Annotated in this window: 98 protein-coding genes, 1 pseudogene, 1 riboswitch and 1 other annotated feature (2 of these 101 only partly in view); of the genes and pseudogenes, 63 read left to right on the top strand and 36 right to left on the bottom strand. The window is 53.0% G+C overall.

Annotation, left to right across the window (positions count from 1 at the left end):
* The 3 genes in view from creB to creD are tightly spaced (at most 57 nt apart) and all read left to right on the top strand, a layout consistent with a single transcriptional unit that may run on beyond the window.
* A protein-coding gene (gene creB, locus SK39_RS07985; protein ID WP_044713001.1) for a two-component system response regulator CreB crosses the window boundary here: on the top strand, positions 1-576 show its 3' portion. It extends 114 nt beyond the left edge of the window; the window shows 576 of its 690 coding nt (coding positions 115-690); its start codon lies beyond the left edge, outside the window; the stop codon is at positions 574-576.
* Positions 576-2000 (top strand): two-component system sensor histidine kinase CreC, encoded by a 1425-nt coding sequence (gene creC, locus SK39_RS07980; protein ID WP_032937487.1) that lies wholly within the window; start codon positions 576-578, stop codon positions 1998-2000. Before creB ends, creC begins: the two co-directional genes overlap by 1 nt.
* A gap of 57 nt (positions 2001-2057) precedes the next feature.
* A complete protein-coding gene (gene creD, locus SK39_RS07975) occupies positions 2058-3419 on the top strand; it encodes a cell envelope integrity protein CreD (RefSeq protein WP_003845640.1) in 1362 nt (453 codons plus the stop codon).
* A gap of 60 nt (positions 3420-3479) precedes the next feature.
* On the opposite strand, the gene arcA is transcribed toward creD, so the two are convergent.
* On the bottom strand, positions 3480-4196 hold the full coding sequence (gene arcA, locus SK39_RS07970) for a two-component system response regulator ArcA (protein ID WP_001194359.1): 717 nt from the start codon (positions 4194-4196) through the stop codon (positions 3480-3482).
* Between the two features lie 95 nt (positions 4197-4291).
* On the opposite strand from arcA, the gene yjjY reads away from it, so the two are divergent.
* The 6 genes from yjjY (at position 4292) to thrC (ending at position 10557) form a co-directional block, all read left to right on the top strand.
* Positions 4292-4432: a YjjY family protein gene (gene yjjY / locus SK39_RS27080; protein ID WP_042998021.1), complete on the top strand. Its 141-nt coding sequence runs from the start codon at positions 4292-4294 to the stop codon at positions 4430-4432.
* Between the two features lie 398 nt (positions 4433-4830).
* Positions 4831-5517 (top strand): tRNA/rRNA methyltransferase, encoded by a 687-nt coding sequence (locus SK39_RS07965; protein WP_003018988.1) that lies wholly within the window; start codon positions 4831-4833, stop codon positions 5515-5517.
* Between the two features lie 206 nt (positions 5518-5723).
* Positions 5724-5850: a sequence feature (Thr leader region), on the top strand.
* Positions 5729-5794, top strand: a complete 66-nt coding sequence (gene thrL / locus SK39_RS25575) for a thr operon leader peptide (protein ID WP_032337689.1) — start codon at positions 5729-5731, stop codon at positions 5792-5794. Its footprint overlaps the feature before it by 66 nt.
* A gap of 23 nt (positions 5851-5873) precedes the next feature.
* Complete coding sequence (gene thrA, locus SK39_RS07960; RefSeq protein ID WP_003018985.1) at positions 5874-8336, top strand: bifunctional aspartate kinase/homoserine dehydrogenase I; 2463 nt, start codon at positions 5874-5876, stop codon at positions 8334-8336.
* A 1-nt stretch (position 8337) separates the two neighbouring features.
* A complete protein-coding gene (gene thrB / locus SK39_RS07955) occupies positions 8338-9267 on the top strand; it encodes a homoserine kinase (RefSeq protein WP_003018982.1) in 930 nt (309 codons plus the stop codon).
* Positions 9268-9270: 3 nt separating this feature from the next.
* On the top strand, positions 9271-10557 hold the full coding sequence (gene thrC, locus SK39_RS07950) for a threonine synthase (protein ID WP_003018980.1): 1287 nt from the start codon (positions 9271-9273) through the stop codon (positions 10555-10557).
* Between the two features lie 84 nt (positions 10558-10641).
* Here thrC and yaaA read toward each other — a convergent pair whose 3' ends face one another.
* Together yaaA and SK39_RS07940 are read right to left on the bottom strand one after the other, a co-directional pair.
* Entirely contained in the window at positions 10642-11415 is a 774-nt protein-coding gene (gene yaaA, locus SK39_RS07945) for a peroxide stress protein YaaA (protein ID WP_003018978.1), read from the bottom strand.
* 77 nt (positions 11416-11492) lie between these two features.
* The gene (locus SK39_RS07940) at positions 11493-12923 is read right to left on the bottom strand and encodes an alanine/glycine:cation symporter family protein (RefSeq protein ID WP_003845646.1); all 1431 of its coding nucleotides are present in this window, start codon (positions 12921-12923) and stop codon (positions 11493-11495) included.
* 274 nt (positions 12924-13197) lie between these two features.
* Here SK39_RS07940 and tal point away from each other — a divergent pair, with 274 nt between their 5' ends.
* The 3 genes from tal to SK39_RS07925 all read left to right on the top strand — a co-directional run bounded on the left by tal (position 13198) and on the right by SK39_RS07925 (position 16280).
* Positions 13198-14151, top strand: coding sequence for a transaldolase (tal, locus tag SK39_RS07935; RefSeq protein WP_003018974.1), 954 nt, complete (start codon positions 13198-13200; stop codon positions 14149-14151).
* 110 nt (positions 14152-14261) lie between these two features.
* A complete protein-coding gene (gene mog / locus SK39_RS07930) occupies positions 14262-14849 on the top strand; it encodes a molybdopterin adenylyltransferase (RefSeq protein WP_048216853.1) in 588 nt (195 codons plus the stop codon).
* Positions 14850-14972: 123 nt separating this feature from the next.
* Positions 14973-16280 carry an MFS transporter gene (locus SK39_RS07925; protein ID WP_003837314.1) on the top strand — a complete coding sequence of 436 codons (1308 nt, stop codon included), beginning with the start codon at positions 14973-14975 and terminating at the stop codon, positions 16278-16280.
* A 34-nt stretch (positions 16281-16314) separates the two neighbouring features.
* Here the strand turns inward: SK39_RS07925 and satP are convergent, their stop codons facing one another.
* The 3 genes from satP to SK39_RS07910 all read right to left on the bottom strand — a co-directional run bounded on the left by satP (position 16315) and on the right by SK39_RS07910 (position 18181).
* Positions 16315-16881, bottom strand: a complete 567-nt coding sequence (gene satP, locus SK39_RS07920; RefSeq protein WP_003018969.1) for an acetate uptake transporter — start codon at positions 16879-16881, stop codon at positions 16315-16317.
* Between the two features lie 148 nt (positions 16882-17029).
* Positions 17030-17743, bottom strand: coding sequence for an acidic protein MsyB (gene msyB / locus SK39_RS07915; protein WP_048216852.1), 714 nt, complete (start codon positions 17741-17743; stop codon positions 17030-17032).
* Positions 17744-17776: 33 nt separating this feature from the next.
* Positions 17777-18181 (bottom strand): DUF2541 family protein, encoded by a 405-nt coding sequence (locus tag SK39_RS07910; RefSeq protein WP_003018965.1) that lies wholly within the window; start codon positions 18179-18181, stop codon positions 17777-17779.
* Between the two features lie 383 nt (positions 18182-18564).
* Here SK39_RS07910 and dnaK point away from each other — a divergent pair, with 383 nt between their 5' ends.
* The 4 genes from dnaK (at position 18565) to nhaR (ending at position 24017) form a co-directional block, all read left to right on the top strand.
* The gene (gene dnaK, locus SK39_RS07905; protein ID WP_003018959.1) at positions 18565-20487 is read left to right on the top strand and encodes a molecular chaperone DnaK; all 1923 of its coding nucleotides are present in this window, start codon (positions 18565-18567) and stop codon (positions 20485-20487) included.
* A gap of 85 nt (positions 20488-20572) precedes the next feature.
* Positions 20573-21706, top strand: coding sequence for a molecular chaperone DnaJ (gene dnaJ / locus SK39_RS07900; protein ID WP_003837322.1), 1134 nt, complete (start codon positions 20573-20575; stop codon positions 21704-21706).
* A 206-nt stretch (positions 21707-21912) separates the two neighbouring features.
* Positions 21913-23079: a Na+/H+ antiporter NhaA gene (nhaA, locus tag SK39_RS07895; RefSeq protein ID WP_003018952.1), complete on the top strand. Its 1167-nt coding sequence runs from the start codon at positions 21913-21915 to the stop codon at positions 23077-23079.
* A gap of 38 nt (positions 23080-23117) precedes the next feature.
* Positions 23118-24017 (top strand): transcriptional activator NhaR, encoded by a 900-nt coding sequence (nhaR, locus tag SK39_RS07890; protein ID WP_003018949.1) that lies wholly within the window; start codon positions 23118-23120, stop codon positions 24015-24017.
* Between the two features lie 49 nt (positions 24018-24066).
* On the opposite strand, the gene SK39_RS07885 is transcribed toward nhaR, so the two are convergent.
* The 3 genes from SK39_RS07885 to rpsT all read right to left on the bottom strand — a co-directional run bounded on the left by SK39_RS07885 (position 24067) and on the right by rpsT (position 28246).
* A complete protein-coding gene (locus SK39_RS07885) occupies positions 24067-26106 on the bottom strand; it encodes a glycoside hydrolase family 31 protein (RefSeq protein WP_003845653.1) in 2040 nt (679 codons plus the stop codon).
* Positions 26107-26146: 40 nt separating this feature from the next.
* The gene (locus SK39_RS07880; RefSeq protein WP_048217401.1) at positions 26147-27520 is read right to left on the bottom strand and encodes an MFS transporter; all 1374 of its coding nucleotides are present in this window, start codon (positions 27518-27520) and stop codon (positions 26147-26149) included.
* A 462-nt stretch (positions 27521-27982) separates the two neighbouring features.
* Positions 27983-28246: a 30S ribosomal protein S20 gene (gene rpsT / locus SK39_RS07875; RefSeq protein WP_003018940.1), complete on the bottom strand. Its 264-nt coding sequence runs from the start codon at positions 28244-28246 to the stop codon at positions 27983-27985.
* A 117-nt stretch (positions 28247-28363) separates the two neighbouring features.
* Here rpsT and SK39_RS27540 point away from each other — a divergent pair.
* From SK39_RS27540 to caiF, 11 genes and pseudogenes are all read left to right on the top strand, one after another.
* Positions 28364-28567: pseudogene (locus SK39_RS27540) on the top strand (DUF2575 domain-containing protein).
* A gap of 7 nt (positions 28568-28574) precedes the next feature.
* Positions 28575-29513 carry a bifunctional riboflavin kinase/FAD synthetase gene (gene ribF, locus SK39_RS07870; protein ID WP_048216851.1) on the top strand — a complete coding sequence of 313 codons (939 nt, stop codon included), beginning with the start codon at positions 28575-28577 and terminating at the stop codon, positions 29511-29513.
* 37 nt (positions 29514-29550) lie between these two features.
* Positions 29551-32367 (top strand): isoleucine--tRNA ligase, encoded by a 2817-nt coding sequence (gene ileS, locus SK39_RS07865; RefSeq protein ID WP_048216850.1) that lies wholly within the window; start codon positions 29551-29553, stop codon positions 32365-32367.
* Complete coding sequence (lspA, locus tag SK39_RS07860) at positions 32367-32864, top strand: signal peptidase II (RefSeq protein ID WP_003018932.1); 498 nt, start codon at positions 32367-32369, stop codon at positions 32862-32864. Before ileS ends, lspA begins: the two co-directional genes overlap by 1 nt.
* Before the next feature lie 117 nt (positions 32865-32981).
* Positions 32982-33431 carry an FKBP-type peptidyl-prolyl cis-trans isomerase gene (fkpB, locus tag SK39_RS07855; RefSeq protein WP_003018929.1) on the top strand — a complete coding sequence of 150 codons (450 nt, stop codon included), beginning with the start codon at positions 32982-32984 and terminating at the stop codon, positions 33429-33431.
* Between the two features lies 1 nt (position 33432).
* Positions 33433-34383, top strand: a complete 951-nt coding sequence (gene ispH / locus SK39_RS07850) for a 4-hydroxy-3-methylbut-2-enyl diphosphate reductase (protein ID WP_003018925.1) — start codon at positions 33433-33435, stop codon at positions 34381-34383.
* Positions 34384-34449: 66 nt separating this feature from the next.
* Positions 34450-35364, top strand: coding sequence for a ribonucleoside hydrolase RihC (rihC, locus tag SK39_RS07845; RefSeq protein WP_048216849.1), 915 nt, complete (start codon positions 34450-34452; stop codon positions 35362-35364).
* A 173-nt stretch (positions 35365-35537) separates the two neighbouring features.
* On the top strand, positions 35538-36359 hold the full coding sequence (dapB, locus tag SK39_RS07840) for a 4-hydroxy-tetrahydrodipicolinate reductase (RefSeq protein ID WP_048216848.1): 822 nt from the start codon (positions 35538-35540) through the stop codon (positions 36357-36359).
* A 456-nt stretch (positions 36360-36815) separates the two neighbouring features.
* On the top strand, positions 36816-37964 hold the full coding sequence (gene carA / locus SK39_RS07835; protein WP_003018918.1) for a glutamine-hydrolyzing carbamoyl-phosphate synthase small subunit: 1149 nt from the start codon (positions 36816-36818) through the stop codon (positions 37962-37964).
* Between the two features lie 17 nt (positions 37965-37981).
* Complete coding sequence (carB, locus tag SK39_RS07830; RefSeq protein WP_048216847.1) at positions 37982-41209, top strand: carbamoyl-phosphate synthase large subunit; 3228 nt, start codon at positions 37982-37984, stop codon at positions 41207-41209.
* A gap of 273 nt (positions 41210-41482) precedes the next feature.
* Complete coding sequence (gene caiF, locus SK39_RS07825; protein WP_003018912.1) at positions 41483-41878, top strand: carnitine metabolism transcriptional regulator CaiF; 396 nt, start codon at positions 41483-41485, stop codon at positions 41876-41878.
* 75 nt (positions 41879-41953) lie between these two features.
* Here the strand turns inward: caiF and caiE are convergent, their stop codons facing one another.
* The 6 genes from caiE to caiT form a co-directional block, all read right to left on the bottom strand.
* The gene (gene caiE / locus SK39_RS07820) at positions 41954-42550 is read right to left on the bottom strand and encodes a carnitine operon protein CaiE (RefSeq protein WP_003018909.1); all 597 of its coding nucleotides are present in this window, start codon (positions 42548-42550) and stop codon (positions 41954-41956) included.
* A gap of 6 nt (positions 42551-42556) precedes the next feature.
* Complete coding sequence (gene caiD / locus SK39_RS07815; RefSeq protein WP_048216846.1) at positions 42557-43342, bottom strand: crotonobetainyl-CoA hydratase; 786 nt, start codon at positions 43340-43342, stop codon at positions 42557-42559.
* Positions 43343-43396: 54 nt separating this feature from the next.
* Positions 43397-44950, bottom strand: a complete 1554-nt coding sequence (gene caiC, locus SK39_RS07810; protein ID WP_048216845.1) for a crotonobetaine/carnitine-CoA ligase — start codon at positions 44948-44950, stop codon at positions 43397-43399.
* Positions 44951-45011: 61 nt separating this feature from the next.
* Positions 45012-46229, bottom strand: a complete 1218-nt coding sequence (caiB, locus tag SK39_RS07805; RefSeq protein ID WP_003018901.1) for an L-carnitine CoA-transferase — start codon at positions 46227-46229, stop codon at positions 45012-45014.
* A 105-nt stretch (positions 46230-46334) separates the two neighbouring features.
* Positions 46335-47477: a crotonobetainyl-CoA dehydrogenase gene (gene caiA / locus SK39_RS07800; RefSeq protein WP_003018898.1), complete on the bottom strand. Its 1143-nt coding sequence runs from the start codon at positions 47475-47477 to the stop codon at positions 46335-46337.
* A 34-nt stretch (positions 47478-47511) separates the two neighbouring features.
* Positions 47512-49029 carry an L-carnitine/gamma-butyrobetaine antiporter gene (caiT, locus tag SK39_RS07795; protein ID WP_003018896.1) on the bottom strand — a complete coding sequence of 506 codons (1518 nt, stop codon included), beginning with the start codon at positions 49027-49029 and terminating at the stop codon, positions 47512-47514.
* A gap of 480 nt (positions 49030-49509) precedes the next feature.
* Between caiT and SK39_RS07790 the strand changes: the two genes are divergently transcribed.
* The 9 genes from SK39_RS07790 (at position 49510) to folA (ending at position 57838) form a co-directional block, all read left to right on the top strand.
* A complete protein-coding gene (locus SK39_RS07790) occupies positions 49510-50280 on the top strand; it encodes an electron transfer flavoprotein FixA (RefSeq protein WP_003018893.1) in 771 nt (256 codons plus the stop codon).
* 15 nt (positions 50281-50295) lie between these two features.
* On the top strand, positions 50296-51237 hold the full coding sequence (locus SK39_RS07785) for an electron transfer flavoprotein subunit alpha/FixB family protein (protein WP_044712960.1): 942 nt from the start codon (positions 50296-50298) through the stop codon (positions 51235-51237).
* Between the two features lie 48 nt (positions 51238-51285).
* The gene (locus SK39_RS07780; RefSeq protein ID WP_003018887.1) at positions 51286-52572 is read left to right on the top strand and encodes an FAD-dependent oxidoreductase; all 1287 of its coding nucleotides are present in this window, start codon (positions 51286-51288) and stop codon (positions 52570-52572) included.
* Positions 52569-52856: a ferredoxin-like protein FixX gene (gene fixX / locus SK39_RS07775; RefSeq protein WP_003837369.1), complete on the top strand. Its 288-nt coding sequence runs from the start codon at positions 52569-52571 to the stop codon at positions 52854-52856. Before SK39_RS07780 ends, fixX begins: the two co-directional genes overlap by 4 nt.
* A 146-nt stretch (positions 52857-53002) precedes the next feature.
* The gene (locus tag SK39_RS07770; protein WP_003845694.1) at positions 53003-54346 is read left to right on the top strand and encodes an MFS transporter; all 1344 of its coding nucleotides are present in this window, start codon (positions 53003-53005) and stop codon (positions 54344-54346) included.
* A gap of 91 nt (positions 54347-54437) precedes the next feature.
* The gene (locus SK39_RS07765; protein WP_003837373.1) at positions 54438-54671 is read left to right on the top strand and encodes a YgdI/YgdR family lipoprotein; all 234 of its coding nucleotides are present in this window, start codon (positions 54438-54440) and stop codon (positions 54669-54671) included.
* Positions 54672-54774: 103 nt separating this feature from the next.
* A complete protein-coding gene (gene kefF / locus SK39_RS07760) occupies positions 54775-55305 on the top strand; it encodes a glutathione-regulated potassium-efflux system oxidoreductase KefF (RefSeq protein ID WP_003018878.1) in 531 nt (176 codons plus the stop codon).
* Positions 55298-57160 (top strand): glutathione-regulated potassium-efflux system protein KefC, encoded by a 1863-nt coding sequence (gene kefC, locus SK39_RS07755; RefSeq protein WP_003018875.1) that lies wholly within the window; start codon positions 55298-55300, stop codon positions 57158-57160. Before kefF ends, kefC begins: the two co-directional genes overlap by 8 nt.
* Positions 57161-57358: 198 nt before the next feature.
* Positions 57359-57838: a type 3 dihydrofolate reductase gene (gene folA, locus SK39_RS07750; protein ID WP_003018873.1), complete on the top strand. Its 480-nt coding sequence runs from the start codon at positions 57359-57361 to the stop codon at positions 57836-57838.
* A gap of 96 nt (positions 57839-57934) precedes the next feature.
* Here folA and apaH read toward each other — a convergent pair whose 3' ends face one another.
* The 6 genes from apaH to lptD are packed head-to-tail and all read right to left on the bottom strand — an operon-like array spanning position 57935 to position 64677.
* Positions 57935-58783, bottom strand: a complete 849-nt coding sequence (gene apaH, locus SK39_RS07745) for a bis(5'-nucleosyl)-tetraphosphatase (symmetrical) ApaH (protein ID WP_003845697.1) — start codon at positions 58781-58783, stop codon at positions 57935-57937.
* 10 nt (positions 58784-58793) lie between these two features.
* Positions 58794-59171 carry a Co2+/Mg2+ efflux protein ApaG gene (gene apaG / locus SK39_RS07740; RefSeq protein WP_003018867.1) on the bottom strand — a complete coding sequence of 126 codons (378 nt, stop codon included), beginning with the start codon at positions 59169-59171 and terminating at the stop codon, positions 58794-58796.
* A gap of 2 nt (positions 59172-59173) precedes the next feature.
* Positions 59174-59995: a 16S rRNA (adenine(1518)-N(6)/adenine(1519)-N(6))-dimethyltransferase RsmA gene (rsmA, locus tag SK39_RS07735; RefSeq protein ID WP_003018865.1), complete on the bottom strand. Its 822-nt coding sequence runs from the start codon at positions 59993-59995 to the stop codon at positions 59174-59176.
* Positions 59988-60980, bottom strand: coding sequence for a 4-hydroxythreonine-4-phosphate dehydrogenase PdxA (gene pdxA, locus SK39_RS07730; RefSeq protein ID WP_048216844.1), 993 nt, complete (start codon positions 60978-60980; stop codon positions 59988-59990). The genes rsmA and pdxA overlap by 8 nt, the downstream gene beginning before the upstream one ends.
* Positions 60980-62266: a peptidylprolyl isomerase SurA gene (surA, locus tag SK39_RS07725; RefSeq protein ID WP_003018860.1), complete on the bottom strand. Its 1287-nt coding sequence runs from the start codon at positions 62264-62266 to the stop codon at positions 60980-60982. Before surA ends, pdxA begins: the two co-directional genes overlap by 1 nt.
* 53 nt (positions 62267-62319) lie before the next feature.
* Positions 62320-64677, bottom strand: coding sequence for an LPS assembly protein LptD (lptD, locus tag SK39_RS07720; protein WP_048216843.1), 2358 nt, complete (start codon positions 64675-64677; stop codon positions 62320-62322).
* Positions 64678-64932: 255 nt separating this feature from the next.
* On the opposite strand from lptD, the gene djlA reads away from it, so the two are divergent.
* Positions 64933-65748, top strand: coding sequence for a co-chaperone DjlA (gene djlA, locus SK39_RS07715; RefSeq protein WP_003845702.1), 816 nt, complete (start codon positions 64933-64935; stop codon positions 65746-65748).
* Positions 65749-65843: 95 nt separating this feature from the next.
* Here djlA and rluA read toward each other — a convergent pair whose 3' ends face one another.
* From rluA to polB, 3 genes are all read right to left on the bottom strand, one after another.
* On the bottom strand, positions 65844-66503 hold the full coding sequence (gene rluA, locus SK39_RS07710; protein ID WP_048216842.1) for a bifunctional tRNA pseudouridine(32) synthase/23S rRNA pseudouridine(746) synthase RluA: 660 nt from the start codon (positions 66501-66503) through the stop codon (positions 65844-65846).
* A gap of 11 nt (positions 66504-66514) precedes the next feature.
* Positions 66515-69421 (bottom strand): RNA polymerase-associated protein RapA, encoded by a 2907-nt coding sequence (gene rapA / locus SK39_RS07705; protein ID WP_048216841.1) that lies wholly within the window; start codon positions 69419-69421, stop codon positions 66515-66517.
* A 131-nt stretch (positions 69422-69552) separates the two neighbouring features.
* A complete protein-coding gene (gene polB, locus SK39_RS07700; RefSeq protein WP_044712949.1) occupies positions 69553-71904 on the bottom strand; it encodes a DNA polymerase II in 2352 nt (783 codons plus the stop codon).
* 596 nt (positions 71905-72500) lie between these two features.
* Here polB and SK39_RS07695 point away from each other — a divergent pair.
* Complete coding sequence (locus SK39_RS07695; RefSeq protein WP_032937521.1) at positions 72501-72884, top strand: DUF4751 family protein; 384 nt, start codon at positions 72501-72503, stop codon at positions 72882-72884.
* A gap of 40 nt (positions 72885-72924) precedes the next feature.
* On the opposite strand, the gene araD is transcribed toward SK39_RS07695, so the two are convergent.
* The 3 genes from araD to araB all read right to left on the bottom strand — a co-directional run bounded on the left by araD (position 72925) and on the right by araB (position 76940).
* On the bottom strand, positions 72925-73620 hold the full coding sequence (araD, locus tag SK39_RS07690; RefSeq protein WP_032937523.1) for an L-ribulose-5-phosphate 4-epimerase: 696 nt from the start codon (positions 73618-73620) through the stop codon (positions 72925-72927).
* Positions 73621-73717: 97 nt separating this feature from the next.
* A complete protein-coding gene (gene araA, locus SK39_RS07685; protein WP_016149540.1) occupies positions 73718-75220 on the bottom strand; it encodes an L-arabinose isomerase in 1503 nt (500 codons plus the stop codon).
* 10 nt (positions 75221-75230) lie between these two features.
* Positions 75231-76940 carry a ribulokinase gene (gene araB / locus SK39_RS07680; protein WP_048216840.1) on the bottom strand — a complete coding sequence of 570 codons (1710 nt, stop codon included), beginning with the start codon at positions 76938-76940 and terminating at the stop codon, positions 75231-75233.
* A gap of 339 nt (positions 76941-77279) precedes the next feature.
* On the opposite strand from araB, the gene araC reads away from it, so the two are divergent.
* Entirely contained in the window at positions 77280-78125 is an 846-nt protein-coding gene (gene araC, locus SK39_RS07675) for an arabinose operon transcriptional regulator AraC (RefSeq protein WP_046670930.1), read from the top strand.
* 119 nt (positions 78126-78244) lie between these two features.
* Complete coding sequence (locus SK39_RS07670) at positions 78245-79012, top strand: DedA family protein (RefSeq protein WP_003837398.1); 768 nt, start codon at positions 78245-78247, stop codon at positions 79010-79012.
* Between the two features lie 44 nt (positions 79013-79056).
* On the opposite strand, the gene thiQ is transcribed toward SK39_RS07670, so the two are convergent.
* The 4 genes from thiQ to sgrR form a co-directional block, all read right to left on the bottom strand.
* Positions 79057-79755, bottom strand: coding sequence for a thiamine ABC transporter ATP-binding protein ThiQ (gene thiQ / locus SK39_RS07665; protein ID WP_032937527.1), 699 nt, complete (start codon positions 79753-79755; stop codon positions 79057-79059).
* Complete coding sequence (gene thiP / locus SK39_RS07660; RefSeq protein WP_048216839.1) at positions 79739-81349, bottom strand: thiamine/thiamine pyrophosphate ABC transporter permease ThiP; 1611 nt, start codon at positions 81347-81349, stop codon at positions 79739-79741. Before thiP ends, thiQ begins: the two co-directional genes overlap by 17 nt.
* The gene (gene thiB, locus SK39_RS07655) at positions 81325-82308 is read right to left on the bottom strand and encodes a thiamine ABC transporter substrate binding subunit (protein ID WP_032937529.1); all 984 of its coding nucleotides are present in this window, start codon (positions 82306-82308) and stop codon (positions 81325-81327) included. The genes thiP and thiB overlap by 25 nt, the downstream gene beginning before the upstream one ends.
* A 30-nt stretch (positions 82309-82338) precedes the next feature.
* Positions 82339-82462: riboswitch (TPP riboswitch) on the bottom strand.
* 33 nt (positions 82463-82495) lie between these two features.
* Positions 82496-84151: an HTH-type transcriptional regulator SgrR gene (gene sgrR, locus SK39_RS07650; RefSeq protein WP_003018820.1), complete on the bottom strand. Its 1656-nt coding sequence runs from the start codon at positions 84149-84151 to the stop codon at positions 82496-82498.
* 99 nt (positions 84152-84250) lie between these two features.
* Between sgrR and sgrT the strand changes: the two genes are divergently transcribed.
* The 5 genes from sgrT to idnR all read left to right on the top strand — a co-directional run bounded on the left by sgrT (position 84251) and on the right by idnR (position 89391).
* Complete coding sequence (gene sgrT / locus SK39_RS07645; RefSeq protein WP_003018817.1) at positions 84251-84379, top strand: glucose uptake inhibitor SgrT; 129 nt, start codon at positions 84251-84253, stop codon at positions 84377-84379.
* 373 nt (positions 84380-84752) lie between these two features.
* The gene (locus SK39_RS07640) at positions 84753-85931 is read left to right on the top strand and encodes a sugar efflux transporter (protein ID WP_032948516.1); all 1179 of its coding nucleotides are present in this window, start codon (positions 84753-84755) and stop codon (positions 85929-85931) included.
* Between the two features lie 278 nt (positions 85932-86209).
* Positions 86210-86974, top strand: coding sequence for a gluconate 5-dehydrogenase (gene idnO / locus SK39_RS07635; RefSeq protein ID WP_016149547.1), 765 nt, complete (start codon positions 86210-86212; stop codon positions 86972-86974).
* A 58-nt stretch (positions 86975-87032) separates the two neighbouring features.
* A complete protein-coding gene (locus SK39_RS07630; protein ID WP_003837412.1) occupies positions 87033-88316 on the top strand; it encodes an MFS transporter in 1284 nt (427 codons plus the stop codon).
* An 82-nt stretch (positions 88317-88398) separates the two neighbouring features.
* On the top strand, positions 88399-89391 hold the full coding sequence (idnR, locus tag SK39_RS07625; protein WP_044699207.1) for a DNA-binding transcriptional regulator IdnR: 993 nt from the start codon (positions 88399-88401) through the stop codon (positions 89389-89391).
* Between the two features lie 45 nt (positions 89392-89436).
* On the opposite strand, the gene leuD is transcribed toward idnR, so the two are convergent.
* The 5 genes from leuD to leuL all read right to left on the bottom strand — a co-directional run bounded on the left by leuD (position 89437) and on the right by leuL (position 94296).
* On the bottom strand, positions 89437-90042 hold the full coding sequence (leuD, locus tag SK39_RS07620; protein ID WP_016149550.1) for a 3-isopropylmalate dehydratase small subunit: 606 nt from the start codon (positions 90040-90042) through the stop codon (positions 89437-89439).
* A 10-nt stretch (positions 90043-90052) separates the two neighbouring features.
* Complete coding sequence (gene leuC, locus SK39_RS07615) at positions 90053-91453, bottom strand: 3-isopropylmalate dehydratase large subunit (protein WP_016149551.1); 1401 nt, start codon at positions 91451-91453, stop codon at positions 90053-90055.
* A 2-nt stretch (positions 91454-91455) separates the two neighbouring features.
* A complete protein-coding gene (gene leuB / locus SK39_RS07610; protein ID WP_048216838.1) occupies positions 91456-92547 on the bottom strand; it encodes a 3-isopropylmalate dehydrogenase in 1092 nt (363 codons plus the stop codon).
* On the bottom strand, positions 92547-94118 hold the full coding sequence (leuA, locus tag SK39_RS07605) for a 2-isopropylmalate synthase (RefSeq protein WP_003837421.1): 1572 nt from the start codon (positions 94116-94118) through the stop codon (positions 92547-92549). The genes leuB and leuA overlap by 1 nt, the downstream gene beginning before the upstream one ends.
* A gap of 91 nt (positions 94119-94209) precedes the next feature.
* On the bottom strand, positions 94210-94296 hold the full coding sequence (gene leuL / locus SK39_RS27075) for a leu operon leader peptide (protein WP_048998978.1): 87 nt from the start codon (positions 94294-94296) through the stop codon (positions 94210-94212).
* Between the two features lie 653 nt (positions 94297-94949).
* Between leuL and leuO the strand changes: the two genes are divergently transcribed.
* The 18 genes from leuO to ftsA form a co-directional block, all read left to right on the top strand.
* Positions 94950-95897 carry a transcriptional regulator LeuO gene (gene leuO, locus SK39_RS07600; protein WP_048216837.1) on the top strand — a complete coding sequence of 316 codons (948 nt, stop codon included), beginning with the start codon at positions 94950-94952 and terminating at the stop codon, positions 95895-95897.
* A gap of 318 nt (positions 95898-96215) precedes the next feature.
* The gene (gene ilvI, locus SK39_RS07595) at positions 96216-97940 is read left to right on the top strand and encodes an acetolactate synthase 3 large subunit (RefSeq protein WP_020996230.1); all 1725 of its coding nucleotides are present in this window, start codon (positions 96216-96218) and stop codon (positions 97938-97940) included.
* 2 nt (positions 97941-97942) lie between these two features.
* Complete coding sequence (gene ilvN / locus SK39_RS07590; protein ID WP_003829566.1) at positions 97943-98434, top strand: acetolactate synthase small subunit; 492 nt, start codon at positions 97943-97945, stop codon at positions 98432-98434.
* A gap of 180 nt (positions 98435-98614) precedes the next feature.
* On the top strand, positions 98615-99619 hold the full coding sequence (gene cra / locus SK39_RS07585; protein WP_003018794.1) for a catabolite repressor/activator: 1005 nt from the start codon (positions 98615-98617) through the stop codon (positions 99617-99619).
* 613 nt (positions 99620-100232) lie between these two features.
* Positions 100233-100691, top strand: a complete 459-nt coding sequence (mraZ, locus tag SK39_RS07580; RefSeq protein ID WP_003018792.1) for a division/cell wall cluster transcriptional repressor MraZ — start codon at positions 100233-100235, stop codon at positions 100689-100691.
* 1 nt (position 100692) lies between these two features.
* Positions 100693-101634, top strand: coding sequence for a 16S rRNA (cytosine(1402)-N(4))-methyltransferase RsmH (gene rsmH / locus SK39_RS07575; RefSeq protein ID WP_003018789.1), 942 nt, complete (start codon positions 100693-100695; stop codon positions 101632-101634).
* Positions 101631-101996, top strand: a complete 366-nt coding sequence (gene ftsL, locus SK39_RS07570) for a cell division protein FtsL (RefSeq protein WP_000625651.1) — start codon at positions 101631-101633, stop codon at positions 101994-101996. Before rsmH ends, ftsL begins: the two co-directional genes overlap by 4 nt.
* 15 nt (positions 101997-102011) lie before the next feature.
* Positions 102012-103778, top strand: coding sequence for a peptidoglycan glycosyltransferase FtsI (gene ftsI, locus SK39_RS07565; RefSeq protein ID WP_003018783.1), 1767 nt, complete (start codon positions 102012-102014; stop codon positions 103776-103778).
* Positions 103765-105252 carry a UDP-N-acetylmuramoyl-L-alanyl-D-glutamate--2,6-diaminopimelate ligase gene (murE, locus tag SK39_RS07560; RefSeq protein WP_003018780.1) on the top strand — a complete coding sequence of 496 codons (1488 nt, stop codon included), beginning with the start codon at positions 103765-103767 and terminating at the stop codon, positions 105250-105252. Before ftsI ends, murE begins: the two co-directional genes overlap by 14 nt.
* Positions 105249-106607, top strand: a complete 1359-nt coding sequence (gene murF / locus SK39_RS07555; protein ID WP_003018777.1) for a UDP-N-acetylmuramoyl-tripeptide--D-alanyl-D-alanine ligase — start codon at positions 105249-105251, stop codon at positions 106605-106607. The genes murE and murF overlap by 4 nt, the downstream gene beginning before the upstream one ends.
* Positions 106601-107683 carry a phospho-N-acetylmuramoyl-pentapeptide-transferase gene (gene mraY, locus SK39_RS07550; RefSeq protein ID WP_003018774.1) on the top strand — a complete coding sequence of 361 codons (1083 nt, stop codon included), beginning with the start codon at positions 106601-106603 and terminating at the stop codon, positions 107681-107683. The genes murF and mraY overlap by 7 nt, the downstream gene beginning before the upstream one ends.
* Before the next feature lie 2 nt (positions 107684-107685).
* Entirely contained in the window at positions 107686-109002 is a 1317-nt protein-coding gene (gene murD / locus SK39_RS07545) for a UDP-N-acetylmuramoyl-L-alanine--D-glutamate ligase (protein WP_016149555.1), read from the top strand.
* Positions 109002-110246, top strand: coding sequence for a cell division protein FtsW (gene ftsW, locus SK39_RS07540; protein WP_003018770.1), 1245 nt, complete (start codon positions 109002-109004; stop codon positions 110244-110246). Before murD ends, ftsW begins: the two co-directional genes overlap by 1 nt.
* The gene (gene murG / locus SK39_RS07535; protein WP_048216836.1) at positions 110243-111310 is read left to right on the top strand and encodes an undecaprenyldiphospho-muramoylpentapeptide beta-N-acetylglucosaminyltransferase; all 1068 of its coding nucleotides are present in this window, start codon (positions 110243-110245) and stop codon (positions 111308-111310) included. Before ftsW ends, murG begins: the two co-directional genes overlap by 4 nt.
* Before the next feature lie 51 nt (positions 111311-111361).
* The gene (gene murC, locus SK39_RS07530; protein WP_003018763.1) at positions 111362-112837 is read left to right on the top strand and encodes a UDP-N-acetylmuramate--L-alanine ligase; all 1476 of its coding nucleotides are present in this window, start codon (positions 111362-111364) and stop codon (positions 112835-112837) included.
* A complete protein-coding gene (locus SK39_RS07525; RefSeq protein WP_032937536.1) occupies positions 112830-113750 on the top strand; it encodes a D-alanine--D-alanine ligase in 921 nt (306 codons plus the stop codon). Before murC ends, SK39_RS07525 begins: the two co-directional genes overlap by 8 nt.
* Before the next feature lies 1 nt (position 113751).
* Positions 113752-114585: a cell division protein FtsQ gene (gene ftsQ, locus SK39_RS07520; protein ID WP_003018758.1), complete on the top strand. Its 834-nt coding sequence runs from the start codon at positions 113752-113754 to the stop codon at positions 114583-114585.
* Positions 114582-115343, top strand: partial view of a cell division protein FtsA gene (ftsA, locus tag SK39_RS07515; RefSeq protein WP_003018755.1) — the 5' portion only. 501 nt of this gene lie beyond the right edge of the window; 762 of the gene's 1263 nt are visible here — the first part of the coding sequence; its start codon is at positions 114582-114584; its stop codon lies off the right edge, out of view. Before ftsQ ends, ftsA begins: the two co-directional genes overlap by 4 nt.

Below are 115343 nucleotides of genomic sequence, written 5' to 3'. Positions count from 1 at the left end.
GTGCTGGAGAAGTCTCGCCAGCAATGCCCTGATGCCATCATTCTGGATGTCGGGCTACCGGATATAAGCGGTTTTGAACTGTGCCGACGTTTACTTGAACGCCACCCGGCGTTGCCGATCCTGTTTCTGACCGCACGCAGCGATGAAGTGGATCGCCTGTTGGGGCTGGAAATTGGCGCGGATGACTATGTTGCCAAGCCTTTCTCGCCGCGTGAAGTGTGCGCTCGTGTGCGTACGCTGCTGCGGCGGGTGCAAAAATTCTCCACGCCTTCATTGACAACGCGCTGTGGGGATTTTGAACTTAATGAGCTGGCCGCGCAGATTACCTGGTTCGGCATGCCGTTGAACCTGACGCGCTATGAATTCCTGCTGCTGAAAACACTGCTGATGTCGCCGGGACGTATTTACTCCCGCCAACAACTGATGGATTTAGTCTGGGCCGATGCGCAGGATACCTTTGACAGAACGGTCGATACCCACATCAAAACGCTGCGCGCCAAGCTGCGGGCCATCAACCCCGAGCTTTCCCCCATCAATACGCATCGCGGTATGGGATACAGCCTGAGGAGCGTCTGATGCGCATTGGCATGCGTTTGCTGCTCGGCTATTTTCTGATTGTTGCCGTCGCTGCCTGGTTCGTTCTGTCGATCTTTGTGCAGGAAATTAAGCCAGGCGTCCGTCGAGCGACTGAAGGCTCATTGATTGATACCGCCACGCTGCTGGCTGCGCTGGCGCGTGATGACTTACTCTCTGACACCCCCACCAACGGCAAGCTGGCGCAGGCCTTTTCGCAACTGCATAACCGCCCATTCCGCGCCAATATCAGCGGCATTAACAAAGTACGTAATGAATACCATGTCTACATGACGGACGCGCAGGGCAAGGTGGTGTTTGATTCAGCTAACCAGGCCGTCGGTCAGGACTACTCCCGCTGGAACGACGTGTGGTTAACGTTACGTGGGCAGTATGGCGCTCGTAGTACGCCGCTAAACCCGGATGATCCGGAAAGCTCGGTGATGTACGTTGCCGCGCCGATTGTAGACGGTGGTCGTATTATCGGTGTGCTCAGTGTCGGCAAACCAAATGCAGCGATGGCGCCGGTGATTAAACGCAGTGAACGGCGAATGCTGTGGGCCAGCGCCGTATTGCTGGGTATTGCCCTGGTGATTGGCTTCGGGATGGTATGGTGGATAAACCGCTCCATTGCCCGGCTGGCGCGTTATGCCGATTCCGTTACTGAGAATCGTCCCGTCCCACTGCCTGATTTAGGCAGTAGCGAGTTACGCAAACTGGCGCAGGCGCTGGAAAGTATGCGTCTGAAGCTCGAAGGCAAGAACTACATTGAGCAGTATGTCTACGCGTTAACCCATGAGCTGAAAAGCCCGCTGGCGGCCATTCGTGGCGCGGCGGAGATACTGCGCGAAGGTCCGCCGCCAAACGTGGTAGCGCGCTTTACCGATAATATTCTGACGCAAAATGCGCGCATGCAGGCGCTGGTTGAAACCTTGTTACGTCAGGCGCGACTGGAGAATCGGCAGGACATTACGTTGACGCCAGTGGCGGTAGATGCGCTGTTTGCTCAGCTTAAAGAGGCGCGTAGCGTGCAGCTGGCGGCAAAAAACATCACGCTGACCATTCTGCCTTCATCGCTTAGCGTCGCAGCCGATCCCGCGTTACTGGAGCAGGCATTGGGGAATTTACTCGACAACGCTATCGACTTTACGCCACAGGACGGGACGATTGTTCTGAGTGCACATCAGCACGAGGATCGGGTCACGTTGCAGGTTACCGACAGCGGTAGCGGGATCCCTGACTTTGCGTTGCCGCGTATTTTTGAGCGCTTCTACTCGCTGCCCCGCGAGAATGGACACAAGAGCAGCGGTTTGGGGCTGGCGTTTGTCAGTGAAGTTGCACGACTGCATGAAGGCGCGGTGACATTATCTAACCGACCAGAAGGCGGTGCACAAGCTTCGTTTACGCTTCACCGTCACTTCACATAACTTCAAATTCTCCGCACATAGCTGTTCTACCTTGCTGATATTGCAAAGGAGAACGCTATGTTGAAATCACCCCTGTTCTGGAAAATCGTCACTCTGGGTGGCGCCATGCTGCTGCTGTTAATTCCCCTGACAATGGTCAGGCAGATAATCGTAGAGCGATCGGATTATCGCAATGACGTTGAAGATGCAATCCGCCAGAGCACCAGCGGACCGCAAAAGATGGTCGGCCCGTTGATAGCCATTCCGGTGACAGAGCTTTATACCTCGCTGGAGGATGGCAAAGAGATCCAGCGTAAGCGAAGCTATATCCATTTCTGGCTGCCGGAGTCGTTGGTGGTTGAGGGGAGTCAGAACGTTGAAGCGCGTAAAATCGGTATTTATGAGGGCCAGGTCTGGCACAACGATATCTCGGTGAAGGCCGAGTTTAACGCTGAACGTTTGCGTGATTTAAACCATCCCAACGTCAGCGTCGGCAAACCGTTTATCGTGGTTGGCGTGGGGGATGCGCGCGGGATTGGTGTGGTGCAAGCGCCGCAGGTCAATGGAACGTCGCTGGCGGTTGAGCCGGGGACGGGGTTGGATGGACGTGCGCAGGGGATCCACATTCCGTTACCCGACGCGAGCTGGGCGGAGCAAAACCTGAGCATGACGCTGTCGCTGAATTTGAGCGGAACAGGAGATTTCTCCGTTGTTCCGGTTGGCCGTAACAGTGAAATGACCTTAACCAGCAATTGGTCGCATCCCAACTTTCTTGGGGATTTTCTTCCGGCTAAGCGCGAAATCAGTGAGTCTGGATTCAATGCACAGTGGCAAAGCAGTTGGTTTGCCAATAACCTCGGCGAACGCTTTGATGGCGAAAAGATTGGCTGGGAGGGAATGCCTGCATTTAGCGTCGCTGTCGCCACGCCTGCGGATCAATACCAACTGACGGACAGGGCGACAAAATATGCCATTTTGCTGATTGTGCTGACCTTTATGTCTTTCTTTGTTCTTGAAAGCATGACCAGCCTTCGACTGCACCCGATGCAGTACCTGCTGGTGGGATTATCGCTGGTGATGTTTTATCTGTTGCTGCTGGCGTTGTCAGAACATATTGGTTTTACCGCCGCGTGGATTACGGCGAGTCTGGTGGGGGCGTTGATGAACGGTGTGTATCTGCAGGCGATATTACAGGGTTGGCTTAAGAGTATTTTGTTCACCGTAGCGCTGCTGGGGCTGGATGGTGTGATGTGGGTGTTGCTCCGTTCACAGGACAGCTCTTTACTGCTGGGAACCGGCGTGCTGTTGGTCGCGTTGTGTGGCGTGATGTTCCTGACGCGTCATCTTGACTGGCACTCGCTGGCACAGCCAAAACCAAAGCCGACAGAAATTCCGGAGTCTCAGCCTGCGCAGAGTGACGAGTTTCGCTTATGGAAATAGGGTTGTGGTGAAATGAAAAACGGCGCATATTGCGCCGTTTTTTTACCTGTGAGGATCGAATTAATCCTGCAGGTCGCCGCAGAAACGGTAGCCTTCCCCGTGAATGGTGGCGATGATTTCTGGCGTATCCGGCGTTGATTCGAAATGTTTACGAATGCGGCGGATAGTCACGTCAACGGTACGGTCATGCGGCTTCAGTTCGCGACCGGTCATTTTTTTCAGCAGTTCTGCGCGAGACTGGATTTTGCCCGGATTCTCACAGAAGTGAAGCATGGCGCGGAATTCGCTGCGTGGCAGTTTATACTGCTCGCCATCAGGACCAATCAGAGAGCGGCTGTTGATGTCCAGCTCCCAGCCATTGAACTTGTAGCTCTCGACGCTACGGCGTTCTTCGCTGACGGTACCCAGGTTCATGGTACGCGACAGCAGGTTACGAGCACGGATAGTCAGTTCGCGCGGGTTAAACGGCTTGGTGATGTAATCGTCTGCGCCGATTTCGAGGCCGAGAATTTTATCGACTTCGTTATCACGGCCCGTCAGGAACATCAGCGCAACGTTAGCTTGTTCGCGGAGTTCGCGCGCTAACAGGAGGCCATTTTTCCCAGGCAGATTGATATCCATAATCACAAGGTTGATGTCATATTCAGAGAGAATCTGATGCATTTCCGCGCCATCTGTCGCTTCGAATACATCATAGCCTTCTGCTTCGAAAATGCTTTTCAACGTGTTGCGTGTTACTAACTCGTCTTCAACGATAAGAATGTGCGGGGTCTGCATGTTTGCTACCTAAATTGCCAACTAAATCGAAACAGGAAGTACAAAAGTCCCTGACCTGCCTGATGCATGCCGTAAATTAACATGATCGGCGTAACATGACTAAAGTACGTAATTGCGTTCTTGATGCACTTTCCATCAACGTCAACAACATCATTAGCTTGGTCGTGGGTAGTTTCCCTCTGGACCCGACAGTGTCAAAAACGGCTGTCATCCTAACCATTTTAACAGCAACATAACAGGCTAAGACATGCCGGACACCCAATAAAACTACGCTTCGTTGACATATATCAAGTTCAATTGTAGCACGTTAACAGTTTGATGAAATCAACGTATCCAAATGTTTGCTTTCATCACAAAATTGCAATATTACAACTAGTTGCACGCGCTAATTAATAAATGTAATGAATCCAACCAATGCGATCCATTTTAAATTAAATTATCATGGATAAACAGAAGGATATGCAACTTTTGTTAACATAAAGGGCAATAGTTCAGTCTGGAAATAGTTTAGCATTTTTTACCGGATGCGAAATGCTTTTTCAGTGATTTCTGTTAAAAATATGTAAATTCGCGCTGCGTAATATGTTGATGCACGTCACATTATTACCTGCACACAGGCCAAAAGAGTATCGAAATGCGTTTAACAATTATTCTGGTTGCCCCCGCCAGAGCGGAAAATATTGGTGCGGCAGCCCGTGCGATGAAGACCATGGGATTCACTCAGTTGCGGATCGTTGACAGCGAGGCCCACCTGGAACCTGCCACGCGATGGGTTGCGCATGGGTCGGGTGATATTATTGATAATATTAACGTTTTTCCAACGTTAGCCGAGGCGCTTCACGACGTGGATTTTACCGTCGCGACCACGGCGCGCAGCCGCGCGAAGTTTCATTATTACGCTACGCCGGTCGAACTGGTTCCCCTGTTGCAGGAAAAATCAACGTGGATGGATCACGCCGCGCTGGTTTTTGGTCGTGAAGATTCGGGGCTGACCAACGAAGAATTGGCTCTGGCGGATGTCCTCACCGGGGTACCGATGGTGGCTGACTATCCATCACTCAATTTGGGGCAGGCGGTGATGGTGTATTGCTATCAATTAGCAGGTTTAATACAACAACCGGCCAGAAACATTGAGATGACGGATGAGCATCAGCTACAGGCATTGCGCGAACGTGTTTTGCGTTTATTAGCCACGCTGAACGTTTCTGACGACATTAAGTTGACGGACTGGCTGCAACAGCGAATGGGTCTGTTAGAGCAGCGAGACACGGCAATGTTGCACCGTTTTTTACATGATATAGAAAAAAATCTAACAAAATAAAGTTTTGATCAATGTTTGTTGTGCAGTGTTTTGCTCTGGTTTCAAGTGGGCGAGACATGCTGTATTGGTTGAAAGTAAAAGGGCAAGCAGTCGCTCATGAACAAGTTTCGGAATGTGATCAATTTAAAAATTTATTGACTTAGGTCAGCAGATACTTTAACCCTAAAAGAATACAAGACAGACAGATAATAATTACAGAGCACACAACATCATGAAACGCATCAGCATCACTATTACCACAACCATCACCATTACCACAGGTAACGGTGCGGGCTGACGCGTACAGGAAACACAAGAAAAAGCCCGCACCTAAACAGTGCGGGCTTTTTTTTCGACCAAAGGCAATGAGGTAAACCATGCGAGTGTTGAAGTTCGGCGGTACATCAGTGGCAAATGCAGAGCGCTTTCTGCGGGTTGCCGATATTCTGGAAAGCAATGCCAGACAGGGGCAGGTCGCGACCGTGCTCTCTGCCCCCGCAAAAATTACCAACCATCTGGTGGCGATGATTGAGAAGACCATCGGTGGTCAGGATGCTTTAGCCAATATCAGCGACGCCGAACGTATTTTCTCTGAGCTATTGGTGGGTTTGGCCGCCGCGCAGCCGGGTTTTCCGTTGGCTCCGCTCAAAGCCTTTGTTGAACAAGAGTTTGCCCAGATTAAACACGTCCTGCATGGCATCAGCCTGTTGGGACAGTGCCCGGACAGCATCAATGCCGCGCTTATCTGCCGTGGCGAAAAAATGTCGATCGCCATCATGGCAGGCCTGCTGGAAGCGCGCGGGCACAACGTGACGGTCATCGATCCGGTGGAGAAATTGCTGGCAGTCGGCCATTACCTCGAATCTACCGTTGATATCGCCGAATCTACGCGCCGCATTGCCGCCAGCCGTATTCCTGCGGACCACATGATTTTGATGGCCGGATTTACCGCCGGGAATGAGAAAGGTGAGTTAGTGGTGCTGGGGCGTAATGGCTCCGACTACTCTGCCGCCGTACTGGCCGCCTGTTTGCGCGCGGATTGTTGTGAGATCTGGACCGATGTTGACGGCGTATATACTTGCGATCCGCGTCAGGTACCCGACGCCCGACTGCTGAAGTCGATGTCTTATCAGGAAGCGATGGAGCTTTCTTACTTCGGCGCCAAAGTGCTGCACCCGCGCACCATTACCCCTATTGCCCAGTTCCAGATCCCTTGCCTGATTAAAAATACCGGCAATCCACAAGCGCCTGGCACGTTGATTGGCGCCAGCAGTGATGACGACGATTTGCCGGTAAAAGGTATTTCTAATCTCAATAACATGGCGATGTTTAGCGTTTCTGGCCCAGGAATGAAAGGCATGGTGGGTATGGCGGCACGCGTTTTTGCCGCAATGTCGCGTGCGGGCATTTCGGTAGTGCTGATCACCCAATCCTCTTCCGAATACAGCATCAGCTTCTGCGTCCCGCAGGGCGACTGCGCGCGTGCGCAACGCGCCATGCAGGATGAATTCTACCTCGAACTGAAAGAAGGCCTGCTGGAGCCGCTGGCGGTGACTGAGCGTCTGGCTATCATCTCTGTTGTTGGCGATGGTATGCGTACTCTGCGTGGCATTTCGGCGAAATTCTTTGCCGCATTGGCTCGCGCGAACATCAATATCGTGGCGATCGCCCAGGGTTCGTCTGAGCGTTCTATTTCAGTGGTGGTGAACAACGACGACGCGACCACCGGCGTTCGCGTGACCCATCAAATGCTGTTCAACACCGACCAGGTGATTGAAGTGTTTGTGATTGGCGTAGGCGGCGTGGGCGGTGCGCTACTGGAGCAGCTTAAACGTCAGCAAACCTGGCTCAAAAAGAAGCATATCGATCTTCGCGTGTGCGGCGTGGCGAATTCGAAGGCTCTGCTGACCAACGTCCATGGACTGAATCTGGAGAACTGGCAGTCGGAGCTGGAAAGCGCGAAAGAGCCATTCAACCTTGGGCGCTTAATTCGCCTGGTGAAAGAATATCATCTGCTTAATCCGGTGATTGTCGACTGTACGTCAAGCCAGGCGGTGGCGGATCAGTATGCTGATTTCCTGCGCGAAGGCTTCCATGTGGTTACGCCGAACAAAAAGGCCAACACCTCGTCGATGGATTACTACCATCAGCTGCGTTTTGCCGCTGCGAAGTCCCGGCGTAAATTCCTCTACGACACCAACGTGGGCGCAGGCTTGCCGGTAATTGAGAATCTGCAAAACTTGCTCAGCGCAGGTGATGAATTGCAGCGTTTCTCCGGTATTCTTTCCGGCTCGCTGTCGTTTATTTTCGGCAAGCTGGATGAAGGCATGAGCTTCTCGCAAGCCACCACCATGGCGCGTGAGATGGGCTATACCGAGCCCGATCCGCGTGACGATCTTTCCGGCATGGATGTGGCACGTAAGCTGCTGATCCTCGCCCGTGAGACCGGTCGTGAGCTGGAGCTTTCAGACGTGGTCATTGAGCCAGTTCTGCCAAAAGAGTTTGATGATTCCGGTGATGTATCCGCGTTTATGGCGAAATTGCCACAGCTGGATGACGTCTTTGCCGCGCGCGTGGCGAAAGCCCGTGATGAGGGAAAAGTATTGCGTTATGTTGGCAATATCGAAGAGGACGGCGTTTGTCGCGTGAAAATTGATGCAGTAGACGGCAACGATCCGCTGTTTAAAGTGAAAAACGGTGAGAACGCGCTGGCATTCTATAGCCACTACTATCAGCCGTTACCGTTGGTTCTGCGCGGATATGGCGCGGGTAACGACGTGACGGCAGCGGGCGTCTTTGCCGACCTGCTACGCACCCTTTCATGGAAGTTAGGAGTCTGACATGGTGAGAGTTTATGCCCCGGCTTCCAGTGCCAATATGAGCGTCGGGTTTGATGTGCTCGGTGCGGCGGTAACTCCGGTGGACGGTTCGCTGTTGGGCGATGTGGTGTCCGTTGAGGCGGCTGATCAGTTCAGCCTGAACAACCTTGGGCGCTTTGCCAACAAGCTGCCGTCAGAGCCGCGCGAAAATATTGTCTATCAGTGTTGGGAGCGATTCTGCCAGGAGCTGGGTAAAACGGTTCCGGTGGCGATGACGCTGGAAAAAAATATGCCGATTGGCTCCGGGTTAGGCTCCAGCGCCTGTTCCGTCGTGGCGGCGTTAGTCGCTATGAACGAACACTGCGGTAAGCCGCTCAACGATACGCGCCTGTTGGCGATAATGGGCGAGCTGGAAGGGCGTATCTCCGGCAGTATTCATTACGATAACGTTGCCCCGTGCTTTTTGGGCGGCATGCAGTTAATGATTGAAGAAAACGGCATTATTAGCCAGCAGGTGCCAGGCTTTGATGAGTGGCTATGGGTACTGGCGTATCCGGGGATTAAAGTGTCCACGGCAGAAGCGCGGGCGATTCTACCTGCGCAGTATCGCCGTCAGGACTGTATCGCCCACGGGCGACATCTGGCTGGATTTATCCATGCCTGCTATTCCCGTCAGCCTGGGCTTGCCGCGAAGCTGATGAAGGACGTCATTGCTGAGCCGTATCGTACCCGCTTGCTGCCAGGCTTTAGTCAGGCGCGTCAGGCGGTAACAGAAATTGGCGCGCTGGCCAGCGGGATCTCCGGGTCAGGGCCGACGCTGTTCGCCTTGTGCGATAAGCCGGATACGGCGCAGCGCGTAGCAGATTGGCTGAGTAAAAATTACCTGCAAAATCAGGAAGGCTTTGTTCATATTTGCCGGCTGGACACGGCGGGCGCACGGGTACTGGGATAATCAATGAAACTGTATAATCTGAAAGATCATAACGAGCAGGTCAGCTTTGCGCAGGCCGTCACGCAAGGGCTTGGCAAGAATCAGGGATTGTTTTTTCCGCACGATCTACCGGAATTCAATCTGACAGAAGTGGATGAGATGCTGAACCAGGACTTCGTTAGCCGCAGCGCGAAGATCCTGTCCGCATTTATTGGTGATGAGATCCCTCAGGAAATTCTGGAAAAACGCGTGCGTGCTGCATTTGCTTTTCCGGCACCGGTTGCTCAGGTTGCCGCAGATGTCGGCTGTCTGGAACTGTTCCACGGCCCTACGCTTGCATTTAAAGACTTTGGCGGGCGCTTTATGGCGCAAATGCTGACGCACATCAGCGGCGACAAGCCGGTAACCATTCTGACGGCGACCTCAGGTGATACCGGCGCGGCGGTTGCACATGCCTTTTATGGCCTGAAAAATGTGCGCGTGGTGATCCTCTACCCGAACGGCAAGATCAGCCCATTACAGGAAAAACTGTTCTGTACGCTGGGCGGTAACATTGAAACTGTAGCGATTGATGGCGATTTTGATGCCTGCCAGGCGCTGGTGAAACAGGCGTTTGATGACGAAGAGCTGAAGGTGGCTCTGGGACTGAACTCGGCTAATTCAATTAACATCAGCCGTCTGCTGGCGCAAATCTGTTACTACTTTGAGGCTGTGGCTCAGCTACCGCAAGAGGCGCGGAATCAGCTGGTGATTTCTGTTCCCAGCGGTAACTTTGGCGATCTGACCGCCGGGCTGCTGGCGAAATCACTGGGCTTGCCGGTGAAGCGTTTTATCGCGGCGACTAACGTTAACGATACGGTTCCGCGTTTCCTTGCTGAAGGTGAGTGGGCGCCGAAAGCGACTCAGGCGACGTTATCGAATGCGATGGATGTCAGCCAGCCGAACAACTGGCCGCGCGTGGAAGAACTGTTCCGCCGTAAAATCTGGCGTCTGAATGAGCTGGGTTATGCCGCCGTTGATGATGCCACGACTCAGGACACCATGCGTGAGTTACATGAGATAGGCTACACCTCAGAACCGCATGCGGCGGTGGCTTACCGTGCGCTGCGTGACCAACTGAACCCTGGCGAGTACGGCCTGTTCCTTGGTACTGCGCATCCGGCGAAGTTTAAAGAAAGCGTTGAAGAGATTCTTGATCTGACGCTGGCGTTGCCAAAAGAGCTGGCGGAACGCGCGGACTTGCCGCTGCTTTCTCATCACCTGCCTGCTGATTTTGCGCAACTGCGTAAGCTGATGATGACCCGCAGTTAACGGTGGTGCCCGCTGGCGCTTTGCTTAGCGGGCCTACAAAACCTGTAGGCCGGATAAGGCGTTAGCCGTCATCCGGCATATAAATTATTGCTCGTGGCGTTTAAACACCAGTTCGCCGTTTCCTGACGCTTCTTCATCAAAGAAATAGCCTTCGCTGTTAAATGCGGTCAGCTGTTCCGGCTGCGTTAAGCGGTTCTCAATGATGTAGCGGCTCATCAGGCCGCGCGCTTTCTTGGCATAAAAGCTGATGACTTTGAACTTGCCGTTTTTCTCGTCGAGGAAGACTGGTTTAATCAGCTCGGCATTGAGCTTTTTCGGCTTCACGGATTTAAAATACTCATCCGAAGCGAGATTAATCACCACGCTGTCGCCTTGTGCTTCAAGTGCTTCATTAAGTTTATCGGTGATGATATCTCCCCAGAACTGGTAGAGATCTTTACCCTTCGCATTGGCCAAACGAATGCCCATCTCCAGACGATAAGGCTGCATCAAATCCAGTGGACGTAGAACGCCGTACAGTCCGGACAACATCCTTAAATGCTGCTGAGCGAAGTCGAAATCCGCCTCGCTGAAGGTTTCAGCCTGCAGCCCGGTATACACGTCGCCCTTAAATGCCAGAATGGCCTGGCGCGCATTGTCCGGCGTGAAGTCAGGCTGCCAGTCATGGAAACGCGTGGCATTCAAATCCGCCAGTTTGTCGCTAATTCCCATCAGCTTGCCAATCTGCGGCGCAGAGAGCTGGCGCGCCACATGGATAAGCTGCTGAGAGTGATCCAGCAGTTCGGGTAGCGTATGGCGTGTTGTTGCCAGCGGACTTTGGTAGTCGAGCGTTTTTGCAGGTGAAATCAGAATCAGCATATCCAGTCCTTGCAGGAAATTTACTGCGACTTTAGCAAAAAAAACGACAGATTTGATCGATGGTTGTGATTGCCGCGCTATCCGCGCGGCGTTTCATCCCAGCTTTCGGGGGCAAGCTGTTGTCTGATATCAGGATAACGGTGCGGATCGAATTCCGGGCGCACCCCGAGTTTACGCTGGCGCAGATAATCGCTGGCGATGGTATGGACAACCGGAGAAAGCAGCAGAATCGCTGTCAGGTTAGTAATGGCCATACAAGCCATAATGATATCGGCCAACTGCCAGACCAGCGGGAAGCTGACAAACGTTCCGCCGATAATGGTGCTAATGGTAGCGATTCGCAATAGCCAGATGATGCGCATATTGTCCAGTTTCAGAAAGACGAGATTGTTCTCCGCATAGATGTAGTTGGCGACGATCGAGCTAAAGGCAAACAGAATCACAATAAAAGCCACGAATCCGGCTCCCCATTCTCCCGTCAGCGTTACCATTGCTTTTTGAAGTAACTGGATGCCTTCCATTGGCACATAGCTGGTGCCATTGCCTGCCAACAGAATAATCATCGCGCTAGCCGTACAGACCACGAGAGTGTCGCCTAATACCCCAATCATTTGCACAATGCCTTGTGCCGCAGGATGCGGTGGCCAGGAGGCGGCCGATGCGGCTGCATTCGGCGTAGATCCCATTCCGGCTTCGTTAGAAAACATGCCGCGCTGAAAACCGTTGGCAATAGCCTGGCTTAGCGTATATCCGGCCGCACCCGCTGCTGCTTCCTGCCAGCCAAAGGCGCTTTTTATAATGGTGACGATAATGTCGGGAAGCTGCCCGATATGCCACAGACAGATGATGATGCTACTTCCAACCCACAGCAGTGCCATCATCGGAACGAACCATTGCATCAGGCGTGCGACGCCTTTAATACCGCCGACGATGACCAGTAATGACACTATTGCCAGTGCGATACCGGAGAAGAGGGGAGGGATGTCAAAAGCAAAGGTCAACGCACGAGAGACCGAGTTCGCCTGAACGCTGTTAAAAATCAGTCCATAGGCAATCAGTAAAAAGATGGCAAAAAGGACGCCCATCCAGCGCATGCCCAGACCACGTGCCATATACCACGCAGGACCACCGCGGAACTGTCCTTTGCTATCGCGTTCTTTATACAGTTGGGCAAGTGAGCACTCGGCGAATGACGTTGCCATACCAATGACCGCTGAGACCCACATCCAGAAAATGGCTCCAGGGCCGCCAGCGGCGATCGCCAACGCTACGCCGGCCAGGTTCCCGCTACCGATACGCGCGGCAAGGCTGGTGCACAGTGCCTGAAAGGAAGTTAAACCGCCCGGCTGCGGGCTAATGCTGTTTTTAAGACTTGTGCCAAACTGGCGAATGTAGCGGAACTGCACGAACCCTGTACGCCAGGTGAACCAACATCCTGCGCCAAGCAGGAGGTAGATCATCACCGATCCCCAGAGTATTTCATTAATAAATGAGAAAAAATCAGGCATTAACATCCCTCTTGTTGATGCCGGTAAGCGCGAAGATTTCCGTGTAAGCGCTACCAATAATCGACCAGTATATACCTTGTCATGAGAGTGATTGCGGGAGTTTATCATAACAATCGTTATATCCCGCAATTGCGCATCACAGGCTTTGAGATGCGTAATCAGGGCTGAGCAGCGGGTCGTACAATCCAAGCGGTTGCGCTGAGAGTGCGTCGTGCTATCATCAGGGAAGATCGGTTACATCCCCCTAACAAGCTGTTTAAAGAGAATCGCTATCATGACGGACAAATTGACCTCCCTTCGTCAGTTCACCACAGTAGTGGCCGACACCGGAGACATCGCGGCAATGAAGCTGTATCAGCCTCAGGATGCCACAACTAACCCTTCTCTCATTCTTAACGCAGCGCAGATCCCAGAATACCGCAAGCTGATTGATGACGCTGTAGCCTGGGCTAAGCAGCAGAGCAACGACCGCGCACAGCAGATCGTCGACGCGACCGACAAACTGGCAGTAAATATCGGTCTGGAGATCCTGAAACTGGTCCCGGGTCGTATCTCTACTGAAGTTGACGCTCGTCTGTCTTACGACACCGACGCGTCCATCGCGAAAGCAAAACGTCTGATCAAGATGTACAACGATGCTGGCATCAGCAACGATCGCATTCTGATTAAACTGGCTTCAACCTGGCAGGGCATCCGTGCCGCTGAGCAGCTGGAAAAAGAAGGCATCAACTGTAACCTGACTCTGCTGTTCTCCTTCGCGCAGGCACGTGCATGTGCAGAAGCTGGCGTATACCTGATTTCTCCGTTCGTTGGTCGTATTCTTGACTGGTACAAAGCCAACACCGACAAGAAAGAGTATGCACCGGCAGAAGATCCGGGTGTGGTTTCCGTAACGGAAATCTACGAGTACTACAAACAGCACGGTTACGAAACCGTGGTGATGGGTGCGAGCTTCCGTAACATCGGCGAAATCATTGAGCTGGCAGGCTGCGATCGTCTGACGATTGCTCCGGCACTGCTGAAAGAGCTGGCGGAAAGCGAAGGCGCTATCGAACGTAAACTGTCCTTCTCCGGCGAAGTGAAAGCGCGTCCTGCACGCATCACCGAAGCTGAGTTCCTGTGGCAGCACAACCAGGATCCGATGGCTGTAGATAAACTGGCGGACGGTATCCGTAAGTTTGCTGTAGACCAGGGTAAACTGGAAAAAATGATCGGCGATCTGCTGTAATCATTAATGCGTGGCCCTGATATGGGTCACGCTACCTCTTCTGAAACCTGTCTGTCCTTCCTTTCGCAGTGTATCATTCTGTTTAACGAGACTGTTTAAACGGAATAATCATGAATACTTTACGCATTGGCCTGGTTTCCATTTCTGACCGTGCTTCCAGCGGCGTTTACCAGGATAAAGGTATCCCGGCCCTTGAAGAGTGGCTGGCATCTGCCCTTACCACCCCTTTTGAGCTGCAAACGCGACTGATCCCGGATGAACAGGCGATCATCGAACAGACCTTATGCGAGCTGGTGGATGAAATGAGCTGTCATCTGGTGCTGACTACTGGCGGAACGGGTCCGGCACGTCGCGACGTGACCCCCGATGCTACGCTTGCCGTCGCTGACCGCCAGATGCCAGGCTTTGGCGAACAGATGCGCCAGATAAGTCTGCACTTTGTGCCAACGGCTATTCTCTCCCGCCAGGTCGGTGTGATTCGCAAACAGGCGTTGATCCTGAATCTGCCTGGGCAGCCGAAATCGATCAAAGAAACGCTGGAAGGCGTGAAAGATGCCGACGGTAAGGTTATCGTACCGGGTATTTTTGCAAGTGTACCGTATTGTATACAGTTGCTGGATGGGCCGTATGTGGAAACCGCACCGGCTGTTGCAGCATCTTTTCGTCCTAAAAGCGCAATTCGCGATACAAACGCCTGAAAGTAGCCCGATCGTGACATAAGTGCCAATCACAGTGGAGTATTGAATTGTTTACGATATAGTAATTTTGCTTTACATATATCGACAGACAGATTCAATAACTCCACTGACTGATGGTTTGCTATGTCACAACACACTCGACCGCTGAATCGCCAGGATTATAAAACTCTTACGCTTGCTGCCCTCGGCGGTGCGCTTGAGTTTTATGATTTCATTATCTTCGTCTTCTTTGCCGCTGTTGTTGGTGAACTCTTCTTTCCGGCAGACATTCCTGAGTGGCTACGTCAGGTGCAAACCTTCGGCATTTTTGCCGCCGGATATCTGGCGCGTCCGCTGGGTGGCATCATCATGGCGCACTTTGGCGATCTGGTCGGGCGTAAGAAAATGTTCACCCTGAGCATTTTGCTGATGGCGATACCGACGCTGGCGATTGGTCTTTTGCCTACCTACGCCTCAATGGGGATCCTCGCACCGTTGTTGTTACTGCTGATGCGCATTTTGCAAGGCGCTGCCATCGGCGGAGAAGTGCCGGGCGCGTGGGTGTTCGTGGCGGAGCATGTACCGGAGCGCCGCATCGGCATTGCCTGTGGCACGCTGACCGCCGGGCTGACGGTGGGGATTCTGTTGGGGTCGGTGGTTGCGACGCTGGTGAATACCAACCTGACGCAACAGGCGGTGCATGACTACGGCTGGCGTATCCCGTTCCTGCTGGGGGGCGTTTTTGGGCTGGTGGCGATGTACCTGCGCCGCTGGTTGCAGGAAACGCCCATCTTCCTCGAAATGCAGCAGCGTAAAGCACTTGCGCAAGAGCTACCGGTGAAGTCGGTGGTGAGTAAGCATAAAAAAGCGGTGGTTATTTCAATGCTGCTGACCTGGCTGTTATCGGCCGGGATTGTGGTGGTGATCCTGATGTCACCAGTCTGGTTGCAGAAGCAGTATGGCTTTGCACCCGCGCTAACGCTACAGGCCAACAGTGTCGCTACCATTATGCTGTGCGTCGGCTGTCTGCTGGCCGGATTTATTGTCGACCGGGTCGGCGCCAGCAAAACCTTTATTGTCGGCAGCCTGCTGCTGGCCTGTTCGAGCTGGTTTTTCTATCACCTGACCGGCAGCCATCCTCAGCACTTGTTCCTGTTATACGGGCTGGTGGGATTATGCGTTGGCGTGGTCGGCGCAGTGCCTTATGTCATGGTGCGGGCGTTTCCGGCGGAAGTCCGTTTTACCGGCATTTCCTTTTCCTATAACGTCTCATATGCCATTTTTGGTGGTCTGACGCCAATCGCCGTGACGATGTTAATGAGCGTGTCGCCAATGGCTCCGGCCTGGTATGTGCTGGCGTTATCGCTGGTGGGGTTAGGTCTGGGGATTTGGCTGCGACAGGATATTTATCATCGCGATACGAGCGTACAGGGAGAGTTACAGCGTTTGTAAGGAATATCCCCCCTTCAGGGGGGATATTGTCAGATTAGTGCGCTTCACCAATCGGCAGGATGGTACGGCCAAACTGTTCGTTCAGCACTTCACCCATCGCCAGGTAAATGGCGCTTGCGCCACACACTAAGCCAACCCAACCCGCTACGTGAATGATTGCTTCGTTACCTGCAATGTTGCCAACGGCCAGCAGGGCGAACAGCACTGTCAGGCTCAGGAACACGAACTGCAGCATGCGCGCGGCTTTCAGCGTACCGAAGAACATGAACAGAGTGAACACGCCCCACAGACCCAGGTAAGCGCCCAGGAACTGACCATTGGTTGCATCCGCGAGGCCCATTTTCGGCATCAGCAGAATCGCAACCAGCGTCAGCCAGAACGAACCGTAGGAGGTAAAGGCGGTTAAACCGAAGGTGTTGCCTTTTTTATATTCCAGAAGACCGGCAAAAATTTGCGCGATACCGCCGTAGAAAATGCCCATCGCCAGAATAATAACGTCTAAAGCGAAGAAACCCGCGTTATGCAGGTTAAGCAGAATGGTGGTCATGCCAAAGCCCATCAGGCCCAGCGGTGCCGGATTAGCCAACTTAGTGTTGCCCATAATTCCTCAAAATCATCATTGATTGAATGGTGAAATAGTTTCCCCAAATAACGATCACTGTCTTCGGGGCGCGGCATAATAATCAGGGGAGAGGGCACTGTCTATGATCTAACGAAGGGAAAACGAATTATTTTCCCTGTGATGGGCATCACGCTTGTGCGTGGTTGAACATTCTGCGCAGGCAGGCAATGTGGAGTACAGCCGGGATCGTCACCCGATAAGCGCTGCCGCTCACCGCTTTAACCCCATTTAAAGCCGCACCTACCGGGCCGCCAAGTCCGGCTCCGCGCAGTAATCCGTGCCCGATTACGCTGACGGCGGCGTGGGTTCGCAGAATTTTGGTTAACTGGCCGGAGAGCAGGTGAGAGACGCCTTTTGCCAGGTGACGATCCTTCAATAATAACGGTAGCAGTTCTTCCAGTTCAGAAACTTTTGCATCGACAGCCTGCAGAAATTCCTGCTTTTGTCCGGCATCCATTTTTTGCCAGGCGTTGCGTAAAAAGTGCTCCAGCAGAGACTGTTCAATTTCGAACGTGGACATCTCTTTATCAGCTTTAATCTTCAGACGCTTCGAAACGTCCAGCAAAATCGCCCGATACAGTTTTCCATGTCCACGGAGTTTATTGGCAATGCTGTCGCCCCCATAATGCTGCAGTTCGCCAGCAATCAGTTGCCAGTTGCGGCGGTGCTGTTTCGGATGTCCTTCCATCGATTTAAATAAATCGTTGTGGTTGAGAACGCTCGACAGACGGGCTTTCCCCTTTTCATTATGTGTAAGCAGGCGGGTAATATTGGCGAGCTGCTCCTCACTGCAATGCTGAAGAAAATCGAGATCGTCGTCATTCAAATAGGTGACATTCATGTTTCTATGGCTTTTGAATAAAAGTATGGGGAATTAGTCGTCGCCGATGATTTTCAGCGTCGCCATATCAGAAGAGTTCACCGTATGGCCGGAGAAGGTAATTTTTTTCACGCAGCGCTTATTGTCGTTGTCGCTATTGATGTTGATCCAATTGGTCGTTTGCCCTTCTTTGATGGAGGAAGGCACGTTCAGACTCTGGCTGGACATGCGGGCAGCTTTGAAATAAACCGATGCACCACTGAGCTGTAAATCACCATGATCGGCCGTAAGTTGAATGCGTTTCACCACGCGGCAAACAGGAAGTTTCAGCGTTAGATCGTTGGTTTCATTACGAGGCATGGCGATCACGCCGAGGACTTTATGATCGTTAGCGTGTGCGGCGCTGCTCAGCAGCAGGCCCATAAGCAGGCTGGCGGAAAGGGTTAATACGGATTTCATGGAATTTCTCTTTGACGGCTGTAAAAGTGTGTCGTTTCAGACCATCTTACCGCTGTCAGAATCATGATTCATGCTTGTAATCTTTTCTTTTTATTACAATTTTTATGTGAATGACTGTGCTGAATTTATCTGTTTTATGAATTAATTTTGATTTGAGACTATTCATTTTTTAATCTTTTAGCCTTTTTTCTGCGATTTTATTGCCACAAGGCTAAAAAAAATTTTCATGCCCCCCTTGATGACGTGGGTTACGACCCCATCTTGTAAGCAACCGCAGTGGTGAGTCTGAAAAAAAACGATTCAGGGTAGTTGAAACCGCACGTTTCGCCCTTATTACAGATTCACAACCACATGATGACCGAATTTTTAGTGGAGACGTTTAGATGGGTAAAATTATTGGTATCGACCTGGGTACTACCAACTCTTGTGTAGCGATTATGGATGGCACTACTGCACGTGTGCTGGAGAACGCCGAGGGCGATCGCACCACGCCTTCTATCATTGCTTATACCCAGGATGGTGAAACTCTGGTTGGTCAGCCGGCTAAACGTCAGGCAGTGACAAACCCGCAAAACACCCTGTTTGCGATTAAACGCCTGATTGGCCGCCGCTTCCAGGACGAAGAAGTACAGCGTGATGAAGCTATCATGCCGTACAAAATCATCGGTGCTGACAACGGTGATGCATGGATTGACGTAAAAGGTCAGAAACTGGCACCGCCGCAGATTTCTGCTGAAGTGCTGAAAAAAATGAAGAAAACGGCTGAAGATTACCTGGGTGAGCCGGTAACTGAAGCAGTTATCACCGTACCTGCATACTTTAACGATGCTCAGCGTCAGGCAACTAAAGACGCCGGTCGTATCGCAGGTCTGGAAGTAAAACGTATCATCAACGAACCAACCGCAGCTGCGCTGGCTTACGGTCTGGATAAAGAAGTCGGCAACCGTACTATCGCGGTATATGACCTCGGTGGTGGTACTTTCGATATCTCTATTATCGAAATCGACGAAGTTGACGGCGAAAAAACCTTCGAAGTTCTGGCAACCAACGGTGATACCCACCTGGGTGGTGAAGACTTCGACAGCCGTATGATCAACTACCTGGTTGACGAGTTTAAGAAAGATCAGGGTATCGACCTGCGTAATGACCCGCTGGCGATGCAGCGTCTGAAAGAAGCCGCTGAGAAAGCGAAGATCGAGCTGTCTTCCGCTCAGCAGACCGACGTGAACCTGCCGTACATCACTGCAGACGCGACCGGTCCGAAACATATGAACATCAAAGTGACCCGTGCGAAACTGGAAAGCCTGGTTGAAGACCTGGTTAACCGTTCTATCGAGCCGCTGAAAGTTGCTCTGCAGGATGCTGGCCTGTCCGTATCTGATATCAACGACGTTATCCTCGTTGGTGGTCAGACGCGTATGCCGATGGTGCAGAAGAAAGTCGCTGAGTTCTTCGGTAAAGAACCGCGTAAAGACGTTAACCCGGACGAAGCCGTAGCAATCGGTGCTGCTGTTCAGGGTGGTGTATTGACCGGTGATGTTAAAGACGTGCTGCTGCTGGACGTTACCCCGCTGTCTCTGGGTATCGAAACCATGGGTGGCGTAATGACTCCGCTGATCGCGAAAAACACCACTATCCCGACCAAGCACAGCCAGGTGTTCTCTACCGCTGAAGACAACCAGTCTGCGGTAACCATCCATGTGCTGCAGGGTGAACGTAAACGTGCTGCTGATAACAAAGATCTGGGTCAGTTTAACCTGGATGGTATCAGCCCGGCTCCGCGCGGTATGCCGCAGATCGAAGTTACTTTTGACATCGATGCCGACGGTATCCTGCACGTTTCCGCGAAAGACAAAAACAGCGGTAAAGAGCAGAAGATCACCATCAAGGCTTCTTCTGGTCTGAACGAAGAAGAAATTCAGAAAATGGTTCGCGAAGCAGAAGCGAACGCAGAATCTGACCGTAAGTTTGAAGAGCTGGTTCAGACCCGTAACCAGGGTGACCATCTGCTGCACAGCACTCGCAAGCAGGTTGAAGAAGCAGGCGACAAACTGCCGGCTGACGACAAAACTGCCATCGAGTCTGCACTGACCGCGCTGGAAACTTCTCTGAAAGGTGAAGACAAAGCGGATATCGAAGCGAAAATGCAGGCGCTGGCACAGGTTTCCCAGAAACTGATGGAAATCGCTCAGCAGCAGCACGCACAGCAACAGGCTGGTGCAGCAGGCGCTGATGCTTCTGCAAATAACGCGAAAGATGACGACGTTGTCGACGCCGAGTTTGAAGAAGTGAAAGACAAAAAATAATCGCCCTTTGAACGGGTAATTACTGGCACGGGCGAAGAGGTTTCCTCTCCGCCCGTGCACGCATGTTAGGGGCAGATAAAAAGAGATGGCTAAGCAAGACTATTACGAGATTTTAGGCGTTTCCAAATCAGCGGAAGAGCGTGAAATCAAAAAGGCCTACAAGCGCCTGGCCATGAAATATCACCCGGACCGCAACCAGGGTGATAAAGAGGCCGAAGCCAAGTTTAAAGAGATCAAAGAAGCGTACGAGATCCTGACCGATGCGCAAAAACGTGCGGCCTACGATCAGTACGGTCATGCTGCGTTTGAGCAAGGCGGCATGGGCGGCGGCGGCGGTTTTGGCGGCGGGGCTGATTTCAGCGATATCTTTGGTGACGTGTTTGGCGATATCTTTGGCGGCGGTCGTGGTCGTCAGCGCGCCTCACGTGGTGCTGATTTACGTTACAACATGGATCTCACTCTGGAAGAAGCCGTGCGTGGCGTCACCAAAGAGATCCGTATTCCGACTCTGGAAGAGTGTGACGTCTGCCACGGTAGCGGCGCGAAGGCGGGCACTCAGCCGCAAACCTGTCCAACCTGTCACGGTTCTGGTCAGGTGCAGATGCGTCAGGGCTTTTTTGCCGTACAGCAGACCTGTCCACACTGTCAGGGCCGCGGTACGCTGATCAAAGATCCGTGCAACAAATGCCACGGGCATGGTCGCGTTGAGAAGAGCAAAACGCTGTCTGTTAAAATCCCGGCTGGGGTTGATACCGGCGACCGTATCCGTTTGTCTGGTGAAGGCGAAGCCGGTGAGCATGGCGCGCCAGCAGGTGATTTGTACGTTCAGGTGCAGGTAAAACAACACCCAATTTTCGAACGTGAAGGCAACAACCTCTACTGCGAAGTGCCGATCAACTTTGCGATGGCTGCTCTGGGCGGCGAGATTGAAGTCCCGACGCTGGATGGTCGCGTGAAGCTAAAAATTCCGGGCGAAACGCAAACTGGCAAACTTTTCCGCATGCGTGGAAAGGGCGTCAAGTCTGTACGCGGTGGCGCTCAGGGAGACCTGCTTTGCCGCGTGGTAGTGGAAACCCCGGTTGGCCTGAATGACAAGCAGAAGCAACTTCTGAAAGATTTGCAGGACAGCTTTGGCGGCCCGACGGGTGAACAAAACAGTCCGCGCTCCAAAAGTTTCTTCGACGGTGTGAAGAAGTTCTTTGACGATCTGACTCGCTAATTCGCCGTTTTATCTCGAATAAAAAGCCTGGGACTGAAAAGCCTCAGGCTTTTTTATTTCTGTTTTCCGCTCGGAAAATCTTTATCGACTTTATTTGGATGCATCGTAAAAACCGATCTATCAATCACAAATAATCTAATTTTAACGAGCTTTTTGAGGGTGTAAGATAGTATTTACGAAGTATTCACCCAATAGAGAGAATAAAAGTGAAACATCTGCATCGTTTTTTTAGTAGTGACGCCTCGGGGGGCATCATTCTGATCATCGCTGCCGTGGTCGCTATGCTGATGGCAAACATCGGGGTAACCAGTGGATGGTACCACGCCTTTTTGGAAACGCCCGTTCAACTGCGGGTTGGCGCGCTTGAGATCAACAAAAATATGCTGCTGTGGATCAACGACGCGTTGATGGCGGTGTTCTTCCTGTTGATTGGTCTGGAGGTGAAGCGTGAGTTGATGCAAGGCTCGCTGGCCAGCCTGCGTCAGGCAGCGTTTCCGATCATTGCCGCTATCGGGGGCATGATTGTCCCGGCGCTGCTGTACCTAGCATTCAACTATGCCGATCCCATCACCCGTGAAGGGTGGGCGATCCCGGCGGCAACGGATATCGCTTTTGCATTAGGCGTGCTGGCGCTGTTGGGCAGCCGTGTACCGCTGGCGTTGAAAATATTCCTGATGGCGCTGGCGATTATTGATGACCTCGGCGCTATCGTAATCATCGCACTGTTCTACACCAGCGATCTCTCGCTGCTGTCGCTGGGCGTTGCCGCGTGTGCCATTCTCGTCCTGGCGGCCTTGAATCTGTGTGGCGTGAGACGTACCGGGATTTATATTCTGGTGGGCGTGGTGCTATGGACTGCGGTACTGAAGTCCGGCGTGCATGCGACGCTGGCTGGCGTGATCGTCGGTTTCTTCATTCCGTTAAAGGAAAAACACGGGCGTTCACCGGCGAAGCGACTGGAGCATGTTCTGCATCCATGGGTGGCATACCTGATCCTGCCACTGTTTGCCTTCGCCAACGCGGGCGTTTCACTGCAGGGCGTTACTATTGATGGACTGACCTCGGTGTTACCGCTGGGGATCATTGCTGGTTTGTTGATCGGTAAACCGTTGGGTATCAGTCTGTTTTGCTGGCTGGCGTTACGCCTCAAGGTGGCGCAATTGCCAGAGGGAACGAATTTCCAGCAGATTATGGCGGTCGGCATTCTGTGCGGCATTGGCTTTACGATGTCGATTTTTATCGCCAGCCTGGCGTTTGGGAACGTCGATCCTGAGCTGATTAACTGGGCGAAACTGGGGATCCTGATTGGCTCCTTACTGTCGGCGGTAATTGGTTACTGCTGGTTACGCACCCGGTTGAACGCGTCAGCCTGACGGGATAGCCCTTTCGTGACAATTTTCAGGGAGAGAGTATGTCTCATATAAACTACAACCACCTGTACTACTTTTGGCATGTCTATAAAGAAGGTTCGGTGGTTGGCGCTGCAGAAGCGCTTTATCTGACGCCGCAAACCATTACCGGACAGATTAAAGCGCTTGAGGAACGTTTGCAGGGAAAGCTGTTCAAGCGCAAGGGGCGTGGACTGGAGCCTAGTGAGTTAGGCGAATTGGTTTTTCGTTATGCGGATAAGATGTTCACCTTAAGCCAGGAAATGCTGGATATCGTGAACTACCGCAAAGAGTCTAATTTACTGTTTGATGTCGGCGTGGCGGATGCGCTATCGAAGCAGCTGGTCAGTAGCGTGCTTGATGCCGCTGTGGTTGAAGATGAACAAATCCATCTGCGTTGTTTTGAGTCAACACATGAGATGCTGTTGGATCAACTCAGTCAGCATAAGCTGGATATGATTATCTCCGACTGCCCGATCGACTCTACGCAGCAGGAAGGGCTGTTCTCAGTGCGGATAGGCGAATGCAGCGTGAGTTTTTGGTGCACCAAACCGCTGCCTGAAAAACCCTTCCCGGCCTGCCTTGAGGAGCGTCGATTACTGATCCCAGGTCGTCGTTCGATGCTTGGACGTAAGCTGCTGAACTGGATTAACTCACAAGGATTGAATGTCGAAATCCTCGGCGAGTTTGATGATGCTGCGCTGATGAAAGCGTTTGGCGCAACGCATAATGCCATTTTCGTTGCGCCTACTCTGTATTCACACAATTTCTATGCCGATGATTCTATTGTTGAAATTGGACGCGTAGAGAATGTGATGGAGGAGTATCACGCCATATTTGCGGAAAGGATGATCCAGCATCCGGCGGTGCAGCGTATTTGCAATGCGGACTACTCAGCACTGTTCAAGTCGCCACAGGTCTAAACGCCTTCATGTTGCCGGCTGCGGTGTACTAACCGCAGCCGGACTTTGACTACAGTTTCAACATATTACGATACTGCCCGCCTTCGCGGATAAATACCGGAATTCTGTTCAGGGGAGCGTCATAGCGCAGCGTTTGTCCTCCCTGATAGCTCTCGCCGGTTGCAAGATCCGTCCATGTTTCCCCTTCCGGTAGCCAAACGTCACGCTCGCGCATGCCTTCATGCATCACCGGAGCAATCAGCAGATCGGGACCAAAACAGTACTGATCGGTAATCTCCCAACTCCTTGTCTGTTCTGGGAATTCAAAAAACAGGGTGCGCATAACCGGGGCATTGCGTTGGTGTGTTTCCGCCATCACCGCTTTGATGTACGGCTTTAACTTTTCTCGCAACGTCAGACAGCCGGTCAACACTTCGCACACCTCTTCACCATAGCTCCACACTTCGTTTGCCGCCCCGGTCGGACACTGGGCAATACCGTCACGGTAAGGATGTTCTGGTAAAATCTGCGGATCGCGGTTGCCGTGCAGGCGCATCACTGGGCTAAACACGCCCCACTGGAACCAGCGAATCAGCAACTCATGAAAGTGTGGGTCGTGAATATTGCCGCCATGAAAGCCGCCAATATCTGTTGTCCACCACGGGATACCTGCAATACCCATGTTCATCCCGGCGGCAAACTGATTGCGCAGAGAACGAAACGATGAGTGGATATCACCTGACCAGACCAGCGCGCCGTATTTCTGACTTCCGGCCCAGGCGCAGCGTAGCAGGTTGATAACCTGGTCTTCGCCATCGGCTTTCATGCCGTCAAAAAAGGTTTTGGCGTACATTCGCGGGTAGATATTGCCCACTTCCAGCACCGGTCCGGCGTGGTAGCGATAATTATCGTAGTCGTAAACGCTGAACTCCGGCTCGGCTTCGTCTAGCCAGAAGAGCTTCACGCCTTTATCGTAATAGTTGCGTTTTGCTTTACCCCATACGTAGTCGCGAGCGTCGGGATGGGTGGCATCAAAGAAAGTGGTATTGCCGAGGAAATCCATATTAATTGGCAATCCGCGCTCTGTTTGCACCAGCCAGCCGTTTTCGCGCATCTCCCGATAGCTCTCGGTTCGGCTATCCACAGTTGGCCAGACGGAGACCATTAGCTCAATACCCAGCGATTTTAGCTCGGCGATCATGGCATCGGGATCGGGCCAGTCCCGCGAGTCGAACATCCAGTCCCCCTGATTTGGCCAGTGGAAGAAATCGATCACGATTACCGAGATGGGGAGATTGCGCCGTTTGTACTCGCGGGCGACGGCGAGCAACTCCTCCTGAGTGCGATAACGTAACTTGCACTGCCAGAAGCCCATGGCGTAATCCGGCATCATCGGCGGCGTGCCCGTGGCGAGCGCATACGCCCGGCTAATTTCTGCCGGGGTATCGCCAGCGGTGATCCAGTAGTCCAGCTGCTCGCTGATTTGAGCTTCCCACTCGGTCACGTTGTGGGCGAATGTCACGCGGCCGACCGCCGGATTGTTCCATAAAAATCCGTAGCCCAGGCTTGAGAGCATAAAGGGCACCGAGGCCTGAGAGTTGCGCTGGGCCAGTTCGAGCACGCATCCTTTGAGATCCAGATTGGCCTGCTGATATTGGCCCATGCCGTAAATTTTTTCCCCTTCGGTGGCTTCGAAGCGGGCTTTAAGTGAATATTTCCCACCCTGAATAGGGCGGAATTCGCGTCCCTCAAGGTTGAGTGCGCTGACGTACTGGCCGTGAGAAGATTCATCCTCGCCAATTTCGCCCCGCAGGCGCCAGAACTCCTGCAACAGGGGTTTGTGTGGATGACGGTAAAAGGTAACTTGTCCTTTTTGATTGACGATAGCGATAATTTTGCCGTTGGTCATTGTCGCCTGGTGGTGCTCATAATCGATGTGGCAGTGGCTTTCTGCGACTGGCTCAGTCAATGCCCAGTCTTCATTTCTCATTACCGGCAGATGACGACCACTGCGTACGCGCAGGCTGTTCTCGCCCCAGGGTTCAATCCACAAATAGCGATCGTTTTGCTGCCAGACCAGACGACGCGGGTCATGTTGCACAAATGGCATGGTGGTGCCTCCCATATTTTGAGGGTAAAGATTAAGAAAGTTATTGGGTGATGGTTTCCAGATCGTGGCGAATCGTCTCTTCCATTGCTTCGTACTTACGGAAGAAAAGTAGCGGGATCGCCGCGAGTGCGAAGAGTAGGGCGGGCGCCCAGATAAAGGCCCAGGTAATGCCTTCCAGGCCCGCAGCGCTTTGGGCATGGTTCGGGGCATAGCCAAAACTGTTCATGATCCAGGCGGCGAAAGCGGTACCCAGACCACTGCCCATCTTGATGCAGAAAGTACTGCCGAAGGCGATAAGAATGCCCGTGGCCTTGATGCCCGTTTTCCAGGCACCGAAGTCGACGGCAAAGCCCAACATGGCAAACGGCATTGAGCAGGCGATTCCGCTACCGATATTGCCGAGCACCCAGGCCGCGATGAGGAAAGGTATGTTGTCTGCCGCCAGCCACATCAAGACGCCGCCGAACGTGGCGACCAGCAAGCCTCCTACCCATATCCAGGTTTTAGCCAGGAATTTGCTAAAGAAAGGGATGGCGATGATGAACAGGATCTGAATCGTCGCCAGACTGTTAATCAGCGGAACCAGGTCTTTGCGATCGAGGTTGTAGGTCAGATAATAAACAATGGTTGTGGACCGCTGTTGCAGGGCAATCCAGAAGATCAGATTGGCCAGCACCATCAGGATCCATGGCCAGTTACCTTTCATTGCCGTGAAACTTTTTTTCATCGGCAGTTTGGGTTCTTGCTGTATTTTATCCGCATCCATTTCGCGGATATTTTTAAAGGCGAAAAGCGTTAGCGAACAGGATATCGCAGCAAACAGAATTGCCGTGTAAATAAATCCGGCATGATCATTTCCGTTGCCTAAAAATGCAACCAGGGGTAATGCTGTGGCATTCATTAATAAAACCCCAATTTGTCCCCCGGTCATTCTCCAGGAATTTAATACCAGCCGTTCCTTAGGGGACAGAGTCATTAGAGGTAATATTGCGCTGAGCGGTGTATTGAGTCCGGTAAATAAAATACTGGCAATCATGTAGGATATTGCTGCATATATGGCTTTTCCTGTCATACTGATATCTGGAGACCAAAATGACAGCGCGCTGAATACACCAAAAGGCAGCGGCAGCCATAAGAACCAGGGACGACATTTACCGTAACGTGAACGTGTTTTATCGATAATGATCCCCCAGATTGGGGCATCTATACCATCTACGATACGCGCCAACAGCAGGATGACACCTGCTACGGCGAGACTAATACCCGCAACGTCAGTGTAGAAATATAAGATGTAGGTTGAGCCGAAACAGTACAGTAGATTACCTGCCACATCCAAAGAGCCGTAGCTAATACGCTGTAGTAAAGATAATGATGCTGACCCGCAAGACTGGGTATCCTCAATAACAGAACTCATAATAATAACTCCGATATTGGTGCGATACGCCCAGAAAAACAACTTTTACTTTCCAAGCAAGTTTTAAATATTATTTTTTATGTCGTTACTGAATTTAACCTCAGATTAAAATGAGTGAGTAAGGTGTACATGGAAAGTAGTTGACCCTACCGCAGCAATCAATTATCAAATCTTACATCAGGATTGCGTTTATTCGTTTTTGAATGAGCGATGTTTCTATTTGCTAAGGTGGTCACAGTTTTTTAATAATGAAATAAAAAAAGGAAAACAGTGAAAGAAAATAACTTTCAAGTATTACGCGACGCGACTAACTAAGGGAGGGATAGCTGAAAAAACAGGCTGGTCAGGAAGAGCGTGGGCGAGTGAGAACAACATCAGTGGTTGAAGAGAAAAACGCCAGATAGCAGGCATAAAAAAACCCGCTTTCACGGGTTTTTTCACAAAGCGTCAACAAGCAGGCGATTAAGCCAGTTTGTTGATCTGTGCAGTCAGGTTTGCTTTATGACGTGCAGCTTTGTTTTTGTGGATCAGACCTTTAGCAGCCTGACGGTCCACGATTGGTTGCATTTCGTTAAATGCTTTCAGTGCAGTAGCTTTGTCGCCAGCTTCGATAGCTGCGTATACTTTCTTGATGAAAGTACGCATCATAGAGCGACGGCTAGCGTTGTGCTTGCGGGCCTTTTCAGACTGAACGGCGCGCTTCTTAGCTGATTTGATATTAGCCAAGGTCCAACTCCCAAATGTGTTCTATATGGACAATTCAAAGGCCGAGGAATATGCCCTTTTAGCCTTCTTTTGTCAATGGATTTGTGCAAATAAGCGCCGTTTAAATTCCAGCACTCGTTGCGTAGTGATGGCGCAGGATTCTACCAGCTTGCGTGGCGTGAATACAGCTTTTCGACGAGAAAAATTGCATTGGTGTACCCGTGAAGGGCGTCAATTTGTTTCATAACAATGAAAACCATCCTCTTTCTGTTTCGTAGAAACAATCGCCGGTTAACCTTGACCGCGGTACAGGGTATACTTTCACGATTTTCACTGTTTTGAGCCAGACATGAAGCTGATACGAGGCATACATAATCTCAGCCAGGCCCCGCATGGGTGTGTGCTGACTATTGGTAATTTCGACGGTGTGCACCGTGGCCACCGTGCGTTGCTGCAAGGCTTACGGGAAGAAGGGCGCAAACGCAATTTACCGGTGGTGGTAATGATTTTCGAGCCACAACCGCTGGAACTGTTTGCGACGGACAAGTCACCTGCGCGCCTTACCCGCCTGCGGGAAAAACTGCGTTATCTGTCCGAATGCGGTGTGGACTACGTGCTGTGTGTGCGTTTTGACAGGCGTTTCGCCGCATTAACGGCGCAGACCTTCATCAGCGACCTGCTGGTGAAGCGCCTTGGTGTACAATTTCTTGCCGTTGGCGATGATTTCCGCTTTGGCGCTAGCCGTGCGGGCGATTTCTTGTTATTACAGGAAGCGGGCGCTGAGTATGGTTTTGATATCACCAGCACCCAAACCTTCTGTGAAGGCGGTGTGCGTATCAGCAGCACCGCAGTACGTCAGGCGCTGGCCGAAGATAACCTGCAACTGGCCGAAAGCCTGCTTGGGCATCCTTTTACTATCTCAGGACGCGTCGTTCACGGTGATGAGTTAGGGCGCACCATCGGTTTTCCGACGGCAAACTTACCGCTTCGTCGTCAGGTTTCTCCGGTGAAAGGTGTTTATGCGGTTGAAGTGATGGGACTGGGTGACAAACCGTTGCCCGGCGTCGCCAACATCGGCACCCGCCCGACGGTAGCAGGCGTACGCCAGCAGTTGGAAGTGCATCTATTGGACGTTGTAATGGACCTGTATGGTCGCCATATAGATGTAGTACTGCGTAAAAAAATACGCAGCGAACAGCGATTTGCCTCGCTGGATGAACTAAAAGCGCAGATTGCGCGTGATGAGTTGACTGCCCGTGAATTTTTTGGGCTAACAAAACCGGCTTAATGCCTATACGAGTTTTAAATACGGAACCGAGAATCTGATGAGTGACTATAAATCAACCCTGAATTTGCCGGAAACAGGGTTCCCGATGCGCGGCGATCTCGCCAAGCGCGAACCGGGAATGCTGGCGCGTTGGACTGATGATGACCTGTACGGCATCATTCGTGCGGCCAAAAAAGGCAAAAAAACCTTCATTCTGCATGATGGCCCTCCTTATGCGAATGGCAGCATTCATATTGGTCACTCGGTTAACAAGATTCTGAAAGACATTATCGTGAAGTCCAAAGGACTCACGGGCTATGACTCGCCTTACGTTCCGGGCTGGGACTGCCACGGTCTGCCGATCGAGCTGAAAGTAGAGCAGGAATACGGCAAGCCGGGCGAGAAGTTCACCGCCGCTGAGTTCCGCGCTAAATGCCGTGAATACGCTGCTACGCAGGTTGACGGTCAGCGTAAAGACTTTATCCGTCTTGGCGTACTGGGCGACTGGTCGCATCCGTACCTGACCATGGACTTCAAAACCGAAGCCAATATCATTCGCGCGCTGGGTAAAATCATCGGCAACGGTCACCTGCACAAAGGTGCGAAGCCGGTGCACTGGTGCGTTGACTGCCGTTCCGCGCTGGCGGAAGCGGAAGTTGAGTATTATGACAAAACCTCCCCGTCCATCGACGTGGCGTTCCACGCTGCCGATCAGGATGCGGTGAAAGCGAAATTTGGCGTTTCTGACGTCAACGGCCCGATCTCTCTGGTTATCTGGACCACTACCCCGTGGACGTTACCGGCGAACCGCGCAATCTCTCTGGCACCTGATTTTGACTATGCGCTGGTGCAGATTGACGGCCAGGCTGTGATTCTGGCGAAAGATATGGTTGAAAGCGTCATGCAGCGTATTGGCGCGGCTGAATACACCATTCTCGGCACAGTGAAAGGCGCTGAGCTGGAACTGCTGCACTTTACCCATCCGTTTATGGGCTTTGACGTGCCGGCTATCCTTGGCGATCACGTTACGCTGGACGCGGGTACCGGTGCGGTCCATACCGCTGGCGGTCACGGTCCGGATGACTACGTCATCAGCCAGAAATACGGTCTGGAAATCGCTAACCCGGTTGGCCCGGACGGCGCATACCTGGCGGGTACCTATCCGGATCTGGACGGTGTGAACGTCTTTAAAGCCAACGACAAAATCGTTGCGCTGCTGAGCGAAAAAGGCGCGCTGCTGCACGTTGAGAAGATGCAGCACAGCTACCCATGCTGCTGGCGTCACAAGTCACCGATCATCTTCCGTGCGACCCCGCAGTGGTTCGTCAGCATGGATCAGAAAGGCCTGCGCGCGCAGTCGCTGAAAGAGATCAAAGGCGTACAGTGGATCCCGGACTGGGGCCAGGCGCGTATTGAATCGATGGTGGCCAACCGTCCTGACTGGTGTATCTCCCGTCAGCGTACGTGGGGTGTGCCGATGTCTCTGTTTGTTCACAAAGACACCGAAGAGCTGCATCCGCGCGCTATCGAACTGATGGAAGAAGTGGCTAAACTCGTTGAAGTTGACGGCATCCAGGCGTGGTGGGATCTCGATCCGAAAGATATCCTCGGCGACGAAGCTGACCAGTATGTCAAAGTCCCGGATACGCTGGACGTGTGGTTCGACTCCGGTTCAACCCACTCATCCGTCGTGGATGTGCGTCCTGAGTTTGCGGGCCATGCGGCAGATATGTATCTGGAAGGTTCTGACCAGCACCGTGGCTGGTTCATGTCTTCCTTGATGATCTCCACCGCCATGAAAGGCAAAGCACCTTATCGCCAGGTACTGACCCACGGTTTCACCGTTGATGGTCAGGGCCGTAAGATGTCCAAATCTATCGGTAACACCGTTTCTCCGCAGGACGTGATGAACAAACTGGGCGCGGATATTCTGCGTCTTTGGGTTGCTTCTACCGACTATACTGGCGAAATGGCCGTTTCTGACGAAATCCTGAAACGTGCTGCCGACAGCTATCGTCGTATCCGTAACACCGCGCGCTTCCTGCTGGCGAACCTGAACGGGTTCGATCCGGTTAAAGACATGGTGAAACCGGAAGAGATGGTGGTGCTGGATCGTTGGGCGGTAGGTTGTGCGCAAGCGGCGCAGGACGAAATCCTGAAAGCCTATGAAGCCTATGACTTCCACGAAGTGGTACAGCGCCTGATGCGCTTCTGCTCCGTAGAAATGGGTTCGTTCTACCTCGACATCATCAAAGACCGTCAGTACACCGCGAAAGCGGACAGCGTGGCGCGTCGTAGCTGCCAGACTGCGCTGTTCCATATTGCAGAAGCGCTGGTTCGTTGGATGGCGCCGATCATGTCCTTCACCGCCGATGAAATCTGGGGCTACCTGCCGGGCGATCGTGAGAAGTACGTCTTTACCGGTGAATGGTACGAAGGTCTGTTTGGCTTAGGTGAAACCGAAGCGATGAACGATGCCTACTGGGACGAGCTGCTGAAAGTGCGCGGCGAAGTGAACAAGGTTATCGAGCAGGCGCGTGCGGATAAGAAAGTCGGCGGTTCTCTGGAAGCGGCAGTGACCCTGTACGCTGAACCTGAGCTGGCGGCGAAACTGACCGCGCTGGGTGAAGAGTTGCGTTTTGTACTGCTGACCTCTGGTGCGACGGTTGCGGATTATGCGGCTGCTCCTGCTGATGCTCAGCAGAGCGAACTGCTCAAAGGTCTGAAAATCGTACTGAGCAAAGCCGAAGGTGAGAAATGCCCGCGCTGCTGGCATTACACTACCGACGTCGGCCAGGTGGCGGAACATGCAGATATCTGCGGACGCTGTGTCAGCAACATCGCCGGTGATGGCGAACAACGTAAGTTTGCCTGATGAGTAAGCCTCTTTGTTCAACAGGACTACGCTGGCTGTGGCTGGTGGTAGTCGTGCTGATTATCGATTTAGGCAGCAAATACCTGATCCTCCAGAACTTTGCTCTGGGGGATACGGTGTCGCTGTTTCCGTCGCTTAATCTGCACTACGCGCGTAACTATGGTGCGGCGTTTAGCTTCTTAGCTGACAGCGGCGGCTGGCAACGTTGGTTCTTTGCCGGTATCGCTATCGGTATTTGCGTCATCCTGATGGTGATGATGTATCGCTCGAAGGCGACGCAGAAGCTGAACAACATCGCGTATGCGTTAATCATTGGCGGTGCGCTGGGCAACTTGTTTGACCGCCTGTGGCACGGCTTCGTGGTTGATATGATTGACTTTTACGTCGGCGACTGGCATTTCGCGACCTTCAATCTGGCCGATACAGCTATCTGTATCGGGGCGGCATTGATTGTTCTCGAAGGCTTCCTGCCGTCGAAAGAGAAAAAAGCCGCATAAAAAAATGCCGGATGGCGCTATGCTAATCCGGCCTACAATTTACTGCGATCCTTGTAGGCCCGGTAAGCGTAGCGCCACCGGGCAGACAGGCGGCAGCAATTTTAAAGAGCAACCTGCATGTCTAAATCAGTACAGAGTAACAGTGCGGTGCTGGTGCACTTCACCCTTAAGCTCGACGATGGCTCCACCGCAGAGTCAACCCGCAATAACGGCAAGCCTGCGCTGTTTCGCCTGGGCGACGGTTCTCTGTCTGAAGGACTGGAGCAACACCTGCTGGGGCTAAAAGAAGGCGATAAAACCACCTTTGCTCTGGAGCCGGATGCCGCCTTTGGCGTATCAAGTCCGGACTTAATTCAGTATTTCTCGCGTCGGGAATTTATGGACGCGGGCGAGCCAGAAATTGGCGCTATCATGCTCTTTACCGCAATGGACGGCAGTGAGATGCCTGGCGTGATCCGTGAAATCAACGGTGACTCGATCACGGTTGATTTCAACCATCCGCTGGCTGGGCATACCGTTCATTTTGATATTGAAGTGCTGGAAGTCGAACCGGCACTGGAGGCGTAAAATGCAGATCCTGTTGGCCAACCCGCGCGGTTTTTGCGCTGGCGTAGACCGCGCTATCAGCATTGTCGAAAACGCGTTGGCTATTTACGGCGCACCGATTTATGTCCGTCATGAAGTGGTACATAACCGTTATGTGGTGGATAGCCTGCGCGAGCGCGGCGCTATTTTTATCGAGCAAATCAGCGAAGTGCCGGATGGCGCGATCCTGATTTTCTCCGCTCATGGCGTGTCTCAGGCGGTGCGTAACGAAGCCAAAGGCCGCGACCTCACGGTTTTTGATGCAACCTGTCCGCTAGTCACGAAAGTGCATATGGAAGTTGCCCGCGCCAGCCGTCGTGGCGAAGAATCCATTCTGATTGGTCACGCCGGACACCCGGAAGTCGAAGGCACGATGGGCCAGTACAGCAACCCGCAAGGCGGAATGTATCTGGTTGAATCACCAGATGATGTGCTGAAACTGAATGTGAAAAATGAAGGCAAATTATCCTTCATGACGCAGACCACGCTCTCCGTTGACGATACTTCTGACGTTATTGATGCTTTGCGTCAACGCTTCCCGAAAATTGTCGGACCGCGTAAAGATGATATCTGTTATGCCACCACCAACCGTCAGGAAGCGGTTCGCGCGCTGGCGGAACAGGCTGATGTTGTGCTGGTGGTCGGCTCGAAGAACTCCTCTAACTCCAACCGTCTGGCTGAACTGGCACAGCGAATGGGGAAAGCGGCGTATTTGATTGACGATGCGACCGACATCCAGGAAGCGTGGGTGAAAGAGGCGAAGTGCGTAGGCGTGACGGCCGGAGCCTCGGCGCCGGATATCCTAGTGCAAAACGTGATTGCTCGCCTGCAGGAGCTTGGCGGTGGGGAAGCTATTCCGCTGGAAGGCCGCGAAGAGAACATCGTTTTCGAAGTGCCGAAAGAGCTGCGTGTGGATGTTCGTGAAGTAGAGTAAGTCTTTCCGGTTACGATTATGAGAAGATGCCAGACTTAACGTCTGGCATTTTTTTATGGAGAAACCATGCGCTTACCGATCATTCTTGATACCGATCCCGGCATTGATGATGCCGCCGCCATTGCCGCCGCGCTGTTTGCCCCTGAGCTGGATCTGCAACTGATGACCACGGTAGCAGGCAATGTGTCGGTGGAAAAAACCACCCGTAATGCGTTGCAACTGCTGCACTTCTGGAATGCGGATGTTCCACTGGCGCAGGGAGCATCGATGCCGCTGGTGCGGCCACTGCGTGATGCCGCTTCCGTGCACGGCGAGTCCGGTATGGAAGGGTATGAATTTGTCGAACACGACCGCCAGGCGATGGCAAAACCCGCCTTCCAGGCGATTCGCGATGCGCTGATGCATGCCCCGCAGCCCGTGACGCTGGTGGCAATTGGCCCGCTGACCAACATTGCGCTGCTGCTGACCCATTATCCTGAATGCGTATTCAACATTCACCGTCTGGTGATTATGGGCGGCTCTGCCGGGCGCGGGAACTTCACACCCAACGCCGAGTTTAATATTGTTATCGATCCCGAGGCTGCCGCAAAAGTCTTCCAGAGCGGGCTGGATATTGTGATGTGTGGGCTGGATGTTACTAACCAGGCCATGCTCGCCCCGGACTATCTGGCGACGCTCCCCCAGCTTAACCAGACGGGAAAAATGCTGCACGCGCTGTTTAGCCATTACCGTAGCGGCAGTATGAATACGGGGCTGCGAATGCACGATCTGTGTGCCATTGCCTGGCTGGTGCGCCCGGAACTGTTTACCCTGCAGTCGTGTTTCGTGGCGGTTGAAACCCAGGGCGAATATACCTCAGGTACGACGGTGGTGGATATCGAAGGACGTCTGGGGCATCCAGCAAATGCGCAGGTTGCGCTGGGTCTGAACGTTGAAGGTTTCCAGCAGTGGGTGGCAGAGGTGCTTGCACTGGCCCCTTGATCTCCGCGCTTTATAACCCGATGACGCTGCTTTTTCCGTGGCGTCATGCCTTTTACTGATATCTCTGCCTGTTTATCATTAAATTCTAATTATCGACGTTTTCGGCTGGCGGCGCAGCGTTGCGCTGGTTAATCTGAAAACGATTTACGTAAAATTAACAAAAGAGAATAGCTATGCATGATGCACAAATCCGCGTTGCCATCGCGGGAGCCGGAGGACGCATGGGGCGTCAGTTGATTCAGGCCACTCTCGGCATGGAAGGCGTACAGCTGGGCGCGGCGCTGGAGCGCGAAGGTTCCTCCTTATTAAGAAGCGATGCCGGAGAGTTAGCGGGAGCCGGGAAAACGGGCGTTACCGTACAAAGTAGCCTTGAAGCGGTGAAAGATGATTTCGATGTTTTCATCGATTTTACCCGCCCGGAAGGCACGCTGACGCATCTGGCGTTTTGCCGCCAGCACGGTAAAGGGATGGTGATTGGCACCACCGGCTTTGATGACGCGGGTAAACAGGCTATTCGTGATGCCGCGCAGGAGATTGCTATTGTTTTCGCCGCGAACTTTAGCGTCGGCGTGAACGTTATGCTTAAGCTGCTGGAGAAAGCGGCGAAAGTGATGGGCGATTACACTGATATTGAGATTATTGAAGCCCACCACCGCCATAAAGTTGATGCGCCGTCAGGTACTGCGCTGGCGATGGGCGAGGCGATTGCCGGGGCGCTGGATAAAGATCTGAAAGACTGCGCAGTCTATTCGCGTGAAGGTTACACCGGCGAGCGCGTACCGGGCACGATCGGCTTTGCCACGGTGCGGGCGGGGGATATCGTTGGTGAGCATACCGCGATGTTTGCTGATATTGGCGAGCGTATTGAGATCACGCATAAAGCGTCCAGCCGCATGACTTTTGCTAACGGCGCGGTGAGATCGGCAATTTGGCTAAAATCAAAGTCAAATGGTCTTTTTGATATGAAAGATGTGCTTGATTTACGTAATTTATAGCTTTTACTACCCTTCGTGATGTGGTTATTGTAATCATAATTAATTGATTACATGGGGCAATATTTTATTGCCCTTTTATTTTTTAGCTTTTGAATGTATTTTTTCTTTTAAATGAGTGTTTGTATATGTTTTGTTGGGTGTTTATGTTATCTCGATGTAAATTTTGACCAAATGGTCCACTTTTTTCTCTCCCGCATTCTGTTTTTACACTCTTTGCCTACCGCAAGCGTTTTCCACCACAAGTTAGCTGATCTTTTTGCCTGTTAAATCGTGTGATTTATCCCAGTGGCGCAAAATAATAATAAAAATTACCCTTTTGGGTAGACTTTTACGTGGGCTATCTCTAGAATGCCGCCGTTTACCAGAAATCCATAGGTAAGCAAATTTGCATTGATTCATGAGGTGTTAATGAATTAATATGCAAATAAAGTGAGTGAATATTCTCTGGAGGGTGTTTTGATTAAGTCAGCGCTATTGGTTCTGGAAGACGGAACCCAGTTTCACGGTCGGGCCATAGGGGCAACAGGTTCGGCGGTTGGGGAAGTCGTTTTCAATACTTCAATGACCGGTTATCAAGAAATCCTCACTGATCCTTCCTATTCCCGCCAAATCGTCACTCTTACTTATCCTCATATCGGTAATGTCGGCACCAATGAAGCCGATGCAGAATCTTCACAGGTACATGCGCAAGGACTGGTCATCCGCGACCTGCCGCTGATTGCCAGCAACTTCCGCGATACCGAAGACCTCTCTTCTTACCTGAAGCGCCATAACATTGTGGCGATTGCTGATATCGATACCCGTAAGCTGACGCGTTTGCTGCGTGAAAAGGGCGCACAGAACGGCTGCATCATCGCGGGCGATAACCCGGATGCGGCGCTGGCACTGGAGAAGGCAAAAGCTTTCCCTGGCCTGAACGGTATGGATCTGGCGAAAGAAGTGACCACCGCGGAGCCTTATAGCTGGACGCAGGGGAGCTGGACGCTGGCGGGTGACCTGCCGGAAGCAAAATCTGCCGATGAACTGCCGTTCCACGTTGTGGCTTACGATTTCGGCGCTAAACGTAACATTCTGCGTATGTTAGCGGACCGCGGCTGCCGCCTGACGGTTGTACCAGCGAAAACCTCAGCAGAAGACGTTCTGAAGATGAATCCGGACGGTATCTTCCTGTCCAACGGCCCTGGCGACCCGGCGCCGTGCGACTACGCGATTACCGCGATTCAGAAATTCCTCGAAACCGATATTCCGGTATTTGGCATCTGCCTCGGCCATCAGCTGTTGGCGCTGGCGAGCGGTGCGAAGACCATTAAGATGAAGTTTGGCCACCACGGCGGCAACCATCCGGTAAAAGATATTGATAACAACACCGTGATGATCACCGCGCAGAACCACGGTTTTGCTGTAGATGAAGCCTCCATGCCTGCCAACCTGCGCGTGACCCACAAGTCACTGTTCGACGGCACCTTGCAGGGGATTCATCGTACCGACAAACCGGCATTCAGCTTCCAGGGGCACCCTGAAGCGAGTCCGGGTCCGCACGACGCTGCACCGCTGTTCGACCACTTTATCGAGTTAATTGAGCAATACCGTCAGTCCGCGAAATAATCAGGAGTAAAAGAGCCATGCCAAAACGTACAGACATAAAAAGTATCCTGATTCTGGGCGCGGGTCCGATTGTTATCGGTCAGGCGTGTGAGTTTGACTATTCCGGCGCACAGGCGTGTAAAGCCCTGCGTGAAGAGGGTTACCGCGTTATTCTGGTGAACTCCAACCCGGCAACCATCATGACCGACCCGGAAATGGCCGATGCCACCTACATCGAGCCAATTCACTGGGAAGTAGTACGCAAAATTATTGAGAAAGAACGTCCGGACGCGGTGCTGCCAACCATGGGCGGTCAGACGGCGCTGAACTGTGCGCTGGAGCTGGAACGCCAGGGCGTACTGGCTGAATTCGGCGTGACCATGATTGGCGCAACGGCGGATGCCATTGATAAAGCGGAAGACCGTCGTCGCTTCGATATCGCGATGAAGAAGATTGGTCTCGACACCGCGCGTTCAGGCATCGCTCACACCATGGAAGAAGCGCTGGCGGTTGCCGCTGACGTTGGCTTCCCGTGCATTATCCGCCCTAGCTTCACCATGGGCGGCACCGGTGGCGGTATCGCCTACAACCGCGAAGAGTTCGAAGAAATCTGCGAACGCGGTCTGGACCTTTCCCCAACCAACGAGCTGCTGATTGATGAATCGTTGATTGGCTGGAAAGAGTACGAGATGGAAGTGGTGCGTGATAAAAACGACAACTGCATCATCGTCTGCTCCATCGAAAACTTCGACGCGATGGGCATCCATACCGGTGACTCCATCACCGTAGCACCTGCCCAGACTCTGACAGACAAAGAATATCAAATCATGCGTAACGCCTCGATGGCGGTACTGCGTGAAATTGGCGTGGAAACCGGCGGTTCTAACGTCCAGTTTGCGGTAAACCCGAAAAACGGTCGCCTGATTGTCATCGAGATGAACCCGCGCGTATCCCGCTCCTCGGCGCTGGCGTCCAAAGCTACCGGCTTCCCGATTGCGAAAGTCGCCGCCAAGCTAGCCGTAGGTTACACCCTCGACGAACTGATGAACGACATCACCGGCGGCCGTACTCCGGCCTCGTTTGAGCCGTCCATCGACTACGTTGTGACGAAAATTCCACGCTTCAACTTCGAGAAATTCGTAGGTGCTAATGACCGTCTGACCACGCAGATGAAATCTGTTGGTGAAGTGATGGCGATTGGCCGCACCCAGCAGGAATCGCTGCAGAAAGCGCTGCGCGGTCTGGAAGTGGGCGCGACCGGCTTTGACCCGAAAGTCAGCCTGGACGACCCGGAAGCACTGACTAAAATCCGTCGCGAACTGAAAGACGCTGGCGCTGAGCGTATCTGGTACATCGCCGATGCCTTCCGTGCTGGCCTGTCCGTCGATGGCGTGTTCAACCTGACCAACATCGACCGCTGGTTCCTGGTGCAGATTGAAGAGCTGGTGCGCCTGGAAGAAAAAGTCATTGACCTTGGCATCAACGGCCTCGACGCTGACTTCCTGCGCGTACTGAAGCGCAAAGGCTTCGCTGATGCGCGTCTGGCAAAACTGGCCGGCGTTCGCGAAGCGGAAATCCGCAAACTGCGTGACCAATATAACCTTCACCCGGTCTACAAGCGCGTGGATACCTGTGCGGCGGAATTCGCGACCGACACCGCTTATATGTACTCCACTTATGAAGATGAGTGTGAAGCGAATCCGTCCGTCGACCGCGATAAAATCATGGTGCTGGGTGGTGGTCCAAACCGTATCGGTCAGGGCATTGAGTTCGACTACTGCTGCGTACACGCCTCTCTGGCGCTGCGCGAAGACGGTTACGAGACCATCATGGTCAACTGTAACCCGGAAACCGTCTCTACTGATTACGACACTTCCGACCGCCTGTACTTCGAGCCGGTCACGCTGGAAGACGTACTGGAAATCGTGCGCATTGAGAAGCCGAAAGGCGTCATCGTACAGTACGGCGGCCAGACCCCGCTGAAGCTGGCGCGTGCGCTGGAAGCGGCAGGTGTACCGGTAATCGGCACCAGCCCGGATGCCATCGACCGCGCGGAAGACCGTGAGCGTTTCCAGCAGGCGGTTGACCGTCTGAAGCTGAAGCAACCGGCGAACGCTACCGTAACGGCTATCGAACAGGCTGTTGAGAAGGCGAAAGAGATTGGCTACCCGCTGGTGGTGCGTCCGTCGTATGTTCTCGGCGGCCGCGCGATGGAAATTGTCTACGACGAAGCCGACCTGCGTCGCTACTTCCAGACTGCGGTCAGCGTTTCTAACGATGCGCCGGTACTGCTGGACCGTTTCCTTGACGATGCGGTTGAAGTGGACGTGGACGCTATCTGCGACGGCGAAATGGTGCTGATTGGCGGCATCATGGAGCACATCGAACAGGCGGGCGTACACTCCGGTGACTCCGCATGTTCTCTGCCAGCGTACACCCTGAGCCAGGAAATTCAGGATGTGATGCGTCAGCAGGTGCAGAAACTGGCCTTCGAACTGCAGGTTCGCGGTCTGATGAACGTTCAGTTTGCGGTGAAGAATAACGAAGTTTACCTGATTGAAGTGAACCCGCGTGCGGCGCGTACCGTTCCGTTCGTCTCCAAGGCAACTGGCGTACCGCTGGCGAAAGTTGCGGCGCGCGTGATGGCCGGGAAAACGCTGACACAGCAGGGCGTAACCAAAGAAGTTATCCCGCCGTACTACTCAGTAAAAGAAGTAGTGCTGCCGTTCAACAAATTCCCGGGCGTTGACCCGCTGTTAGGGCCAGAAATGCGCTCTACCGGGGAAGTGATGGGCGTGGGCCGTACCTTCGCGGAAGCGTTCGCCAAGGCACAGCTGGGCAGCAGCTCCACCATGAAAAAACAGGGGCGTGCGCTGCTCTCTGTTCGCGAAGGCGATAAAGAGCGCGTGGTTGACCTGGCGGCGAAACTGCTGAAGTTTGGTTTTGAGCTGGATGCAACGCACGGCACGGCGATTGTGCTGGGCGAAGCGGGTATCAATCCACGTCTGGTGAATAAGGTGCATGAAGGGCGTCCGCACATTCAGGACCGTATCAAGAATGGCGAGTACACTTACATCATCAACACCACCGAAGGTCGTCAGGCGATTGAGGATTCCAAGCTGATTCGCCGTAGCGCCCTGCAGTACAAAGTGCATTATGACACTACCCTGAACGGCGGTTTCGCGACGGCGATGGCGCTGAATGCCGATGCCACTGAGAAGGTGACCTCGGTGCAGGAAATGCACGCGCAGATCAAAAAGTCATAAACAAAGAGTCCGGTGATAATTGCGTTAACCGGACCTGCAATATAATCTTGAAAGGGTTTCTGTAAAGAAACCCTTTTTTTATCTCTCGTAAGGTCATTCCTGGCCAAATGCAGTTTCATAACCACATTTTCAATGTAATAAGCACGATATTGCTCACACTAATCAACATTCAAGTCGCATACTATCTTTTATATCCACAATTTTAATATGGCTTAGTTTTTATTAATTTGGACAGGCCGTAGCCAGATTTTTAATTTGTGAAATGGTGTGCTTATGTGTGAAAAATATGTTGAAAGACCGCTTTATTTGTTAATTGCTGACTGGATGATGGCTGAAGATCGTTGGATCACCGCAAAAGAAATTTCCCGCCATTTTGATATTGAACACTGCAAAGCAATTAATACGCTCTCTTATATTCTGTCGGAAGTGGGAGAAATTGTTTGTGAAGTTAAGATGATCCCTAATCAGATTGCAGGCCGGGGCTGCCAGTGCCAGCGTCTGGTAAAAGTCATCAGTATTGATTCTCACCTCTACAACCGATTGAGCCACAATTTGCAGGAAAAAAAGGTGAGTGTGGCGAAAACGCCGCGGCTGTCTGCCGTTCCCCCAACAGAGCTCAACCGTGAGCAGAAATGGCAGATGATGCTCTCCAAGAGTATGCGTCGCTAATTGTCAGTTGCCTGATGGCGGCATAAACGGTGGTTGACGCGTAGGCCGGATAAGCGTGAGCGAATCCGGCATCAATTACTGTGCTGATTTGGGTTTTACGTCCGTCGTGCCTTTCAGGCGCGGCCGGTGTTCTTCGACCCGCGTTAATGGCTGCGTTTCGCGTAAACCTGCCCGGCAGCGGACCGCAAGATCCTGATACTCTTTGGTGTTTAACCGTTTCCAGTGCAGTTCCTGGTCCGTGACTTCACGCAATACGCGAGCGGGTGAGCCCACCAGCATCTGCCTTGCCTCCCCCTGAAATCCGGCTTTGACAAAGCTCATGGCGGCGACAATGCTCTCTTCACCAATCGCTGCGCCGTCCATAATGACGCTGTTCATGCCGATCAGCGCATCTCTGCCCACCACGCAACCGTGCAGGATTGCGCCATGGCCGATATGCCCATTCTCATGCACGATGGTGTCAGTGTCGCAATAACCGTGCATGATGCAGCCATCCTGCAAGTTAGAACCTGCCTCCAGAATCAGGCGACCATAGTCACCGCGCAGTGAGGCATGCGGGCCGACGTAGACGCCAGCCCCCACGATCACATCACCAATCAACACGGCGCTGGGATGAACATACGCCTCTGGATGCACTACCGGAATCAGGCCTTCAAAGGCGTAATAGCTCATCGGTTATCAGCGTCCTTTCCACTCCGGATCGCGTTTTTCTGCAAACGCCTGCGGTCCTTCAAGCGCATCTTCGGAGTGCAGCACTGACGGATAGTGCTTCAGCACGCCGCTGCGGATGTAGCGGTAGCCTTCTTCTACCGGCATTTCGCTGGTCGCACGATAAATCTCTTTCAGCGCGGCGATCGCCAGTGGGGCGCTATTCACCAGCTGCTGCGCCAGTTCGCGCGCACTATCCATCAGTTTGCTCTGGCTGACAACGCGGTTGACGATACCCCAACGCAGCGCTTCTTCGGCACTCATTCGTCTGCCGGTCATCACCATTTCGTTGACGATAGCCGGTGGCAGCAGTTTAGGCAGACGGAGAACGCCGCCGCTGTCAGGCACGATCCCGAGCTTGGCTTCCGGTAGCGCGAAGCTGGCATTTTCCGCGCAGACGATAAAATCCGCCGCCAGCGCCAATTCAAAACCACCGCCAAACGCATAGCCGTTTACCGCAGCGATGACCGGTTTATTGAGGTCGAAAATTTCGGTTAAACCGGCAAAGCCGCCTGGGCCAAAATCGGCATCCGGCGCTTCACCTTCAGCTGCCGCTTTTAAGTCCCAGCCCGCAGAAAAGAATTTCTCACCGCCGCCGGTGATTATCGCTACGCGTAATTCCGGGTCATCACGAAAATTAAGAAACGCTTCACCCATGGCAAAGCTGGTTTTGGCATCAATGGCATTGGCTTTAGGCCGGTCGAGGGTAATTTCCAGAATCGGGCCGTTACGGGTCAGATGTAATGATTCACTCATAGTTCATCTCCAGATAAATAGATTTCCCGGCAGGAGGAATTCCTACCGGGAGGGTTATTTCAGATTTTTTTTGATTATTTTTCCTGAACAATTGCGCGGCAGGTCGGTTCTTATCTCCATAAACGAGGGAACCTTGAATTTCGCCATATTGTTTTCGCAGAAGCTGAAGAACTCGGCTTCGCTTAATGTTTCACCTTCATTAAGGACGATAAACGCTTTAATGGCTTCATCACGGATTGAATCTTTAATACCGACAACCACAATGTCCTGAATTTTCGGATGCGCAGAAATAATATTTTCCAGCTCGACGCAGGAGACATTTTCTCCGCCGCGTTTAATCATGTTGCAGCGTCTGTCGACGAAATAAAAATAGCCATCCACATCCTGATAGCCCGAATCTCCGGTATGTAACCAGCCTTCAGGTTCCAGTGCTTTGGCGGTAGCCTCCGGCTGGGCATAGTACTCTTTGAAGATTGTTTTGCCCGGCACGCCTTTAATACAGATTTCGCCAATTTCTCCGGCGGGCAGGGGACGGTTGTGATCGTCACGGATTTCGGCTTCATAGCTAAATCCCACGCGGCCAATGGAGGGCCAGCGTCGTTTGTCACCGGGACGGTCGCCGATAATACCGACGATGGTTTCAGTCATACCGTAGGAGGTCAGCAGCCTGACGCCAAAGCGTTCGGTAAAGGCGTCTTTTTCCTGTGCGGATAAATTGAGATAGAACATTACTTCGCGCAGGTGATGCTGTCTGTCGGTTGGCGCGGCAGGTTGTACCATCAGCGTTCTGATCATCATCGGAATGCATTCGGTAACCGTCGCCTTATATCTATGCACTTGATTCCAGAACGCCCTGGCACTGTACTTCTCTAGCAGCACAAAGGTGCTGCCAGCGGAGAATGCGGGCATTGCGGCGGTACACTGACAGTCGATATGAAAAGCGGGCATCACCGTCATGTAGACGTCATCATCGCGCAGAGCGATTTGCCAGGAAGTGTAGTAGCCTGCAAAACGCAGGTTGTAGTGGGTAATCACCACCCCTTTAGGCCGTGAAGTGGTGCCTGAGGTAAACAGAATTTCCGCCGTATCGTCAGTGGATAACGCGGGCGTATAACACAGCGTAGTCGACTGGCGGGATTGCAGTTGGGTAAAGTGGCTCACGCCGTCGTCAACCGGAAGCTGTTCGCCAATCAGACAGATATGATTAAGCGGTGTGGTATTTTCCAGCCGTATCTGGCGGTACATAGGATAAAACTGGGCGCTGGTGACCAGCAGGCTTACCTGGCTGTTTTGTAGGATCCAGGCACTTTCTTCGCCCAGTAAGCGGGCATTAATCGGTACCATAATGGCGCCAATTTTTGCCAGCCCAAACCAGCAAAAAATGAATTCCGGACAGTTATCCAGATGCAATGCGACCTTATCGCCCTTGCGGATCCCTAAGGAATGGAACAGGTTTGCCGTGCGGTTAATCTCTTCATTGAGCGAGGCATAGCTAAACTGCCGAACGACTCCTTCGCAGGATTCGAAAATTAACGCCGTTTTATCTCCGTACACCCCGGCCAGGTCGTCCCACATCTGACGTAAGTTTTGTCCGCCAACGATATCCATATTGCTTTATCCACTGAAATCAGGCGTGAGCGCTAACCAATGAGCGGTCAGCGCGTCGCGTTTATTCCTCAACTCTGGCCAGGCCTTTGCCGACCAGCTCATTTATGTCTGCTTCGCTATAACCAATGTTTTTCAGAATGGCGGCAGTATCCATGCCATGTGACGGCATGCCACGCCAGATTTTCCCCGGGTTGTTTTTAAATTTCGGCATGATGTTCGGACCTTTGCAGGTGCGACCGTCCATCGTTTGCCACTGAGTAATGGATTCACGGGCAACGTACTGCGGGTTGCCTTCCAGTTCCGGAATGGTCAGCACCTTCGCGCAGGCGATATTCAGCTCAGCAAAACGCGCCTGGACTTCGGCGATGGTGTGTGTTGCCAGCCACGCGTCCAGTTTCTCTTCCACGAGCGGGCCGTAAGGGCATTCCACGCGATGGATAAGCTGGGTGCCTTCCGGGACTTCCGGTGTGCCAAGAATGTGGGCGAGGCCAATATCTTTGAAGCACTCGTTGATTTGCGTGATGCCGACCAGCTCCATGACGATATAGCCATCGGCGCATTTATACAGGCCGCAGCCAGCGTAATACGGGTCTTTGCCTTTGGTCATACGTGGGCAAATTTCGCCGCCGTTGAAGTAATCCATCATGAAATACTGACCCATGCGCAGCATCACCTCGTACATGGCGATATCGATGCTTTCACCTTTACCCGTTTCGCGGACTTTGTGCAGAGCCGCCAGCGCCGCTGTCGTCGCGGTCATCCCGGAGAAGTAATCGGCGGTGTACGGGAAGGCTGGCATTGGCTGATCCACGTCACCGTTTTGGATCAGATAGCCACTGAACGCCTGTGCGATGGTGTTATACGCCGGAAGATTGGTGTACTCCTCGGTACCAAACTGGCCGAAGCCGGAAAGGTGGGCGATAACCAGTTTCGGGTTATGTTCCCACAGCACTTCATCGGTAATACCGCGGCGGGCAAAGGCCGGGCCTTTACTGGCTTCAATGAAAATATCGGTGGTTTCCATAAGCTTCAGAAACGCTTCCCGGCCTTCATCTTTGAAAATATTCAGCGACAGGGCATGCAGATTACGGCGTGAGAGCTGCGGATAGTTAGGTTGCACGCGGATGGTATCGGCCCACGCAACGTTTTCAATCCAGATAACCTCAGCACCCCATTCGGCGAACATCTGTCCGGCGAACGGACCGGCAATTTCGATCCCTGAAAAGACAACGCGTACCCCGGAAAGCGGGCCGAAGGCTGGCATTGGTAAATGATTCATCATTTTTCTCCTGGCATTTTTTTGTAGGCCCGGTAAGCGCAGCGCCACCGGGCATATTGCCGGATGGTGGCGTAAACGCCTTATCCGGCCTACGAAACGAACGAATCAACGGTATTGCTTCAATACCGCACGACCCAACGTCAGGATCTGCATTTCGTCAGAACCTCCAGAAACACGGTCAACGCGCAGGTCACGCCAGAAGCGCGTGATGCGATGGTTACCCGCGATACCCACGCCACCCAGCACCTGCATGGCGGTGTCTACCACTTCAAATGCCGCGTTGGCGCAGAAGTATTTGCACATGGCCGCGTCGCCCGAGGTAATAGTGCCGTTATCCGCTTTCCATGCGGCTTCCAGCAGCATGTTTTTCATGGAGTTCAGTTTGATCGCCATGTGCGCGAACTTCTCCTGAATCAGCTGGAAACGGCCGATCGTTTCGCCAAACTGTACGCGTTGGTTGGCATAACGCGCTGCGTCTTCAAAAGCGCACATTGCCGTACCGTAGTTGGTCAGTGCGACGAGGAAGCGTTCATGGTCAAACTCTTCTTTCACACGATTGAAGCCATTACCTTCCCGACCGAACATGTCTTTCTCGTCCAGTTCAACGTCATCAAAGGTGATTTCACAGCAGCTATCCATGCGCAGACCGAGTTTCTCCAGTTTGTTGACCTTGATACCCGCCTTGCTCATGTCAACAAACCACTCGGTATAAACAGGTTTATCCGGCGATGCACCATCTCTCGCCATCACTACGATGTACGGGGTATAGGCGCTACTGGTGATAAAGCACTTACTGCCATTAAGATAAACCTTACCATTTTTGCGTGTATAAGTGGTTTTCAGACTGCCAACATCCGATCCCGCTCCCGGTTCGGTAATTGCAGAGTTCCACATCTGCTTACCTGTTCCCTGGAACGCCATGATTTTATCGATTTGTTCCTGAGTCCCTTCACGCAGGAAGGTGTTAAAACCCCCCGGTAACTGGTACAGCACATAGGTTGGTGCGCCAAGACGTCCGAGTTCCATCCAGACGGCGGCAACGGTGACAAAACCGGCTTCCAGCCCGCCGTGTTCTTCCGGGATCAACAGGCTATCGATGCCCATATCTGCCAGTGCTTTTACAAAACGCTCAGGGTAGACGCTGTCGCGATCGCACTCGGCAAAATAAGCTTCCCAGTTCTCACTGGCCATCAGTTCACGAATACCGGCGACAAACAGTTCCTGCTCGTCATTTAAGTTGAAATCCATCTTTCAGCCTCTTGATCAATTGGGTTAATAAGAATTACTTGTCTTTCCAGTGCACTTTGGCGTCTTTAATAAAGGACAGCGTCACCATGATGTTGACGAAGAACAGCGGACATCCTCCGGCGATAATTGCGGTCTGAATGGGCTTCAGCCCACCCAGCGCCAGCAGAACGATGCCGATGACGCCGACCAGAACGGACCAACCGATACGCACCAACAGCGGCGGTTCTTCACCATCACGAACTTCGCGACAGGTGGACATCGCCAGGGTGTAGGAGCAGGCGTTAATTAGCGTGACGGTGGCAATAAAGCAGAGGATAAAGAAGCCCCACATGGTGGCGGTGCTGAATGGCAAGGCGGCCCAGGTTTCGATAATGGCGCGCGCCACGCCGTGTTGTTCAATCAGCTGCGGGATGTTGAGAATGTTTTTATCCATCAGCAGCAGCGTGTTGCTGCCAAGGACTGTCCACAGGATCCAGGTGGAAGCGGTCAGGCCCAGCACCATCCCAAAGCACAGTTCACGTACGGTACGACCACGAGAAATACGCGCCAGGAAGATACTCATCTGGATGGCGTAAATGACCCACCACGCCCAGTAGAAAACAGTCCAGCCCTGCGGGAATCCGCCTTTACCGATGGCATCGGTATAGAACAGCATGCGCGGCAGATACATCAGCAGCATGCCGACCGAGTCGGTGAAGTAGTTCATGATGAAGCTGGCGCCGCTGACGATAAACACCCAGCCCAGCATCAGGAAGCTCAGGTAGCTACGCACGTCGCTGGCGATTCTGACTCCTTTTTGCAGGCCACAGGCTACGCAAATGGCGTTCAGAATGATCCAGCAGGTAATGATGATGGCGTCGAGTTGCAGCGTATGCGGAATACCGAACAGCCATTGCATACACTCGGTTACCAGCGGCGTCGCCAGACCGAGGCTGGTACCCATCGCGAAGATCAGTGCCACCAGGTAGAAGTTATCAACGATGGTGCCGAACAGCCCTTTCGCATGCTTTTCGCCCACTAACGGTACCAGCGTGGAGCTGGGACGGATGACGTCCATCTTGCGCACAAAGAAGAAATAGGCGAAGGCCACAGAAAGGAAGCTGTAGGTTGCCCACGGCAACGGCCCCCAGTGAAACAGGCTGTACGCCAGACCGATCTCTTTCGCACCCGTGGAATTGGGCTCCAAAGCGAACGGCGGGGTAGAGATATAGTAGTAGATCTCGATGGAACCCCAGAACAGCACCGCGGCAGATGTACAGGAGGCGAACATCATAAAGATCCAGCTGGCGGTACTAAACTCGGGTTTTTCGTCGCCTAATTTCTTTTTGGCATACGGGCCAAAGACTAACCAGAACCATCCGAAGAGCATGACGACCATATACCATTCGAATGCCCAACCCCAGACGTTGGTGACATAACTGAATACCGCATTAATAACGACGTTAGCGGCATCAAGATCTCTTACTGTTAGCCAACAAAGTATCCCAACAATTATTAATGGCGGAAAAAAAACCTTCGGTTCAATTCCCGACTTTCTCTTTTCATTTTTCATAATTGAATTCCAGTGTGAAAACGAAATTTATTTAGCGTGCCCGTATGTGATCGTTTGTTTATTTATTATTAATGATTTGTTGATGACTTTTTAACCTCTGGGGCGCCTCAGTGAGTAACTCATAATGGGTATTCATTTCCGGCTATTCCGTTATCTGTGTCACACTTTTTTATGCTGGTTATTTTGTCTGAAAATCTAGATGATTTCCTTGTTAATCATGATGTTGACATTGGTTTTTTAACTTTTTTAAGTGACTGGCGTTCAATATTGTTGAACCAGCAGACAATATTGAAAATTTTCATATTTGACGTGATTCTTTCAATATTGGTGAGGCATGTAACACTATTGAAAGTTACGAATTTCAATGTGTGACATTTTCAATATTGGTGATTAAGGTTTTATTTCCGAATTAAAGAGCGTGATATCTGTATTTAACACCGCCGATATAAATACGTTTCCTTCATGATTTCTGGAGATGCAATGAAGATAATTACTTGCTACAAATGCGTACCTGATGAGCAGGATATTGCGATTAATAATGCTGATGGAACACTCGATTTCAGCAAAGCAGATGGCAAAATCAGCCAATATGATCTGAATGCGATCGAAGCGGCTTGCCAGTTAAAACAGCAGGTGGGAGAGGCTCAGGTTGTGGCCATGAGCGTCGGAGGCAAAGCGCTGACCAATGCAAAAGGGCGCAAAGATGTGCTTTCCCGTGGCCCTGATGAACTGATTGTTGTCATTGACGATCAATTTGAACAGGCGCTGCCGCAACAAACTGCCACTGCGCTGGCTGCCGCCGTGCAAAAATCCGGTTTTGATCTGCTTATTTGCGGCGACGGTTCTTCCGATCTTTATGCTCAGCAGGTTGGTCTGCTGGTGGGCGAAATGCTGGACGTGCCGGCGATAAACGGCGTGAGCAAAATCCTCTCTCTTACCGACAGCACTCTGACGGTAGAGCGTGAACTGGAAGATGAAGTTGAAACCCTGAGTATCCCGCTTCCGGCGGTTATCGCGGTTTCTACTGACATCAACACCCCTCAAATCCCTTCCATGAAAGCCATTCTTGGTGCGGCGAAAAAACCGGTTCAGGTTTGGTCACCTGCAGACATTGGGCTGAACAGCGTGCAGGCGTATTCCGCACAGCAGGTTGCTGCGCCGAAACAGCGCGAGCGTCAGCGCGTTGTCATTGAAGGTGACGGTGAAGAACAGATTGCCGCGTTTGTCGAGAATCTTCGCAAAATCATTTAATTATCAGGGGATGTTATGAACAAATTTTCCAGTATCTGGGTATTCAGCGATACCCCTTCTCGTCTGCCGGAACTGATGAAAGGTGCGCAGGCTTTAGGCGAAAAAGTTAACACGTTTGTGCTCAGCGATGCGGACAGTGCAACGGCATGTCATTTAGGCGCGGATCATGTCTGGCTGCTCAGCGGCAAACCAGAAGACCGTATGGTTGAAGACTACGCCGATGCGATGGCCGAAATCATTCGTCAGCACAGCGAGGGCGGCGCGGTGCTGCTGCCGAATACACGTCGGGGCAAGCTGTTAGCGGCAAAGCTGGGCTTTCGCTTGTCGGCTGCAGTCTCAAATGACGCCAGCGCAGTCGCGGTGCAGGATGGAAAAGCGGCGGTCAAACATATGGTCTACGGCGGCCTGGCGATGGGAGCAGAAACAATCGCTTCACCGTTTGCCGTGATCACTCTCAGTAGCGGAACGTTTGACGTGCAGCAACCGGATACCGCTCGCAGCGGTGAGGTGCACACCGTCCAGTGGCAGGCTCCGGCCATTGTCGTGACCCGTACGGCAACTCAGGCGCGTCAGAGCAACAGCGTCGATCTCGACAAAGCCCGTCTGGTGGTCAGCGTGGGACGCGGTATTGGTAGCAAAGAAAATATCTCGCTGGCAGAAGCGCTGTGCCAAACGATTGGCGCTGAGTTGGCCTGTTCCCGTCCGGTGGCGGAAAACGAGAAGTGGATGGAGCATGAACGCTACGTCGGCATCTCCAACCTGATGCTTAAGCCTGAACTGTATCTGGCCGTGGGGATCTCCGGGCAGATCCAACATATGGTCGGCGCCAACGGCGCACAGACGATTTTCGCCATCAACAAAGACAAAAATGCGCCGATTTTCCAGTATGCAGATTATGGCATTGTTGGCGATGCGCTGAAGATCCTGCCTGCGCTGACGGCTGCCTTAGCGCGTTAAACCATTCGGGCAGGATGCGAAGGTATCCTGCCGCTGACAGGAGTACGTATGTCCGAAGATATCTTTGATGCCATCATAGTGGGTGCAGGTCTGGCTGGTTCGGTTGCGGCGCTGGTGCTGGCTCGGGAAGGTGCACAGGTGCTGGTTATCGAGCGCGGCAATTCTGCTGGCGCGAAGAATGTCACCGGTGGGCGCATGTATGCGCATAGCCTGGAGCGCATCATTCCCGGTTTTGCTGAGCAGGCCCCCATTGAACGCATAATCACCCACGAAAAGCTCGCCTTTATGACCGACAAAGGGGCGATGACCATCGACTATTGCAATGGTGAAGAGGCCGCATCGTCGCAGGTTTCTTATTCCGTCTTACGTAGCAAATTTGACGCCTGGCTGATGGAGCAGGCCGAGGAGGCGGGCGCCCAGCTCATCACCGGTATTCGTGTGGATAACGTTGTGCAGCGCGAGGGTAAAGTCGTGGGCGTGGAAGCCGACGGCGATATTCTGGAAGCCAAAGTGGTGATCCTCGCCGACGGGGTGAATTCTCTGCTGGCTGAAAAGCTGGGTATGGCAAAGCGCGTCGAGGCATCGCATGTTGCCGTCGGCGTAAAGGAGCTGATCGAACTGCCAAAATCGGTAATTGAAGATCGTTTCCAGTTACAGGGGAACGAAGGTGCAGCTTGCCTGTTTGCCGGTTCGCCAACTGATGGATTGATGGGTGGTGGCTTTCTCTATACGAATGAAACGACCCTTTCTCTGGGGCTGGTCTGCGGCCTTCATCACCTGAAAGACGCGAAAAAATCGGTCCCGCAAATGCTGGAAGATTTCAAACAGCATCCGGCGGTTGCCCCACTGATCGCCGGTGGCAAGCTGGTGGAATATGCCGCGCACGTCGTACCTGAAGCCGGTATGAATATGCAGCCTGAACTGGTGGGGGACGGTGTGCTGATTGCCGGTGACGCTGCCGGAATGTGTATGAACCTCGGCTTTACCATTCGCGGTATGGATCTCGCCATTTCCGCAGGCGAAGCGGCGGCGAAAACGGTGCTTTCAGCGATGAAGCGCGACGACTTTAGCAAGCAGTCGCTGGGTGAATACCGTCAGCATCTGGACGATGGCCCGATGCGCGATATGCGTATGTACCAGAAGCTTCCTGCTTTTCTTGATAACCCGCGCATGTTTACCGCCTATCCCGAAATGGCGGTCAGTATCGCACGCGACCTGTTCACCGTAGATGGTTCCGCCCCAGTGCCAATGCGTAAAAAAATCCTGCGCCATGCGAAGAAAGTGGGCTTCATCAACCTGATGAAAGATGGCCTGAAAGGAGTGACCGTATTATGACATCTCCCGTCAATGTGGACGTCAAACTGGGCGTCAATAAGTTCAATGTCGATGAAGACAGCCCACATATCATTCTCAAAACCGATCCTGATAAACAGGCGCTGGCAGTGCTGATTAAGGCCTGTCCAGCGGGGCTGTATAAAAAGCAGGACGACGGCAGCGTACGGTTTGATTATGCCGGATGTCTGGAGTGCGGAACGTGCCGCATTCTCGGACTCGATACAGCGCTGGAAAAGTGGGAATACCCGCGTGGGACATTTGGCGTGGAGTTTCGCTACGGTTAATAAGTATGAGGTTGTGCACCCGTAGGCCGGATAAGACGCGCTAGCGTCTTATCCGGCAATCATGTGACGCCAGTGCCGGATGGGGGCGTAAACGCCTTATCCGGCCTATAGATGACGCTTTGCCCGTGTTGAAACAGGAAGTCGCTATGCAGCAGCCCAGGAACTTTGATGACATCAAATTTACCTCTATTCACCGCCGGATAATGCTGTGGGGAAGCGGTGGGCCATTTCTGGATGGTTATGTGCTGGTGATGATTGGCGTGGCGCTGGAACAGCTCACGCCAGCATTGAAACTGGACGCACAGTGGATTGGTCTGCTGGGCGCCGGCACTCTCGCTGGTCTGTTTGTGGGGACGTCGCTGTTTGGCTACATTTCCGATAAGGTCGGGCGGCGCAAAATGTTCATCATCGATATTATCGCCATTGGCGTGATATCGGCAGCAACCATGTTTGTTTCCTCGCCCGTTGAGCTGTTGGTGATGCGCGTGCTGATCGGCATTGTGATTGGTGCCGATTATCCGATTGCTACCTCGATGATTACCGAGTTCTCCAATACCCGCCAGCGCGCTTTCTCCATCGGTTTTATCGCCGCGATGTGGTATGTCGGCGCCACCTGTGCCGATCTGGTCGGTTACTGGCTGTATGATGTTGAGGGAGGATGGCGCTGGATGCTGGGCAGCGCGGTGATCCCCTGTATTTTGATCCTGATTGGGCGCTTCGATCTTCCTGAATCGCCGCGCTGGCTGCTGCGTAAAGGTCGGGTGAAAGAGTGTGAAGCGATGATGATCAAACTGTTCGGCGAACCGGTGGTGTTCGACGAAGAGGCGCCGCAGGAGACGCGTTTCCTACAGCTGTTTAACCGCCGTCATTTCCCGTTTGTCCTGTTTGTTGCCGCAATCTGGACCTGTCAGGTGATCCCGATGTTCGCCATTTATACCTTTGGTCCGCAGATTGTTGGACTGTTGGGGCTTGGTGCCGGGAAAAGCGCCGCGTTGGGCAATGTGGTAATCAGCCTGTGCTTTATGCTGGGATGCATTCCGCCCATGTTCTGGCTCAATAGCGCGGGTCGCCGACCGCTGTTGATTGGCAGTTTTATTATGATGACGCTGGCGCTGGCCGTGCTGGGGTTAATTCCTGATATGGGGGCGTGGCTGGTGGTGCTGGCGTTTGCCGTGTACGCGTTTTTCTCGGGGGGACCGGGAAACCTGCAGTGGCTATACCCAAACGAACTGTTCCCTACCGACATTCGCGCGTCTGCCGTCGGGGTGATTATGTCCTTAAGCCGCATCGGTACTATTGTTTCAACCTGGGCGCTGCCGGTATTCATCACCAAATACGGTATCAGCAATGTCATGCTGATGGGCGCAGGAATTTCGCTGATTGGCCTGCTTGTGTCCATCGCTTTCGCCCCAGAAACGCGAGGTCTGACGCTGGCGCAAACCAGTCAAATGACGATTCGCAGTAAGCCCGTGACCAGGGCGGGCTATTAGGAGTGTTCTGTATTTTCCCTGCAACTCAGTCAGTTAGCCTACAGTTAACTGGGTATATCACTGAAAACAACTGAAAAGCAGGGAGAACACCATGCAAAAACATATCCTGATCACCTCAATTTTTACCGCAGCAGCACTGTTTACCGTGGTCGGTTGTTCCTCAAACCAGGCGGTTAAAACCACCGATGGCAAAACAATCGTCACTGACGGCAAACCGCAGGTTGATGATGATACTGGTCTGGTGTCGTACAAAAATGCTCAGACGGGTAAGACGGAACAGATTAACCGCGATCAGGTTAAGGATATGAGCGAACTGGACAACTAGTTCAGTTTTCTCCATTCAGCCACTCAATAATATTGACTGTTAGCCTGTGGATTAAGTGACTAAACTCACTGTTATTACAATAATGCAGTGACACAGGCTAATCATGATTCTCATCATTTATGCGCATCCCTATCCGCAGCATTCGCATGCGAATAAGCGGATGCTTGAACAGGCAAGGACGCTGGAGGGCGTGGAGATACGCTCGCTCTACCAGCTCTACCCCGACTTCAATATCGATATTGCCGCTGAACAGGATGCGCTGGCGCGCGCTGATTTGATCATCTGGCAGCATCCGATGCAGTGGTACAGCACACCTCCATTACTCAAGCTGTGGATGGATAAAGTCCTTTCGCACGGCTGGGCGTATGGCCATGGCGGTACTGCGCTGCACGGTAAACAACTGCTGTGGGCGGTGACGACCGGCGGCGGTGAAAACCACTTCGATATTGGCTCCCATCCCGGATTTGATGTGCTTTCTCAGCCTTTACAGGCAACAGCGCTCTATTGCGGCCTCAAATGGCTGCCGCCGTTTGCGATGCACTGTACGTTTATCTGTGATGATGAAACGCTGCAAGCGCAGGCGCGTCACTACAAACAGCGTCTGATGGAATGGCAGGAGGCACACCATGGATAGCCATACGCTGATACAGGCGCTGATTTATCTCGGATCGGCGGCGCTGATTGTACCCATCGCCGTACGGCTGGGATTAGGGTCGGTACTGGGGTATCTCATCGCCGGATGCATTATCGGACCCTGGGGTCTGAGGCTGGTGACGGACGCCGAATCCATCCTGCATTTTGCGGAGATCGGTGTGGTACTGATGCTGTTTGTCATCGGTCTGGAGCTGGATCCGCAACGTTTGTGGAAATTGCGGGCATCGGTGTTCGGCGGCGGTGCGCTACAGATGGTGGTTTGCGGCGGCTTAATTGGTTTGTTCTGTATGTTCCTTGGCCTGCGCTGGCAGGTAGCGGAACTGATCGGCATGACGCTGGCGCTTTCCTCAACGGCTATCGCTATGCAGGCAATGAATGAACGCAACCTGATGGTTTCGCAAATGGGCCGCAGCGCGTTTGCCGTGCTGCTGTTCCAGGATATCGCCGCTATTCCATTGGTGGCGATGATCCCGTTACTGGCGGCGAGCGGCGCATCGACTACGCTTGGGGCGTTTGCATTGTCAGCCCTGAAGGTAGCGGGCGCACTGGTATTAGTGGTGGTATTGGGGCGTTATGTCACACGTCCGGCCTTGCGTTTTGTTGCGCGTTCGGGCCTGCGGGAAGTATTCAGTGCCGTTGCGCTGTTCCTCGTGTTTGGCTTCGGTCTGCTCCTGGAAGAGGTTGGCCTGTCGATGGCGATGGGGGCCTTTCTGGCCGGGGTGCTGCTGGCAAGCTCTGAGTATCGCCACGCGCTGGAAAGCGACATTGAGCCATTTAAAGGATTGCTGCTGGGACTGTTTTTCATTGGCGTGGGGATGTCTATCGACTTTGGTACGCTGATTGATAATCCCTTGCGCATTATCATTTTGCTGGTCGGTTTCCTGGTTATCAAAACCGTCATGCTGTGGTTGATAGCGAAACCGTTGCAGGTGCCGAACAAGCAGCGTCGCTGGTTTGCCGTATTGTTAGGGCAGGGCAGTGAGTTTGCCTTTGTGGTGTTTGGTGCGGCGCAAATGGCAAATGTGCTCGATCCTGACTGGGCGAAATCGCTGACACTGGCGGTGGCGTTGTCGATGGCGGCTACGCCGATTTTGCTGGTGATTTTGACGCGTCTGGAAAAATCGGCGACTTCGGAAGAGCGGGAAGCCGATGAAATCGATGAGGAGCAACCGCGGGTGATCATCGCTGGATTTGGGCGATTTGGCCAGATAACCGGTCGTCTGTTGTTGTCGAGTGGGGTCAAAATGGTGGTTCTTGATCATGACCCGGACCATATCGAAACGCTGCGTAAATTCGGGATGAAGGTTTTCTATGGCGATGCGACCCGGATGGATCTGCTGGAGTCTGCCGGGGCGGCAAAAGCTGAAGTCATTATTAATGCCATTGACGATCCGCAAACCAGCCTGCAGTTAACCGAAATGGTGAAAGAGCATTTCCCGCATCTGCAAATTATTGCTCGTGCGCGCGATGTGGATCATTACATCCGCCTGCGCCAGGCGGGCGTGGATATGCCGGAACGCGAAACCTTTGAAGGTGCACTGAAGACCGGACGTCTGGCGTTGGAGGGGCTCGGGCTTGGGCGCTATGAGGCACGTGAGCGGGCCGACGTATTCCGCCGATTCAATACCATGATGGTAGAGGAGATGGTGAAAGGGGAAAATGACGCGACTTCCCGCGCGGCCGTTTATAAACGCACCAGCGCAATGCTGAGTGAAATTATTGCGGAAGATCGTCAGCACTTATCGTTAATTCAACGCCATGGCTGGCAAGGCACGGATGAAGGTAAGCATACGGGCGACGTCGCCGATGAGCCGGAAGTGAAACCGTCAGCATAGGGTAAAAAATGTGATGTTCTGCAAACTTTACTGCTAATTGGCTGTTTTTGAACTACTGTAATGCTGGCGTACCACCTTAAATAGGTCGGTTCGCCAGCAGAACGGAAAATTTTCCTGTTCATCCTCTTTCCGCCAGTCGACGAAAGATTGCGCTTTCCGTATAGTGGCGACAATTTTTTTGTATCCGGGAAATATTCAATGATCAGTCTGATTGCGGCGTTAGCGGTAGATCGCGTCATCGGTATGGAGAACGCCATGCCGTGGAACCTCCCTGCCGATCTCGCCTGGTTTAAACGTAATACCTTAAACAAGCCGGTTGTCATGGGACGCCACACCTGGGAATCCATCGGGCGACCGTTACCTGGGCGTAAAAATATCGTCATCAGCAGCAAGCCTGGCACTGACGATCGTGTGCAGTGGGTGAAGTCTGTTGATGAAGCCATTGCGGCCTGCGGTGATGAACCAGAGATTATGGTGATTGGCGGTGGGCGCGTGTATGAGCAGTTCCTGCCAAAAGCGCAGAAGCTGTATCTGACGCACATTGATGCTGAAGTCGAAGGGGATACGCATTTCCCGGACTACGAACCGGATGACTGGGAGTCGGTGTTCAGTGAATTCCACGATGCCGACGCGCAAAACTCTCACAGCTACTGCTTCGAGATTCTGGAGCGTCGTTAATCCTGTAAGTGCCGGATGGCAGCGAAAAGTCTTATCCGGCCTACTCTTGTGCCAGATGTAGGCCTGATAAGCGTAGCGCCATCAGGCATAAATCTCTCAGGCGTTGACTGCTTCGCCAGGATCCAGATTCAGATGGCGATTTGATGGCTGCACAAAGTACTGTTTGTCTTCCCAGCGCAGACAGGTGAGATCGCCTCCCCAGCAACACCCCGTGTCCAGCGCGTAAATACCTTCTGGTGTGCCTTTGCCTTCCAGCGATGCCCAGTGCCCGAATGCAATGCTGTACGCTTCACTGACAGGTCCAGGAATGGCAAACCACGGCTTCAGCGGGGCAGGTGCGTCTTCTGGTGACTCTTTGCTATACATATCCAGTTGACCGTTGGGGAAGCAGTAACGCATGCGGGTAAAGGCGTTGGTAATAAAACGCAGGCGTGCCAGCCCGGTCAGTTCCGGGGTCCAGTTATTGGGCATGTCGCCGTACATCGCATCAAGGAAGAAGGGATATGAGTCGCTCGACAACACGGCTTCAACATCGCGAGCACAGTCTTTTGCCGTCTGCAGGTCCCACTGTGGGGTGATACCGGCATGCGCCATCACCAGCTTCTTCTCTTCGTCTACCTGCAACAGCGGTTGACGGCGGAGCCAGTTAAGTAATTCGTCGGCATCCGGTGCTTCGAGCAGCGATGTGACCCTGTCTTTAGGTTTATTACGACTGATACCAGCAAATACGGCCAGCAGGTGTAAATCGTGATTACCCAATACTAACCGCACGCTGTCGCCCAGTGATTTCACGTAGCGCAAAACGTCCAGCGAGCCCGGCCCACGAGCGACCAGATCGCCGGTGAGCCATAGGGTGTCTTTTTTGGAATTAAATTCTACCTGATGCAGCAAGGCTACCAGTTCATCGTAACAACCGTGAACGTCGCCAATAAGGTATGTCGCCATAGTTATTGTTTTAATGAATGAGTGTTGGAACGGCGAGTCGGAATACGGGAATGTCGATGGTAAAGGCGATGCCTTGTTCATCGATCATTTCGTAGTGACCCTGCATGGTGCCCAGCGGTGTTTCAATCACCGCACCGCTGGTATACTGGTACTCTTCGCCGGGTTCGATATGGGGCTGGACGCCAACCACGCCTTCACCCTGGACTTCTGTTTCGCGGCCATGACCATTAGTGATTAACCAATAACGCCCCAACAGCTGCACAGGCGCTCGCCCCAAATTGCGGATAGTTACGGTGTAAGCAAAAACGTAACGTTCATCATCAGGTGAGGATTGCGCCTCAATGTAGACGCTTTGTACCTGAATGCACACTCGGGGCGAATTGATCATGTTTAACTCTCCTTCGATGGCGCGTTTTCTGACAGATAGTTAGCCATCCGGCAGTATTGCGCGACAGAGATATTTTCCGCTCGCATCGCCGGATCAACGCCCAGCTCTGTCAGTACTTCAACGCTAAATAGGTTGCCGAGACTGTTACGTACCGTTTTACGGCGCTGATTAAACGCTTCGGTGGTAATACGGCTCAGCACACGAACATCTTTAACCGGGTACGGCATCGTCGCGTGAGGGACCAGACGCACAACAGCTGAATCAACTTTAGGCGCTGGCGTAAATGCAGATGGCGGCACTTCAAGTACCGGGATCACATTGCAGTAATACTGCGCCATGACGCTTAATCGACCATACGCTTTACTGTTTGGCCCTGCAACCAGACGATTGACCACCTCTTTTTGCAACATGAAATGCATGTCGGCAATGGCATCAGTATAGGAAAAAAGATGGAACATGAGCGGCGTGGAGATGTTGTACGGCAGGTTGCCGAATACACGTAGCGGCTGTCCCATCGTTTGTGCCAGTTCGCCGAAGTTCATGGTCATGGCATCTTGCTGATAAATCGTCAGCTTAGGCCCTAAAAACGGGTGTGTCTGTAAGCGTGCTGCCAGATCGCGGTCCAGTTCAATGACCGTGAGCTTGTCCAGACGTTCGCCTACTGGTTCGGTCAATGCCGCCAGGCCTGGGCCGATTTCGACCATAGCCTGACCTTTCTGCGGGTTGATAGCAGAGACAATACTTTCGATCACAAACTGATCGTTGAGGAAGTTCTGCCCGAAACGTTTACGGGCTAAATGGCCCTGATGGACTCGATTATTCATTAGTATTAACAATCATTTTGATGGCGAGATTAAGCGCCGTAATAAAACTGCCGACATCTGCTTGTCCACGGCCCGCGAGTTCAAGTGCGGTGCCGTGATCGACGGATGTGCGAATAAAGGGCAGGCCCAGCGTGATATTCACACCGCGACCAAATCCCTGGTATTTTAGCACGGGGAGACCCTGATCGTGGTACATTGCCAGCACGGCATCCGCGTGGTCGAGATATTTGGGCTGAAAAAGCGTATCTGCGGGCAGCGGGCCGTTTAATTTCATCCCCTGCGCACGCAGTTCATCGAGTACCGGAATGAGGGTGTCTATCTCTTCCGTTCCCATATGACCGCCTTCACCAGCATGCGGGTTAAGACCGCACACCAGAATATGTGGATCGGCAATGCCGAACTTAGTGCGTAAATCATGATGCAAAATGCCGATCACTTCCTGAAGCAGGGCGGGCGTAATGGCGTCGGCAACGGCTCTGAGCGGCAAATGCGTGGTTGCCAGGGCAACGCGCAGCTCTTCGGTCGCCAGCATCATAACAACTTTCTTTGCCTGTGAGCGCTCTTCAAAAAACTCGGTATGCCCGGTAAACGGAACGCCTGCGTCATTGATTACGCCCTTGTGAACCGGACCGGTGATCAACGCCGCAAACTCACCTTGCAGACAACCATCGCAGGCGCGAGCCAGCGTATCCACTACATATTGCCCGTTTACTACCGCCAACTGACCCACGACAGCAGGTGCCCGCAGCGCAACCGGTAACAGCGTCAATGTGCCTGCTGATTGCGGTCTGGCTGGGGTATCTGGAGAGTAGGGGAGGAGTGAAAGCGGTAAACCGAGCATCGCTGCCCGGTCACTGAGAAGTCCTGCATCCGCACAGACAACGAGTTCTACAGGCCAATCGCGCTGGGCGAGCTGAACCACCAGGTCCGGGCCAATCCCGGCGGGTTCGCCGGGAGTGATAACAACACGTTGAGTACGAGCCATTAGTTGCTCAGAACTTTAACGTAAGCGCTGGCGCGCTGTTCCTGCATCCAGGTTGCTGCTTCTTCCGAGAATTTACGGTTCATCAGCATACGGTAAGCTCTGTCTTTCTGCGCCGCGTCAGTTTTATCAACGTTACGCGTGTCCAGCAGTTCGATCAGATGCCAACCGAAAGAGGAGTGCACCGGGGCGCTCATCTGGCCTTTATGAAGTTTGGTCAGCGCATCGCGGAAAGCTGGGTCGAAAATATCCGCTGCAGCCCAACCCAGATCGCCGCCCTGGTTGGCAGAGCCTGGATCCTGAGAAAACTCTTTAGCGGCTGCCGCGAAGGTAGTTTTACCGCTCTTAATATCTGCCGCGATTTGTTCCAGCTTCAGACGCGCCTGCTGATCGGTCATGATCGGCGACGGCTTAAGTAGAATATGGCGGGCGTGAACTTCAGTCACGGAGATGCTCTGGCTTTGGCCACGCATATCATTGACTTTCAGGATGTGGAAGCCGACGCCTGAACGAATTGGGCCGATGATATCGCCTTTTTTCGCAGTGCTTAACGCCTGGGCGAAGATACCCGGCAGCTCCTGAATACGTCCCCAACCCATCTGGCCGCCTTTCAGCGCCTGCTGGTCAGCGGAATAAGTAATAGCCAGTTTGCCGAAATCGCTACCGTTACGCGCTTCATCAACAACAGAGCGTGCCTGGCTTTCAGCCGCGTTAACCTGGTCGGAAGTTGGGTTTTCCGGTAATGGGATCAGAATGTGGCTCAGGTTAAGTTCGGTGCTGGCATCGTTTTGGTTGCCTACCTGTTGCGCCAGGGCATCCACTTCCTGAGGCAGGATAGTGACGCGACGGCGAACTTCGTTGTTACGAACTTCAGAGATGGTCATCTCTTTGCGGATCTGGCTACGATAGGTCGAATAACTTAAACCATCCTGTGCCAAACGACTGCGCATCTGATCCAGCGTCATGTTGTTCTGCTTGGCGATGTTGGCAATAGCCTGATCCAACTGCTCGTCAGAGATTTTAACACCCATCTTCTGACCCATTTGCAGGAGGATTTGATCCATGATCAAACGTTCCAGGATCTGATGACGCAGCGTGGCGTCGTCCGGTAACTGCTGACCAGCCTGACCCGCATTAAGTTTTACTGACTGCATTAAGCCATCGACGTCGCTTTCGAGAACGACGCCGTTATTGACGACGGCTGCGACTTTATCGACTACCTGTGGGGCAGCGAAACTGGTATTCGCGATCATGGCGATACCGAGAAGCAGCGTTTTCCAGTTCTTCATACTTTTTCCATTTCAATTAACCGCGATGCGGATTACGTTGTAAATCAATCAGATCATAAAGAGCTTTGATACGGCAAAATGTTTGAACGCAACATTTGGTTGGTGCCGAGACCGTAGTTGGAGCTCAGGCCGCGCAGTTCGATATTAAAGCCGATCGTGTTGTCATAAATCGCGTGTTTCTGGGTGTTATCCCAGCCGTTCAGCTTACGTTCGTAACCGAAGCGAATGGCGTAACAGCAGGAGTTGTACTGCAGCCCCAGCATTGAATCTGCTTCTTTGTTCACGTTGGTATCGAAGTAGTAAGCGCCAACAATCGACCAACGGTCGGCGATTGGGAAGCTTGCCACTGCGCCCACCTGTGAGATCCCGTTTTTATACTGCTCTGCCGTAGAGTAGTAAGACGGCAGAGTAGCCTGGATATACTCCGAGCTGGCATAACGGTAGTTCAACTGCAGCATACGGTTTTCGTCGCGACGATATTCGATACTGCTGCTACTGGTTGCAACGCTGTCCAGACGGGTATCGTACTGGATCCCACTGCGTAACCCCCAGCGATCGGAGATGCGCCAGTAGGTATCGCCCGCCCATACCAGTGAGCCCGTTTTGTCATCATTCTCCCATTTAATGTTGTCATCGCCGGTGCGAGACTCGGTGAAATAGTAGATTTGACCCACGGATATATTAAAACGTTCAACGGCTGCGTCATCATAAACGCGAGATGTGACCCCAGTCGTGACCTGGTTGGCGGAGGCAATGCGGTCCAGACCGCCATAGGTACGGTCACGGAACAGGCCGCTATAGTCGGATTGCAGCAGGGACGAGTCATAGTTATAGATATGACTTTGGTCGCGATACGGTACGTACAGGTACTGCGCGCGCGGCTCCAGCGTCTGGGTATAACCCGGCGCCAGCATTTGCATGTCGCGCTCAAACACCATCTTGCCGTCAACTTTAAACTGCGGCATGACGCGGTTAGCTGAATCATCGAGCTTGGTGTTCTGCGGGTTGCTGTTGTACCAATCCAGATTAGTCTGCTGATAGTGCGTTGCCAGCAGTTTTGCTTCGGTATTGATGCTTCCCCAGTTGTTCGACAATGGCAGATTGATGGTCGGTTCAAGGTGAACGCGCGTCGCTTCCGGCATGTTGTCGTTGGTGTTAACGAAGTGCACCGCCTGACCATAAATACGGGTATCAAACGGACCAACGTCATTCTGGTAGTAGTTGACATCTAACTGCGGCTGCGCAGAGTAGCTGTTACTGTTTTGCGCGTCGAAGACCTGGAACTGCTTGGTCGAAACTGTGGCATCAAAGTTCTGTACCGCGTAGCCGACGCTGAATTTTTGCGTGGCGTAGCCGTCGGTACTGGAACCGTATTTGTTATCGAAATCATTAAAGTAGCTGGTGTCGCTGACCTTGGTATAGTCAACGTTGAAACGCCACACCTGGTCCATCACCCCAGAGTGTTGCCAGTAAAACAGCCAGCGACGTGAATTGTCATCCTTCGGATGTTCGTCCTCATACACTTTATCGGAGTTCAGATAGTCGAACTCCATCAGGCCCGCACCTGCTTGCGTCAGGTAGCGGAATTCGTTTTCCCACATGATCCCGCCACGACGGTGCATATAATGTGGCGTGATGGTGGCGTCCATGTTGGGCGCAATGTTCCAGTAATACGGCAGGTAGAACTCAAAATAGTTATTGGTGGAATATTTTGCGTTCGGGATCAGAAAACCGGAACGGCGCTTATCGCCGACGGGTAACTGTAAATAAGGACTGTAAAAGACCGGAACCGGACCCAGTTTAAAACGGGCGTTCCAGATCTCTGCGACCTGTTCTTCACGGTCGTGGATCACCTCGCTACCGACGACGCTCCAGGTATCGGAACCTGGCAGACAGGAGGTAAAGCTACCGTTTTCCAGAATGGTATAACGGTTTTCCCCACGCTGTTTCATCAGATCGGCTTTCCCGCGTCCCTGACGGCCCACCATCTGGTAATCACCTTCCCAGATGTTGGTATCTTTGGTATTCAGATTCGACCAACCCTTCGGCCCCTTCAGAATAACCTGATTGTCATCATAATGGACATTGCCCAGCGCATCGACGGTACGTATTGGCTCCGGCTGGCCTTCAGCCTGCTTCTGATGAAGCTGTACTTCGTCGGCCTGCAGGCGGCTGTTACCCTGTGCGATGTCCACGTTGCCGGTAAACACCGCGTCATCGGGATAATTCCCTTTAGCGTTGTCGGCATTGATGGTGACGGGTAATTCATTAGTCTCGCCCTGTACCAGAGGACGGTCATAGCTCGGCACGCCCAGCATACACTGTGAGGCGAGATCGGCTGTCAGGCCCTGATGGCTATAGAGGGCACTGGCAATCATGGTGGCCAGAAGAGTGGGAATACGTTTTTTCATACGTTGTATTTATTGTTCCATCATCAGTAGCGTCGCGCGTGACAAACGGTCACAGCCTAACTTATCTCATCTTCACTGCGCTAGTGTTAATCCTGCCCATTTAGGCATCCGTGGTGTTAGGCACGGCATTGAATGACAGGTATGATAATGCAAATTATAGGCGATGTCCCACAATTGACCGCAGCCGTAAATCGGTAAAAGCACCTTATATTGTGGGACATAGCCTGGCTGAGAGCATAAAGATTTGGGGAGTCTATGCAGTATTGGGGAAAGATAATTGGTGTAGCCGTGGCCTTAATGATGGGTGGCGGCTTCTGGGGTGTGGTTCTGGGGCTGTTAGTTGGCCACATGTTCGACAAAGCCCGCATGCGCAAAATGGCGTGGTTTGCCAACCAACGTGAACGCCAGGCGCTGTTTTTTGCCACCACTTTTGAGGTGATGGGACATCTGACCAAATCCAAAGGTCGCGTCACGGAAGCCGATATTCATATCGCCAGCCAGTTGATGGATCGGATGAATTTGCACGGTGACTCGCGAACGGCTGCACAACACGCCTTCCGGGTAGGAAAATCGGATAATTATCCATTACGTGAAAAGATGCGTCAGTTTCGCAGCGTCTGTTTTGGTCGATTCGATCTGATCCGCATGTTTCTGGAAATTCAAATCCAGGCGGCATTTGCCGATGGGTCGTTACATCCTAATGAGCGTGAAGTGCTGTATGTGATTGCTGAAGAGTTGGGGATCTCACGTACCCAATTTGATCAGTTCCTGCGCATGATGCAGGGCGGCGCACAGTTTGGCGGCGGATATCAGCAGCAGTCTGGCGGCGGTGGCTGGCAGCAGGCGCAACGCGGCCCGACGCTGGAAGACGCCTGTAATGTGCTGGGTGTGAAAACGACCGATGATGCGACTACCATAAAGCGCGCTTACCGTAAGCTGATGAGCGAGCACCATCCGGACAAACTGGTCGCGAAAGGTCTGCCGCCAGAGATGATGGAAATGGCGAAGCAAAAAGCGCAGGAAATCCAGAAGGCTTACGAGTTAATCAAAGAACAAAAAGGCTTTAAATAATAATTATGCCGGATGCGGCTAGTGCCTTATCCGGCCTACGGTAATGAATGTAGGCCGGGCAAGCGAAGCGCCCCCGGCATAAATTGGCTCAGAATTTAAAAATCCGCCGGGACTTTAAACGTCATACTGTTGCCGTATTCGGGATGCGTGATGGTTAGCATCTCGGCGTGCAGCAGCAGGCGGGGTGCCAACGCCAGCGCTTCGGGCGTAGCATAGAAGCGATCGCCGAGGATTGGATGCCCTAACGCCAGCATATGCACACGCAGCTGGTGGGAGCGTCCAGTAATCGGTTTAAGCACGACCCGGGCGGTGTTATCCGCCGCGAACTCCACTACTTCATACTCTGTCTGCGCTGATTTCCCGGTCTCATAACACACTTTTTGCTTTGGCCTGTTCGGCCAGTCGCAAATCAGCGGTAAATCAACCAGACCCTCGGCCGGAGCGGGATGCCCCCAGACGCGTGCCACATACTGTTTTTTCGGTTCGCGCTCGCGAAACTGGCGTTTTAGCTCGCGCTCTGCCGCTTTGGTTAGCGCGACTACAATCACGCCGCTGGTGGCCATATCCAGACGATGGACGGATTCAGCCTGCGGATAGTCGCGCTGAATACGCGTCATCACGCTGTCTTTGTGCTCATCCAGACGACCCGGCACAGACAACAAACCGCTCGGCTTGTTGACCACCATAATGTGCTCATCCTGATACAGGATGACCAACCAGGGTTCCTGCGGCGGATTGTAGTTTTCCATCCCCATGTATGGCTCCGTTACTGATGCGTCACGACGATCAGGCGCAGGGCATCCAGACGCCAGCCCGCCTGATCCAGGCTTTCCATCACCTGCTGACGGTTGCTTTCAATTGCGCTGAGTTCGTCATCACGGATGTTCGGGTTAACGGCACGCAGCGCTTCCAGACGGGAGAGTTCCGCAGTCAGTTTTTCGTCCGCTTCTTTACGCGCCGCGTCGATCAGCGCGCGGGCTGATTTTTCCACCTGCGCTTCACCGAGTTGCAGAATAGTATGAACGTCTTGCTGCACGGCGTTGACCAGTTTACTGCCGGTGTGGCGGTTAACGGCGCTGAGCTGGCGGTTAAAGGTTTCGAACTCAACCTGTGCAGCGAGGTTATTGCCGTTTTTATCCAGCAGCATACGTACCGGCGTTGGCGGCAGGAAGCGGTTCAGCTGCAGCTGTTTCGGCGCTTGCGCTTCAACCACATACACCAGCTCAACCAACAGAGTTCCAACCGGCAATGCTTTGTTTTTCAACAACGAAATGGTGCTGCTGCCGGTGTCGCCAGAGAGGATAAGATCCAGACCATTACGGATTAACGGATGCTCCCAGGTAATAAACTGAGCGTCTTCACGCGACAGAGCGACATCACGCTCAAACGTAATGGTGCAGCCATCTTCCGGCAATCCAGGGAAATCTGGCACCAGCATATGATCGGACGGTGTCAGCACGATCAAATTGTCACCACGGTCATCCTGATTAATACCAACGATATCAAACAGGTTCATGGCGAAGGCGATCAGGCTGGTATCATCGTCCTGTTCTTCAATACTCTCAGCCAGTGCCAGCGCTTTTTCACCGCCGTTAGAGTGGATCTCGAGCAGACGATCACGACCTTGCTCCAACTGAGCTTTCAGCGCGTCATGTTGTTCGCGACAGGTTTTGATCAGATCGTCAAAGCCATCGGTATTTTCTGGTTCAGCCAGGTAGCCGATCAGATTGTTATAGACCGTGTCGTAGATGGTACGGCCGGTCGGGCAGGTGTGTTCGAACGCATCCAGACCTTCGTGGTACCAGCGCACCAGCACGGATTGTGCGGTTTTTTCCAGGTACGGGACGTGGATCTGAATATCATGCGCCTGACCAATACGGTCCAGACGGCCAATACGCTGTTCCAGTAGATCCGGATTGAACGGCAGGTCAAACATCACCAGATTGCTGGCGAACTGGAAGTTACGCCCTTCGGAGCCGATTTCAGAACACAGCATTACCTGAGCGCCGCTATCTTCTTCGCTAAACCAGGCTGCGGCGCGGTCACGCTCAATGATCGACATCCCTTCATGGAACACGGCTGCGCGGATACCTTCTCGCTCGCGCAGGACCTGCTCCAGTTGAAGCGCGGTGGTGGCTTTTGCACAGATAACTAATACTTTTTGCGAGCGGTGGCTGGTCAGATAGCCCATTAGCCATTCCACGCGCGGGTCAAAGTTCCACCAGGTGCCGGTATCGCCTTCGAATTCCTGATAAATCTGTTCCGGGTAGAGCATATCGCGCGCCCGGTCTTCCGCGCTTTTACGCGCACCCATAATGCCGGAGACTTTAATCGCCGTCTGGTATTGGGTCGGCAGCGGCAGCTTGATGGTGTGCAGCTCGCGTTTTGGGAAGCCTTTAACACCATTACGGGTGTTACGGAACAGCACGCGGCTGGTGCCATGGCGGTCCATCAGCATCGAAACCAGCTCCTGACGCGCGCTCTGGGCATCTTCGCTGTCGCTGTTTGCCGCCTGCAATAGCGGTTCAATGTCCTGCTCGCCAATCATGTCGCCTAACATGTTCAGCTCACTATTACTCAGCTTGTTGCCTGCCAGTAACATAGCGACGGCGTCGGCGACCGGACGATAATTTTTTTGCTCTTCAACAAACTGGGCGAAATCGTGGAAACGGCTGGGGTCCAGCAGGCGCAGACGAGCAAAGTGACTTTCCATACCCAGCTGCTCCGGTGTAGCGGTTAGCAGCAGGATGCCCGGCACACGTTCTGCCAGTTGTTCAATGGCCATATATTCGCGGCTGGGCGCGTCTTCGCTCCACACCAGGTGATGCGCTTCATCGACGATCAGCAGATCCCATTCGGCGTCACACAGATGCTCCAGGCGCTGTTTACTGCGACGGGCAAAGTCCAGCGAGCAGATGACCAGTTGTTCGGTTTCAAACGGGTTGTAGGCGTCGTGCTGCGCTTCTGCATAACGCTCATCATCAAACAGTGCAAAACGCAGGTTGAAGCGACGCAGCATTTCGACCAGCCACTGGTGCTGTAATGTCTCTGGGACGATGATCAGCACGCGCTCTGCGGCGCCTGACAGCAGCTGTTGATGCAGGATCATCCCGGCTTCAATGGTTTTACCTAAACCCACTTCGTCTGCCAGTAAAACGCGAGGGGCATGACGACGGCCAACATCATGGGCAATGTTCAGCTGGTGAGGAATCAGGCTGGTACGTTGACCACGCAAACCACTCCACGGCATACGGTATTGTTCGCTCTGAAATTTACGCGCGCGATAGCGCAGAGCAAAGCGATCCATGCGGTCAATCTGGCCGGCAAACAGGCGATCTTGTGGTTTGCTGAATACCAGTTTGCTGTCGAGTAGTACTTCACGCAGCATGACACCGGTTTCTTCGGTATCCAGGCGGGTTCCGATATAGGCAAGCAGGCCGTTTTCTTCTTTTACTTCATCGACATGCAGTTGCCAGCCTTCATGGCTTGTTATCGTATCGCCAGGATTGAACATCACGCGGGTCACGGGGGAATCACTGCGCGCATACAGACGGTTTTCGCCCGTCGATGAGAAAAGTAATGTGACGGTTCGCGCATCCATGGCGACAACGGTACCAAGTCCCAATTCGCTTTCTGTATCGCTGATCCAGCGTTGACCAAGTGTAAAAGGCATATATGTTCGGCTCTATATCTTTAGTTGCAGGCAATACTCACCCTCTGCCAGAGTAAAGTGGCAGCAAGTGTATTGGGGTCCAGGAATGGAAAGGGCGCTATGGTACTGGATGGCGACGGTTTCGTCACGCGTCAAAATAACCCCAGTTGCCCTGTGAGTAGTGTAGCAAAATTATCGTCAATAAAGGGAAGAATTCCCTCGGCAACGGGTTGGATCTGGCGTGTCAGATAATGCTCGTAATCGAGCACAGATAGCTGATAATCAACAGGTTCTGGGCCATTGACCGTCCAGACATATTTTATGGTTCCGCGATTTTGATACTGCGGTGGACGCCCCAGCTTTACATTCTGCTCATCGGCGAGGCGCGCGGCACGCACGTGTGGTGGAACATTTCGCTGGTATTCGCTTAACGGGCGGCGCAGGCGCTTGCGGTACACCAGTTGTTCATCCATTTCACCGGCCATCAGACGGTCAATAGTCTCGCGAACAAACTCCTGATAAGGTTCGTTACGAAAAATTCGCAGGTATAGCTCCTGCTGAAACTGTTGGGCCAGCGGCGTCCAGTCGGTTCGTACCGTTTCAAGTCCCTTAAACACCATACGTTGCTCAGCGCCGTCCTGAATCATCCCTGCATAGCGTTTTTTACTGCCGGTATCTGCACCGCGAATGGTCGGCATCAGAAAGCGACAAAAATGGGTTTCAAATTCCAGCTCCAGCGCACTGGTCAGGTTTTGTTGCTTCAGCGACTGCGCCCACCAGTCGTTGACATAGCTCACCAGCTCACGGCCAATCCGGGCGGCATCGTCTTCTGAGTGCGCCTTTTTCAGCCAGACAAAGGTCGAGTCGGTATCGCCATAGATAACGTCGTAGCCCTGAGCTTCAATCAGCGCTTTGGTCTGGCGCATGATCGCATGACCGCGCATGGTAATGGACGAGGCCAGTCTCGGGTCGAAAAAGCGACAGGCGGTGGTTCCCAGCACGCCGTAAAATGCGTTCATGATGATTTTCAGCGCCTGCGAGAGCGGCTTATTGCCGCGGCGTTTTGCTTCATCGCGACCATGCCAGATCCGGGTCACGATTTCCGGCAGGCAGTGCTTTTCACGTGAGAACCAGGCGTCAAGGAACCCTTCGGTGCTGTGCTCCGGATCCGGCTGCGCCATTCCTTCGATAAGCCCCACCGGATCGATTAAAAAAGTACGAATTATTGAGGGGTACAGGCTTTTGTAATCCAGCACCAGTACCGAGTCGTATAAGCCGGGGCGCGAGTCCATCACGTAGCCACCGGGGCTGGCGTGAGCGGGGACTTCACCCAGGTTCGGTGCCACATAACCCGCCCGGTGCATTCGTGGCAGGTAGAGATGTCCGAAGGCGGCAACTGAACCACCGTGCCGGTCGACCGGCAGACCGTTGACCGTCGATCGTTCCAGCAGAAATGGCATGATCTCGGTTTTATGAAAAATACGCGTGACCAACTCACAGTCTTTGAGATTGTAGGTGGCGAGCGCGGGCTTATCCTGGGCAAACCGGCGATCGATTTCGTCCATCCTGTCCCAGGGATTATCAATTGACTTCCCTTCGCCCAGTAGCTCCTGCGACACCGTCTCCAGCGAAAATGACGAGAAATTCCAGAATGCGGATTTGAGCGCCTCAATGCCGTCGATAATCAGGCGACCTTTAGCCTGCGCGAAGAACACGCCGTTTTTGAAGCCATGCTCGCGCCACTCCAGCTCGCTATTGTCACGACCAAAACGCAGGGGAATGCGGTAACGTTCGGCGTGCTTTTGCAGGACGCGTAAATCGAATTGCACGACGTTCCAGCCGATTATCACATCAGGATCGTGACGGGCAATCCAGTCATTGAGCTTTTCCAACAACTGCGGGCGGCTTGCAACGTACTCAAGTTCAAAATCCAGCGCAGAGGCATCACCGTTTGCCGGGCCGAGCATATAGACAATACGCTGCCCACAGCCCTCAAGACCGATGCAGTAGAGTTCGCCGTGGCGCGTGGTTTCGATATCCAGCGATACCCATTTTAGCGGTGGTCGATAGTCAGGGTTCGGCTTCAGGCGGGCATTAACCAGCATGTCGTCATGTCTGTCGCCTTCGACCCAAACAGGGGAGGTGATAAAGCGCTCCATCAGATACCGCTCCGGCGGCCGTACGTCGGCTTCGTAGACGGTGACTGCGTTTTCGCGCAGCAGTTTTTCCAGCCGCATAAGCTGGCGATGTGAGCGGCAATACAGGCCGGAAACGGGCTGGCGGTGGAAGTCTTGCAACTGAAGAGGCGTCAGGCGATAGCCGTTTTCAGTGCGTAATAATGACGTGACGCGAGGAACCTGACTGGTGGGAATAAACGCGACTGACTCCTGAGGCGCAAGCGTGACCTGCAGCGGCCCATCGTCTGTAGCCAGCCAGAATGAGACCTCAGTTCCCTGCGGAGTGTCCCGCCAGTGTCGGGTTAGAATAAAGCCTGCCTGCGCCACGCTGTGTATCCGTCAAAAAGCCAGACACTATTATAGCCTGGTTTACATGATTGTACTGTTATTTTGTACAGTTATTCGGCGTAAGACGCGGTACCCGCTGGAGTAAAAAGCGTCTCTGAGTAAAAAATGTGTTGTGTCAGCCTGGGTTATCTTCGTATTTAATATATGAATATCGTGCCTAAGACGAGTTGCAGTGAACTATTTTATTGGTGTGGCTGTTGTTTTAAATGGCGATTGTCCATCTGGGTTATGTATTGAATTGATATTATAAAGTCCATTATCGGATGTTTGCTGTTTTTCGGATTTGTACTTATTTATTTTTGCTACATCTTTCTCGGATTCAGGAAAAGTTACTTTTTTTATTTGTGTTTATTAATGGTTGATGTAAAGATTTTATTCGAAGCATCCGGATATGAGTTTGAAATATAATATATATTTAATCGTATTTATTGCCGAATAGAAACGGATTTTCAGTTCGAATTCGTCGGGAATCTCTCTGTAGAATTTGGTTTTTATCTCGGGATATAATTTATTTTCAGCTTACTGTTCGGGTGCTTCTTAATACATATCCGGGAAAGTGATGAGATGGAGTTTTTATGAATGTTTATACTCAGGCAATTTTGCCTGGATACCAGCACTATCTATTTGTTAATACTCAGCTATCAAACCCATTAATTAAAACTGTGAGCAAATATATTGAGTGCAAAACATGGACCGGACAAATTTGGCGGACTGAAATAATTGAAAGTGGAAACGCTTTTTTTCACTGGCAGGGGCATGACAGAAGAAATGGTCATCGTGATACGGTAATTAATTATTTGTTGTGTGGGCAGAAATGGCAGTCAACGATAACAGATTATATTTTCTTCCATTCACTGGAAGGAGAGGAAACTCATGGGAATTATGACAATGTGATTGAGTATGTTTCTTCTAATAACTGTGTTTATCAAAGTGCTTTTGCTGAATATATAGCCGAGTAGAAATAAAGCGCGCGACGATCAAAACGCGCTTATATAAAGGTTACTGCCCGTAGTAGGCTTTAGCACCGTGTTTACGCAGGTAATGCTTATCTAGCAGGGTTTGTTGCATATCTGGCAATTGCGGCGCGAGCTGGCGACAGAAGATCCCCATGTAGGCGACTTCTTCCAGCACGATGGCGTTATGCACTGCATCTTCGGCATTTTTTCCCCAGGCAAACGGACCGTGAGAGTGCACTAGCACGCCAGGCATCTGCGAGGCGCCAATACCTTGTTTCTCAAAGGTTTCAACGATCACATTGCCGGTTTCCCATTCATATTCGCCGTTGATTTCTTCGTCGGTCATTTTCCGTGTGCAGGGAATCGAACCGTAGAAATAGTCCGCATGGGTGGTACCCGTGGCCGGAATCGACTGACCCGCCTGCGCCCAGATTGTCGCGTGACGCGAGTGGGTATGAACAATACCGCCAATGGTCGGGAATGCCTGATACAGCAGTCGGTGCGTTGGGGTGTCGGAAGAGGGCTTCTTCTGGCCTTCGACTACTTCACCCGTGGCGATACTGACTACCACCATATCGTCTGCGGTCATTACGCTGTAATCGACCCCGGAAGGTTTAATCACAAACACGTCGCGCTCGCGATCGACGGCGCTGACGTTCCCCCAGGTCAGGGTGACCAGATTGTGCTTAGGCAACGCCAGATTGGCTTCCAGTACCTGACGTTTAAGATCTTCTAGCATGTTAACTCCTGAATGCCGGATGGCGCTTCGCTTATCCGGCCTACGGTGATTTGTAGGCCCGGTAAATGAAATGCCACCGGGCAATCCGTTTCGACAATTAACGTTTGAACCCGTAATACACTTCGTTCCAGCGCAGCGCGTCCTTAAAGGCCGGCAGGCGGGTATCGTTATCGATCACAGCGATCTCGATATCGTGCATTTCAGCGAACTGGCGCATATCGTTCAGATCCAGCGCGTGGCTGAACACGGTGTGGTGCGCGCCACCGGCCAGGATCCATGCTTCAGATGCGGTTGGCAGATCCGGTTGAGCTTTCCACAGCGCGTTAGCTACAGGCAGTTTCGGCAGGGAGTGCGGTGTTTGTACCGTGTCGATGCAGTTAACCAGCAGGCGAAAACGATCGCCGAGATCGATCAGGCTGGCAACCACGGCCGGGCCGGCTTTGGTGTTGAAGATCAGACGGGCGGGATCGTCTTTACCACCAATGCCGAGGTGCTGTACGTCGAGGATCGGTTTCTCTTCCACCGCGATGGACGGGCAAACTTCCAGCATGTGCGAACCGAGTACCAGATCGTTGCCTTTCTCGAAGTGGTAGGTGTAATCCTCCATAAATGAGGTGCCGCCCTGCAGACCGGTTGACATCACCTTCATGATGCGAAGCAGAGCGGCGGTTTTCCAGTCGCCTTCACCCGCAAAGCCATAGCCTTGCTGCATCAGACGCTGTACGGCCAGACCCGGAAGCTGTTTCAGGCCGTGTAAATCTTCAAATGTGGTGGTGAAGGCGTGGAATCCACCCTGTTCCAGGAAGCGCTTCATCCCCAGTTCAATACGGGCAGCTTCCAGGACGTTCTGACGTTTTTCACCGTGGACTTGCGTCGCCGCCGTCATGGTGTAAGTGCTTTCATACTCATCGATTAGCGCGTTGATTTCGCCGTCGCTAATTGCGTTCACGACCTGCACCAGATCGCCCACGGCCCAGGTGTTTACCGAGAAGCCGAACTTGATCTGCGCAGCGACTTTATCGCCATCTGTGACCGCAACTTCGCGCATGTTGTCGCCAAAGCGGCAGACTTTCAGGTGGCGGGTATCCTGTTTGGACACGGCCTGGCGCATCCAGGAGCCAATGCGTTCATGCGCTTGTTTATCCTGCCAGTGACCGGTGACCACGGCGTGCTGCTGACGCATACGTGCGCCGATAAAGCCGAACTCACGACCGCCGTGCGCGGTTTGGTTCAGGTTCATAAAGTCCATATCAATGCTGTCCCACGGCAGGGCGGCGTTGAACTGGGTGTGGAACTGAAGTAGCGGTTTATTAAGGATAGTCAGGCCGTTGATCCACATTTTGGCCGGGGAGAAGGTATGCAGCCAGACCACCATCCCTGCACAGCGATCGTCGTAGTTAGCGTCACGACAGATAGCGGTAATCTCGTCAGGGGAAGTGCCCAGCGGTTTTAATACCAGCTTACAGGGCAGTTTGGCTTCAGTATTCAGTGCGTTAACGACGTGCTCCGCATGTTGGGTTACCTGACGCAGGGTTTCAGGGCCATACAGATGCTGGCTACCAATCACAAACCACACTTCATAGTTATCAAAAATCGTCATTGTCGTGTCCTTAATGTGTCAGGGTTGCCAGGTCTACCGGGGTTTGTTGCGCCGGAGCGGCAGTCGGAAGGTATTGTTGTTCAGCGCTTACCGCCCAGTGCTGATAGCGGCGGTAGAGTTGTTCAAAACGTTGAGCCTGCTCTGGGCGAGGTTGCAGCGTGTTTTCCACGGCGCTTGCCATTTGCTGCTGAGCGGCTGGGATATCGACGTGTACTTTCGCGGCAACGGCAGCGAAGATAGCCGCACCGAGTGCGCAGCACTGGTCTGAAGCGACAATCTGTAGCGGGCGGTTCAACACGTCACAGCAGGCCTGCATGATGACCGGGTTCTTGCGCGCGATACCGCCAAGCGCCATTACGTTGTTAACCGCAATGCCTTGTTCGGTGAAGCATTCCATAATGGCGCGTGCGCCAAAGGCCGTGGCGGCAATCAGCCCACCGAACAGCGCTGGCGCGTCAGTTGCCAGGTTCAGATCGGTAATTACCCCTTTCAAACGCTGGTTGGCATTGGGCGTACGGCGACCGTTGAACCAGTCGAGCACCACCGGGAGATGCTCCAGTGATGGATTTTTAGCCCAGGCTTCAGTGAGTGCAGGCAGCAGCTGTTTTTGACTGGCTTTAATCTGGGGCTGCAGTTCCGGATGCTGTGCGGCAAGCTGTTCCAGAGGCCAGCTCAGCACGCGGCTAAACCAGGCATAGATATCGCCGAATGCGGACTGGCCAGCTTCGAGGCCAATAAAATCAGGCACTACGCTGCCATCAACCTGGCCGCAAATGCCTTTCACCGCGCGTTCGCCGACGCTGTGCTTGTCGGCAAGCAGAATGTCGCAGGTCGACGTGCCGATGACTTTCACCAGCGTGTTAGGCTGTGCGCCTGCGCCAACCGCGCCCATATGGCAGTCAAAAGCACCGCCTGCAATCACCACGCTTTCCGGTAGCCCCAGGCGCTGTGCCCACTCGGCGCACAGGGTGCCAACCGGCAGATCCGCGGTGAAGGTATTGGTAAACATTGGGTATTGCAGATGGCGGTTGAGGATGGGGTCGAGTTCGTCAAAGAAACTGGCTGGCGGCAGACCACCCCAGCTTTCATGCCACAGGGATTTATGTCCGGCGCTGCAGCGACCGCGACGAATATCCTGTGGGCGTACGGTGTTGGAGAGCAGGGCCGGAACCCAATCGCATAGCTCAATCCACGAGACCGCAGCTTCGGCTACCGCATGGTCCTGACGAGTTACATGCAGGATTTTGGCCCAGAACCATTCGCTGGAATAAATGCCGCCGATATAGCGGGAGTAATCGATCTTGCCCGGTGTGTGGCACAGGCGGGTGATTTCTTCAGCTTCTTCTACTGAGGTGTGATCTTTCCACAGGACAAACATTGCATTCGGGTTTTCCGCGAACTCCGGACGCAGTGCCAGTACGTTACCGTCTGCATCGATGGGCGCCGGGGTTGAGCCGGTACTGTCAACGCCGATCCCGACCACTTCCGCGCGCTGTTCAGCGCTCAGTTCGGCCAATACGGTTTTCAGCGCCGCTTCCATGGATTCAATGTAGTCGCGCGGATGATGGCGAAACTGGTTGTTTGGGCCATCGCAATACTGCCCTTCCTGCCAACGTGGATACCACTCAACGCTGGTGGCGATCTCTTCGCCGGTGGCACATTCCACCGCCAAAGCGCGTACTGAATCACTACCAAAATCGAGGCCAATTGCAATCGCCATCGTCTTACTCCATCCAAAAATACGGGTATGGATAAACAGTAGTGAGTAGCGATAAAAACCGTCAGGCAGGATCCGCTAATCTTATGGATTAAAATGCTGTGGCATCACAAAGTGTGACGCTGTGCAAATAATCAATGTGGACATTTCTGCCGTAGTTATAGACACTTTTGTTAGCCGATTTTGATGTTGGCGTAGTACATGTTTTTTACATAGAGCTTTTCACACGCGGGATTGGTGGTCCATTACCGCAAATACAGCGGCCCGCAGGGGCGACAGCGATGATGTCTGGCGTAATATGGACAAATTGTTTCTTGGCAGGACATAGGGAGTATTGAAATTATGGCTGAAACGCAAAACGATCCCCTGTTGCCAGGTTATTCGTTTAACGCGCATTTGGTGGCCGGATTAACCCCCATTGAGGCGAACGGATACCTGGATTTTTTTATCGACAGGCCGCTGGGTATGAAGGGTTATATCCTCAATCTCACCATCCGTGGCGAAGGGATTATCAATAATCAGGGCAAGCAGTTTGTCTGCCGGCCTGGCGATATTCTGTTGTTTCCACCTGGAGAAATTCACCACTACGGACGCCACCCTGACGCCAGCGAGTGGTATCACCAGTGGGTTTACTTTCGCCCGCGCGCCTACTGGCAGGAGTGGCTGACCTGGCCAGCCATTTTTGCCCAGACCGGTTTTTTCCGCCCGGATGAAGCGCATCAGCCGCATTTTAACGAGCTGTTTGGGCAGATAATTAACGCTGGGCAGGGAGAAGGTCGTTATTCCGAACTGCTGGCGATTAATTTACTGGAACAGTTGTTGCTCCGACGTATGGAAGCCATCAATGAATCGCTACACCCGCCCATGGACAACCGCGTCCGCGATGCCTGCCAGTACATCAGCGATCACCTGGCGGACAGCAATTTTGATATCGCCAGCGTCGCGCAGCACGTCTGCCTGTCGCCTTCCCGTTTGTCGCATCTGTTCCGTCAGCAGTTAGGTATCAGCGTATTAAGCTGGCGCGAGGACCAGCGCATCAGCCAGGCGAAGCTATTACTGAGTACCACACGTATGCCCATTGCCACCGTAGGTCGCAATGTTGGTTTTGACGACCAGCTCTATTTCTCTCGTGTTTTCAAAAAATGTACCGGCGCCAGTCCGAGCGAGTTTCGCGCTGGATGTGAATAAAAAGTGAATGATGTATCCTGAAAGTTGTCATAACTCGCAATCTATTCAGACAATTGATGGCTTGACGAAGTTGAGAGGGGTTATCAAAATCCCTGCTTCGTAAATTTGACGGACACATTATGCAAGCATTGCTGGAACACTTTATTCTCCAGTCCGCCCTGTACTCTCTGATCGCCGTACTTCTGGTGGCTTTTTTGGAGTCGCTGGCGCTGGTTGGCCTGATTCTACCCGGGACCGTGATGATGGCGGGGCTGGGGGCGCTGATTGGCAGCGGCGAACTGAACTTCTGGCATGCCTGGCTTGCGGGCATTATAGGTTGCTTATTGGGGGACTGGATCTCTTTTTGGCTGGGCTGGCGCTTTAAAAAGCCATTGCACCGTTGGTCGTTCATGAAAAAGAACAAGGCGTTGCTGGATAAAACCGAGCACGCCCTGCATCAGCACAGCATGTTTACTATTCTGGTGGGGCGTTTTGTCGGACCGACGCGTCCGCTGGTGCCGATGGTAGCAGGCATGCTGGATCTGCCTGTCGCTAAATTTATCGTCCCGAATATTATCGGCTGCGTGCTGTGGCCACCGTTCTACTTCCTGCCGGGGATCCTGGCGGGGGCGGCAATTGATATTCCTTCTGATATGCAGAGCGGGGATTTCAAATGGTTGCTGCTGGCGACGGCGGTGTTGCTCTGGGTGGGCGGCTGGTTTTGCTGGCGGCTATGGCGCAGTGGCAAAGCGGCTGTTGATCGCTTAACGGCGTATTTCCCCCGCAGCCGTTTGCTGTATCTGGCGCCGTTGACGCTCGGGATCGGTGTGGTTGCGTTGGTGGCGTTACTGCGCCATCCACTGATGCCGGTGTATATCGATATTCTGCGTAAAGTCGTGGGTTACTGACGAATCTTTTGCCGGATGGCGGCTTCGCCTTATCCGGCAACGCATTATGCTTTAATGCCCAATAGCGCCGAGGCGCTAGCGTTGCCGCTTAACAGATCGTCCGTATCGCCCTGCCAGGCGATGCGCCCGTCGGCGACCACAATCGAGCGGGGCGCAATTCGCGCCGCATCTTCTACGCTGTGGGAAACCATCAGTAACGTCAGTTGCTTCTCGCGACAGACTTCGGCCACCAGCGTTAGCATCTCCTGGCGCAGCGCGGGATCAAGTGCAGAGAACGGTTCATCAAGCAGTAAAATAGGTTGTTCCCGCACCAGACAACGCGCCAGCGCCACGCGCTGCCGCTGTCCGCCGGAAAGCTCACCGGGGAGGCGTTCCAGCAGAGAGTCGATCCCCATTTGCTGGGCGATGTGGAGTATTTTCTCCCGCTGCGATGCGTTAAGCTTCAATCCAGGATTCAGGCCCAGGCCGATATTTTGCTGTACGCTCAGATGGCTGAACAGGTTGTTTTCCTGAAACAGCATAGAAACAGGACGGCGCGAGGGTGGTGTCGTGGTGTGATCTTCACCGTCAATCACCATGTTACCGCTGGCAGGCGTGAGAAAGCCGGCAATCAGATTCAGCAGCGTACTTTTCCCGGCGCCGCTGGGCCCGAGTATCGCTATCTGCTCACCGCGCGCGACCGACAGCGTAAAGCGCATGGGCAGATGGTGATAAAGCCATGTGATATCAATCAGTTTTAACATTTCGACCCGGCAATTTCTCAATAACGGTAAACAGCGTAAAGCACAGGATCAGCAGTAATAACGCCGTAACTGCGCCATCCTGACTGCGATAAGAGCCAATCTGCTGATATAAATAAAACGGCAGGGTGCGGAAATCCTCATTACCAAATAACGCCACTACGCCAAAATCGCCAATCGACAGCACGCAGGCAAACGCCATCGCCTGTGCCAGCGGGCGCTTCAGGGCGCGCAGTTCAACCACTTTCAGGCGCGACCATCCCTCAATGCCCAACGATTGGCACAACATACTATAGCGCGCAGTGACGTCACGCATTGGGTTTTCCAGCACCTTCAATGCATAAGGGATCGCCATCAGCGCATTGGTAAAAATGACAATGCCGTCGGCAGATTCGGGAAGCCCAATAGTGTTATTGAGCAGCAGAAAGAAGCCGGTTGCCAGCACGATACCCGGCATGGCGAGGATCATCATGCCGCTCAGTTCCAGCATCTGACCTGCCAGCACCTGCTGTCGTGCACGAAGTTCACGACTGCTCCATAACAGCATCATGGTGAGTATGACGCATAACGCTCCTGCTGCTAATGCGATGCGCAGCGAGGTTCCCAGCGCCTGCCACAGCACTGGCTGCATCAGTACATCCAGAACATGGCGGTTTAAGCCATCGACAATCACCGCCAGCAGCGGCGGCAGCAACAGCAACAGGGCCAGAATAATCAGGATTGCGTCAGTCAGTCGGCTGTGCAGGCGATCGTCAGGATCGCGCCAGCCTTGTACCAGGGTAGCACCGGGAGCAATCGCGCGGCTCAGACGTTGACTGAGAAGCACCAGCGCCAAACAACAAACCATCTGGATCAACGCCAGCATGGCTGCGCGGGCAGGATCGTAATCAAAATTCAGCGCCTGATAGATAGCCAGCTCGATGGTCGTGGCCTGTGGCCCGCCGCCCAGCGACAGAACGGTGGCGAAGCTGGCGAAGCACAGCATAAAGATGAGTGCTGCGACGGGCAGGATCTGACGACGCAGCCACGGCCATTCAACAAAACGGAAGAAATGCCAGCCACGCATACCCAACTGAGCGGCTAACTGCCGCTGTTCGCCGGGAATACTCTCCAGCGATTGTAACAGCAGGCGGCTGGCCATCGGCAGATTGAAAAAGACGTGAGCCAGCAGAATGCCCTGCAAACCGTAAGGCGAAAAGGTCCATTCCAGCCCGAAGACATGCCAGAGTGAGGCCAGCCAACCCTGGCGACCGTAGACGCTAAGAATACCGAAGACCGCGACCAGCACCGGCAGGATTAATGTCATGGCGCACAGGCGCAGCAGCGCCAGACGTCCTGGAAAACGGCGGCGATAGAGCGCTCTGGCAAGGAAAATCGCCGGGACAACCGACAGCACAGCGGATAGAAAAGCCTGCCAGAAAGAAAAGCGCACCACGTGCCACAGGTAGTCATCTTGCCACAGCGAGAACCACTCTCCCTGCGGGGCGTTAAACCACAGTGCCAGAAACGCGGCCAGGGCAACGGCCACCATCAGCGTGGCGGCGGTAAGCCCTGGAACCAGCCAGCCGGGGATTAACGGCTGACGGCGCGTTGCCATTCGCTAATCCATGCCTGACGTTGAGCCGCAACCTGCTGTGGCGTAAATTCCAGCGCGGTGGTCGGTTTATTCAGTTGCTCGAATCCTGACGGCAGGGCGACTTGCGTCACGGGATACATCCAGTTGCCGGTCGGAATCGCATTCTGGAATGCCGGAGACACCATGAACTTCAGGAATTTCTCGGCCAGTTCCGGCTGCTTGCTGGCCGCGGTGCGGGCGGCGACTTCCACCTGCAAATAGTGGCCTTCACTAAAATTAGCTGCGGCGTAGTTGTCTTTTTTCTCGGCGATGATGTGATAGGCCGGAGAGGTGGTGTAGCTGAGCACCAGATCGCTTTCACCTTTCAGGAACAGGCCGTAGGCTTCGCTCCAGCCCTTGGTGACGGTGACGGTTTTGGCTGCCAGTTTCTGCCACGCCTCTGGCGCTTTATCACCATAGACTTTCTGCATCCATAGCAGCAGACCCAGACCTGGCGTGCTGGTGCGTGGATCCTGATAAATGACGCGCCATTTTTGGTCGCTCTCTACCAGTTCTTTCAGGCTTTTGGGCGGATTCTTCAGCTTGTTCTTATCATAAACGAAGGCGAAATAACCGTAGTCAAACGGCACGAAGGTATCGTTTTTCCAGCCGCCGGGTACGTTAACGGTGTCGTTTGCTACACCACTTTTGGCAAACAGTTTGGTTTGTGTGGCGGCTTCCAGAAGGTTGTTATCCAGACCCAGCACGACGTCGGCTTTGCTGTTTTTTCCTTCCATGCGCAGGCGGTTAAGCAGCGAGACGCCATCTTCCAGCGCGACCAGTTTCAGCTCGCAATTGCAGTCAGCTTCAAAGGCTTTTTTGATTGTTGGGCCCGGGCCCCAGTCAGCTGCGAACGAGTCGTAGGTATAGACGGTCAGTACAGGTTTGGCGAAGACAGGCGCTGCGCACAGCAGTAAAAGCGGAAGACATTTTTTAAACACTTTGCACCTCAAGAGTTGGGTGGCAAAGGACTTGAGATAAGCCTCAAATCCCTTCGCCGGCATTATCCGGATCAGGTTCGACGGGTATCTCTCAGCCCATACGCAGATCGAATGATTTTGTGTATGTTTTTATTTAGCACCCCGTTGAGAACGGCGTTAGTGTAATGATTTTGTTGCTTAGCAGCAATTAAGGATCCGGCGGAGCAAACCACGCCGATTTAAAATCAAACCAGCCGAGGGTATTCATGCGCAGCCCGCGCATACTGCGCTGTCCCTGAATGATCAGCCAGTGGTGGATTAATGGCACAATGGCCTTTGTGGCGAGCAGCTGTTGGCACCATGCAGCCAGGCTCATTTCGCCCGTTCGCCAGCGAGCCGCATCGTTTTCCCAGTCCCGCGAGATACAGTTTTGCAGCAACGGGACTTCGCACAAATGGGCGAACAGTGAGAAGTCGAGCGGTAGGGTAAAGTTGGCGCTGTTGAGCCAGATATCGCTGACGATTTCACCTGCATGCCATTGATCGTAGTCGATCTCCTGAATATTCAACTGCACCTGATGCTGCGCGAGCAATGTCTTCATTATCTGCGCGATAATCCGGTGTTCGATGTGATCGCGATAGTAAGTGATAGTCAGCGTTTCCAGCCCGGCGGGTTTTTCACCATGGCCGGGTTTTGCGTGATGCCAGCGGGGGAGTAAACCATACGCGGGAAACCACAGTCGCTGGTACTGTTCGTCGGCGTGGCAGATTAAATTCGTTGGCGAGAGAATGCGGCTTACCCATTCGCGGACCTCCTGGTTAGCTCCACGGTGGCTACGCGCATCAAACAGCAGGTAGTAGCAACCTTCTTCGAGGCGGCTTTCGATCGCCTTTTCATCCTCTGTGGGACCTTTTAGCGTCAACCCGCCGCCAGGCTCTTCTCCGATGTCGGGTAATACCCAAACGTTAACTTCGTCGATCAGGGCCCGGTAGCCAAAGTAATCATCAAATGCATGAATTTTCAGTTGGTTATTGGTGTTTCGTATTACCGCATACGGACCGGTACCAATCGGGTGACTGGAGAAGTTGTTTAGCGTTTCCCATTCTCGCGGCAGGATCATGGCGGGGACCTGCCCCAATAGCCAGGGAAGCCAGCGGTCTGGCTGGGCCAGATGGATATCCAGCGTCCAGGCCGTGGGAGAGACGATCTGCGTGATGTGTGAGTACAGCGGCAGGCTGTTAATGCGCATCAGTGAGGCGATAACATCTGCCATTTCCAGCTCGCGGCCATGATGAAAATGGATCCCCGGACGCAGGAAGAATCGCCAGTGTAAAGGTGAAATTTGCTGCCAGTGATGGGCAATGTCCGCTTCCAGTTCCCCATTTTCCTCATTTACCCGAATTAAGGCGCTGAAGATTTGCCGGGCGATATGGGTTTCGGAGCGGCGTAATGCCGTGCCGGGGAGCAGGTTGTGCATGGGGCGGTAATAGAGAACGCGCATGATATGCCGACCCTGGCGAAAGCTGCGACCCAGATGGGAGACCAGCATTTGCCGTACGGCCGTTTTGTCACCGACCAGTTGCACCAGTTGATCGATGCGATCCTGTTCCAATAGGTCTTCCGCGCGCTGCTGCTGGAGCGCCAGCCCGGTATAGAGGAATGTCAGGCGCGAGCGTTTACCTCGTCCAACTTCAGCTTCCCACGTTAACCAGCCGCGATCCTGCATGGTATTAAGCAGCGTACGCATATGGCGGCGCGAGCAGCTCAGCAGATCCGCCAGCTCGTTGAGCGTCGTGTCTTGCGTTTTGCCGTCACAGCATTGCCACAGACGGATGAACTGTTGTTGCAAACGACCAGAAGACATAAAAGGGGAACTCCTGCGGAAAACTCAGCAATTTTATAATCCCTATATTAAGCCAATAATAGATTCCGATGAAGCGATGAGACAACGAAGGGGTCATCTATGCGTCAGTTCTGGTTGAAGTACTTTACCACGACGGAAAAATCGTCCTGGTTGGCTTGCCTGAGCGCACCGCAGCGCTTAAAGATGCTCGAAGAGCTGATGCAGTGGGAGATGACATCTGACTCCTGAATTGGAAATTGCAGACATCATGTGTGACTGAGTATTGGTGCAGGCTGTATCCTGCCATTATATCTGAGCATCGCTGGTGGCTATTTTTTCACATGGCAAGGCGCGAACAGTGAAATTTGGTGAACCAAATAGGGTGTGAGCAACACAGCTATGTGAAAAAATGGCCCCAGCCCTCCGGGACGCGTGTAAAAAACGCATACTCTGCGTTGTCAGGCTTGGGAATAGATTTCTATACCCAGCGCCCTCCGCCTGGATTATGCGTTTTTTACCCAGCGTCGATGCCAGATATAATGGCAGGATACAGCCTCGTTCACCCGCCAGCAGGTATTATCTGCTGGCTTTTTTCGTTTCAGCTGCGCTTAAAAGGAAAGATATGCTCTGGATTATGACCATGGGACGGCGCCTCAACGGCGTTTACGCGGCATTTATGCTGGTCGCTTTTATGATGGGCGTGGCGGGGGCATTGCAGGCACCCACTCTGAGTCTGTTCCTGAGCCGTGAAGTCGGGGCGCAGCCATTTTGGGTCGGGCTGTTTTACACCGTCAATGCGATTGTCGGGATCGTCGTCAGCCTTGGCCTGGCGAAACGATCCGACAGCCAGGGCGATCGGCGTAAGTTGATCATGTTCTGCTGTCTGATGGCAATTGGCAATGCGCTGCTGTTTGCCTTTAATCGCCACTATCTCACGCTGATCACCTGCGGTGTGCTGCTGGCCTCGCTGGCGAACACCGCCATGCCGCAGCTGTTTGCGCTGGCGCGAGAATATGCTGATAACTCCGCGCGTGAAGTGGTGATGTTTAGCTCGGTGATGCGTGCGCAGCTTTCGCTGGCCTGGGTGATAGGACCGCCACTGGCATTCATGCTGGCGCTGAATTACGGCTTTACGGCGATGTTTTCCATTGCCGCAGGGATTTTTGCCATTAGCCTGGTGCTGATTGCGCTGATACTGCCGTCTGTCGCGCGGGTGGAGCAGCCTGTAGACGTGCCGCTGGAACAGACCGGCGGTTGGCAGGACAAAAATGTGCGTATGTTGTTTATTGCCTCCACGCTGATGTGGACCTGCAACACCATGTACATCATTGATATGCCACTGTGGATAAGTCTTGAACTGGGCTTGCCGGACAAGCTGGCCGGGATCCTGATGGGGACGGCGGCTGGGCTGGAAATTCCGGCGATGATTCTGGCAGGCTATTACGTGAAGCGCTTTGGTAAACGGCGAATGATGATCGCGGCCGTAGCGGCAGGCGTGCTGTTTTATATTGGTTTGATCTTCTTTCACAGCCGTACGGCGCTGCTGGTGCTGCAACTGTTTAACGCGGTATTTATCGGTATTATCGCCGGGATAGGCATGCTGTGGTTTCAGGATCTGATGCCCGGACGTGCGGGGTCAGCGACCACATTATTTACCAACAGTATTTCAACGGGAGTCATTCTGGCAGGGGTGATTCAGGGGGCAGTTGCGCAAAGCTACGGTCACTATGCCGTCTATTGGGTGATTGCGGTGATTTCGGTGGTTACGCTGTGGATGACCGGGCGGGTGAAGGACGTTTAGTCCGGCGCAGTCCTGGCGTCGCAGTGCCCGGACTGGCGATATTTTGCATTAGTTTTTGTCGTTTTTGTAGGCCGGATAAGGCGTTTACGCCGCCATCAGGCAACCTGTCCCTACGGCCTGAACGCGTTACGCTTATCAGGCCTATCCCTCTTTTTTTATCTTGCACGTAAATGTAACGTTGATCACATAACGATCATTTTCCTCTTTCTGGATCTTCTTTTTTCTACTGTTACGCGTATACAGTTACGCGTAACAGTTATCAAAAAAGGAGTTTTTTCATGAAAAACCTATTCGACCTGACCGGTAAACGCGCGCTGATTACCGGTTCCGCTCAGGGCATTGGTAACCTGCTGGCCAGCGGTCTGGCGGCGCACGGTGCTGAGATTGTTATTAACGACATTACCCAGCAGCGGGCGCAGGCGGCGGCGGACAAACTGGTGGCCGAAGGCTATCGCGCTGTTGGCTATGGATTTGATGTTACCAGCGGGGAAGAGGTGGCGTGCGCCATCGCGCAAATTGAAAAGGACGTTGGGGCCATTGATATTTTAATTAACAACGCCGGAATCCAGCGTCGTTATCCCTTCACCGAATTCCCGGAGGCTGAATGGGACAAAGTGATTGATGTAAACCAGAAATCGGTCTTTCTGGTATCACAGCAGGTTTCCCGCTACATGGTGCAACGCCGCCGCGGGAAGATTATTAATATCTGCTCAATGCAAAGTGAATTAGGTCGTAAAACCATTACCCCCTACGCGGCGTCAAAAGGCGCGGTCAAAATGTTAACCCGTGGCATGTGCGTGGAACTGGCGGAATACAATATTCAGGTCAACGGTATTGCTCCCGGCTATTTCGCTACCGACATGACCACCGCGCTGGTTAACGATGAAGCATTCTCCGCCTGGCTGTTCCAGCGCACGCCCGCTGCTCGCTGGGGTAACCCGGAAGAGTTGATCGGCGCGGCGGTTTATCTCGCTGCGCCCGCCTCTGACTTTGTGAATGGGCATCTTCTGTTTGTCGATGGCGGCATGCTGGCCGCTGTTTGATCGCTAACGAGGCCGCGGGAAGCAACCTCATCCTTTAATGATAATCCAAGGAGTGAGTATGAATATGCTCGCAAAACTGCCAGCGCGTCGCTGGTGGTATTTAATGCCGATTATTTTTATTACCTACAGCTTAGCTTATCTCGACCGCGCCAATTACGGCTTTGCCGCTGCCGCTGGTATCGAACACGATTTAGGGATCACCCAGGGCACGGCCTCGCTGATTGGCGCGCTCTTTTTCCTGGGATATTTCTTTTTCCAGGTGCCTGGCGCCATGTATGCCGTTAAACATAGCGTCCGTAAAATGATTTTTTACAGCCTGATCCTCTGGGGGCTTTGTGCCGCGGCGACCGGCTTTGTCAGCAATATCCCAACGCTGATGGCGATCCGCTTTATTCTCGGCATCGTCGAAGCGGCGGTGATGCCCGCGATGCTGATTTATATCAGCAACTGGTTTACCAAAACTGAACGCTCGCGCGCCAACACCTTTTTAATTCTCGGTAACCCGGTCACAGTGCTGTGGATGTCGATTGTCTCTGGCTACCTGATTGAAGCCTGGGGCTGGCGTGAAATGTTTATCATTGAAGGTATTCCTGCGGTGATCTGGGCTTTCTGCTGGGTGATTCTGGTGCGCGACAAACCGGCGGATGCGGGTTGGTTGAGCGAGCAGGAGAAACAGGCGTTACAGCAGGCGATGGACCGCGAGCAGCGGGACATCAAACCGATGCGCAACTACGGTGAAGCGATGCGTTCACGCAGCGTCATTATGCTTTGCGCGGTGCATGCGCTGTGGAGCATCGGGGTGTATGGCTTCATGATGTGGATGCCGTCGATTCTGAAAAACGCGGCGCAGATGGATATTGTGGCGGTGGGCTGGCTGGCGGCAGTGCCGTATCTGGCGGCGATCTGCCTGATGCTGACGGTTTCCTGGCTGTCCGATAAATACCAGAACCGTAAGCTGTTTATCTGGCCGCTGCTGCTGATTGCTGCCATTGCGTTCTTTGCCTCGTGGATGCTGGGCAACCAGTCCTTCTGGCTCTCTTACGCGCTGCTGGTCGTTGCCGCTGCCTGTATGTATGCGCCTTACGGACCGTTCTTCGCGCTGATCCCCGAACTACTGCCGCGCAACGTCTCCGGCGTGTCGATGGGAATGATCAACAGTTTTGGCGCGTTAGGGGCATTCCTCGGCGCGTGGCTGGTGGGTTACCTCAACGGCGTGACCGGCGGGCCGGGCGTCTCCTACACCTTCATGGCGATTGCTCTGCTGTCATCGGTGGTGCTGATGTACTGCGTTCGTGCGCAAAATGAAACCACGTCGCCGTCGGCTGAGATGGTAACGCGTTAAGGTTGAGCGAGGAGTGCAGTCGCTAACCGGCTGTGATAAGGTTCTCTGCGAGCATAATGGGATGTTGGTCGTAGAGAACCTCATGAAAAACAATCGGATGACATTACAGGATATCGCTAATCTGGCCGGTCTGAATAAGATGACGGTCAGCCGTTATCTGCGTGACCCGAATCAGGTGTCGCAACGCAGCCGTGAATTGATTTCGAAAATCATGGAAGAGAACAACTACATTCCTAACCGCGCTCCGGAAATTCTGCTCAACGCACGTAGCAAAACTATTGGTGTGCTGATCCCCTCGTTTCGTAATCAGATCTTTGCCGACGTGCTGGCGGGAATTGAATCCGTCACCTCGGCTTGCCAGTACCAGACGCTGATCGCCAACTACGAATATGACGCCGAGCGTGAAGAACGCGAGGTTCTGAATCTGCTCTCTTACAATATCGACGGCTTGATCCTCACCGGAAAGCTGCATACCGAGCGGATGATCCAGTACGTGCGCGCCAGCGGCGTACCTGTGGCGGAACTGATGGATATTAGCGGCCAGTATCTGGATATACAGGTCGGTTTCGATAACGAAAAAGCGGCCTTCGAGATGACCCAGGCGTTTATCGACAGTGGAAAACGTCACATTGCGTTCTTTGGATCAATGGACGACCCTCGCGATTTGAGTCGTTACCGCGGTACCGAGAATGCGCTGGCTGCGCAGGGGCTGGAGGCGTATCACCTGGCGCCAAAAACGATTTCGTCGGTAGCGCTGGGGCGCAAAATGTTCCAGCAGGCGATGGCGGAAAAGCCGGATATTGACGCTATTTTCTGTACCAACGATGACCTGGCGGTTGGCGTGCTGCTGGAGTGTCAGGCACAGCAGTACGATGTGCCGGGAAAAATGGCGATTGCCGGTTTCCACGGGCTGGAAATTGGCCGTGCGCGGCTGCAAAAAATCGCCAGCGTGATTACACCACGCTTTGAGATTGGCAAAACGGCGGCGGATATTTTGATTAAACGTCTTGGCGGGAAGGATGCGCCGGGCAGCGTTAATCTTGGCTACCAAATCTATTACGGCGATACGCTGTAGGCGAAGAGTAGAGGCTGGCCACCGTGCGGTGACCAGCGGGAGAGATTACTGCATAAATGCTGGCTGCTTGTCTTCGTACTCGGTGATGGCTGCTTCATGCTGCAGCGTCAGCCCGATGCTGTCCAGACCGTTCAGCATGCAGTGGCGGCGGAAGTCGTCGATTTTAAAGCTGTAGGACTTATCGCCCGCTTTCACCACCTGCGCTTCCAGATCCACTTCAAATTTAATGCCCGGATTGGCTTTCACCAGGGTAAACATTTCATCTACCTGCGCGTCGCTCAGAGTCACCGGCAGCAGTTGGTTATTGAAACTGTTGCCGTAGAAGATGTCGGCGAAGCTTGGGGCAATCACCACTTTAAAACCGTAATCGGTCAACGCCCAAGGCGCATGTTCACGTGACGAACCGCAGCCGAAGTTTTCGCGCGCCAGCAGAATTGATGCCCCATTATATTCCGGGAAGTTCAAAACGAACTCAGGATTTGGCTGTTGTCCTTTTTCGTCCAGAAAACGCCAGTCGTTAAACAGATGAGCGCCAAAACCGGTACGCGTAACCTTCTGCAAAAACTGTTTGGGAATGATTGCGTCGGTATCAACGTTGGCGGCATCCAGTGGGACAACCAGGCCGGTATGCTGGGTAAATTTCTCTGCCATGGTGGTTTCCTTATTTGATGCTGCGAATGTCGGCAAAATGACCGGTAACGGCGGCAGCGGCGGCCATGGCCGGGCTGACTAAATGCGTGCGACCACCGCGGCCCTGACGGCCTTCAAAATTACGGTTGCTGGTGGATGCGCAGCGCTCGCCCGGATTCAGGCGGTCATTGTTCATGGCCAGACACATGGAACAGCCTGGTAAACGCCATTCGAATCCTGCTTCGATAAAGATCTTGTCCAGACCTTCTGCTTCCGCCTGCGCTTTCACCGGGCCAGAGCCCGGCACCACCAGTGCCTGTACGCCTGGCGCAACTTTACGTCCTTTGGCGATTTCCGCCGCGGCGCGTAAATCTTCAATACGCGAGTTGGTGCAGGAACCGATGAACACTTTATCGATAGCCACTTCCGTTAACGGAATACCTGGCTTCAGCCCCATATACGCCAGCGCTTTTTCAGCCGATGCGCGCTCAACGGGATCGGCAAAGGATGCCGGGTCGGGAATATTATCGTTCACCGAAATGACCTGACCCGGGTTTGTTCCCCAGGTGACCTGCGGCGCAATCTCTTCCGCTTGCAGGGTGATGACGCTGTCGAAAGTGGCGCCTTCATCCGTTTGCAGGGTTTTCCAGTAGGCGACCGCGTCGTCAAAGTCTTTGCCTTTCGGTGCATGCAGACGGCCTTCGACATAGTTGAAGGTGGTCTGGTCTGGCGCGACCAAGCCCGCTTTCGCGCCCAATTCGATCGCCATGTTGCACAGGGTCATGCGGCCTTCCATGCTCAGCGCGCGGATGGCTTCGCCACAAAACTCAACTACGTGTCCGGTACCGCCTGCACTACCGGTTTTACCGATAATCGCCAGCACAATATCTTTGGCGGTAATGCCAGGGGCTGCTTTACCGTTGACTTCAATCTTCATGGTTTTGGCGCGCCCCTGTTTCAGGGTCTGCGTCGCCAGAACGTGTTCAACTTCAGAGGTGCCAATACCAAACGCCAGCGCGCCGAACGCTCCGTGTGTAGCGGTGTGGGAATCGCCGCAGACGATGGTCATACCCGGCAACGTCACGCCTTGTTCTGGCCCCATCACGTGAACGATACCCTGATACGGATGGTTCAGGTCATACAGCTCGACGCCAAATTCGTTACAGTTCTTAATCAGCTCTTGCATCTGGATGCGTGCCATCTCACCCGACGCGTTGATGTCTTTGGTCTGGGTAGAGACGTTGTGATCCATGGTGGCAAAGGTTTTACCCGGCTGGCGTACCTGACGGCCATGCGCGCGCAGGCCATCAAACGCTTGCGGAGAGGTCACTTCATGCACCAGATGTCTGTCGATGTACAACAGAGGGGTTTCGTTTTGCGCTTCAAAGACGACGTGCGCATCAAACAATTTTTCGTATAACGTTTTGGCCATGATTACACCCCTTCTGCGACGTAACGGGCAATGATGTCGCCCATTTCATCGGTACTGACTGCGGCAGCGCCACGGGCTAAGTCACCGGTGCGGATGCCTTCTTCTAATGCGCGGTTGATGGCGCTCTCAATTGCGGTTGCCGCATCATTGGCATCCAGGCTGTAGCGCAGCAGCAGCGCCAGCGACAGGATTTGGGCGATAGGGTTGGCAATGTTTTTCCCGGCGATGTCAGGAGCGGAGCCGCCAGCAGGCTCGTACAAACCGAAGCCCTGATCATTCAGGCTGGCGGACGGTAACATGCCCATTGAACCGGTGATCATGGCGCACTCGTCAGACAGAATGTCGCCAAACAGGTTAGAGCACAGCAACACGTCGAACTGGGAAGGATCTTTGATCAATTGCATCGTCGCGTTGTCGATGTACATATGCGCCAGTTCAACGTCTGGGTATTCATTAGCAATTTCATTGACGATTTCGCGCCACAGAATAGACGTTTGCAGTACGTTAGCTTTATCAATCGACGTGACTTTACGGCGACGTTTACGGGCGGATTCAAACGCGATACGCGCAATACGTTCGATCTCGAAACGGTGATAAACCTCGGTATCAAAGGCTTTTTCATGTTGTCCGCTGCCTTCGCGACCTTTTGGTTGACCGAAGTAAATTCCGCCAGTCAGTTCGCGTACGCACAGGATGTCGAAACCGTTCGCGGCAATATCTGCGCGCAGAGGGCAAAACGCTTCCAGACCCTGATAGAGCTTAGCTGGGCGCAGATTGCTGAATAATTTGAAGTGCTTACGCAATGGCAGCAGCGCGCCACGCTCTGGCTGCTGGTTTGGCGGCAGATTTTCCCATTTCGGGCCGCCAACGGAGCCAAACAGAATGGCGTCAGCTTGTTCACAGCCTTCAACCGTTGCAGGCGGCAGCGGCTGACCGTGGCTATCGATAGCGGCACCACCCACGTCGTAGTGGCTGGTGGTAATGCGCATGTTAAAGCGGTTGCGGATTGCGTCCAGTACCTTCAGGGCTTGCGCCATCACTTCCGGGCCAATACCGTCACCCGGCAAAACAGCAATATGATAATTCTTCGACATCACACGGTTTCCTTGTTGTTCTCGTTGTTCTGAGCTTTGCGTTGCAATTCTTTTTCGACTTCTTCGGCGCGCCAGATGTTGTTCAGCACATGAACCATTGCTTTAGCGGAAGATTCGACGATATCTGTCGCCAGACCGACGCCGTGGAAACGACGACCGTTATAGTTGGCAACGATATCCACCTGACCCAGCGCATCTTTACCGTGCCCTTTGGCGGTCAGGCTGTATTTCACCAGTTCGACGTTGTACTCAGTTACACGGTTGATTGCCTGATAAATGGCATCGACCGGACCGTTACCGTTCGCCGCTTCGGCTTTGACTTCTTCACCACAGGCCAGCTTGACGGAGGCGGTGGCGATGTCGTTTGAGCCGGACTGCACGCTGAAGTAATCCAGACGGAAATGCTCCGGTTCTTCCTGCTGTTTATTAATGAAGGCCAGCGCTTCCAGGTCGTAATCAAATACCTGACCTTTTTTGTCCGCCAGTTTCAGGAATGCGTCGTACAGGTTGTCCAGGCTGTATTCATTTTCTTTATATCCCATCTCGTCCATACGGTGTTTCACCGCGGCACGTCCGGAACGGGACGTCAGGTTCAGCTGTACCTGGTTCAGGCCGATGGATTCAGGCGTCATGATTTCGTAGTTTTCACGATTTTTCAGTACGCCGTCCTGATGGATGCCGGAAGAGTGGGCAAAGGCACCACTACCGACAATGGCTTTGTTAGCAGGAATAGGCATGTTGCAGATTTGGCTGACTAATTGACTGGTGCGCCAGATCTCCTGGTGATTGATGCGGGTCTGTACATTCAGGATATCTTTACGCACTTTGATCGCCATGATCACTTCTTCCAGTGAGCAGTTACCGGCGCGTTCGCCGATACCGTTCATCGCGCCTTCCACCTGACGCGCTCCGGCGTGAACGGCTGCCAGTGCGTTGCCTACGCCCAAACCTAAATCATCATGGGTGTGTACGGAGATGATGGCTTTATCGATATTTGGTACGCGTTCATACAGGCCAGAAATGATTGCCCCAAATTCGAAAGGCATGGTGTAACCGACGGTATCGGGGATGTTAATGGTTTTGGCTCCCGCGTTAATGGCAGCTTCAACCACGCGAGCCAAATCGGCGATAGGGGTACGGCCTGCATCTTCGCAGGAGAACTCCACGTCATCGGTATAATTACGCGCACGCTTAACCATGTAGACCGCGCGCTCAATGACCTCATCCAGCGTACTGCGTAATTTCGTCGCGATGTGCATCGGCGAGGTGGCGATAAACGTATGAATACGGAAAGCCTCAGCGACTTTCAGAGATTCTGCGGCAACGTCGATATCTTTTTCTACGCAGCGAGCTAAGGCACAAACGCGGCTGTTTTTAACCTGACGAGCGATAGTCTGAACTGACTCAAAGTCGCCCGGTGAAGAAACGGGGAAACCCACTTCCATCACGTCAACGCCCATACGCTCAAGGGCCAGCGCAATCTGCAGTTTTTCTTTCACACTCAGGCTTGCCTGTAACGCCTGTTCACCATCGCGTAAGGTGGTATCGAAAATAATGACTTGCTGGCTCATGGTTTAGGTCCTTGGTTTCTTAGGGCGCCTTGCTTCGAGCATAAAAAAACCCGCGCAACGGCGCGGGTTTTTTGTCTTAACTGGAGCTGACTTAATGCTGAATGTCGTCCACCAGTCTACCGCGCAACGAAGATGCGTTTAGTAGTAGTAGACCGTTGAAACGAGCAATGTAAGTCATCAATTAAGCTCCAGGCGAATGCGATATGCTTTTAGTGGTACTGGATATGAAGACTGATGTCAACCCTCACTCCAGCAAATGCCTCGTTAGAGGGGGGAAGTTTCTGCAAAACTTAAGCGAATTGTGCTGAATTTTTCGGGCTACATAAAATTAATCAGTTGATGGTTGTACATAATTTTCATGTTTTGACATATTTGAGCATAGTTATTTGCATTTATTGTAACGGCGAACTGAAGGAAAAATCGCTCTTGGAATTTCATATCTTGATGATTTATCTGTTTTTATAGTAATTATGAATGGCTATGGGTGGTGTAACACCACAAAATTGATAAATTAATGTTAACTTTTAATGTATTAATAATATAAACATTTAATTAAAACTTAAATACACATTCACTATACGTATGATTGTATATTCGCCATGCTTATGGTTATATTGTTTTTGAAATTTAAACATATGAATCACCGTGCAGTGACACTGCCACACTGCGATCGCATTGGTCTTTTGTTCATTTAGGTTTGTGCCTTTATGTTTTCCTAATTTTAATGTTTTTTCTTTTTCTCATCTTATATGTATGGTAAATCATATTAACGGAGATTATTTCTTCACTCCGTCTGGGAAAAGGGAGTTTAGAGTGACAGTGGAGTTAAATATGCCAGAAGTAAAAATAACAGATAAAACAAATATTATAGATATTGGGAAACCACAGCTTCGCATGGTTGATCTTAATTTATTAACCGTCTTTGATGCGGTGATGCAAGAACAAAACATCACCCGTGCCGCGCATACTTTGGGGATGTCGCAACCTGCTGTCAGTAATGCGGTCGCGCGCCTGAAAATTATGTTTAATGATGAGCTTTTTGTTCGTTATGGACGCGGTATCCAGCCGACAGCAAGAGCCTTCCAGCTATTTGGTTCTGTTCGCCAGGCATTGCAATTAGTGCAGAATGAACTGCCTGGATCGGGTTTTGAGCTAGCCAGCAGCGAGCGCGTATTCAATCTTTGCGTATGCAGCCCATTGGATAATATTCTGACCTCGTTGATTTATAATAGGGTTGAGCAAGTTGCACCAAACATTCATGTCGTATTTAAATCTTCACTCAATCAAAATACAGAGCATCAATTACGTTACCAGGAAACTGAATTCGTTATTAGCTATGAAGAGTTCCGACGTCCTGAATTTACCAGTATTCCGTTATTCAATGACGAAATGGTGTTAGTGGCAAGTAAAAAGCATCCGCGCATTAGTGGTCCTTTACTGGAAAGCAATGTCTATAATGAACAGCATGCGGTGGTGTCACTTGATCGCTTCGCATCATTCAGCCAACCGTGGTATGACACACCGGATAAACAATCCTCAGTGGCTTATCAGGGCATGGCATTAATTAGCGTTCTTAATATTGTGTCGCAAACGCATTTGGTCTCTATTGCGCCACGTTGGTTAGCAGAAGAATTTGCCGATTCTTTAGAACTACAGATCTTGCCTTTACCGTTAAAATTGAACAGCCGCACATGCTATCTTTCATGGCATGAAGCCGCAGGCCGGGATAAAGGACATCAATGGATGGAAGAGTTGTTAGTCTCCGTTTGTAAGCAGTAGCATTTAGCAGAGTAAACCGGACGGCGCATCCTGTTTATTCTGCTTTTAACTTTATAACTGAAATTTTATGCTGAACTCTATTTTTTACGTCTGTCCAAAAGTGTCAAAAAATAGAGTAATTGCTGTAAGTTCCCATTTTTAAGCGATTATTTATCATACTGATTGCTTATGCTGGTTTAATTCTCCGTTTATTCGCGTCTTTCCTCCTTTTTATTCTTATTTACTCCAGTGCCACCCCTTCGGAGTCAATTGCCATGCGTCATCGTCAGCGGTTAATGTGTTGTTAAACCGCAATTCATTATAAGAGTGAGGCAAGCCATGGAGATGTTGTCTGGAGCCGAGATGGTCGTCCGATCGCTCATCGATCAGGGTGTGAAGCAGGTATTCGGTTATCCCGGGGGGGCCGTCCTCGATATTTATGATGCCCTGCATACGGTCGGCGGTATTGATCATGTGCTGGTCCGCCATGAACAAGCGGCGGTACATATGGCTGATGGCCTTGCGCGTGCCACGGGAGAAGTGGGGGTCGTATTGGTCACCTCCGGGCCGGGGGCGACCAACGCGATTACCGGGATCGCAACGGCTTACATGGATTCCATTCCGCTGGTGATCCTCTCCGGACAGGTCGCAACGTCGCTGATTGGCTACGATGCCTTCCAGGAGTGCGACATGGTAGGTATATCCCGCCCGGTGGTGAAACATAGCTTCCTGGTCAAACAAACGGAAGATATCCCGCAGGTGCTGAAAAAAGCCTTCTGGCTGGCAGCAAGCGGTCGTCCGGGGCCAGTGGTGGTGGATTTGCCGAAGGATATTCTGAATCCGGCGAAGAAACTGCCTTATAGCTGGCCGGACTCGGTGAGTATGCGCTCGTATAATCCGACGACGACGGGACATAAAGGACAGATAAAACGGGCGTTGCAGACGCTGGTCGCGGCGAAGAAACCGGTTGTCTATGTGGGCGGTGGCGCGGTCAATGCCGCTTGCCATGAGCAGTTAGCTCAGATTGCTGAAGCGCTGAATCTGCCGGTTGTCTCCTCGCTTATGGGGTTGGGCGCGTTTCCGGCCACGCATCGTCAGGCGCTGGGCATGTTGGGCATGCACGGTACTTACGAAGCCAATATGACCATGCATCATTCCGATGTGATCTTTGCTGTCGGCGTTCGCTTTGACGATCGAACGACGAATAACCTGGCAAAATATTGTCCGAATGCGACCGTGCTGCATATCGATATCGATCCGACCTCTATTTCCAAAACCGTTACTGCGGATATTCCGATTGTGGGGGATGCCCGCCTGGTGCTGGATCAGATGCTCGAACTGCTGGAGCAGGAGAAATCTCAGCAGCCGCTGGATGATAATCGTGACTGGTGGCAACAGATTGAGCACTGGCGCGCCCGTCAGTGTCTGAAATACGACACGCAAAGCGAAAGTATTAAGCCGCAGGCGGTGATTGAAACCATCTGGCGTCTGACGAAAGGGGAGGCGTATGTGACCTCTGACGTTGGCCAGCATCAGATGTTTGCCGCACTTTACTATCCGTTCGATAAACCGCGTCGCTGGATTAACTCAGGCGGCCTCGGCACTATGGGATTCGGTTTACCTGCGGCGTTAGGGGTGAAAATGGCTTTGCCGGATGAAACAGTAGTGTGCGTCACCGGGGATGGCAGCATTCAGATGAATATCCAGGAGCTGTCGACGGCGCTGCAATATGAACTGCCGGTGCTGGTACTCAACCTTAATAACCGTTATCTCGGCATGGTCAAACAGTGGCAGGACATGATCTACTCCGGGCGTCACTCACAGTCTTACATGCAGTCGCTGCCCGATTTCGTGCGCCTTGCTGAGGCTTATGGGCATATCGGTATCCAGATTAATCATCCAGACGAATTAGAAAGCAAGCTGGGCGAAGCGCTGGAACATGTGCGTAACCATCGTCTGGTGTTTGTCGATGTCACCGTCGACGGTAGTGAACATGTCTACCCGATGCAGATTCGTGGGGGTGGGATGGATGAAATGTGGTTAAGCAAAACGGAGAGGACCTGATTATGCGCCGGATATTATCAGTATTGCTTGAAAACGAGTCAGGTGCATTATCGCGTGTGATTGGCCTCTTCGCCCAGCGTGGTTACAACATTGAAAGCCTGACCGTCGCGCCGACCGACGATCCGACCTTATCGCGGATGACGATTCAGACGGTAGGGGATGAGAAAGTCCTTGAGCAGATCGAAAAGCAGCTCCACAAACTGGTGGATGTTCTGCGCGTTAGCGAGCTGGGGCAGGGCGCTCACGTTGAACGAGAAATCATGCTGGTGAAAATCCAGGCCAGCGGTTATGGCCGGGAAGAAGTGAAACGCAACACGGAGATTTTCCGCGGGCAAATCATCGATGTCACGCCGTCTATCTACACCGTACAACTGGCGGGCACCAGCGATAAGCTGGATGCGTTTCTGGCAACGTTGCGTGAAGTCGCTAAAATTGTGGAAGTTGCTCGCTCCGGCGTGGTGGGGCTTTCCCGCGGCGATAAAATCATGCGTTAATCATGATCGGGTTCTTAATTCGCAAGCCCAACGACTCAGGTTGGGCTTTTTTTTGCGAAATCAGCGGTAACCAGAGACAAAAGCGGTTGCCGGAGTCATTATTCTGCGCTTAGATGTTAATAAATTTAACCCATGCCATCACAAAGGTTATGGTTTGTACATTTTACGCAAGGGGCAATTGTGAAACTGGATGAAATCGCTCGGTTGGCCGGCGTTTCGCGAACGACTGCAAGCTACGTTATTAATGGCAAAGCAAAGCAATATCGCGTAAGCGACAAAACGGTTGAAAAAGTCATGGCGGTGGTGCGCGAGCATAATTACCACCCGAATGCCGTGGCGGCCGGGCTGCGTGCTGGACGCACACGTTCTATCGGGCTGGTGATCCCGGATCTTGAGAACACGAGCTATACCCGGATCGCAAACTATCTGGAGCGCCAGGCGCGTCAACGTGGGTATCAGCTGTTGATTGCCTGCTCTGAAGATCAGCCAGATAACGAAATGCGCTGTATTGAGCATCTTTTACAGCGCCAGGTCGATGCCATTATTGTGTCGACTTCCTTGCCGCCTGAACATCCGTTCTACCAACGCTGGGCAAACAGTTCATTCCCGATTGTGGCGCTGGATCGTGCACTGGATCGCGAACATTTTACCAGCGTTGTGGGTGCAGATCAGGATGATGCGGAAATGCTGGCGGAAGAGTTACGCAAATTCCCTGCTGAAACCGTCCTCTATCTGGGCGCGCTTCCTGAATTATCTGTCAGTTTCCTGCGCGAACAGGGTTTTCGTACCGCGTGGAAGGACGATCCGCGTGAGGTCCATTTCCTGTACGCCAACAGCTATGAGCGGGAAGCTGCAGCGCAGCTGTTTGATAAATGGCTGGAAACGCACCCAATGCCTCAGGCGTTGTTTACCACGTCGTTTGCTCTGTTGCAGGGGGTGATGGATGTGACCCTGCGTCGTGATGGGCAGTTGCCGTCTGATTTAGCGATTGCGACTTTTGGCGATCACGAACTGCTCGACTTCCTGCAGTGCCCTGTTCTGGCAGTGGCACAGCGCCATCGTGATGTCGCGGAACGCGTGCTGGAGATTGTACTGGCAAGCCTGGACGAACCGCGTAAACCAAAACCAGGTTTAACGCGTATACGGCGTAATCTGTACCGTCGCGGTATTCTCAGCCGTAACTAAGTTTCCTCAATTGATGGCGTCGGCGGGATAAGCCTCTGACGTCTTCAGTTTTTCTATTCTCAGAAATAACCGCATTATATTTAAGAATATTCTTTAGAATTATCTGAAATGTATTCTTGAAATACCCCGAATTAAAAATGCAACTATCCATTTTTGGGTTATTGATACGTAACGACGCGTTACGGTTGTATTATTTTGTTACATGCATGTGTGGATTTGCCGAATTAACAAACACTTTGCTCTCGTATTGCGGCCATCTGGTGCTTACCTTGGTCCTGCGCGGCGTACAGACCGATTAACTGGTACTGTTAACTCGCTGCATATTGTCCTAAAATGCCGCTCGCGTCGCAAACTGACACTTTATATTTTCTTCTGATGATATTCAGTTGTTTTAAACAATGATGAGTTGTTGGATTTTTTTCTTACAAATATTCATGACGTTAATTTGCTTCGTTTGCTGTACGGATTTTGTTCAACGCTGATATTAGCCGTAAACAATGGGTTTTTTGCTCCGCTAAGCGCCGCGACTTGCTTGACAAGGTTTTCCTCCGCTCCGTAAACTCCTTTAAGTGGGAATTTGTGGGATAAAGTGGTAATCGGGGGTGAGACTGGCATGTTCCGGGGAGCAACGTTAGTTAATCTCGACAGTAAAGGGCGCTTATCCGTGCCTACCCGTTATCGGGATCAACTGCTTGAGAGCGCTACCGGTCAAATGGTTTGCACCATTGACATCCATCACCCGTGCCTGCTGCTGTACCCCCTGCCTGAATGGGAAATAATCGAGCAGAAGCTATCGCGTCTGTCGAGCATGAATCCAGTTGAGCGTCGCGTACAGCGCTTATTGTTGGGTCATGCCAGCGAATGTCAGATGGATAACGCTGGTCGATTACTGATAGCGCCCATTCTGCGGCAACACGCAGGGCTAACGAAAGAAGTGATGCTGGTTGGGCAGTTCAATAAGTTTGAGCTGTGGGATGAAACGACCTGGTATCAACAGGTCAAGGAAGATATCGACGCTGAGCAGTCTGTTACTGGCGCGTTGTCGGAACGATTGCAGGATTTGTCTCTATAAAATGACGGAAAATTATAAACATACAACGGTGTTGCTGGATGAAGCCGTAAACGGCCTGAATATTCGTCCAGACGGCATCTACATTGACGGGACATTTGGTCGCGGTGGTCACTCACGTCTGATCCTCTCCCAGCTTGGCGAAGAGGGGCGTTTACTGGCAATCGATCGCGATCCGCAGGCTATTGCCGTTGCTAAAACGATTACCGATCCTCGCTTCTCCATCGTACATGGACCTTTCTCTGCGCTGGCTGACTATGTCGCCGAGCGTGGACTGACCGGTAAGATCGACGGGATTCTTCTCGATCTGGGCGTTTCTTCACCGCAGCTCGATGACGCAGAGCGCGGTTTTTCGTTTATGCGTGACGGTCCGTTAGATATGCGTATGGACCCAACACGCGGTCAGTCAGCGGCCGAATGGCTGCAAACCGCCGATGAAGCAGACATTGCCTGGGTGATTAAAACCTTTGGCGAAGAGCGCTTCGGCAAACGCATTGCCCGAGCCATCGTGGAGCGTAACCGCATCGAACCGATGACCCGCACCAAAGAACTGGCGGAAGTTATTGCGGCGGCAATGCCGGTGAAGGACAAATTCAAACATCCCGCGACCCGTACCTTCCAGGCGGTGCGCATTTGGGTGAACAGTGAACTGGAGGAGATAGAGCAGGCGCTAAAAAGCTCGCTCAGCGTGCTGGCTCCAGGTGGTCGCCTTTCGATCATCAGTTTCCATTCGCTTGAAGACCGCATTGTGAAACGCTTTATGCGTGAACAAAGCCGTGGCCCTCAGGTGCCGGCTGGAATACCGATGACCGAAGCGCAGATCAAAAAACTGGGCGGCCGTGAGTTAAGAGCACTAGGCAAGATGATGCCGGGTGAAGAAGAGGTCGCTGAGAATCCTCGTGCCCGTAGTTCAGTTCTGCGTATTGCAGAGAGGACGAACGCATGATCAGCAGAGTGACAGAAGCCCTCAGCAAAGTTAAAGGATCGATAGGAAGCAACGAGCGCCATGCATTGCCTGGCGTGATCGGTGACGATCTTTTGCGGTTTGGGAAGCTGCCACTCTGCCTGTTCATTTGCATTATTTTGACGGCGGTTACCGTCGTGACAACAGCGCACCATACGCGGTTACTGACTGCGCAGCGTGAGCAGCTGGTCCTGGAGCGAGATGCGCTGGATATCGAATGGCGTAACTTGATCCTTGAGGAGAACGCGCTCGGCGACCATAGCCGTGTTGAACGGATCGCAACGGAAAAGCTGCAAATGCAGCATGTCGATCCCTCACAAGAAAATATCGTAGTACAAAAATAAGGATAAACGCGACGCATGAAAGCAGCGGCAAAAACGCACAAACCAAAACGCCAGGAAGAACAAGCCAACTTTATCAGTTGGCGTTTTGCGTTACTGTGCGGCTGTATTTTGCTGGCACTGGGTTTTCTGCTGGGTCGCGTTGCCTGGCTGCAAATCATCGCGCCGGACATGCTGGTGCGTCAGGGTGATATGCGCTCTCTACGCGTCCAGGAAGTGTCTACATCGCGCGGAATGATTACCGACCGCTCTGGTCGTCCGCTGGCGGTGAGTGTTCCGGTTAAAGCTATATGGGCCGACCCGAAAGAAGTACATGATGCCGGCGGAGTGAGCGTTGGCGAACGCTGGAGAGCGCTGTCAACCGCGCTGAATCTCCCGCTCGATCAACTGGCTTCCCGCATTAACGCGAATCCGAAAGGGCGCTTTATCTATCTGGCGCGTCAGGTAAACCCTGACATGGCTGATTACATCAAAAAACTGAAGCTGCCAGGTATCCATCTGCGCGAAGAATCCCGCCGTTACTACCCTTCCGGGGAAGTGACTGCTCACCTCATCGGATTTACGAACGTCGACAGCCAGGGCATTGAAGGCGTTGAGAAGAGCTTCGACAAGTGGCTCACCGGACAACCGGGCGAGCGTATTGTACGTAAAGACCGGTATGGCCGCGTCATTGAAGATATCTCCTCTACCGACAGCCAGGCGGCGCATAACCTCGCGTTGAGCATTGATGAGCGTTTACAGGCACTGGTCTACCGTGAACTGAATAACGCCGTGGCGTTCAACAAGGCGGAGTCAGGCAGTGCGGTACTGGTGGATGTGAACACCGGTGAAGTGCTGGCAATGGCCAACAGTCCGTCCTACAACCCGAACAATCTCACCGGTACGCCAAAAGACGCGATGCGTAACCGCACCATTACCGACGTGTTTGAACCGGGTTCTACCGTTAAACCGATGGTGGTGATGACCGCGCTGCAGCGCGGTGTGGTACGCGAAAATACGGTCCTCAACACTATCCCTTACCGAATTAATGGTCACGAAATCAAAGACGTGGCACGTTATAGCGAATTAACCCTCACCGGGGTTTTGCAGAAGTCGAGTAACGTCGGTGTTTCCAAGCTGGCGTTAGCGATGCCGTCCTCAGCGTTAGTAGATACTTACTCACGTTTTGGGCTGGGAAAAGCGACCAATTTGGGGTTGGTCGGAGAACGCAGTGGCTTATATCCTCAAAAACAACGGTGGTCTGACATAGAGAGGGCCACCTTCTCTTTCGGCTACGGGCTAATGGTAACGCCGTTACAGTTAGCGCGAGTCTATGCAACGATCGGCAGTTACGGCGTTTATCGTCCACTGTCGATTACTAAAGTTGACCCTCCAGTTCCGGGCGAGCGTATCTTCCCGGAAGCGACCGTACGTACCGTGGTGCACATGATGGAAAGCGTGGCGCTGCCCGGCGGCGGCGGCGTGAAGGCGGCGATTAAAGGTTATCGTATCGCCATTAAAACCGGTACAGCGAAAAAAGTAGGGCCGGATGGCCGCTACATCAACAAATACATTGCTTATACCGCAGGTGTTGCGCCTGCGAGTCAGCCGCGCTTCGCGCTGGTTGTTGTTATCAACGATCCGCAGGCGGGTAAATACTACGGTGGCGCCGTTTCCGCGCCGGTCTTTGGTGCCATCATGGGCGGCGTACTGCGTACCATGAACATCGAGCCGGATGCGCTGACAACGGGCGATAAAAATGAATTTGTGAATAATCAAGGCGAGGCAACAGGTGGCAGATCGTAATTTGCGCGACCTTCTTGCTCCATGGGTGCCGGGTGCACCGGAGCGAGCACTGCGGGAGATGACGCTTGACAGCCGTGTGGCTGCATCGGGCGATCTCTTTGTCGCAGTATTAGGTCATCAGGCGGACGGGCGTCGGTATATCCCGCAGGCGATAGCGCAAGGTGTGGCTGCCATTATTGCAGAAGCGAAAGATGAAGCTACTGATGGTGAAATCCGTGAAATGCACGGCGTTCCGGTCATCTATCTTAGTCAGCTTAACGAACGTTTATCTGCACTGGCAGGCCGTTTTTACCACGAGCCTTCTGAGAAAATGCGTCTGGTCGGTGTGACCGGGACTAACGGTAAAACCACCACCACCCAACTGCTGGCACAGTGGAGCCAACTGCTTGGCGAAACCAGCGCGGTGATGGGAACAGTAGGCAATGGCCTGCTGGGCAAAGTGATCCCGACGGAAAATACCACCGGTTCAGCCGTTGATGTCCAGCATGTGCTGGCGGGGCTGGTTGCGCAGGGCGCAACGGTTGGCGCAATGGAAGTCTCTTCACACGGTCTGGTTCAGCATCGCGTGGCGGCGCTGAAGTTTGCCGCATCAGTATTTACTAACTTAAGCCGTGACCATCTCGACTACCACGGCGACATGGAACATTACGAAGCCGCGAAATGGCTGCTGTATTCCACGCACCATTGCGGTCAGGCCATCGTCAATGCGGATGATGAAGTCGGTCGTCGCTGGCTGGCGAAACTCCCGGATGCGGTTGCCGTTTCGATGGAAGACCACATCAACCCGAACTGTCACGGTCGTTGGTTAAAAGCGGTTGACGTGAAGTATCACGACAGCGGGGCAACGATTCGTTTTACCTCCTCATGGGGCGACGGTGAAATTGAAAGCCGCCTGATGGGGGCGTTTAACGTCAGCAATCTGCTGCTGGCGCTGGCAACGCTGCTGGCACTGGGCTATCCGTTAGCTGATTTACTGAAAACGGCGACACAATTGCAGCCGGTTTGCGGGCGTATGGAAGTGTTCAGTGCGCCGGGTAAAACCACCGTGGTTGTTGATTACGCCCATACGCCAGATGCGCTGGAAAAAGCGCTACAGGCGGCACGTTTGCACTGTACTGGCAAACTGTGGTGCGTCTTTGGCTGCGGCGGCGATCGCGATAAAGGCAAACGTCCGTTGATGGGCGCAATTGCCGAGCAGTTTGCAGATGTTGTCGTGGTGACTGATGACAACCCGCGTACCGAAGAGCCGCGCGCCATTATTAACGACATTCTGGCGGGGATGCTGGATGCCGGACAGGCGAAGGTGATGGAAGGTCGCGCAGAAGCGGTGACAAACGCCATTATGCAGGCGAAAGAAAATGATGTGGTGCTGGTGGCCGGTAAAGGTCATGAAGACTACCAGATCGTTGGTTCACAGCGCCTCGATTATTCTGACCGCGTCACGGCAGCGCGTCTGCTGGGGGTTATCGCATGATTAGCGTAACGCTCAGCCAACTGGCGGAGATCCTCCGTGGCGAATTGAAAGGGGCCGATCTGACCCTTGATGCCGTAACAACCGATACGCGTAAAGTGACGCCGGGCTGCCTGTTTGTGGCACTGAAAGGCGAACGCTTTGATGCCCATGATTTTGCAGACAAAGCGCAAGAGAGCGGGGCCGGTGCGCTGTTGGTCAGCCGCCCGTTGGACACCAACCTGCCGCAGCTGATTGTTAACGATACGCGTCTGGCGTTTGGTGAACTGGCTGCGTGGGTTCGCGCCCAGGTTCCGGCGCGCGTTGTCGCGCTGACCGGCTCATCCGGTAAAACGTCCGTCAAAGAGATGACGGCTGCCATTCTGAGCCAGTGTGGTAACACCCTATATACCGCGGGCAACCTGAATAACGACATCGGTGTACCGATGACGCTGCTGCGCTTAAACAACGATTACGACTATGCCGTGATTGAGCTCGGTGCCAACCATCAGGGCGAAATCGCCTGGACCGTCGGCCTGACGCGTCCGGAAGCGGCGCTGGTGAACAACCTGGCCGCCGCGCACCTGGAAGGCTTCGGCTCTCTGGCGGGCGTTGCGAAGGCAAAAGGTGAGATTTTTACCGGTCTGTCAGCGAACGGTATCGCCATTATGAATGCCGACAACAACGACTGGCTGAACTGGCAAAGCATCATCGGCGATCGCAAAGTCTGGCGTTTCTCCCCGAATGCAGCCAATAGCGACTTTTCGGCGACCAACGTTCATGTGACCTCGCATGGCACGGAATTTTCTCTGCAAACGCCGACCGGAAGCATTGATGTCCTGCTGCCGTTACCGGGTCGCCATAATATCGCTAACGCCCTTGCGGCGGCGGCGCTCTCTATGGCGGTAGGCGCGACGCACGAGGCGATCAAAGCGGGGTTGAAGGATCTGCAAGCGGTACCGGGGCGTCTGTTCCCGATTCAACTCGCGGAAAATCAGCTGCTGCTGGACGACTCCTATAACGCGAACGTCGGTTCGATGACCGCAGCGGTGCAGGTGCTGTCTGAAATGCCGGGCTATCGCGTACTGGTCGTTGGTGATATGGCAGAGCTTGGCGCAGAAAGCGAAGCATGCCATGTACAGGTGGGTGTTGCTGCGAAAGCCGCAGGCATCGACCGTGTACTGAGTACGGGAAAACTGAGTCAGGCAATTAGCGACGCCAGTGGCGTTGGCGAACATTTTGCGGATAAAAGTGCGCTGGCCGCGCATCTTAAGGCATTGATTGCAGAACATCAGGTCATGACGATTTTAGTGAAGGGTTCACGTAGTGCCGCCATGGAAGAGGTAGTACGCGCATTACAGGAGAATGGGACATGTTAGTTTGGCTGGCCGAACATTTGGTCAAATATTATTCCGGCTTTAACGTCTTTTCCTATCTGACGTTTCGCGCCATCGTCAGCCTGCTGACCGCGCTGTTCATCTCTTTGTGGATGGGACCGCGCATGATTGCCCGCTTACAAAAAATGTCCTTTGGACAGGTCGTACGTAACGACGGTCCGGAATCGCACTTCAGTAAACGCGGTACGCCAACCATGGGGGGGATCATGATCCTCACCGCGATAGTTATCTCCGTACTGCTGTGGGCATATCCGTCGAACCCGTACGTATGGTGCGTGCTGGTGGTATTGATTGGCTACGGCATTATCGGTTTTGTCGATGACTACCGCAAAGTGGTGCGCAAAGATACCAAGGGCCTGATTGCCCGCTGGAAGTACTTCTGGATGTCGGTGATTGCGCTGGGTGTAGCCTTTGCGCTGTACCTCGCTGGTAAAGACACCCCGGCTACCGAGCTGGTGGTGCCGTTCTTTAAAGACGTGATGCCGCAACTGGGTCTGTTCTATGTTCTGCTGGCCTACTTCGTGATTGTGGGGACCGGCAACGCGGTCAATCTCACCGATGGCCTGGATGGTCTGGCGATTATGCCGACCGTGTTCGTAGCAGCGGGTTTTGCGCTGGTGGCATGGGCTACCGGTAACATGAACTTTGCCAACTATCTGCACATTCCCTACTTACGCCATGCAGGCGAACTGGTGATCGTCTGTACGGCGATTGTCGGCGCGGGATTAGGTTTCCTGTGGTTTAACACCTATCCGGCGCAGGTCTTTATGGGTGACGTCGGTTCGCTGGCGCTGGGTGGCGCGCTGGGCATTATTGCCGTGCTGCTGCGTCAAGAGTTCCTGCTGGTAATCATGGGCGGCGTATTTGTTGTAGAAACGCTGTCGGTCATTCTGCAGGTTGGCTCCTTTAAGCTGCGCGGACAGCGCATCTTCCGTATGGCGCCGATTCACCATCACTATGAACTGAAAGGCTGGCCGGAACCGCGCGTCATTGTGCGCTTCTGGATTATTTCGCTGATGCTGGTGCTGATTGGCCTGGCAACGCTGAAGGTACGTTAATCATGGCTGATTACCAGGGTAAAAAAGTCGTCATTATCGGTCTGGGGTTGACCGGACTGTCCTGCGTGGATTTCTTCCTGGCGCGTGGCGTGACGCCGCGCGTAATGGATACCCGTGCGACGCCGCCTGGTCTGGATAAATTACCGGAAGCGGTTGAGCGTCATGTTGGCAGCCTGAATGATGACTGGCTGCTGGCCGCCGATCTCATCGTCGCCAGCCCTGGTATTGCCCTGGCGCATCCTTCGCTGAGCGCCGCCGCTGATGCAGGGATTGAAATTGTTGGCGACATTGAGCTGTTTTGTCGCGAAGCACAGGCACCGATCGTCGCGATCACCGGTTCCAACGGGAAAAGTACCGTCACTACGCTGGTCGGCGAGATGGCGAAAGCAGCCGGCGTGAACGTCGGTGTTGGCGGAAATATTGGCCTGCCCGCGTTGATGCTGCTGGATGACGAACGCGAGCTGTATGTACTGGAGCTGTCGAGCTTCCAACTGGAGACAACCTCCAGCTTACAGGCCGTAGCCGCCACCATTTTGAACGTCACCGAAGATCATATGGACAGATATCCGTTTGGCTTGCAGCAGTACCGTGCGGCCAAACTGCGTGTCTATGAGAATGCGAAAGTGTGTGTGGTCAATGCTGATGATGCGCTGACCATGCCGATTCGCGGGGCGGATGAGCGCTGCGTGAGCTTTGGCATCAATATGGGTGACTATCATCTCAATCGTCAGCAGGGTGAAACCTGGCTGCGGGTGAAGGGTGAAAAAGTCCTGAACGTGAAAGAGATGACGCTTACCGGCCAGCATAACTATACCAACGCCCTGGCGGCGCTGGCGCTGGCGGATGCTGCGGGTCTGCCGCGGGCGTCCAGCCTGAAAGCGCTGACTACCTTTACCGGTCTGGCGCATCGTTTCCAGTTGGTACTGAATCATAACGGTGTGCGTTGGATCAACGATTCAAAAGCCACCAACGTCGGCAGCACCGAAGCGGCACTGAATGGTCTGCACGTTGAGGGTACGCTGCACCTGCTGCTGGGCGGTGACGGGAAATCCGCCGACTTTATGCCGCTGCAACGTTACCTGACTGGCGACAACATTCGTCTGTACTGCTTTGGTCGCGATGGCGCACAGCTTGCCGCTCTGCGTCCTGAGGTTGCGGAACACACTGAAACCATGGAGCAGGCAATGCGTCTGCTCGCACCGCGTGTGAAGTCGGGTGATATGGTGCTACTGTCGCCAGCCTGTGCCAGCCTTGACCAGTTCAAGAACTTTGAGCAACGTGGTGACGTCTTTACCCGTTTGGCGAAGGAGTTGGGTTGATGCGCTTCTCTCTCCCTCGTCTGAAAATGCCGCGCGTACCGGGACTGGGTGTCCTGGCGTGGATCTTCGCGGCACTTAAAGGCTGGGTGATGGCTTCGCGTGATAAAGACGCGGACAGCCTGATCATGTATGACCGCATGCTGCTGTGGCTGACTTTTGGTCTGGCAGCGATCGGTTTTGTGATGGTGACATCGGCATCGATGCCCGTAGGGCAACGCCTGGCAGGCGATCCCTTCCTGTTCGCTAAACGTGACGCGCTGTATATCTTCCTCGCGTTCTGTCTGGCGATGGTGACGCTACGTCTGCCGATGGAGTTCTGGCAAAAGTACAGCACGACGATGCTGATCGCCTCGATCATCATGTTGTTGATCGTTCTGGTGGTGGGGAGCTCCGTTAACGGGGCATCGCGCTGGATCGCGTTGGGTCCACTGCGTATTCAGCCTGCGGAATTCACCAAGCTGTCGCTGTTCTGTTATCTCGCCAACTACCTGGTGCGTAAAGTCGATGAAGTGCGTAACAACCTGCGCGGCTTCTTAAAACCGATGGGTGTGATTCTGGTGCTGGCAATCTTGCTGCTGGCGCAGCCTGACCTTGGTACGGTAGTGGTGCTGTTTGTCACGACGCTGGCGATGCTCTTTCTCGCTGGAGCGAAACTGTGGCAGTTCATTGCCATTATCGGTATGGGGATTTCGGCGGTGGTGCTGCTGATCCTTGCCGAACCGTATCGTATTCGCCGCGTAACCTCCTTCTGGAACCCATGGGAAGATCCGTTTGGCAGCGGCTACCAGTTAACGCAATCGCTGATGGCTTTTGGTCGCGGTGAGATTTGGGGGCAGGGGTTAGGTAATTCGGTGCAAAAACTGGAGTATTTACCGGAAGCGCACACCGACTTCATCTTCGCCATCATTGGGGAAGAGCTGGGTTATATCGGTGTGGTATTGGCACTTTTAATGGTATTCTTCGTCGCTTTTCGCGCGATGTCGATTGGCCGCAAAGCGCTGGAAATTGACCACCGTTTTTCAGGCTTTTTAGCCTGCTCCATCGGGATTTGGTTTAGCTTCCAGGCGCTGGTAAACGTCGGTGCGGCAGCTGGTATGCTGCCAACCAAAGGTCTGACGTTACCGCTGATCAGTTATGGTGGTTCCAGTTTGTTGATTATGTCGACGGCCATCATGTTTTTGTTACGTATTGATTATGAAACGCGTCTGGAAAAAGCCCAGGCGTTTACACGAGGTGCACGATGAGTGGTCAACCGAAGCGGTTAATGGTGATGGCAGGCGGTACCGGCGGGCATGTGTTCCCGGGGCTGGCGGTCGCGCATCATTTAATGGCTCAGGGCTGGCAAGTTCGTTGGCTGGGCACCGCCGATCGTATGGAAGCGGACTTAGTGCCGAAGCATGGCATTGAAATTGACTTTATTCGCATCTCCGGTTTGCGTGGCAAAGGTGTCAACGCTCTGCTTGCCGCCCCCGTGCGTATTTTTAATGCCTGGCGTCAGGCGCGGGCCATCATGAAGCAGTTTAAGCCTGATGTGGTGCTGGGTATGGGCGGCTACGTGTCCGGCCCTGGCGGTCTGGCAGCCAGGTCATTAGGCATTCCGGTTGTACTGCATGAGCAGAATGGCATTGCGGGATTAACCAACAAGTGGCTGGCGAAATTTGCCACTACGGTGATGCAGGCTTTTCCTGGCGCTTTCCCGAATGCGGAAGTGGTGGGTAACCCGGTACGCACCGACGTTCTGGCGCTGCCGTCGCCCGAAGTACGTCTGGCAGGGCGTGAAGGCCCGGTTCGCGTGCTGGTCGTCGGGGGGTCTCAGGGTGCACGCGTATTGAACCAGACGATGCCGCAGGTTGCCGCAGAGCTTGGTGACGCGGTGACTATTTGGCATCAGAGCGGCAAAGGTGCGCAGCAAACCGTTGAACAGGCATATGCTGACGCGGGACAACCACAGCACAAGGTCACTGAGTTTATTGATGATATGGCAGCCGCCTACGCGTGGGCGGATGTCGTAGTTTGTCGCTCAGGTGCGCTGACGGTAAGTGAAATTGCTGCCGCAGGTTTGCCTGCGCTGTTTGTGCCTTTCCAGCACAAAGACCGACAGCAGTACTGGAATGCGCTGCCGCTGGAGAAAGCGGGCGCCGCCAAAATTCTTGAGCAGCCGCAGTTTACTGTGGATGCCGTCGCTAACACCCTTTCCGGGTGGTCGCGAGAAACCTTATTAACCATGGCAGAACGTGCGCGCGCCGCATCCATATCGGATGCCACAGAGCGTGTTGCTAATGAAGTGAGCCGGGCTGCCCGGGCGTAATTGTGGTGATGCCTTTTGCATCGCATGAACTAAGAAGTTAATGGCTAAAGAATGAATACACAACAACTGGCAAAACTGCGTTCCATAGTGCCCGAAATGCGTCGCGTTCGGCACATTCACTTTGTCGGCATCGGTGGTGCTGGTATGGGCGGTATTGCCGAAGTTTTGGCCAACGAAGGTTATCAGATCAGCGGTTCTGACCTGGCGCCGAATCCGGTGACTCAGCAGTTGACGAATCTGGGCGCCACGATTTTCTTCAACCATCGCCCGGAAAACGTGCGTGATGCGAGCGTGGTGGTGGTATCCAGCGCCATTTCTGCGGATAACCCGGAAATTGTTGCGGCGCATGAAGCACGTATTCCGGTGATCCGTCGTGCTGAAATGTTGGCTGAATTAATGCGTTTTCGTCACGGTATCGCCATTGCCGGGACGCACGGTAAAACCACGACCACAGCGATGGTCTCCAGTATCTACGCGGAAGCGGGGCTGGATCCGACGTTTGTCAACGGCGGTCTGGTGAAGGCTGCAGGCGTCCATGCGCGTCTGGGTCATAGCCGTTATTTAATTGCGGAGGCGGATGAGAGCGATGCGTCGTTCCTACATTTGCAGCCGATGGTGGCGATTGTTACCAATATCGAAGCCGATCATATGGATACCTACCATGGCGACTTCGAAAATTTAAAGCAGACGTTTATTAATTTCCTGCATAACTTACCGTTTTATGGTCGTGCGGTGATGTGCGTTGACGATCCGGTGATCCGCGAGTTGTTGCCGCGCGTCGGTCGTCAAACCACAACCTATGGTTTCAGCGATGATGCTGATGTGCGCGTTGAAGATTACCAGCAGATTGGTCCACAAGGGCACTTCACGCTGCTGCGTCAGGGGATGGCCGATTTACGTGTGACATTGAACGCACCGGGCCGTCACAATGCGCTGAACGCGGCGGCGGCGGTGGCAGTTGCAACAGAAGAAGGCATTGAAGACGACGCAATTCTGCGCGCGCTGGAAAGTTTCCAGGGCACCGGACGCCGTTTTGACTTCCTCGGCGAATTTCCGCTTGAGCCGGTAAACGGTAAAGCCGGGACGGCGATGCTGGTTGATGATTATGGCCATCATCCAACGGAAGTGGATGCCACGATTAAAGCTGCACGCGCGGGCTGGCCGGACAAAAATCTGGTAATGCTGTTCCAGCCGCACCGCTTTACGCGTACACGCGATCTGTATGACGACTTTGCCAACGTGCTGACTCAGGTCGATGCGCTGTTGATGCTGGATGTATACGCCGCGGGTGAAGCCGCGATTCCGGGGGCTGACAGCCGTTCGCTGTGCCGTACGATCCGTGGTCGCGGTAAGATCGACCCGATTCTGGTATCCGATCCGGCTCAGGTGGCAGACATGCTGGCGCCGGTATTAACCGGCAATGATCTGATTTTGGTGCAGGGCGCTGGAAATATCGGCAAAATCGCACGTTCCTTAGCTGAAATCAAACTGAAGCCGCAAAACCCGGAGGAAGAACAACATGGCTGATAAAATCGCGGTCCTGTTAGGAGGAACCTCCACAGAGCGTGAAGTTTCGCTGAATTCCGGCGCGGCCGTACTGGCAGGGTTACGCGAAGGTGGTGTCGATGCCCATCCGGTTGACCCTAAAGATATTGATGTCACTCTTCTGAAATCTATGGGTTTTCAGAAGGTGTTTATTGCGCTGCACGGTCGTGGCGGGGAAGATGGCACGTTGCAGGGCATGCTGGAGCAAATTGGCCTGCCATATACCGGCAGCGGCGTCATGGCGTCCGCAATTTCGATGGACAAACTGCGCAGCAAGCTGCTGTGGCAGGGCGCAGGTTTACCCGTCGCGCCCTGGGTTGCATTGACCCGCTCTGAGTTCGAAAAAGGTCTTAGCGATGAAGCGGTTACAAAAATCTCTGCGTTAGGTTTGCCGCTGATTGTGAAGCCAAGCCGTGAAGGCTCCAGCGTAGGGATGTCAAAAGTTGAAGAAGAAAATGCTTTGCAGGGTGCATTAGCATTGGCTTTTCAGCATGATGAAGAAGTACTGATCGAAAAATGGCTCAGTGGCCCGGAATTTACAGTTGCGATACTTGGTGAAGAAATTTTACCGTCAATACGTATCCAACCCGCGGGAACCTTCTATGATTATGAGGCGAAGTATCTCTCTGATGAGACACAATATTTCTGCCCTGCAGGTCTGGAAGCTGAACAAGAGGCCCGTTTGCAGGAATTAGTCCTGAAAGCATGGACCGCATTGGGCTGTAAAGGTTGGGGTCGCATTGACGTCATGCTGGACAGCGATGGCCAGTTTTATCTGCTGGAAGCGAATACCTCTCCGGGTATGACCAGCCACAGCCTGGTGCCGATGGCGGCACGTCAGGCTGGCCTGAGCTTCTCGCAGTTGGTGGTAAGAATTCTGGAGTTGGCGGACTGATATGTCGCAGGCTGCGCTGAACACGCGAAACGGTGATGAAGAAGAAGTAAACTCCTCACGCCGCAATAATGGAACGCGTCTTGCAGGAATACTGTTCCTGCTGACAGTGCTGTGCACCGTGTTTGTCAGCGGCTGGGTAGTGTTGGGGTGGATGGAAGATGCGCAGCGGTTGCCATTGTCAAAGCTGGTGTTAACCGGCGAACGGCATTACACGCGCAATGACGATATTCGTCAGTCCATTCTGGCTCTGGGCGCTCCGGGAACCTTTATGACTCAGGATGTGAACATCATTCAGAGTCAAATTGAACGTCTCCCCTGGATTAAACAGGCGAGCGTCAGAAAGCAATGGCCCGATGAATTGAAGATTCATCTGGTTGAATATGTGCCCATTGCGCGTTGGAATGACCAGCATATGGTGGATGCCGAAGGCAATACGTTCAGCGTCCCAACCGGTCGGGCCAATAAGCAGGTATTACCTATGTTGTACGGACCGGAAGGCAGCGCAAGTGAAGTGTTGCAAGGGTTCCGTGATATGGGGCAGGTGCTGGCTAAGGATAGATTCACCCTGAAGGAAGCGGCGATGACCGCTCGTCGTTCCTGGCAGTTGACGCTGAATAACGATATTAAGCTCAATCTGGGCAGGGGCGATACGATAAAACGTTTGGCTCGCTTTGTGGAACTCTACCCGGTTTTACAGCAGCAGGCGCAAACCGATGGCAAACGGATTAGCTACGTTGATTTGCGTTATGACTCAGGAGCGGCAGTAGGCTGGGTTCCCTTGCCTCCTGAGGAATCTAATCAGCAACAGAATCAGGCACAGGCAGAACAACAATGATCAAGGCGACGGACAGAAAACTGGTAGTTGGACTGGAGATTGGCACCGCGAAGGTAGCCGCTTTAGTAGGGGAAGTTCTGCCCGACGGTATGGTCAATATCATTGGCGTGGGCAGTTGCCCATCGCGAGGTATGGATAAAGGCGGGGTGAATGACCTTGAGTCAGTGGTGAAGTGCGTACAGCGCGCCATTGACCAGGCTGAACTGATGGCAGATTGCCAGATTTCCTCGGTGTATCTGGCACTTTCCGGTAAACATATTAGCTGTCAAAATGAAATTGGTATGGTGCCCATTTCCGAAGAGGAAGTGACGCAGGAAGATGTGGAAAACGTGGTACATACGGCAAAATCCGTACGCGTTCGCGATGAACATCGTGTTCTGCACGTTATTCCGCAGGAATACGCCATTGACTACCAGGAAGGCATTAAAAATCCGGTAGGTCTTTCCGGCGTACGTATGCAGGCAAAAGTCCACCTTATTACCTGCCACAACGACATGGCGAAGAACATTGTCAAAGCTGTTGAACGTTGTGGTCTGAAAGTTGACCAACTGATTTTTGCCGGGTTGGCAGCCAGTTATTCCGTGTTGACGGAAGATGAACGTGAGCTGGGTGTCTGCGTGGTTGATATTGGTGGTGGTACAATGGACATCGCCGTTTATACTGGCGGGGCGTTGCGCCACACTAAAGTTATCCCTTATGCAGGGAATGTAGTGACCAGTGATATCGCGTATGCCTTTGGTACGCCGCCGAGCGATGCT

This window comes from Citrobacter sp. BIDMC107, assembly GCF_001037575.1.
Classification (GTDB): Bacteria; Pseudomonadota; Gammaproteobacteria; order Enterobacterales; family Enterobacteriaceae; genus Citrobacter; species Citrobacter freundii.
This window is presented reverse-complemented; position numbering and strand designations above follow the sequence as displayed.

Excerpts from the sequence above, each read along its gene's own strand:
- creC (WP_032937487.1), top strand. The coding sequence starts at position 576 with ATGCGCATTGGCATGCGTTTGCTGCTCGGCTATTTTCTGATTGTTGCC.
- creD (WP_003845640.1), top strand. The coding sequence starts at position 2,058 with ATGTTGAAATCACCCCTGTTCTGGAAAATCGTCACTCTGGGTGGCGCC.
- arcA (WP_001194359.1), bottom strand. The coding sequence starts at position 4,196 with ATGCAGACCCCGCACATTCTTATCGTTGAAGACGAGTTAGTAACACGC.
- yjjY (WP_042998021.1), top strand. The coding sequence starts at position 4,292 with ATGACTAAAGTACGTAATTGCGTTCTTGATGCACTTTCCATCAACGTC.
- SK39_RS07965 (WP_003018988.1), top strand. The coding sequence starts at position 4,831 with ATGCGTTTAACAATTATTCTGGTTGCCCCCGCCAGAGCGGAAAATATT.
- thrA (WP_003018985.1), top strand. The coding sequence starts at position 5,874 with ATGCGAGTGTTGAAGTTCGGCGGTACATCAGTGGCAAATGCAGAGCGC.
- thrB (WP_003018982.1), top strand. The coding sequence starts at position 8,338 with ATGGTGAGAGTTTATGCCCCGGCTTCCAGTGCCAATATGAGCGTCGGG.
- thrC (WP_003018980.1), top strand. The coding sequence starts at position 9,271 with ATGAAACTGTATAATCTGAAAGATCATAACGAGCAGGTCAGCTTTGCG.
- yaaA (WP_003018978.1), bottom strand. The coding sequence starts at position 11,415 with ATGCTGATTCTGATTTCACCTGCAAAAACGCTCGACTACCAAAGTCCG.
- SK39_RS07940 (WP_003845646.1), bottom strand. The coding sequence starts at position 12,923 with ATGCCTGATTTTTTCTCATTTATTAATGAAATACTCTGGGGATCGGTG.
- tal (WP_003018974.1), top strand. The coding sequence starts at position 13,198 with ATGACGGACAAATTGACCTCCCTTCGTCAGTTCACCACAGTAGTGGCC.
- mog (WP_048216853.1), top strand. The coding sequence starts at position 14,262 with ATGAATACTTTACGCATTGGCCTGGTTTCCATTTCTGACCGTGCTTCC.
- SK39_RS07925 (WP_003837314.1), top strand. The coding sequence starts at position 14,973 with ATGTCACAACACACTCGACCGCTGAATCGCCAGGATTATAAAACTCTT.
- satP (WP_003018969.1), bottom strand. The coding sequence starts at position 16,881 with ATGGGCAACACTAAGTTGGCTAATCCGGCACCGCTGGGCCTGATGGGC.
- msyB (WP_048216852.1), bottom strand. The coding sequence starts at position 17,743 with ATGAATGTCACCTATTTGAATGACGACGATCTCGATTTTCTTCAGCAT.
- SK39_RS07910 (WP_003018965.1), bottom strand. The coding sequence starts at position 18,181 with ATGAAATCCGTATTAACCCTTTCCGCCAGCCTGCTTATGGGCCTGCTG.
- dnaK (WP_003018959.1), top strand. The coding sequence starts at position 18,565 with ATGGGTAAAATTATTGGTATCGACCTGGGTACTACCAACTCTTGTGTA.
- dnaJ (WP_003837322.1), top strand. The coding sequence starts at position 20,573 with ATGGCTAAGCAAGACTATTACGAGATTTTAGGCGTTTCCAAATCAGCG.
- nhaR (WP_003018949.1), top strand. The coding sequence starts at position 23,118 with ATGTCTCATATAAACTACAACCACCTGTACTACTTTTGGCATGTCTAT.
- SK39_RS07885 (WP_003845653.1), bottom strand. The coding sequence starts at position 26,106 with ATGCCATTTGTGCAACATGACCCGCGTCGTCTGGTCTGGCAGCAAAAC.
- SK39_RS07880 (WP_048217401.1), bottom strand. The coding sequence starts at position 27,520 with ATGAGTTCTGTTATTGAGGATACCCAGTCTTGCGGGTCAGCATCATTA.
- ribF (WP_048216851.1), top strand. The coding sequence starts at position 28,575 with ATGAAGCTGATACGAGGCATACATAATCTCAGCCAGGCCCCGCATGGG.
- ileS (WP_048216850.1), top strand. The coding sequence starts at position 29,551 with ATGAGTGACTATAAATCAACCCTGAATTTGCCGGAAACAGGGTTCCCG.
- lspA (WP_003018932.1), top strand. The coding sequence starts at position 32,367 with ATGAGTAAGCCTCTTTGTTCAACAGGACTACGCTGGCTGTGGCTGGTG.
- fkpB (WP_003018929.1), top strand. The coding sequence starts at position 32,982 with ATGTCTAAATCAGTACAGAGTAACAGTGCGGTGCTGGTGCACTTCACC.
- ispH (WP_003018925.1), top strand. The coding sequence starts at position 33,433 with ATGCAGATCCTGTTGGCCAACCCGCGCGGTTTTTGCGCTGGCGTAGAC.
- rihC (WP_048216849.1), top strand. The coding sequence starts at position 34,450 with ATGCGCTTACCGATCATTCTTGATACCGATCCCGGCATTGATGATGCC.
- dapB (WP_048216848.1), top strand. The coding sequence starts at position 35,538 with ATGCATGATGCACAAATCCGCGTTGCCATCGCGGGAGCCGGAGGACGC.
- carB (WP_048216847.1), top strand. The coding sequence starts at position 37,982 with ATGCCAAAACGTACAGACATAAAAAGTATCCTGATTCTGGGCGCGGGT.
- caiF (WP_003018912.1), top strand. The coding sequence starts at position 41,483 with ATGTGTGAAAAATATGTTGAAAGACCGCTTTATTTGTTAATTGCTGAC.
- caiE (WP_003018909.1), bottom strand. The coding sequence starts at position 42,550 with ATGAGCTATTACGCCTTTGAAGGCCTGATTCCGGTAGTGCATCCAGAG.
- caiD (WP_048216846.1), bottom strand. The coding sequence starts at position 43,342 with ATGAGTGAATCATTACATCTGACCCGTAACGGCCCGATTCTGGAAATT.
- caiC (WP_048216845.1), bottom strand. The coding sequence starts at position 44,950 with ATGGATATCGTTGGCGGACAAAACTTACGTCAGATGTGGGACGACCTG.
- caiB (WP_003018901.1), bottom strand. The coding sequence starts at position 46,229 with ATGAATCATTTACCAATGCCAGCCTTCGGCCCGCTTTCCGGGGTACGC.
- caiA (WP_003018898.1), bottom strand. The coding sequence starts at position 47,477 with ATGGATTTCAACTTAAATGACGAGCAGGAACTGTTTGTCGCCGGTATT.
- caiT (WP_003018896.1), bottom strand. The coding sequence starts at position 49,029 with ATGAAAAATGAAAAGAGAAAGTCGGGAATTGAACCGAAGGTTTTTTTT.
- SK39_RS07790 (WP_003018893.1), top strand. The coding sequence starts at position 49,510 with ATGAAGATAATTACTTGCTACAAATGCGTACCTGATGAGCAGGATATT.
- SK39_RS07785 (WP_044712960.1), top strand. The coding sequence starts at position 50,296 with ATGAACAAATTTTCCAGTATCTGGGTATTCAGCGATACCCCTTCTCGT.
- SK39_RS07780 (WP_003018887.1), top strand. The coding sequence starts at position 51,286 with ATGTCCGAAGATATCTTTGATGCCATCATAGTGGGTGCAGGTCTGGCT.
- fixX (WP_003837369.1), top strand. The coding sequence starts at position 52,569 with ATGACATCTCCCGTCAATGTGGACGTCAAACTGGGCGTCAATAAGTTC.
- SK39_RS07770 (WP_003845694.1), top strand. The coding sequence starts at position 53,003 with ATGCAGCAGCCCAGGAACTTTGATGACATCAAATTTACCTCTATTCAC.
- SK39_RS07765 (WP_003837373.1), top strand. The coding sequence starts at position 54,438 with ATGCAAAAACATATCCTGATCACCTCAATTTTTACCGCAGCAGCACTG.
- kefF (WP_003018878.1), top strand. The coding sequence starts at position 54,775 with ATGATTCTCATCATTTATGCGCATCCCTATCCGCAGCATTCGCATGCG.
- kefC (WP_003018875.1), top strand. The coding sequence starts at position 55,298 with ATGGATAGCCATACGCTGATACAGGCGCTGATTTATCTCGGATCGGCG.
- folA (WP_003018873.1), top strand. The coding sequence starts at position 57,359 with ATGATCAGTCTGATTGCGGCGTTAGCGGTAGATCGCGTCATCGGTATG.
- apaH (WP_003845697.1), bottom strand. The coding sequence starts at position 58,783 with ATGGCGACATACCTTATTGGCGACGTTCACGGTTGTTACGATGAACTG.
- apaG (WP_003018867.1), bottom strand. The coding sequence starts at position 59,171 with ATGATCAATTCGCCCCGAGTGTGCATTCAGGTACAAAGCGTCTACATT.
- rsmA (WP_003018865.1), bottom strand. The coding sequence starts at position 59,995 with ATGAATAATCGAGTCCATCAGGGCCATTTAGCCCGTAAACGTTTCGGG.
- pdxA (WP_048216844.1), bottom strand. The coding sequence starts at position 60,980 with ATGGCTCGTACTCAACGTGTTGTTATCACTCCCGGCGAACCCGCCGGG.
- surA (WP_003018860.1), bottom strand. The coding sequence starts at position 62,266 with ATGAAGAACTGGAAAACGCTGCTTCTCGGTATCGCCATGATCGCGAAT.
- lptD (WP_048216843.1), bottom strand. The coding sequence starts at position 64,677 with ATGAAAAAACGTATTCCCACTCTTCTGGCCACCATGATTGCCAGTGCC.
- djlA (WP_003845702.1), top strand. The coding sequence starts at position 64,933 with ATGCAGTATTGGGGAAAGATAATTGGTGTAGCCGTGGCCTTAATGATG.
- rluA (WP_048216842.1), bottom strand. The coding sequence starts at position 66,503 with ATGGGGATGGAAAACTACAATCCGCCGCAGGAACCCTGGTTGGTCATC.
- rapA (WP_048216841.1), bottom strand. The coding sequence starts at position 69,421 with ATGCCTTTTACACTTGGTCAACGCTGGATCAGCGATACAGAAAGCGAA.
- SK39_RS07695 (WP_032937521.1), top strand. The coding sequence starts at position 72,501 with ATGAATGTTTATACTCAGGCAATTTTGCCTGGATACCAGCACTATCTA.
- araD (WP_032937523.1), bottom strand. The coding sequence starts at position 73,620 with ATGCTAGAAGATCTTAAACGTCAGGTACTGGAAGCCAATCTGGCGTTG.
- araA (WP_016149540.1), bottom strand. The coding sequence starts at position 75,220 with ATGACGATTTTTGATAACTATGAAGTGTGGTTTGTGATTGGTAGCCAG.
- araB (WP_048216840.1), bottom strand. The coding sequence starts at position 76,940 with ATGGCGATTGCAATTGGCCTCGATTTTGGTAGTGATTCAGTACGCGCT.
- araC (WP_046670930.1), top strand. The coding sequence starts at position 77,280 with ATGGCTGAAACGCAAAACGATCCCCTGTTGCCAGGTTATTCGTTTAAC.
- SK39_RS07670 (WP_003837398.1), top strand. The coding sequence starts at position 78,245 with ATGCAAGCATTGCTGGAACACTTTATTCTCCAGTCCGCCCTGTACTCT.
- thiQ (WP_032937527.1), bottom strand. The coding sequence starts at position 79,755 with ATGTTAAAACTGATTGATATCACATGGCTTTATCACCATCTGCCCATG.
- thiP (WP_048216839.1), bottom strand. The coding sequence starts at position 81,349 with ATGGCAACGCGCCGTCAGCCGTTAATCCCCGGCTGGCTGGTTCCAGGG.
- sgrR (WP_003018820.1), bottom strand. The coding sequence starts at position 84,151 with ATGTCTTCTGGTCGTTTGCAACAACAGTTCATCCGTCTGTGGCAATGC.
- sgrT (WP_003018817.1), top strand. The coding sequence starts at position 84,251 with ATGCGTCAGTTCTGGTTGAAGTACTTTACCACGACGGAAAAATCGTCC.
- SK39_RS07640 (WP_032948516.1), top strand. The coding sequence starts at position 84,753 with ATGCTCTGGATTATGACCATGGGACGGCGCCTCAACGGCGTTTACGCG.
- idnO (WP_016149547.1), top strand. The coding sequence starts at position 86,210 with ATGAAAAACCTATTCGACCTGACCGGTAAACGCGCGCTGATTACCGGT.
- SK39_RS07630 (WP_003837412.1), top strand. The coding sequence starts at position 87,033 with ATGAATATGCTCGCAAAACTGCCAGCGCGTCGCTGGTGGTATTTAATG.
- idnR (WP_044699207.1), top strand. The coding sequence starts at position 88,399 with ATGAAAAACAATCGGATGACATTACAGGATATCGCTAATCTGGCCGGT.
- leuD (WP_016149550.1), bottom strand. The coding sequence starts at position 90,042 with ATGGCAGAGAAATTTACCCAGCATACCGGCCTGGTTGTCCCACTGGAT.
- leuC (WP_016149551.1), bottom strand. The coding sequence starts at position 91,453 with ATGGCCAAAACGTTATACGAAAAATTGTTTGATGCGCACGTCGTCTTT.
- leuB (WP_048216838.1), bottom strand. The coding sequence starts at position 92,547 with ATGTCGAAGAATTATCATATTGCTGTTTTGCCGGGTGACGGTATTGGC.
- leuA (WP_003837421.1), bottom strand. The coding sequence starts at position 94,118 with ATGAGCCAGCAAGTCATTATTTTCGATACCACCTTACGCGATGGTGAA.
- leuL (WP_048998978.1), bottom strand. The coding sequence starts at position 94,296 with ATGACTTACATTGCTCGTTTCAACGGTCTACTACTACTAAACGCATCT.
- leuO (WP_048216837.1), top strand. The coding sequence starts at position 94,950 with ATGCCAGAAGTAAAAATAACAGATAAAACAAATATTATAGATATTGGG.
- ilvI (WP_020996230.1), top strand. The coding sequence starts at position 96,216 with ATGGAGATGTTGTCTGGAGCCGAGATGGTCGTCCGATCGCTCATCGAT.
- ilvN (WP_003829566.1), top strand. The coding sequence starts at position 97,943 with ATGCGCCGGATATTATCAGTATTGCTTGAAAACGAGTCAGGTGCATTA.
- mraZ (WP_003018792.1), top strand. The coding sequence starts at position 100,233 with ATGTTCCGGGGAGCAACGTTAGTTAATCTCGACAGTAAAGGGCGCTTA.
- rsmH (WP_003018789.1), top strand. The coding sequence starts at position 100,693 with ATGACGGAAAATTATAAACATACAACGGTGTTGCTGGATGAAGCCGTA.
- ftsL (WP_000625651.1), top strand. The coding sequence starts at position 101,631 with ATGATCAGCAGAGTGACAGAAGCCCTCAGCAAAGTTAAAGGATCGATA.
- ftsI (WP_003018783.1), top strand. The coding sequence starts at position 102,012 with ATGAAAGCAGCGGCAAAAACGCACAAACCAAAACGCCAGGAAGAACAA.
- murF (WP_003018777.1), top strand. The coding sequence starts at position 105,249 with ATGATTAGCGTAACGCTCAGCCAACTGGCGGAGATCCTCCGTGGCGAA.
- mraY (WP_003018774.1), top strand. The coding sequence starts at position 106,601 with ATGTTAGTTTGGCTGGCCGAACATTTGGTCAAATATTATTCCGGCTTT.
- murD (WP_016149555.1), top strand. The coding sequence starts at position 107,686 with ATGGCTGATTACCAGGGTAAAAAAGTCGTCATTATCGGTCTGGGGTTG.
- ftsW (WP_003018770.1), top strand. The coding sequence starts at position 109,002 with ATGCGCTTCTCTCTCCCTCGTCTGAAAATGCCGCGCGTACCGGGACTG.
- murG (WP_048216836.1), top strand. The coding sequence starts at position 110,243 with ATGAGTGGTCAACCGAAGCGGTTAATGGTGATGGCAGGCGGTACCGGC.
- murC (WP_003018763.1), top strand. The coding sequence starts at position 111,362 with ATGAATACACAACAACTGGCAAAACTGCGTTCCATAGTGCCCGAAATG.
- SK39_RS07525 (WP_032937536.1), top strand. The coding sequence starts at position 112,830 with ATGGCTGATAAAATCGCGGTCCTGTTAGGAGGAACCTCCACAGAGCGT.
- ftsQ (WP_003018758.1), top strand. The coding sequence starts at position 113,752 with ATGTCGCAGGCTGCGCTGAACACGCGAAACGGTGATGAAGAAGAAGTA.